Below are 114,372 nucleotides of genomic sequence, written 5' to 3' on the forward strand. Positions count from 1 at the left end.
AATTCTTGCGCTCGGCTATGCCGGCTGGGCGCCGGGGCAGCTTGAAACCGAGATCCAGGACAATGGCTGGCTGCACTGCGCCGCCGACGCCGACCTGATCTTCGGCAGCGACGTCGAGGACAAATACGATCGCGCGATGCACAAGATCGGCATTGAGCCCGGCATGCTGTCGAACGAAGCCGGCCACGCGTAGGATTGCGCGCCATTGAGCGCACGGCCGTCATCGCCCGGCTTGACTGGGCGACCCAGTATTCCAGAGCGCAAGTGCTAGAGTCGCAACACTGTGACGTACTGGATCCTCCGCTTTCGCGGAGGCTGACAGTTAGAGGCGCGCCGCCGCATCGTGCAACCTCTGCGCCGCGCTAGCCCGCCGCTTCCAGCCTCTCTTCGGCCAGCAGCCGCATTGCGGCGTCGGCATCCATTGGCTCGCCGAAGGCGAAGCCCTGGGCGTATTCGCAGCCGAGTTGATACAGCTCCACGGCATCGGAGTCAGTCTCCGCGCCTTCGGCCACCACTTCCATGCCGAGATCGTGCGCCATCGCAATGATCGATTTCAGGATCACCGGTCGCGTGCCGCGGGTGGTGGTACGGACGAACGACTGGTCGATCTTGATGGTGTCGAACGGGAAGCGCTGCAGATAGGCCAGCGAGGAATGCCCGGTGCCGAAATCGTCGAGCGACAGCCCGGTGCCGAGTTCGCGGATCCGCGTCAGCATTTGCGCCGCATGTTCCGGATTTTCCATCACCATCGATTCAGTTAGTTCGAGCTTCAGCGTGCCGCGCGCCACCGACGACCGCGACAGCACGGTGCGAATGTCGTGCAGCAGATCGTGCCGCAGCAACTGCCGCGAGGAGACGTTGACGCTGGCGAAAATCGGTTCGCGGGAGCGCATCGCGCGCTGCCAGATCGACAGCTGCTTGGCGGTCTGGTCCATGACGAACAGGCCGAGTTCGATGATCAGCCCGATTTCCTCGGCGATCGAAATGAATTCGACCGGCGACATCCTTCCCAGTTTCGGGTGATCCCAGCGCGCCAGCGCCTCGAAGCCGGCGATCGAGCGGTCTTCCAGCCGCACGATCGGCTGATACAGAATGGTGATTTCCTGCCGCTCGATGGCGCGGCGCAGTTCGGATTCCAGCGTCAGGCGATCCGACTTGCGCGCCCGCATCGCCGGCTTGTAGACGTCGATGCGGTCGCCGCCGATCCGCTTACTGTGATACATCGCCAGCTCGGCGTCCTTGATGATCTCGTCCGAGAGCTGGGTCTGCGGATCGCTCAGCGCCAGTCCGATCGAGGCGGTGAGAAAGATCTCGCGGTCGTTGAAGGCGATCGGGGCGCGGATGGTCTTGCGAATGGTTTCGGCGAAGGCGGTGATCTTCGCCGGGTCCTGTTCCGAAAGCAGGATCAGGCCGAACTGGTCGCCGGCGAGCCGCGCCAAGGTGTCCTGCGGCTTCAGGATCCGGGTCAACCGCCGCGCCAATGTCAGCAAAATCGAATCGCCGACTGCGATGCCGACCGAATCATTGACCTGCTTGAAGCGGTCGAGGTCGATCACCATCAGCGTCGGACGCAGGCTCGGCATGGTCTTGGCGAAATTGGCGACGGCGCCCAATCGATCGATGAACAGCTTGCGGTTCGGCAGGCCGGTGAGGTTGTCGTGCACGGAATCGTGCAGCATCCGCTCCTCGGCGTTCTTCTGCTCGGTGACGTCGGTCAGGGTGCCGACCACGCGCGACACCTCGCCGTCGGAGCCGACCACCGGGCGCGCCTTCAGGGCGAACCACATGAAGTGGCCGTCGGGCGTGCGCAGCCGGAAATCCTGGGTCAGCCGACCGCGGCGCTGGTCGAGCACGCTGTCGAGCGCGGCGCGGAAGCGGTCCTGGTCGAGCGGATGCAGCACTTCCAGCCATTTCGCCGCGGAGCCTTCCAGCGTGCCGCGCTTCAGCCCGAGCAACGCCTCGGTCTCCGGGCTGGTGAACACCTTGTCGGCGGAGACGTCCCAGTCCCAGATCAGGTCGCCGGAGCCGGTCAGCGCCAGCGCGCGGCGCTCGACGTCGGAGACCACACCGGAGGCGGCGCTGCCGCCGGCGAAGGCGTGCTGCATCACCGTGAAGCCGATCAGCATCACGATCAACACCAAGCCGCCGAGCAGCGCTGGGCCGACGATGTCGTTGGTGACGCTGCCCGCCACCGCCATGCCCGACGCGATCACCCACACCACCAGCAGGAACCAGGTCGGGATCAGCAGCACCGCGCGGTCGAAACCGTGGGTCGACAGATACAGGATCAGCGCGAAGCCGGCGAAGGCGATCAGCACCAGCGAGATCCGCGCGATCCCCGAGGCCACCGCGGGATCGAACAGCGCCAGCGCCACCAGGGAGCCGAGGAAGGCGAGCCAGCCCAGCGTGATGTGCGAGTAGCGCACGTGCCAGCGGCTGAGATTGAGATAGGCGAACAGGAACACCAGCAGCGTCGCGGCGAGGATGGCTTCGCCGGAGGCACGCCAGACCCGCTCGGCGCCGGCCGACATGTCCAGCACCTTGCCCCAGAAACCGAAATCGATGCCGATATAGACCAGTACCGCCCAGGCCAGCGCCGCCGCGGCGGGGAACATGATGCTGCCCTTGACCACGAACAGGATCGTCAGCACCAGCGCCAGCAGGCCGGAGATGCCGATCACGATGCCCTGGTACAGGGTGAACGAATTGACCTTGTCCTTGTAGGCTTCGGGTTCCCACAGATAGAGCTGAGGCAGCTTGTCGGTGCGCAGTTCGGCGACGAAGGTGATCACCGCGCCGGGATCGAGCGTGATGCGGAAGATGTCGGCGGTGGCGGAGTCCTGGCGCTCCGGACGGTCGCCGGTGGACGGCGTGATGGTGGCGATTCGCGACAGTCCGAGATCGGGCCACAGCAATCCCGACGACACGATGCGGTAATGCGGCGCCACGATCAGGCGGTCGAGCTGGTCGTCGGTGTTGTTGGCGAGCGCGAACACCACCCAGTTCTGTCCGCCTTCGCGGGCGCGCACTTCAACGCGACGGACGATGCCGTCGGTGCCGGGCGCTGTCGATACTTGGATGCGGTCGGTGTCGCTGCGCTGATGATCGAGCACCGCGGTGAGGTCGATCGCGGGCGCGTCGCTGCGGACGCTGACGGCGTCGACCGCGTGTGCCTTCGGTGAGGCCGCAATCATCATGAGACCCAGCGCCAGCGGCGCAAGGTACCTGATTAGACGCAAGGTCGGTTCTCCGCGTTCACATCGGTCGGCAGGCGCGGCCATGCGCGCATCGGTCGCAGCATAAATGACATGAATACGAGACAAAACATAGGCTTTACAGCCCCGCCACCAACGGTCACGTCTCAAACCGTCAACACAATTTTGCCAATATGTTGGCTGCTTTCCATCCGCCGGTGCGCATCGGCGGCCTGCGCGAGCGGGAAGGTGCCATCGATCAGCGGCTTGACCCGGCCGTCCCGCAGCAGCGGCATCACCTTGGCCTCGATCGCCGCGACCATCGCCGCTTTGTCGGCGTTGCTGCGCGGCCGCAGCGTCGAGCCGGTGTGATGCAGTCGCTTCATCATCAGCTTGGCGAAATTCACCGTCGCCTTCGGGCCGTTGAGAAAGGCAATCTGCACGATCCGCCCGTCGATCGCCGCGGCGTCGTAGTTGCGCTCGATATAGTCGCCGCCGACCATGTCGAGAATCAGTTCGACGCCCTTGCCGCCGGTGATCTCCTTGACCACGGCGACGAAATCCTCGGTCTTGTAGTTGATCGCGCGCGCCGCGCCGAGCTTAAGGCAGGCATCGGCCTTGTCCTGCGAGCCGACGGTGACGATCACCTTTGAGCCGAGCGCGGTGGCGAGCTGGATCGCCATCGTGCCGATTCCCGAGGAGCCGCCGTGGATCAGCAGGGTTTCGCCGGGCTGCAACGCGCCGCGCTCGAACACATTGTGCCACACCGTCATCAGGGTTTCGGGGGCGGCGCCGGCCTCGATCATCGAAAAACCGGCGGGCACCGTCATCGCTTGCGCATCCGGCGCGATGCAATATTCGGCGTAGCCGCCGCCGGCCACCAGCGACATCACCTTGTCGCCGAGCTTGTGTTTGGTGACGCCGTCGCCGAGCGCGACGACCTCGCCGGCGATCTCGAGGCCGGGAAGGTCGCTGGCGCCGGGCGGCGGCGGATAGCTGCCGGACCGCTGCGCGACGTCGGGGCGGTTGACGCCGGCGGCGTGGACCTTGACCAGGATCTCGTTCGGACCGGGTTTCGGCACCGCGCGGGTCTCGGGCAGCAGCACCTCGGGTCCACCGGGCTTGCTGATGCCGATAACGGTCATTTGCGCGGGCAGCTGTTCCATGATTTGTCCTTGGCAGGGGCGGGCGAAGCTGCCCCTGATTAGACAGCCGCGGCGTGGCTGGCAACCACGTCCGGAACCGCGTAGTGGCAGGACAGACAAGATGGCGATCGACGACGACGACAAACCGCGAAAGAAAATCAGCCACGAGATCGGACAGGATCTGTCGTTGCTGTCGGTCGAGGAACTTGGCGACCGTATTGCGCTATTGACCGCCGAGATCGCGCGGCTGCAATCGGCGCAGACCATGAAGCGCGCCACCCGCGACGCTGCCGATCGGTTTTTCAAGACCTGAGTGGCGGAAGACCTCGAACGGCGAGTAGAGATCGGAAGACGGCTTCGTAGTCGCCATTCGGCCGGCACTACCCGCCTACGATAGCGTTGTGTCGTTTCGGCACAGCGGCGCGGGATGGCAAACAAAGTCCCAACAAAACCGCTCGTTTACGCGACGTTAAGCCTTCCGAGGTATTACTTCATTGTCCATCTTTTGGACCGAGTGGCTCCTGTCCACTCTGTTTTGACGCCTCCCTGTTACCAACTTTAAAGCCGCCGGAAACGGCGGCTCTTTTTTTTGGCTGTCACGGTTTCGTCACCGCTCAGGAGACCGTGTTAACCTTTGCCGACGTCGCCGCTGGACTCCCGGCCGCGGGCGCGCAATGATTTGTTCATCATAAGCCGGTGCCGATCGAAGCCGGCGGTGTAACAAGTTGCGTGAGGCGTTAACCATGTCGGACCATTCGCATAGCGAAGCCGCGCTCGTTCAGTTCAGCGAGCGATTGACGAACTCCGCCGCGTTCGGCGTCCTGTTCCGGGAAGGCATGGATCTGGTCGAGGAGACCGCGGCCTATCTCGACGGCGCCGGCCGCGCCGAGGCCAAGGCGCTGGATCGCGCCGTCAGCCTGACCTACGCCACCGAAAGCATGCGGCTAACCACCCGGCTGATGCAGCTCGCCTCCTGGCTGCTGCTGCACCGCGCCGTCAAGGAAGGCGAGATGACGCTGGTGCAGGCCAATCGGGAAAAGACCAAGGTCAAGCTTTCGGCCGCCGATCCTGGCGCCGACGATATGCTCGAACGTCTTCCGGAGCAGCTGCAGGAACTGATCGCCCGCTCGATGAGCCTGCAGTCCAAGGTCCGCCGCCTCGACAACACCATGCACGCGTCAAGCGAGCGGGCGCCGATCGGCAATCCGCTGGTGCCGCAGCTCAACCGGCTGAAGGCGGCGTTCGAGGGCTGACCGCAGAGCTGGTGCGGTCGTTCGTTGGTACGCCGTCACTCTGGAGCAGGCCGTCATTCCGGGGCGCGAGGCCGCAGGCCGAGCGAACCCGGAATCTCGCCGCTTGTCCGGCCGGCAAGATTCCGGGTTCGTTCGCAGCTACGCTGCTCACGCCCCGGAATGACGGATCTATCGGCTTTGTCACGCGCAACGCAAAACGCCCCGGCATGAGCCAGGGCGTTGCGGTTCCGGCCAGGAAAATCCTGACGAACAATCAATCTTTCTTGAGGAAGCCCGAAAACTTCTTCTGGAAACGCGAGACCCGGCCACCGCGATCCAGCATCTGCTGCTGGCCGCCGATCCAGGCCGGATGCGACTTGGAATCGATGTCGAGGTTCAGCTTGTCGCCTTCCTTGCCCCAGGTGGAGCGCGTCAGATATTCGGTGCCGTCCGTCATGACCACCGTAATATTATGATAATTCGGGTGAATTTCGGCTTTCATGGGACATCCTTCGGCGCGTCGGCGCCTGCATAACGGCGTTGGTGAGGGCGGATTTGCGCGGTTCTATATCGCAGGACCGCTGTCAAGACAAGGTGTCGCCCGGATTTGCCAGCGGCGGCTGGGCGGCCTAATTGAGACCGTCTGGAAGCGGTCTAGAATGACGTGACAGGAAATTCGATGAAGTCGGCGAAACAGCGCGAGACCGAGCCTCCTGCGGCAGCGATTGCGTTGTCGCTCGAGGCGATTGCTGCGACGGAGAATGTCGGGCCGCGAGTGGGGCCGCTGGTCGCCGATGCTCCCGTGGAGCAGGTCGAGGCGAAGCGCGGCCGGTTGCGTCCGCTGCTGGCGCTGTTGCCCTACGTGGCGCGCTATCGCGGCCGCGCGCTGCTGGCGCTGGCGGCGCTGATCGTCGCGGCGCTGACCACGCTGGTGGTGCCGCTCGCGGTACGACGGCTGATCGATTTCGGCTTCAGCCCCGAAGGCATCGCGCTGATCAACAGCTACTTCAGCGTGATGCTGGCGATCGTGGCGGTGCTCGCGCTGGCCAGCGCGGCGCGCTACTATCTGGTGATGACGATCGGCGAGCGGATCGTCGCCGATCTGCGCCGCGACGTGTTTGCGCATCTGACTGCGCTGTCGCCGAGCTTCTTCGATTCCGCCCGCAGCGGCGAGCTGATCTCGCGGCTGACCGCCGACACCACCCAGATCAAGTCCGCAGTCGGCGCCTCGGTGTCGATCGCGCTGCGCAACATCATGCTGTTCGTCGGCGCGATGGCGATGATGGTGATTTCGAGTCCGCGATTGAGCGGCTTCGTGCTGGCGGCGATCCCGCTGATCGTGCTGCCGCTGGTGGCGTTCGGACGCTGGGTGCGCCGGCTGTCGCGCAACGCGCAGGACACCCTCGCCGATGCGTCGGCCTATGCGTCGGAACTGATCGGCGCGATCCGGGTGGTGCAGGCCTACACCAATGAGAGCCTGGCGAAGGCGCGGTTCGGCGGCGAGGTCGAGCAGGCCTATGAGGCGGCGCGCAGCTCGACCAAAGCCCGCGCGCTTCTCACCGCGATCATCATCTTCATCGTGTTCTCGAGCGTGGTGGCGATCCTCTGGGTCGGCTCGCACGACGTCGTCACCGGCCACATCAGCCCGGGCCGGCTCGGCCAGTTCGTGCTCTATGCGGCGTTCGCCGCCTCCAGCCTCGGCCAACTCAGCGAGGTTTGGGGCGAGGTTTCGGCGGCGTCGGGCGCCGCGGAACGGTTGTTCGAGATCCTGCGGGTCAAGCCCGCGGTCGCGGTGCCGGCGCAGCCGCGGGCGCTGCCGACGCCGGCGCGCGGCGACGTGGTGCTCGACAATGTCAGCTTCGCCTATCCGACGAGGCCGGATACGTTGGTGCTCGATCACGTCTCGCTGTCGGTGCGAGCCGGCGAGAAGGTGGCGATCGTCGGTCCTTCCGGCGCCGGCAAGAGCACGCTGTTTCACCTGCTGCTGCGGTTCTACGATCCGTCGAGCGGCACGATTTCGCTCGATGGCGTGGCGATCAGCGCCGCCGATCCGCGCGAGGTGCGCGAGCGGATCGCGCTGGTGCCGCAGGATTCCGTGGTGTTCGCCGCGACCGCGCGGGACAATATCCGGTTCGGCCGCGAAGATGCCGGCGACGCCGAGGTCGAACGCGCCGCCGATCAGGCCCACGCCACCGAATTCATCCGCCGGCTGCCGAACGGCTTCGAGGCGCAGCTCGGCGAGCGTGGCGTGACGCTGTCCGGCGGCCAGCGCCAGCGCATCGCGATCGCCCGCGCGATCCTGCGCGATGCGCCGTTGCTGCTACTGGACGAGGCGACCTCGTCGCTCGACGCCGAAAGCGAGGTGCTGGTGCAGACCGCGCTGCAGGAACTGATGCGCCACCGCACCACGCTGGTGATCGCACATCGGCTCGCCACCGTGCTGTCCTGTGACCGCATTCTGGTGATGGAGCAGGGCAAGATCGTCGAGCAGGGCACCCACGCCCAACTGGTCGCCAAGGGCGGCCTCTACGCCCGGCTGGCCAAGCTGCAATTCGAGGCGGCGTAAGGCTCAGCGAATCGGCAGTGAGGGATCGCGTGCCACGCGGCGGACCGCGTGGACGATGATTTCGTCTCCGTCGATCTCGTAGAAAACCAGATAAGGATACGGTGACGTCATCAAGCGGCGAACCGCGGGATCATCGGTGCGCCTACCGATCCGCGGATGAGTCGTCAGCAGATCGATGATCGACCGGATACGGCCCTGGACGTGTTTTGCGCCTTGCGGCGACTCGGCGGCAATATGGTCGAGGATCGAAGCAAGATCGGCGAGCGCTGGCGCTGTATAGCGCAGCCTCACAGCCCGTGCTTGGCCCACACTGCCCGGACCTGCGCGTCGCTGGCGAATTCGCCGCGCACCGCCGCCGCCTTCGAGGCGACGACCGCCACGCGCTCGTCGGCCGATAACGTCACAGGCGCCGCCTTGTCGTCTCCGGCGAGCTGCATGACGACGCGAGCGATGTCGTCCTGAACCTGCGGCGGCAGCGCACGCGCGATCTCAACGGCTTGATCCAAGAGCTTGGTCATGCCTTCAGACTAAAGGTTTTGGAGCCGAGATGGAAGTTCGCGGTTCGGATCGACTGGGCCGTATCCACGAAAATACCTATCACCGTCATGTTCCGCGAAACCGCATCGTCCAGGACAGCGTTGGCTACGCCTTCCATTCCATATTCAGCACCGGCCGTCCCGAGGAATTCAGCTCCGCTTCGCCGATCTGAAGGAATCCGTGGCGCTGGTAGAACCGGATGGCGCGGGCATTGTCGGCGTTGACCTTCAGGGTGACGCGATCCGGGGACAGCCGCTTGGCCTCTCCCATCAGCGTATCGCCGAGCCGCGAACCCCACGCCTCCGGGGCCACCACGATCTGGTCGAGATAGCCGGAGGCGTCGATGGTGACGAAGCCAACCAGCGCGCCGGCCTCTTCGGCAACGATGATCGCCGACTGCGGTACCATCTCGCGGCGCCAGCGCTCGCGCCACCAATCGAGCCGCGCGGCGAAGTCGATCTCGGGGTAGGCGACCTGCCAGGTGCGCTGCCACAGCGCGATCGCGGCCTGTTCGTCGTCGGAGCGATACGGACGAAGATGAAAGCGGGAACTCATCGGGGCACGACCATCAGGCCCGGACTTGATTCGGGCATTCCATCTTCAGGTTCCCGGTCTACTTGGTGGAATTACCGGGTCAAGCCCGGTCGCGTGCAAAATAGGACGCCTCGTATTACTACGAGGTGTAGCTACTAGCGTTCCGTCAGCTTCAATTCGATCCGACGGTTGCGCTTGTAGGCCTCTTCGGTCGCGGCGGTATCCAGTGGTTGAAATTCGGCGAAGCCGGCCGCCACCAGCCGCTGTGCCGGTACCCCGAGCGAGATCAGATACTGCACCACCGAGATCGCGCGCGCGCTCGACAATTCCCAGTTCGATTTGAACAATCCGGCGATCGGCCGCACGTCGGTGTGGCCGTCGACCCGCAGCACCCAGGCGATCTCGCTCGGGATTTGCTTGTCGAGATCGATCAGCGCGGAGGCCAATTTGTCGAGCTCCGCGCGGCCTTCGGGCAACAGCAACGCCTGGCCGGTGTCGAAGAAAACTTCGGATTGGAACACGAAGCGATCGCCGACGATGCGGACGTCGGGCCGGTTGCCGAGGATCGCGCGTAGCCGACCGAAGAATTCGGAACGATAGCGCGACAGTTCCTGCACCCGTTTCGCCAGCGCCACGTTGAGCCGCTGGCCGAGATCGGCGATCTTGCCCTGGGATTCCTTGTCGCGCTTCTCCGAGGCCTCCAGCGCCTCCTCGAGTGCCGCGAGCTGGCGGCGCAGCGCGCTGATCTGCTGGTTCAGCACCTCGACCTGCGCCAGCGCGCGGGCGGAGAGTTGCTTCTCGGAATCCAGCGCCCTGTTGAGCTCGCCGGCGCGGCCGGCGGCGTCGTTGCCGGCGCCGGCGAGGCCGTCATACAGGCCCTTGACGCGGTCGCGCTCGGCTACCGCCGAGGCGAGGCCGGCGCGCAGCTGCGACAGCTGATCGTCGAGATTGAGCTTGCCGAGCTTTTCCAGCGACAGCATGTCGTTGAGCTGCGCCAGCTTGGCGTTGAGCTCCTCCAGCGCCTTGTCCTTGCCGGTGACCTCCTGCGACAGGAAGAACTGCACCACCAGGAACACCGACAGCAGGAACACGATCGCCAGCACCAGCGTCGACAACGCATCGACGAAGCCGGGCCAGTAGTTGAATCCGGGATCGTTGCGGCGTCCGCGGGCCAGCCCCATCAGTTGATACCCAAATTGGAGGGCAGCGATGCGACAACCGCGGTGCGCTCCCTCGCCCCGCTTGCGGGGAGAGGGGTGGGGTGAGGGGGCGTAGCCGCGACGTCTGACTCGATGAGGCGCCCCCTCACCCGACCGGCTTCGCTACACTCATCCTGTTGACCTCTCCCCGCGCGCGGGGAGAGGCAAAGGACTGACCGCGGCCTGTCCAGCAACATCATCGCTCCACATTCTTTTCCGGCTGGCGCGCGATCCACTCGAGCAAGGCTCTGATCTCGCGGTTCTGTTCTCCCTGCGCGTCGGCCCATTCGCGGATCATCTGCTGCTCGTTGCGCATATGCGCCACCATGCTCTGGATCGCGTCGGCCAGATTGGCCATCGCCGCGGTGGTGGAGCGGTTGGCGCCGCCGTCCTCGATGGCCAGCCGCAGCCGCTCGATCGCCCCCTGCAACTCACCGCCGCCGGCCACCGCGGGGTCGCCGGCATATTCGCGTACGGTCGACGCCAGCCAGTCCTCCAGATCGGTGTAGAACCGGTTCTGCGCCTGGCTCGATTGCAGATCGAGGAAACCGAGGATCAGCGACCCGGCAAGTCCGAACAGCGACGACGAGAACGAAATTCCCATGCCGCCGAGCGGTGCGGCCAGACCCTCCTTCAGCGTATCGAACAGCGAACCGGCGTCGCCGCCGACTTTCAGCCCGTCGATCACCTTGCCGACCGATCCGACGGTCTCGATCAGGCCCCAGAACGTGCCGAGCAGGCCGAGGAATACCAGCAGCCCGGTCATGTAGCGCGAGATGTCGCGGGCCTCGTCGAGCCGTGTGGCGATCGAGTCGAGCAGATGCCGCATGGTCTGCTGCGAGATCGACATCCGGCCGCTACGCTCGCCGCCGAGGATCGCCGCCATCGGCGCCAGCAGCGTGGGGCGGCGGTCGAGCGCCAGCCCCGGGTCCGCGATCCGGAAATTGTTGACCCACGCGACCTCGGGATAGAGCCGGATCACCTGGCGGAACGACAACACGATGCCGATCGCCAGCACCGCGCCGATCAGCCCATTGAGCCCGGGGTTGGCGAAGAACGCGATGACGATCTGCTTGTACAGCACCACAAGCAGCAGCGTGCACAGAACCAGAAACACCGACATCCGCACCAGAAAGATCCGCGGTGACGACAGCTTGCTGAATTCGATCTCGATCGCTGAACGGGGAGAGGGGCTTGGCGCCATCGTGCGGTTCATCTTGCGTTGCGAGGAGAGCCGTTGCGCACCAATATGGCACAGCGCGGCGTGGAAGAAAGACGCCGGCCACGGTTTTCCGCTACCGTCTGACCGTCTGGAACTCCCGATTGAAACCCGATGCGGAACAGGACGTATCTTGAGCCGTTTCAACCGGTCGGATGATCCGACGGTGCGGGCGGGCGGGGCAGTGAATGACAGTTTTGTATATCGAGGCGCTGGCGGCAATTGCGCTGGCGCTTTGCGCATTGATGGCGATTGCCTGGGTGGTGCAACAGAAAACCGGCAATTCCGGCTGGGTCGATACGATCTGGACGTTTTCGACCGGCCTGGTAGGCGCTGCGTCGGCGCTGTGGCCGGTGGCGGGTGCCGCGCCCAATGCCCGGCAATGGCTGGTGGCGGCGCTGGTCGCGGTCTGGGCGGTGCGGCTCGGCTCGCACATTGCGGCGCGCACCCGCGGCATCAAGGACGATCCGCGCTACGCCGCCTTCGCCGGCGAATGGGGCGCCGACGCGCCGCGCAAGATGTTCCTGTTCCTGCAGAACCAGGCGTTGGGATCGATCCCGCTGGTGCTTGCGATCTTCGTCGCGGCGCGTTTCCCGCTCGACGGCTTGCGCTTGCAGGATTTCCTCGGCGTCGCGATTCTCGCCGGCGGGATTGCGGGCGAGGGGCTGGCTGATGCGCAGCTCAAATCCTTCCGCGCCGACCCCGGCAACAAGGGCAGGGTCTGCGATGTCGGGCTGTGGCGGTGGTCGCGGCATCCCAACTACTTCTTCGAATGGTTCGGCTGGCTGGCCTATCCGGTGATCGCGATCTCGCTCGGCGATCCGCTGTCCTATCCCTGGGGCTTCGCGACGCTGCTGGCGCCGCTGTTCATGTACTGGATTCTGGTCAACGTCACCGGGATCCCGCCGCTGGAGGAGCAGATGTTGCTGTCGCGCGGGGATCGTTACAAAGAGTATCAGGCCCGTACCAGCAAGTTCTTTCCGCTGCCGCCAAGGCGGGCCACGCCATGAGCCTGGTCTCAGCCATCATCGGCGCCGCCGAACACGTTCCTCCGCCTGACATCGTGATCCGCACCGCGATCCGGCGGCTGTGTACACGAACTGCGACCAAGCTCGCGCTGGGCAATCCCGAAGCCGACGCCGCGTTCGCACGCGAGATGGCGGCGCGCGCCATCGCCGAACATGCCGACGCCGCCAACGCCCAGCACTACGAAGTGCCGGCGGCGTTCTTCGGCAAGGTCCTCGGACCGAACCGCAAATACTCGTCGTGCTTCTACAAGGAGCCGCAGTCGACGCTGCAGGAGGCCGAAGAGGAAGCGCTGCGGCAGACCATCGAGCACGCCGATCTCGCCGACGGCCAGTCGATCCTCGAACTCGGTTGCGGCTGGGGTTCGCTGTCGCTGACGATGGCGCGGCAGTTTCCCAACGCCCGCATCGTCGCGGTGTCGAATTCGGCATCGCAACGCGAGTACATCGAAACCGCGGCCGCGGCGCGCGGCCTGAGCAATCTGCGCGTGGTGACGCGCGACATGAATCATTTCGACCCCGGCGCGAAATTCGATCGCATCGTGTCGGTCGAAATGTTCGAGCACATGATGAACTGGCGCGAATTGATGATCCGGCTGCGGTCGTGGCTGCGGCCGGACGGCCGGTTCTTCATGCATATTTTCACCCATCGTTCCGGCGCCTATTTGTTCGACCGCGCCGACGCCGAGGACTGGATCGCGCAGCATTTCTTCACCGGCGGGGTGATGCCGAGCCATCATCTGATCCGGCAATATGCCGACCTGTTCGAGGTCGAGAAAGAATGGCGCTGGAGCGGTAAGCATTATCAGCGCACGGCGGAAGACTGGCTGACGAATTTCGACGCGCATCGTCGCGACATCGGCAGCATCCTGCGCCCGGTCTATGGCCGCGAAACCGCGCTGTGGATGCGGCGCTGGCGCTGGTTCTTCCTCGCCACCTCCGGCCTGTTCGGCTACGCCGACGGCAGCGAGTGGGGCGTCAGCCATTATCGCATGAAGGCGGCGTGACAAGCCTCACGCGCAGGATCATCCCTCGGATTGTTGCCTGACGATGAGGCGCCGTATGGAATCGGCGCGGGGTTCCGCAACGATGTCGTGCGCCGACTTGCCCGATCACAACCCGGTGAGCGAAGTGCTTGCCAATTCGTGAACGGGAAAAGTTCGGCTTAACGATCAACTAACTACAGCGAACTAATCGCCGGCGTCGATCGATTGCGGCGCTGCAAAATTGATCCCACGCAATGTCACCCAGCGGTATTTTTTCTAGTTTGTCGACACAACGACAATGGTGAGGTGTGACGTGTATCTGGATTCCCTCGGATCGCTGGTCTTGTTCCTGGCTTGTGGTGTCGGCCCCGCGGTGATCGCGTATCTGGTGTTGGACGACGTCTGGCAGCACGTGTTTCCGCGTCAACCGCAGCCTGAACCGGCGGTTCCGTTGGCGTTGGTGAAGCCGATCAGCGCGCGGCGCTTCGGCTGGTTCGGCTAGTCGGCTTCTTGAAATCTTCGACAACCATGCCCCGCCGGCAGAACGGCGGGCGCCAGACAGTGGAGATGACGCCTTGACTATTATTGCATTGATCGCAGGAATCTATCTGCTGGTCGGACTGATCGCCATTGCGGGGCTGATCGCGGGTGGCCGCGAAGCCACGGCCGAGACGCCGCACTGGAAGCGGTTCGACGACGCGCATTATTGGGACGAGCGGGCAGAAGATTGGCGGCCCCATGAGGATGTCGCCTGCGGTTCGCAGCCCGCGGCGGCCTGAACGGCTTCTCACCAAGCATTTCGATCGATCGCCAGAGCAACGGGCGACCGCCATTGCGGCCAGCCAGCATTGGTCCGTCAGGCTGGCCCGCCGCTTACGCCTTCGGGCAGGTCGGCGGGGTGTCGTCTGACCATTCCGGCGCGGCGATGCACAGCTCTTCGATCCCGAGCAGCCCGATCGCCCGCATCGCCATGTGGTCGATCAACTCCTGCAACGAGTGCGGCCGCAGATAGAACGCTGGCGACAGCGGCGCCACGATAGCGCCGCTCTCGGTGGCCTGCGCCATGGCGCGGATATGTCCGAGATGCAGCGGGCTTTCGCGCAGCATCAGCACCAGGCGGCGGCGCTCCTTCAGTTGCACGTCGGCGGCGCGGACCAGCAGATTGTCGAGATTGCCGGTGGCGATCGCCGACATCGACCGGATCGAGCACGGCGCCACGATCATGCCGGCGGTCCGAAATGATCCCGACGCGATGCTGGCGCCGACATCGTTGATGCCGTGACGACGATGGACCAGGGCGGTGGCCTCCGCCAAAGCCGAGGCGCCGACCTCGTAGGCGACAGTACGCTCCGCCGCCGCCGAGACCACCAGATGGATCTCGCAGTCGGTGGCGGCGAGCAGTTCGACGACGCGGAGTCCGACCGCGGCGCCGGACGCGCCGCTGATACCGACGATGACGCGATGCGGTCCGCTCATGAGCTGTGCCTGCGCTGAAGCGGGTGCGCGGCGAGCCCGGGACCGAGCCCGAGGCTGGACCACATCGCGTCGACCCGGGCGATCACCGCCTTGTCCATCTCCAGCACCTTGCCCCATTCCCGCGCCGTCTCGGCGCCGATCTTGTTGGTGGCGTCGATGCCGAGCTTGCCGCCCAGGCTCGGTTTCGGCGAAGCAAAATCAAGGTAATCGATCGGGGTGTCGGCGATCGACACCAGATCGCGTGACGGATCGGAGCGGGTCGACACCGCCCACATCACATCGGCCCAGTCGCGGACATTGACGTCGTCGTCGACGATGATCAACAGCTTGGTGTAGCTGAACTGCGGCAGCATCGACCACAGCCCCATCATCAGCCGTCGCGCCTGGCCGGGATAGCGCTTGCTGATCGACGCCACCGCGATCCGGTAGGAGCAGGCTTCCGGCGGCAGCCACAGATCGACGATCTCGGGAAATGCCCGCCGTGCCACCGGCAGGAACACGTCGTTGAGCGCCTCGCCGATCCGCGACGGCTCGTCCGGCGGCCGCCCGGTGAAGGTCGACAGGTAGATCGGATCGCGGCGCATCGTGATCGCCGTAAGCCGCATCACTGGAAATTCCTCGACCGCGTTGTAATAGCCGGTGTGGTCGCCATAGGGACCTTCCGGCGCGGTCTCGGTCGGCGACACGAAGCCCTCGAGCACGATCTCGGCGTCGGCCGGCACCGCCAGGGGCACGCTGACGCAGGGCGTCATATTGGGCCGCTCGCCGCGCAGCAGTCCGGAAAACTTGATCTCGGAGATGTTCTCCGGCAGCGGCAGCACCGCCGACAGGATCATCGACGGATCGGCGCCGATCACCACCGCGACCGGCATGTCGCGATTCTGCGCCTTCCACTGGTGATGATGCTTGGCGCCGCCGCGATGCGCCAGCCAGCGCATGATGACGCGGTCGCGGCCGAGCACCTGCATCCGGTAGACCCCGACATTGTCGGTGCCGGACGCGCCCGGCGGCGGACGGGTAAACACCAGCGGCCAGGTGATCAGCGGCGCCGGCTCGCCGGGCCACGGGATCTGCACCGGCAATCGGCCGAGGTCGATCTGGTCGCCGGTCAGCACCACGCTCTGCGCCGGCGCCGATTTCGCCATTTTGGGCCGCATCGATAATGCGGCGCGCGCCATCGGTAGCTTGCTCAGCGCATCGGTCAGGCTTTGCGGCGGCGCCGGTTCGCGCATCTCCGCCAGCGCTTCGCCGAGCGCCGACAGATTCTGCGGTTCGATGCCGAATCCCCAAGCGACCCGTTCGACGGTGCCGAACAGGTTGACCAGCATCGGCATCTCGGAGCGGGTGCCGTCGGCCTTGACCGGATGTTCGATCAACAGCGCCGGTCCGCCGGCCACCAGCACACGATGATGGATTTCGGTGAGGTCGTGAACCACCGAGACCGGTTTGCGAATCCGAAGCAACTGGCCGCGGGATTCCAGATAGGCGCTGAAGGCGCGCAGGTCCGGGAAAGGCGGTTTGACGCGGCTCAGCATGGTGTCTCCGTACGGACAACTCTGGTCAGCATGGCGACCTTGCGGTGTCTTTGATCCCGCGCAAAGAACTCTTCGGCCATCGGGTGGTAACCGGATCACTCAAAGGTGGCCTCATGTCGGTATCCAACTCGTCCGTCTCCAGGATGCCCATGCCGGTCGCTCTGGCGTCGCGGGTGCTTCCGCTGTTGCCGCTGCAGCTGCTGCTCGGCATCTGCCTGCGCGAGATCCGCAGTCGCCATCCGCGCATTTTCGATCGTCTCGGTTCGCACACCGGCAAGCGCTACGGTCTTGACCCGACCGACCTGCCGCTGGCCTTCGTGCTGGAGCCGCGGCGGATGAATCCGCGGGTCACGGTGGTGCGGACGCTGCCGCCCGGGGTCGACGCCCGGATCGCGGGGCCGCTGTCGGCGCTGATCGGCATGACCGACGGCTCCTATGACGGCGACGCGCTGTTCTTCTCGCGCGACATTCAGATCGACGGCGACATGGAAGCGGTGGTGGCGCTGCGCAATGCAATCGATGACTCCCGCGTCGATTTTCTCGCCGAATCGGTGGCGTGGCTCGGGCCGTTGGCAACGCCGATCGAGCGGTTGCTGCGCGGGCTGGTAGCTCCGCCGTCGTTCCGCCAGGAGATGGGCGTCGGAGGCGGAGGATAGACATGGAACTGATTTGCCCGGCCGGCACTCCGGCGGCGCTGCACGACGCGGTCGGCGCTGGCGCCGACGCGATCTATTGCGGCTTCAACGACGAGACCAATGCGCGCAACTTTCCCGGGCTGAATTTCAACCGCGAGGAAATGCGCGACTCGATCGCCCATGCGCATCGCTACGGCGTCAAGGTGCTGGTCGCGATCAACACCTTCGCCCGCGCCGGCAATGTCGACTTGTGGCGCCGCGCGGTCGATGACGCGGTCGAATGCGAGGCCGACGCGCTGATCGTCGCCGACGTCGGGGTGATGGACTACGTGGCGCGGACCCATCCGCAGCAGCGGCTGCACGTCTCGGTGCAGGCCGCCGCCGCCAATCCGGATTCGATCCGGTTTTATGTCGAATCGTTCGGCGCCAAGCGCGTGGTGCTGCCGCGCGTGCTCAGCGTGCCGGAGATCGCAGCGATCACCAGGGAGGTCGACTGCGAGACCGAAGTGTTCATCTTCGGCGGGCTGTGCGTGATGGAGGAGGGCCGCTGCTCGCTGTCTTCCTACGCCACCGGCAAGTCGCCGAACATGGACGGGGTGTGTTCGCCGGCGGGCGCGATCCAGTATCGCGAGGAGAACGGCGCGCTGATCTCGCGGCTCGGCAATTTCACCATCAACAAATTCGCCAAGGGCGAGGCGGCGGCCTATCCGACGTTGTGCAAGGGCCGCTATCAGACCGACGAGGGCTGCGGCTATCTGTTCGAGGATCCCGCCAGTCTGGACGCCACCACGATGCTGCCGGAGCTACGCAAGGCCAAGGTGTCGGCGCTGAAGATCGAGGGTCGGCAGCGCGGCCGGGCCTATATCGAACGCGTGGTCAAGACCTTCCGGCACGCGCTGATCGCGCTCGAGGAGGGTCGGCCGATTCCGGCGGACGAGCTCAACGGGCTCAGCGAAGGCCAGTCGACCACGGTCGGCGCTTACAAAAAGACTTGGCGATAACATCACCCGACAACAACTTGGCAACGCGCTTGGCGTCGCCGTGGTCACGCAACTTACGGTGAGGCGGAACATGCAACTCACTCTTGGACCGGTGCTTTACAATTGGAAGCCGGAGCTGTGGCGCGATTTCTATTTTCGCATCGCCGAGGAAGCCCCGGTCGACACCGTGGTGGTCGGCGAGATCGTCTGCTCGAAACGCTCGCCGTTCCTCGAGGAACATATCCCGGCGGTGGTCGAGCGATTGACCGCGTGCGGCAAGCAGGTGCTGATGGGGTCGCTGACGCTGATGTCGCTGGTGCGCGAGCGCAAGGCGATGGCCGAACTGGCGGCGGCCGAGGAGTTCACCATGGAGGTGAACGACCTATCCTGCCTCGGCATGCTCGGCGGCCGACCGCATGCGATCGGCCCATTCGTCAACATCTACAACGAGGCCGCGGCCAAGTTCTTCGTCTCGCGCGGCGCGCAGCGGATCTGCCTGCCGCCGGAATTGCCGCTGTCGGCGATCCGCACCATCGCCAAGTCGCAGCCCGACACCACCTTCGAGGTATTCGGCTTCGGCCGCGCGCCGCTGGCGATCTCGGCGCGCTGCTATCACGCCCGGCTCAACAAGCTGTCGAAGGATAATTGCAAATTCGTCTGCGAGCAGGACCCCGACGGGCTGGCGGTGACGACGCTCGATGACGAGCCGTTTCTGGCGATGAATGGCGTGCAGACGCTGGCCTACGCCTGCACCAGCCTGCTCGGCGACATCGTGAAACTCGACGACGCCGGCGTCGGCGCGCTGCGGCTGTCGCCGCAGCAATGCGACATGGTGGCGGTGGCGCAGCTGTTCCGCGACGTGATCGACGGCAGGCTGGACGCCGCGCAGGGCGCCGATGAATTGACGCGGGTCTATCCGATTCCGGTCGCCAACGGCTTCCTCTATGCCAAGCCGGGCTCCACCTTCGTCGCCGGCGCCGGCGAAGTTCATCGGATCGCACCGGTCGCGTAGCCGCGCGGGAATCGAGCAACAGCGCGGGGTTTCGCGATGGCTGACCACGGTGCCGACAGCGAAGCGCTCGAATTGATGGAGCGAATGCGGGCGGTAATCACCCAGTCCAACATGGACGGGCATTGCCGCGAGATGCTGTGCTCGGCGTTCGACCGTTTCCTCAATCAGGAGGCGCGGCGGATGTCGAAGCGCTTCCTGCTCCGCGCCCGCGACCAGAAGCAGCGGATCGCCGCGTCGCTGGCGCTATTGTCCGAGCTCGATCATCTCGGCGACGACGAGGCCGACCGCAGTGTCTTCTCGGAAATGGCGCAGCTGTTCGACGAGATCAGCCTCACCGCGGTCGCCGGCTCGGCGGCGCTGCGCGAGATGGACCGGGTCAGGGCGGAGTTCGCCCCGGACGAACCCGAGAAGCTGGAAACCCTGATGGCGCAATGGTCGCCGCAATGCGCGAGGCCGGATTGATCTGACGACGCGCCGGAACGCCGCCGCCTAGCCCAGTGGCTTGAGAATCTTCACCAGCTCGCCGTGAACGTATTCATTGCCGCAGACCACGTTGCCGGTCTTCAGTACGTCGCCGCCGTGGATGTCGCCGACCACGCCGCCGGCTTCGCGGATCATGACGACGCCCGCGGCGAGATCCCAGGGCGACAAATTGCGCTCCCAGAACCCGTCAAACCGGCCGGCCGCGACCGCGGCGAGGTCGAGCGAGGCGGCGCCGAACCGGCGCAGGCCCGCCACCTTCGGCTGCAGCGCGGCCATCTCGCGCTGGTTCTGTGCGAAGTCGCCGCGGCCGAGATGCGGCAGGCCGCAGGCGATCACGCAGTCATTGAGCTGGCGGCGTGCGGCGACGCGCAGGCGCTGGTCGTTCATGAACGCGCCCTTGCCGCGCTCGGCCATGTACAGCTCTTCATTCGCCGGGTTGTAGATCAGGCCGGCGATCATCACGCCTTCGCGCTGCAGCCCGATCGAGATCGCGAATTGCGGAATGCCGTGCAGGAAGTTGGTGGTGCCGTCGAGCGGATCGACGATCCAGGTGTGGGTCTTGTCGTCGCCCTCGCGGATGCCGCCTTCCTCGCCGATGAAGCCGTAGCCCGGCCGCGCCTTGGCGAGATCGGCATACAGCATCTCCTCGGCGCGCTTGTCGGCGAGGGAGACGAAATTCGCCGGGCCTTTCAGCGAGACCTGGAGGTTCTCGATCTCGCCGAAATCGCGCTTGAGGCTGCGGCCGGCGCGGCGCGCGGCTTTCACCATGACGTTCATGAGGGCTGAATGCAGCATGTCTCGGCTCAAGGCGACCTGAGCGTCAGGTCAGGGCTGGGAAAGGGGCGGGATTTCGGCTCAGGGGTGCCCTGCGACGGTGGCTGCGTCAAGGCGGATCATTTGCCGCCCAGCCATTTGCGCGCGGCCTCCTGCACCTTGGTCCGCTCGTCGGGGGTGAGCTGCGCCAGCGCCTCGTCGAGCATCAGGTCGCCCTTGCCCGCGGTTTTCGCGACCAGGTGCCACTTCAGCCCTTCGGTCCGATCGATCGGCGTGCCTTGCCCAGTCACCAGCACGCGCGCCAGCCGGTTCTGAGCGATCGGGTTGTTCTGCTGCGCCGCCTTGCGCAGCAGCGCGATAGCGGCGGCTTCGTTCTTCGAGGTTCCGGTGCCGTTGAACAGCGCGATGGCGTATTCGACCTCGGCGTCGACATTGCCGGCGAGCGAGGCCGCCTGCAGCAGCCGCACCGCTTGGTCGTCGCTCTTCGGAACCCCGGTGCCTTCCTTGTAGAAGGTGGCCAGTGCGTATTGCGCTTCGGGATTGCCGGCGTCGGCCGCCAGCCGCAGCAATTCGGCGGCGCGCTTGAGGTCCTGCGGGAAGGTATGGCCGTCGATGTAGAGCAGCGCCAGATTGTATGCCGCCTTCGGATTACCTAGCTTGGCGGAGGAGGCCAGCCACTTGGCGGCGTCCTCGCGGTCGACCGGGCCGCCACGTCCGGCCATCCGCATCATCGCCAGCGCGAACATCGCCTCGCGGTCGCCGAGGTCGGCGGCGCGCTTGTACCACTCGACCGCCTTGGTGAAGTCGCGCTTGATGCCGAGCGCGTTGGCGTAAAGCTCGCCCAGCATGGTCATCGCCTTGGTATCATTCTCCTCCTGCGCGCGTTTGTTGGCGAGATCGAACGCGGTCTTGTACTGGCCGCGCTGATAGGCGGCGTAGACCAGATCGGCATTGGGGTCCTCGGCCGGCGGCGTCGACGCCTTGTCGGCGGCGGGCTTGTCGGTCGCCGGCTTCGCGGCGTCGGGCTTTTTGGTTTCGGCGGCCGGCTTCGACTTCGGTTTTGGCTTGGGTCTCGGCTTTTCCGGCTCGATCGGCTTCGGGAAAGGATTGGCCGGGGGCGGTGCGAGCGAGATCTGTGCCGCCGCGCTGTGCGCCAGCAGCAGCGCTGCCGCCACCGTCGAAATCAGATGCAGGGTCTTCATCCCGGTTATTCCTGCATGAGCCTGAATGCGCCGGGCGAGGCAAAGCCCTTTGCGATCGCCTCGGCGGCATCGGCCAGCGCCGCCGCAGCGCCGCGCGGATCGGCCCAGATGAAATCGCCGACCAGCACGAAATCGGCGCCGGCGGCGGCGAATTCGAACGCCTCCTCGCACGAGACCGCATAGCCAGCGCAGGGCGGCTCGAACAGTTCGGCCCACCATTGCAGCCGATCGGCGATCGCCTCAATCGAGGGCCGGTTGCCGTCCTTGTCGGGCTCGCCGAACAGCACGTAATCGGCGCCGGCCTCGCCCGCCATCATCGAATCATGGCGGGTCGCCAGGCCGCCGACGCCGGCGATCCGGTCGGGCTTCAGATGCGGCAGCCATTCCTGCATCGCCTCGACGCCGTCGAGATGCGCGCCGTCGGCGCCGGCCCGCGCCACCAGTTCGGCGTGGCCATCGAGCAGCACCGCCGCGCCGGCATTCTGGATCGCCGGCGCCAGCGCCTTGACCAGCGTGATCATGCTGCGCTGATCGGTCAGCTTGAGCCGCAACAACACCGCCGCGACGTCGGCGCCGGCCAGCAATGCCGGCAGGGTGGCGAGCAGCGATGACGGATCGTCAAGCACCGGCGTCGCGAGATAAAGTCGCGGCGCCGGTCGCGTCGGTGCGGGTTTCGTGGCCATTCGAAGTTAAGCTGCCTTCTTCTCCAGAGCGGATTTCCACTCGCCCTTGCTGGCGAGCGAATTCATCTGCGCCCGGTGGGTGAACGCCTGCTGGCCGGCGGCGACATTCTCAGTCTTGCCGGACCATGCCTTTTGCGGCGCCGCCTGCAACGCGCGGCCGTAGGAGAACGTCAGCGGCCACGGCAGGCCGCCGATCTTGTTCATGGCGTCGAGATGCGCGGTGGCGTCCTCGTCGGACTGGCCGCCGGACAGGAAGGCGATCCCCGGTACCGCCGCCGGCACGCAGCGCTTCAACAGCCGCACCGTCTTTTCTGCGACTTCGTCGACGCTTGCCTGCTTGGCTGATTTCTTGCCGGCGATCGCCATGTTGGGCTTCAGGATCATGCCTTCCAGCGCCACCTTCTGATAATAGAGCTGCTGGAATGTTTCCTTGAGGGCGAATTCGGTGACTTCGAAGCAGCGGTCGATGTCGTGGTCGCCGTCCATCAGTACTTCCGGCTCGACGATAGGCACGATCTGCGCTGCCTGGCAAAGCGCTGCGTAGCGCGCCAGCGCGTGGGCATTGGTGTGGATCGCCGCATAGCTCGGAATCCCGGCCCCGATGTCGAGCACCGCGCGCCATTTCGCAAAGCGCGCGCCCTGCTTGTAATATTTGGCCAGCCGCTCGGCGAGCTTGTCGAGCCCGACGGTAATCAACTCGCCCGGGCAGTTCGGAAGCGGCTGCGTGCCTTCGTCGACCTTGATGCCGGGGATGGAACCGGCGGCCTCGATCAGCTTGATCAGCGGCGTGCCGTCCTTAGCGTTCTGCCAGATCGTCTCGTCGTACAGGATGACGCCGGAGATGTAGTGCGTCATTGCGTCCTTGGAGCGGAACATCATCTCGCGGTAGTCGCGCCGGGAGTCCTCGTTGGATTCCACACCGATCACGTCGAACCGCTTCTTGATGGTGCCGGAGGATTCGTCCGCGGCGAGCAGGCCCTTGCCGGGCGCCACCATGGCTGTGGCAATCTTGTTGAGGTCGGCGAGATTCATCGTGTGTCTCCAGGGGTGGTTTCTTGGTTGTTGGGAACATCGGCTGGCTATTAGACAAACCCTAAGAAAATGGCGAGGGCGCGATTGACCGCGGTCATGTCGTCCGAGGACAGATGGCCGATCAATTGGCCGGCCTTGTGTCGCGGAACCGTACTGGCTTTCTCGACCATGACCTGTGAGATTTCCCTGAGCCCGTTTTCTTCGGACGGTCCGATGACGACGCGGCATCTTTCAAGGCTGAGGACGTGGCCCGTGAGCGGCAAGATGGTGACCGAGTTCAGATGCTGAAACGCATCCGATTGGATGACGACAGCGGGGCGCGGTTTGCCGTAGTCTCCGGGCAGTGCAACGGCAATAATGTCGCCTTGCTTCATACCCAGTCACTGAAGTCCGCGACCGAAAGCATCTGCTGCATGACGAGTTGGCTGTCGGCATCGGCGTTGATGATCGCGATGTCCCGGGCAATCTGCGCCTTGAACTCAGGCGAATTGATATCGGGAACCCAGATCGTCACTGGCTTCAGCCCCATCGCCTTCATCTTCTCGCGGTGCTTGCGCACACGCTGCGCAGTTTCCTTGCGGCGTGCGGTCGCGTGCTTGCTGGTCTTGCCAGCGGGACCTGCAGTCTCGTCCATGCCGTCCATCCGTGCGCCGAAGACGTTACATGTAACATATGCCGAGCCCGGCGAGAGTTCAACCCGGGGTCACCTTGCCCGCAGCACCTCGACGCCCGGCAGCGGCTTGCCTTCCATCCACTCCAGGAACGCGCCGCCGGCGGTGGAAATGTAACTGAAATCGTCGGCGACGCCGGCGTGGTTCAGCGCCGCCACGGTGTCGCCGCCGCCGGCGACCGAGATCAGCTTTTTGGCTTTGGTGCGGGCCGCCGCGTGCTGCGCCGCGACCACGGTGCCGCGATCGAACGGCGTCAGTTCGAAGGCGCCGACCGGGCCGTTCCAGACCAGCGTTTTGGCGTCGTCGATCGCCGCATTGATCCGCTCGATCGAGCGCGGGCCGACGTCGAGGATCATGCTGTCGGGCGGGATCGCGTCGAGCCCATACGCAAACGACGGCGCGTTGGCCTCGAAGTGATACGCCACCGTGGCGTCGACCGGCAGAATGATGGCGCAGTTGGCGGCCTCGGCCTTGGCGAGGATCCGCAGCGCGGTCGCCGCCAGATCCTTTTCGCACAGCGACTTGCCGACCCCGACGCCCTGCGCGTGCAGGAAGGTGTTGGCCATGCCGCCGCCGATCACCAGCGCGTCGACTTTGCTGACCAGGTTTTCGAGAAGGTCGATCTTGCTGGAGACCTTGGCGCCGCCGACGATGGCGATCACCGGATGGGTCGGCGCTTCCAGCGCCTTGTTCAGCGCGCTGAGTTCGGCCTGCATGGTGCGGCCGGCATAGGCGGGGAGCTTGTGGCCGAGGCCTTCGGTGGAGGCATGAGCGCGATGCGCCGCCGAGAACGCGTCGTTGACCCAGATGTCGCCGAGCTTGGCCAGTTCCTCGACGAAGGCGGGGAAGTTCTTTTCCTCGCCGGCGTGGAACCGGGTGTTTTCAAGGCAGAGGATGTCGCCGTCCTTCATCGCCGCGACCTTGTCGGCGACGTCATGGCCGATGCAGTCGTCGACGAACCCGACCGGGTGCTTGAGTACCTCGGCCAGGGCCGCGGCGACCGGCTTCAGCGTGTCCTTCAGATCGCGGCCCTTGGGCCGGCCCAAATGTGCCAGCAGGATGACGCGGCCGCCCTTGTCGGAGATCTCGAGAATGGTCGGCGCGACGCGCTCGAGGCGGGTGGCGTCGGTGACGACGCCCTTGTCCATCGGCACGTTGAGATCGACGCGCAGCAGCACGCGCTTGCCTTTGACATCGACGTCATCGAGGGTGCGGAAGGATTTTGTCATGACTCTGCTCGTCGTTGCCCGCGGGTCTCATCCTTCGAGACGCCTCGCTGCGCTCGGCTCCTCAGGATGAGGGATTGTTCTAGCGGCGAGGAGCAAACGCTCCTCGGGATGAGGTGGTTCTCCTCATGGTGAGGAGCGGGCGAAGCCCGCGTCTCGAACCATGAGGCCGGTGCGCTTCTTATTGTCGGCTTCTTAGATCAGCTTGCCCATCGCCACGGCGGTGTCGGCCATGCGGTTGGAGAAGCCCCATTCATTGTCGTACCAGGACATCACCCGCACCAGCGTGCCGTTCTGGACCTTGGTCTGGTCCATCGCGAAGGTGGACGAGTGCGGGTCGTGGTTGAAGTCGATCGAGACGTTGGGGGCGAAGGTGTAGCCGAGGATGCCCTTCATTTCCTGATCGGCGGCGCGCTTGATCGCCTCGTTGATCTCTTCCTTGGTGGTGGTGCGCTTGGCGATGATCTTGAGATCGACCACCGAAACGTTCGGGGTCGGCACTCGGATCGCGACGCCGTCGAGCTTGCCCTTCAGCTCCGGCAGCACCAGGCCGATCGCCTTGGCCGCACCGGTCGAGGTCGGGATCATCGACATCGCCGCGGCGCGGCCGCGATAGAGGTCCTTGTGCATGGTGTCGAGCGTCGGCTGGTCGCCCGTATAGGCGTGGATCGTGGTCATGAAGCCGGTCTCGATACCGACCAGGTCGTTCAGCACCTTGGCGACCGGGGCCAGGCAGTTGGTGGTGCAGGAGCCGTTGGAGACCACCATGTGGTCGCGGGTCAGCTTGTCGTGGTTGACGCCGAATACGATGGTGGCGTCTGCACCGTCGGACGGCGCCGAGACCAGCACGCGCTTGGCGCCGGCGGTCAGCAGCAATGCCGCCTTGTTGCGGGCGGTGAAGATGCCGGTGCATTCCAGCGCGATGTCGACGCCGAGATCCTTGTAGGGCAGCGCCGAGGGGTCCTTGACCGCGGTGACCTTGATCTTGCCCTTGCCGATGTCGATGGTGTCGCCATCGACCGTCACGGTGCCGGGAAATCGGCCATGCACGGAGTCGAAGCGCAGCAGGTGGGCGTTGGTCTCGACCGGTCCGAGATCGTTGATGCCGACGACCTCGATATCGTCGCGTCCGGCCTCATAAATCGCCCGCAACACGTTGCGGCCGATGCGGCCAAACCCATTGATCGCCACCCGAACTGCCATTCAACTTCTCCTTGGTGCTAATGATATCCATTCTTATGGCGCTTAAGTCTCATTCTTGCGCGGTTTCATGCCCTGAATGGCGATCCGGCGCAATGCGTCATTGTTGTGAGCTGGATTGCGATTCCAGCCGATGGTTACTTGCCGTCCAGCCGGCCGGCGGCGGCGTCGACCACCGCCTCCGCGGTGATGCCGAAGTGCTTGTAGAGGTCCTTGGCCGGGGCGCTGGCACCGAACGTGCTCATGCCGATGAACACCCCGTCCGGCCCGATCACCGCGTCCCAGCCGAACCGCACCGCGGCCTCGATTGCGATCTTCACCGGCGCATTGCCGATGATGGCGTGGCGCAGATGGTCCGGCTGCTGCAGCAGCAATTCCAGCGACGGCACCGACACCACCCGGGCGGCGACGCCGCGCGCGGCCAGCAGCTTCTGCGCCGCGACCGCGATCTCGACCTCGGAGCCCGACGCGAACAGCGACACGCTGGCCTTGCCGTGCGCGGCGATCAGCTCATAGCCGCCATGGGCGCACAGATTGTCGTCGTGCTTGGTGGTCCGCACCGGCGCGAGGTTCTGCCGTGACAGTGCCAGCACGGTCGGTCCGCTGGTATTTTCCAGCGCCAGCTGCCAGCACTCCGCGGTCTCGACCGCGTCGGCCGGGCGGAACACCCGCATGTTCGGCATCGCCCGCAGCGAGGCCAGGTGCTCGACCGGCTGGTGGGTAGGGCCGTCTTCGCCGAGCCCGATCGAATCGTGGGTCATGATGTAAACCACCGGCAGATGCGACAGCGCCGCGATCCGCATCGAGGGCCTGGCGTAGTCGGCGAAGCACATGAAGGTGCCGCCGGCCGGAACGAAGCCGCCGTGGGAGGTGATGCCGTTCATCGCCGCGGCCATGCCCATTTCGCGAATGCCGTAATGGATGTAGCGGCCGCTGAAATCGGTCGGCGTGACGTCCTTGGCGTTTTTGGTGCGGGTGTTGTTGGATGGCGTCAGGTCGGCCGAGCCGAGCACCAATTCCGGCATCGCGCCGACCAGCGCTTCCAGCGCCAGTTCGCTGGCCTTGCGGGTGGCTATGGTCGGCGGCTCGGCGACCAGCTTGTCCTTCAACGCGCGGATCGCCTCGCCGAGTCCGTCTGGGCGGCTGCGGTCGATCACCCGGCGCTGGAATTCGCTGCGCTGCTCCTCCGGCATCGCCGCGAACCGCTCCTGCCAGTCGACATGCGCCGAGGCGCCCTCCTTGCCGGCATTGCGCCAGGCGGAGAGCACGTCGTCGGGAATTTCGAACGGACCGTAATTCCAGCCCAGCGCTTTCTTGGCGCCGGCGAGTTCTTCAGGCCCGAGCGGCTCGCCATGGGCCTTGGAAGTGCCGGCCCGGGTCGGGGCGCCGAATCCGATCGTAGTCTTGCAGGCGATCAGGCTGGGCCGGTCGGAGGATTGCGCAGCGGTGATCGCGGCGGCGATCGCGTGTTGATCGTGGCCGTCGACATGGACCGCGTTCCAGCCATGGGCCTTGAACCGCGCCACCTGGTCGACATTGTCGGTCAGCGTCAGCGGGCCGTCGATCGAGATGCCGTTGTCGTCGTAGAGGAAGATCAGCTTCGACAGCTTGAGGTGGCCGGCCAGCGCGATCGCCTCGTGGCTGACGCCCTCCATCAGGTCGCCGTCGGAGCACAGCACGTAGGTATAGTGATCGACGATATCGCCGAATTCCGCGGCGAGCAGCCGTTCCGCCAGGGCAAAGCCGACCGAGGACGCCACGCCCTGGCCGAGCGGGCCGGTGGTGGTCTCGACCCCACTGGTCATGAAATTCTCCGGATGGCCGGGGGTCTTGGAGCCGAGCTGGCGGAAATTCTTGATCTGGTCGAGGGTGACGTCGGCGTTGCCGGTCAGATAAAGCAGTGCATAGAGCAGCGCCGAACCGTGCCCGGCCGACAGGATGAAGCGGTCGCGGTCCGGCCAATGCGGATCGGCGGCGTCGAATTTCAGGAATTGCGTGAACAGCACGGTGGCGATGTCGGCGGCGCCCATCGGCAGGCCGGGATGGCCGGATTTGGCCTTTTCGACGGCGTCCATCGCCAGCGCGCGGATCGCGTTGGCCATACGGGAATGATCGACCTGCGTCATGATGAAAACCGCCTGAAAACCAGTGTTTGTTGATGTCCCCACCGTGTTGGGACGCGGAGCGCGGGTCCGACACGACGCTTCGTTGCACAGGCGTTGTTGCCGGAAAAGGGCAGAGACAGGGTGAATAGCACCCCCTCCCGGCGAGTCCAAGGCCGCGACCGGCTCCCCTAAAGACGGGTGCCTCTTTACGGTGCATAGCGTTGCGGCGACGTTGCGCTGGGCTTGCTTGCCACGTAAATTTCGGCCTCTAAAGGCTTGTCTGACCGTGGCTTTTGTTTGGACGGCTTTTCCGAAGGGTCGCAGAGACGCATGAAGGATCGACCTGTCAGCGGTTCCCTGGGCGCCGAGTCCATCCCGGCCGAAATCGGCGCGGCGACGCGACGGTTGGCCGCGGCGCTGGAAGCGCTGGAAAGTGCCGCGGAGCGGCGCGCGGAGGCTGACCGCGATGAAGACGAGTTGGCGTCGCGGATCCAGGCTCTGGGTGCCGACCGCTCGCGGCTCGCCGACGAGCTCGACGGCTCGCTGGTGCGCTCGCGCCGGCTGGAGCGCGCGAACCGCGAGATCGCGCAGCGGCTCGACGCGGCGATCGGCAGCATCCGCGCGGTGCTCGATGCCGAGGAGGAGCCGTCATGACCGCGAAGGCTCCGCCCGCCGCCGCCAACCATGTCAACGTCACCATCAATGGCCGGCAGTACCGGATGGCCTGCGAGGAGGGCCAGGAACCGCGGCTGCTAGCTCTTGCCGACAATCTGGAATCGCGGATTCAGGATCTGCGCGGCAAGTTCGGCGAAATCGGCGACGCGCGGCTCGTGGTGATGGCGGCGCTGATCGCGGCCGACGAATTGATCGACGCCAAGGGCCGGATCGCTGCGCTCGAACAGGAGCTCGACGCGCTACGCAGCGGCAGCACCGACGCAATCGACCGCGCCAGCCTCACCAACCGCGCCGTGATCGCGGCGCTGAATTCCGCCGCCGAGCGGATCGAGAAAACCACCCAGGTGCTGAACCGCACCATCGGCGGCGGCATCGCGATCGGTTAGTTGCTAATCTTGCGGCGTCGCTGACTTCAAGCTTGTCATTCCGGGGCGCGAGCAGCCTTGCTGCGAGCGAACCCGGAATCTCGCTGTCCGGCCGTGTGGCGAGATTCCGGGTTCGCTCGCCAAGGGCTCGCGCCCCGGAATGACGCAGTCATTCATTCACTTGCGAAACCGTGCCACCAGTTCGACATGCGGCGTGTGCCGGAATTGATCGACCGGCGTGACGCTGTCGATCGTATAGCCGCCGTCGATCAGTATCTTCGCATCGCGCGCGAAAGTTGAAACGTTGCATGACACCGCGACCACCAGCGGCACACGGCTGGCGGCGAGCTTTTCGGCCTGCGCCTGCGCGCCCTGCCGCGGCGGATCGAACACCACGGCGTCGATGTCGCGCAGTTCCTGCGGCACCAGCGGACGGCGGAACAGGTCGCGGGTCTCGGCCTTGATCGGCCTCAGCCCGGAGGTGGAGGTGATCGCCTTCTGCAACGCCTGCACCGCGGGCTCGTCGCTGTCATAGGCCAGGACGCGCGATTTCGCCGCCAGCCGCAGCGCGAACGGGCCGACGCCGCAGAATAGATCGGCGATCAGTTTGGCCTTGCCGCAATGGGCCAGCACCAACTCTGCCAACGCCTGTTCGCCCGCCGCGGTGGCTTGCAGGAACGCGCCCGGCGGCAGCGCCAGTTGCGCGGCGCCGATCTCGATCACCGGCGGATCGCGCATCAGCACCAGTTCGCCGTGCCGTGTCAGTCGCGCCAGCCGATGCTGCTCGGCGATGCCCGACAACACGCCGATCAGCTTGGTCGGCAGCGGCCCGGAGCCGCGGACATCGACATCGAGTCCGTTATTGGCGGCGGTGACCTGGATATCGAGCGGCTTGCCGACGATGGTCAGCGCTTCCGCCAGCGCCCAGGCGGCGTCGATCGCGCCGGTGAGGCCGGGGTCGAGGATCGGACAATGATCGATCGCGACGATGTCGTGGCTGGAGGCCGCGGCGAAGCCGACCTTCAGCACCTCATGGGTGCCCTTGCGGGCATGCAGCGTGATCCGGCGTCGCCCGGCGCCGTGGGCGTCGATCAGCGGCGCGACCTCGCAGGCGATCCCGGACAGTCGCAGCGTCTCGACCACCAGCCCGCGCTTCCACGTCTGATAGGCCTCCGGCTGCCAGTGCTGGATCGCGCAGCCGCCGCAGACGCCGAAATGCGGGCAGAACGGTTCGATCCGCTGCGGGCTCGGCTGGTCCACCCGCAGCAGCCGGCGGCGGTCGGGATGGCCGTGGACCAGTTCGGCTTCGACGGTCTCGCCGCCCAGCGCGTAGGGCACGTAGACCGTTTCATCGCCGACATAGCCGACGCCATCGCCGCGATGGCCGACATGATCGATGGTGAGAAGCTCAACCACGGCGCGCGCCGAGAAAGAATTCGGCGTTGCCGTCGCCGCCGGCGATCATTGATGCAAACACCTTGATATCTTCGCAGCCAAGCGCGGCCGCGTAGGCGGCGACGTCGTCGCACACCGCCTGATGCACCGCCTCGTCGCGCACCACGCCGCGCTTGGCATGTTTCCGCGTCGCCTCGAATTGCGGCTTGATCAGCGCCAGCAGATGCATCGGCGCCGCCGCCAATGACAGCGCCGCCGGCAGCACCGCCTTCAGCGAGATGAAGCTGGCGTCGATCACCACCACATCCGGCCGCTGCGGCAGCCTTTGGCCCTGGAGACTGCGAATGTCGGTTTCCTCCATTGAGACAATTCTCGGATGGCCATGCAGCGACCCATGCAGTTGGCCGCGCCCGACATCGACCGCGAACACCAGGCTGGCGCCGTTCGCCAGCAGCACCTCGGTGAAGCCGCCGGTGGAGGCGCCAACGTCGAGACAGATATGCCCTTCGATGGGAATCGGATAGTGCTCCAGCGCGCCGGCGAGCTTGACGCCGCCGCGTGACACCCATGGATGTGCGGGCTCTGCCTGCAATACGGCGTCTTCGGCGATGCCTTCCGACGGCTTCGCCACCGGCTTGCCGTCGGCGATCACCAAGCCGGCTTCGATCGCAGCCTGCGCCCTGGCGCGGCTTTCGAACAGCCCGCGCTCGACCAGCACGACATCGGCGCGTTTGCGGGGAGCGCTGTTGCCGGGTCTGGCCAAGTTCAACTCGATGACCGGACGGCGGGCTGCGACAGCCGCTCCGCTGCGAGAGCTACGCAGGCCTCGAACGCGGCCAGATCGCGCCAAAGATCGGCGGGCGGCTGGCGCGGCGTCACCAAGGCACAGCCGTGCAGGTCGAGCGTATGGATCAGCATCAGATTATCGGGCAGGCCAAAATCCTCGACGATGAGGCCGTGCGCATCGACCGTCGCGCCGTTTTGAGTCGCAATGTCGCCGGATCGCGCGACGCGCTCGGCATAGATAGCGGGGTCGTTGCTGTAGCCGAGGCAGAGTTTGCCGCGGCCGGCCATGTAGCCGAGTTCATAGACGGTACCGGCATCGGCGCTCGGTCCGCGAAACGGCGTCAGATTGGCGATGATCGCGGAGGCATCGTTCATCATGGCCTGGTTCCCGTGGAAGATGTTCCGCGACGCGTCGGCCGTGGCAAGATCAACGGCATTGTCGAGCGGGAACAGCCCGATCAGCCCGTAGCGGCTGCAAAGCTCAGCCTTTCGCCGGCCGATGTCAATCGCGTCCGGGAGGAACACGTCGGGGCCTGCGAGATAGATGGTCGTCATCGCGGCGGATCCGTCGTGACTATGAATTCGGCTCCGCGAACTGACCGCTATCCCGCGTGGAGCAGTCGGGCACTGCACAGCCTCATGGTGAGGAGCGCGCCTGCTGGCGCGCGTCTCGAACCATGAGGCGGGATATCTCCTCATCCTTCGAGACGCCCGTCGCCGCCCTTCGGGCAGCGCCGGGCTCCTCAGGATGAGGAGATGTCCCGGTGCTGGCCTTAGGCCAGCTTCACGGTCTCGGCCTGGGCGTCCTTGCCTAGCGCCTCGAAGACCTTCTTGACGATGCCTTTGGCGTCAAGACCGGCGCGGGCATACATCGCGGTGGGGGTGTCGTGGTCCATGAACACGTCCGGTAGCACCATCGAACGCATCCGCACGCCGCCGTCGAGCAGGCCGAGGTCGGACAGCGTCTGCATCACATGGCTGCCGAAGCCACCGATCGAGCCTTCCTCGATGGTGATCAGGATTTCGTGCTCGCGCGCCAACTTTGCCACCATCTCGACGTCGAGCGGCTTCATGAAGCGGGCGTCGGCGACGGTGGTGGAGAGGCCGAGCGTGGCGAGTTCGTCGGCGGCTTTCTCGCATTCGGCGAGGCGGGTGCCGAACGACAACAGCGCCACCTTGCTGCCCTCGCGGATGATGCGGCCCTTGCCGATCTCCAGCGGAACGCCGACATCCGGCATCTCGATGCCGCGGCCTTCGCCGCGCGGATAGCGCACCGCGCTGGGACGGTCGTTGATCGCGACCTGGGTCGCGACCATGTGCACGAGGTCGGCCTCGTCGGCCGCCGCCATGATCACGAAGTTCGGCAGGCAGCCGAGATAGCAGTTGTCGAACGAGCCGGCGTGGGTGGCGCCGTCGGCGCCGACCAGGCCGGCGCGATCGATCGCGAAGCGCACCGGCAGGCTCTGGATCGCGACGTCGTGGACCACCTGGTCGTAGCCGCGCTGCAGGAAGGTCGAATAGATCGCGCAGAACGGCTTGTAGCCTTCGGTGGCAAGGCCGGCGGCGAACGTCACCGCGTGCTGCTCGGCGATGCCGACGTCGAAGGTGCGGGTCGGGAACGCCTTCTGAAAAATGTCGATCCCGGTGCCCGACGGCATCGCCGCGGTGATGCCGATGATCTTGTCGTCCTTCTGCGCTTCCTTGACCAGGCTGGCGCCGAACACGTTTTGATACGACGGCGCATTGGATTTGGCTTTCGCCTGCGCGCCGGTGGCGACGTCGAACTTGACCACTGCGTGATACTTGTCGGCGGCCGCCTCGGCCGGACCGTAGCCCTTGCCCTTCTGGGTGACGACATGGACCAGGATCGGGCCGGTCTCCATGTCGCGGACGTTGGTCAGGACCGGCAGCAGGTGATCGAGATTGTGGCCGTCGACCGGGCCGACATAATAGAAGCCGAGTTCCTCGAACAGCGTGCCGCCGCCGACCATGAAGCCGCGGGAATATTCCTCGGCGCGGGCGGCGCGATCGGCGATCAGCTTCGGCAGATGCTTGCCGAGCTGCTTGCCGGCCTCGCGCAGCGAGCGATAGGTCTTTCCGGAATACAGCCGCGACAGATAGGCCGACATCGCGCCGACCGGCGGCGCGATCGACATGTCGTTGTCGTTGAGAATGACGATCAGCCGGGAGTTCATCGCGCCGGCATTGTTCATCGCCTCATAGGCCATGCCCGCCGACATCGAACCGTCACCGATCACCGCGATAACGTTATTCTTGGCGCCGGACAGATCGCGCGCCACCGCCATGCCGAGGCCCGCAGAAATCGAGGTCGAGGAGTGCGCGGCGCCGAACGGATCGTAATCGCTCTCGGTGCGCTTGGTGAAGCCGGAGAGTCCGCCGCCGGTGCGCAGGGTGCGGATGCGGTCGCGGCGGCCGGTCAGGATCTTGTGCGGATAGGCCTGATGGCCGACGTCCCAGATCAGGCGGTCCCGCGGGGTATCGAATACATAATGGATCGCGGTGGTGAGCTCGACCACGCCGAGGCCGGCGCCGAAATGTCCGCCGGTGACGGAGACCGCATCGATGGTCTCCTGACGCAATTCGTCGGCGACCTGTCGGACCTGATCGACTCTGAGCTTGCGCAGATCGTCCGGCGTGCGAATGGTGTCGAGCAGCGGCGTCTTACTGAATTCGGTCACGGCGTATTCCAGTCTTACCAATGGGGCCGGTGACGCCCCGTTTACGAATGCTCTGGACAATGTCTGCAGGAGTCCCACCCGACTCCCGTCTCCCGCGAGGAGAAACCGATTCTCGAAGCCTATCGTCCGCTTCGTTCGATCAGAGTGACCTGGATCACTCTGCGGCAGCACAGCCCGTCAAGCCCGCGGCGCTGTCATCCTGGCTGGACGGCAGCACTGCGCTCAGCGCATAAGACTATACCTTTACACAAAGCAGCTCCCAAAGCCAACCGCCGGACGCCTACGGCTCGGTCAAGCTGCATAAACTTTCGGCCAATGTGGTTTCCGGCGCGGTTGGGGAACTCGCTGTTGCCGGCAGAACACGGTCGAGACACAGCCCGACGCCGCCCGTGCGGCGGTCATGGCCGGCGTAAGGCGGCTTATTGCACGTCGAGCGGTTCGGTTCCGGTCGGCTGGCCGCTGGCATCGGTGGTGATCTTGTCGACCCGCGCCTCGGCGGTGCGCAGCAGTTCCTCGCAGCGCCGCTTCAAAACCTCGCCGCGCTCATAAATCGCCACGGATTCCTCCAGCGGAACCTTGCCGTCCTCGAGCCGCTTGACGATCGATTCCAGTTCCTCGATCGCGCGCTCGAAGCTCAGCTTCTTGACATCGACATGGGTGGCTTCGGCCATAGCAGTTCCTGGGTGCGTCGCTGCGCGGGGCGACGTAACGACGACAGATGAAGCCGGATGGATCGGACGATCACGCGCCCATCAGGGCGGTGACATGGGCGGCGACCGATTCCTGCAGCCCCTGTAAATCATAGCCGCCCTCGAGCACCGAGACAATCCGGCCGCCGGCGGTGCTGTCGGCGAGATCCATCAGCTTGCGGGTCACCCAGCTGAAATCCTCGGCGCGCAGATTGAGGCTGGCCAACGGGTCGCGATAATGCGCGTCGAATCCCGCCGAGATGATGATCAGTTCGGGCGCGAATTTCGTCAGTTGCGGCAGGATCAGATTGTCGAAGGCGGAACGGAACTTCTCACTGCCGTCTTCCGAGGCCAGCGGCGCGTTGACGATATTGTCGTGCTCGCCGCGCTCGCCGGCGGCGCCGGTGCCGGGGAACAACGGCATCTGGTGAGTCGAACAATACATCACGGTTCGGTCGCCCCAGAAGATGTCCTGGGTGCCGTTGCCGTGATGGACGTCAAAATCCACCACCGCGGCGCGACCGATGCCGTATTTGCGCTGCGCGTAGCGCGCGGCGATCGCCGCATTGCCGAAGAAACAAAACCCCATCGGCTTGGTGATCTCGGCATGATGGCCGGGCGGCCTTGTCGCGACGAAGGCGTTGTCGGCGGCGCCGGTCATCACCGCGTCGGTCGCCGCCGTGGCACCGCCGACGCCGCGCAGCGCCGCCTCGAAGGTGCCGGGCGACATCGAGGTATCACCATCGACATAGACAATACCGGTGGTCGGCGACATGTGCCGCAGCTCGACGATGTAGTGATCGGTGTGACACAGCGCGATGTCTTCCAGCGCCCCCCGCGGTGACTCACCACGCACCAGTGCGCTGAAGCGATCGCCGGCGAGCACCTGATTGACTGCGCGCAGCCGGTCGGCGCGTTCGGGATGGCCCTCGGGCGTATCGTGTTCGAGGCATGCGGAATGTGTCAGGAAATGCGTTGTCATGCGGGCTGCCCGGTCCCTCAGTGCGCGGTTACGACAATTGTATAATGTAGAGGCTTGCCGCGCATTGCGAAAGGGCAGCTTAAGGCTTAGGCGCCAGATCGCTCAATTCAGACGCAAAATGCGGTTCGAAGGCGGCGGCGCGATCGGACTGTTGGCCTTGAAATAGCCGAACAGCGCGTCGACGTCGTAGACTCCGGTGCGTGGCGCGTCGCCCTGCTTGAACGCGCTGAAGCCGTCACCGCCGACCGCCAGGAACGCGTTCACGGTGACGCGATAGGGGGTGCCGGGGTCGATCGGCGCCCCGTTCAACAGCATCTTCTCGGCCAGAATGCGCTGGCCGGGCAGGCCGGCATTGTCCCAGGCATAGCTGAAATTGCCTGACACCTGCAGGATTCGCGGCCGCGCCGGATCGAGCCATTGCTGCTCCAGCGCGGCCTTGATCTGCGCTCCGGTCAGGGTCAGCGTCACCAGCTGATTGCGGAATGGCTGGCTGGCGAACACGTCGCCATAGCTGACCGCGCCATCGGCGTTCTTGACGATATCGGCGCGCACGCCGCCGGGATTGGTGAAGGCGACCGCCGCGCCGCCGTCGGCCGCGGTCGCGGCAAGCTGGGCGTCGGCGACGACGTCACCGAGCGCGCTTTCGCCGGCTTGGTTCGGCACCCGCGACAGCGTCGCGCTGACCGAGCCGGCGGGGCGGGCGGCAATCGGACCGGCCAACTGGTCATAGGCCGCGATCAGCTTGGTCTGATCCGCATCCTTGGCGAGCGTCGCGGTACGGACGATGACGTTGTCGGCCTTCGCGGTCACGACGTCGCGGCTGACCGGATCGAGCTTGAGGTCGATGGCGGTGACGATGGTGCCGTATTTGTCGCCGCTGGTGACCAGGCGGCCGTCGATCTCGCAGGTATAGGCGCGGTGGGTGTGGCCGCTGACCACGACGTCGACCGCGCGATCGAATTTCTTGACGATGTCGACGATCGGCCCGGAAATCCCCGGGCATTCGTTGTGGCCGCCGCTCGGCAGGCCGCCCTCGTGAATCAGCACCACGATGGCCTCGACGCCGCGCGCCTTCAGCTCCGCGACGGCGGCGTTGACGGTGTCGGCCTCGTCCCTGAATTCGAGCCCGGCGACGCCCGGCGGGGACACCATGTTCGGCGTGCCCTTCAGCGTCAGGCCGATGAATCCGACCGGAATACCGCCGAATTCCCGGATCGCGTAAGCAGGAAAGATCGTCTGCCCGGTCGCGGTCTCGACCGTGGAGGCGGCGAGATACTTGAAACGCGCGCCGAGAAACGGGTGCGGGCCGAGGCAATTGTCGACCGGATGGCAGCCGCCGTTCTGCATCCGCAGCAGTTCGGTCTTGCCCTCGTCGAATTCGTGGTTGCCGACCGAGGCCAGTTCCAGCCCCATCAGCGACAGCGACTCGATGGTGGGCTCGTCGTGAAACATCGCGGACAGGAACGGGCTGGCGCCGATCAGGTCGCCGGCGGCGACGAAGATCGTGTTGGCATGGCCGTCGCGCAACTGTTTCACCAGCGTCGCCATATGCTCGGCGCCGCCCGCCGGCACCGCGATGGTCTTGCTCGGGTCGGTGGGATCGGCGATCGCGATGCCGCCCGCGGGCGGTCGCAGATAGCCGTGAAAATCATTGATCGCGAGAATCCGCAGCTCGACCGGCGCGGCCGTCTGCGCGTCGCCGCGAGAGGTTGCGCTCGCCAGCAGCAACGCGGCGGCCAATATTGCGAAGCGATTCATCATCCGCATCATATTCGCGGTCCGCGACAAGTGTTCGAAGAGGAATCGAAAGTCGATCATGCGAGGCCATATCCGCCGAGCAGTTCGGCTGCCGCAACCCAAACCTGCTTCGCGGTCGGGGCGCAAGCGTCGAACGACCGTGGCGTCCGGTCGATTGATCCATTAGAAACAGAATCTCACGTTTGCAAGCCGCCGCGCATCGCTCCCGCAAGCGCCGGCGGAGAGCCGCAAGGATTCCAGATGACATCTCGTTCGTTCGTGGCCGGAGTCCTGGCCGTCGTCGCATCGATCTCGGTCGCCGCCGCGCAACAGCTCAATCGCTCGGCGTTGCCGGCGGATGCCAGCCCGCGCCTGGCCGACATCATGGAAGCCATTCAGGCGCGGCACATCAAGCTGTGGTTCGCCGGCAAGAACCACAACTGGGACCTTGCGGCCTATGAGGCGGCGCAGATCAGGGCCCGGCTGGAGGATGCCGCGCGGTTCTACCAGGACCTTCCGGTCACCGAAGTGACGACGATGGGGGCGCCGTTGGATGCCCTGTCCGAGGCGGTCAAGGCCAAGGATACGACGAAATTCGCCAGCGCGTTCGATCAGCTGACCGCCGGCTGCAATTCCTGCCATCAGTCGATCGAGCGAAGCTTCATCGCGATCCAGACCCCGACAGCGCAGCCGTTCAGCAATCAGTCGTTCGCGCCGGCGAAGAAGTAACAGGGCGAGTCGGTTCCGGCGACCTCAATCGCCGTCGCGTTGGAGACCCGCCGTTGCGCCGCTCTGCAGCCAGATGAAGGTCGCGCCCGCCAGCAGCGCCATCGCCACCATCAGGCTGGCGGTGGTCAGCACCGGATGCCCGAGCGGCTGCAGCAGCGCCACCATGGCGCTGGCGCAGGCGCTGATCAGCATCTGCAGGCAACGGATCGCGCCCGAGGCGGCGCCGGCGACCTCCGCCATGTTGCGCATCGCCTCGTGATTGGCGTTGGGCCCAATCAGCCCGAACGACACCATCACCAGCGCCACCAGCGGCATCAACATCGCGGCGCGCGCGAGACCCAGCGGCTCCAGTGCCAGGATCGCCAGCGCGCTCGCGCCCATCAGCCCGAGGCCCAACCCGACCAGCCGGCGCGACGGCACCTGCCGCTTGCTCAATGCGCCGCTCAGCAACGAGCCGACCATCACGCTGCCGGAGGTCACGCCGTAGATCACCGCGAATTCGGACCTTGAGAGCTGCAGCGCCCCCATCAACACCGCCGACGCGCCGGAGATGAAGCTGAACATGCAGGAGAAGGCGAAGGCGAACACCAGCGTGTAGCCGACGAACGAGCGGTCGGTCAGCACGCTGCGGTAGCCAGCCAGCAGTTGCGACGGATGCAGCGACCGCCGCTGCTTCGCCGGCAGCGATTCCCGAAAGCCGAGTGTGCCGATCGCCAGCAGCACGCCGATCGACGCCTCGGCGACATAGATCATCCGCCAGCCGCTGAATGCCATGATCGCGGCGCCGAGCATCGGCACCACCATCGGGGCGATGCTGAACACCGCGAAGATCGTCGACAGCTTGCCGCGCGCGGTGGCGTGGTCGTACAGATCGCGGACGATCGCGAGCGGCAGGATCACGCAGATTCCGGCGGCGATGCCTTGCAGCGCGCGAAACCCAAGCAGCATCTCGAAGCTGGTCGAGAGCGCGCAGGCCAGCGCGGCGGCGGCGTACAGCGCCAGCCCGGCCAGCAGCGTGCCACGGCGGCCGAAGCGGTCCGCCACCGGCCCGCCGAACAGCGGCGCGATCGCAAAGCCGAGCAGAAACAGGCTGAGCGTCAGCGCGCCGCGGCCGGCGCCATTGGCGAATTCGGCTTCGATCGCCGGCAGGCCGGGCAAGCCGGTGTCGATCGAGATCGGCGGCAGCGCCGACAGCGCGCCGAGAAAGGCGGTGAGAACAAATCCCTTGCGCCTGTGACCCAAGGCCATCCCGATCCGAAGCGGAGAAGGCGATGGCCGTTCTCGTCATCCGGCGCGACCATAGGCGATCCAGCGAAAAAGGCTATCGCGCGCGAAACGATCCATTCTGATGAAGCCGGGTTTTCCGAATGGCAACGCCCGCGCGATGCGCTAGCATCGATCGGCGATCCGCAGCCTGCCGTAGAGTTGAGAATGATTGCCAATATTGATCCGGTGCAAGACCAGCCCGCTTCCGACTTGAATTGGGACTACCCCAAGCCCTTCACACTGACCGTCGTCCCCGGCGCCGCCGATATCGACGGCCTGAACCACACCAACAACGCGGTCTATGTCCGCTGGTGCGAGGCGATCGGCTGGGCGCATTCCGAGGCGCTGGGACTCAGCCTCGCGGACTGGACCCGGCTCGATCGGGCGCTGGCGATCCGGCGCGGCGAATATGATTATCTGCTACCGAGCGTCGTCGGCGACGACTTGCTGCTCGGCACCTGGATCACCGGCTACGACGGCCGGCTGATCCTGGAGCGGCGGTTTCAGCTGATTAATGTGCGGCAACGATCGACCGTGATGCGCGGACGCTGGGACGTGGTCAGCATCGAGATGAGCACCGGACGGCCGCGCCGCCTGGCGCCGGAATTCGCCGCGGCCTACCTGCCGGTGTTGGTCGCGCAGGATGCGGCGAAGTAATTACGATCTGGAATCTGCGGTCATTCCGGGGCGCGAGGCCGCAGGCCGAGCGAACCCGGAATCTTGCCGCGCGCCAAGAGCTGCAATCATCGCGAGATTCCGGGTTCGCTCGCAGCAAAGCTGCTCTCGCCCCGGAATGACGGAATTCTTGGTTGCGGGCGCGCCATTTAATAGTTAGTTGCGCTATTCGGCTGCCGCCACGCCGCTGGCCTGAGCGCCGACGGCCGCCCGTGCATCCAGTTCGGCCTTGAATTCGTCGATCGACCGGCTCTCGCGCAGTTTGCGGCCGGTCACCGGCTTGTAGATGCTCTTGTAGAAATCGCAGCTGCGGCACACCGGCCTGAACTCGCCGCGCTGCTGTTCGTCGATCAGCGTCATATAGGCTTGGTTTTGCGCCGACAGAATTTCGCGCAGTGGCTGCTGGTGCAGGTCGCCGATCCGCAAGGTCGCTTCCGCGTCGCGGCAGGCACAGCCGTTGACGATGCCGGTCGCCATGATCTGAACCTGCTCGAACAGCAGTGTGCAGGCGCCCATCTTGTAGACCGCCTCTTCGCCCTTGATCTCCATGTCGAGGCCGCGCAGATCCTGCTTGGTGACCATGCCGCCCCAATTGTTGTACAGCGCGCTCGCCGGCCGGACCTTGACGCCGGCGCGTTTGAACCGGTTGAGGCTGGTCATCAGCTCCGATTTTGCATGCCGCGACGCGGCCCGGGTGGATTTGATGCTGAATTCGAGGCCGAAGCGCTTCTCGCCCATCAGGCTGTAAAGGGTGTCGAGATTCTTCAGCAGCCGGCGATACACATTGTCGGTCGATTGGGTGATCGCCTTGAAGGTCTCACGGTCATGGCCGTAGATACTGATGTGGATCGAGGTCAGCTTGCGCAGCCGCGTCAGGCGGGCGATGTCATCGGCGTCCGGAACCGTGAAATTGGTGAAGAAGGAATATCCGGCGACGCGCGGCTCGGCGTCGAGGAAATCCAGCTTGTCGAACACGTGCTTGTCCATGAACACGTCGCCGGTGCACGGCGTCAGGTGAAAATTGGTGAAGCCCATGTCGAGCGCCTGGCGCACGGTGTCGCGGAAGAAGTCGTCCTTCATCGACACCTTCGGGCTGGTTTTCTTCGGATAGGCGCAGAAGCAGCAATCGAGATTGCAGGTGCTGGAAATTTCGATGTGCAGCAACTGCCCGCCGGCCGGAACGAATTCGCGGCCGCGCCGGCGATTGAAATTGATCGCGACGGATTGCACGAGATTCTTGGCGTGCTGCGCCAGAACCGCCGGATTGGACAATCGTCGCGTCATGATGAGTCGCCCGCTGGAGGGAGGCCAAATTGCCTCACCACGAAATGACAGATCGTGCTGTTCGAAATGGACGACAGGATATCAGCAGCCGCTGGCATCGGGCAATCGCCGTGATGCGTTGCAGGCGGACCGTCCCTATCCCTTCTTTCTTGAGAAGAACCGCGTGAACGCGGCGATCGCCTCGCTGGATTTCATCCGCTCGCTGAATAGCTTGGTTTCCTGATCGATCCTTGTGGTGAGATCCTCGGCCGGCGGCCGCAGCAGCTTGCGCGAGATCGCCACCGCTTCGGCCGGCAAGGCGCAGATCTCCTGCGCGGCCTTGCGCGCGGCGGCCTCGAGTTGATCCGGCGCCACCACGTCGTTGACGAAGCCGGCCTCGCGCGCCTGCTCGGCGCTCAGCTTGCGGCCCATCACCAGCATCGAGAACGCGCGGTGGTGCCCCATTGCGCGCGGCGCCAGCAGGCTGGAGGCACCTTCCGGCACCAGCCCGAGCTGAATGAACGGCGTCGAGAACGTCGCGCTGGTCGAGGCCAGCACGTGATCGCAATGGAACAGCAGCGTGGTGCCGATCCCGATCGCCAGCCCATCCACCGCGGCGATCAGCGGCTTGCCGTTGCGCGCCAGCGCATAGAGGAAATTGGTGGCATTGGAGACGCGCGGCGCGCCACTGGCATCAAGGCCGGCTTTGAGAAAATCGTCGAGATCGTTGCCGGAGGTGAACACGCCGGCGCTTCCGGTGATCATCAGGCAGCGGATCGCGGCGTTGTCCTGCGCCGAATCGATCGCCTCGCTAAGCGTGCGATACATCTCCTGGGTCAGCGCGTTCTTCTTCTCCGGCCGCCGCAGTGTAATGACGCGCGTCGCCTCGTCGTCGGTGACCGTCAGATGCCCGGACATGACTGCACTCCCATTCTTCCCGCCTCGATGGCGGGTGTTTTGTTCGATTTTTCGGTCCGGAAGTCTTGCGGCAGACTGCCTGAAGTTCGCCGCAAGATGGTCGCAAGAATTATGCGAGCAAAACCGCGTCCGCCGCCGTCACGCAGTCAGCGCTATCGATCACGGTGCGCTCCAGCGCGCCGGCCTGCACCGAAATGTTCTCGGCGAAGAACCGTGCCAGCGTCACGTAGCGCTCGCCGCCGTCGGCGTCGCGCGCCGCCAGCGCCTCGGCCGCCAGCGCGCAGCCGCCGAGCGTCGAGCCGAACAGCCGCAGATACGGCGTGGCACCGGCCAGCGCCTCGTTCGGCGCCGAGGCCAAGTGCTCCTGCAGCCAGCGGCTGGTGCGCTCCAGTGACGCCAGCGCGTCGCGCAGCTTCACGCCGGTGGTGCCGAACGCCGGATCGTTCGAGGCCTCGACGTCTTTGACGATCAGCGCCAACTCGTCGAGCAGCGCCCACACCGACGCGCCGCCATTGACACCGAGCTTGCGGGTGACGAGATCGATCGCCTGGATGCCGTTGGTGCCCTCGTAGATCGAGGTGATCCGCGCGTCGCGCATGTGCTGCGCGGCGCCGGTTTCCTCGATGAAGCCCATGCCGCCATGGACCTGGACGCCGAGCGTGGCGACCTCATTGCCGACGTCGGTGGAGAACGCTTTGGCGATCGGCGTCAACAGCGCACCGCGCGCGGCGGCGGCGGCCTTCACCTTCGGATCGGTCGAACGACCGGCGATGTCGAGCGCGACGGCGGTCGAATAGCAGATGGTGCGGGCGGCTGCGGTCAACGCGCGCATCTGCATCAGCATCCGCTTGACGTCGGGATGCACGATGATCGGATCGGACTTGTCGCCCTTGGTGCCGGGCGCGCGGCCCTGCTTGCGCTCCTGGGCGAACGTCAGCGCTTCCTGATAGGCGCGATCGGCGATGCCGACGCCTTCGAGGCCGACGCCGAGCCGGGCCTGGTTCATCATGGTGAACATGCACAGCATGCCGCGGTTTTCCTCGCCGACCAGATAGCCGACCGCACCGCCATGATCGCCCATGGTCATGGTGCAGGTCGGCGAGGCGTGCATGCCGAGCTTGTGCTCGACGCCGCTGGGATGGATGTCGTTGCGCTTGCCGAGCGAGCCGTCGGCGTTGACCAGGAATTTCGGAATCAGGAACAGCGAGATCCCCTTGGTGCCCGGCGGCGCATCGGGCAATCGCGCCAGCACGAAATGCACGATGTTATCGGTCATGTCGTGATCACCGTAGGTGATGAAGATCTTGGTGCCGTGGATCCGGTAGCTGCCGTCGCCGGCGCGCTCGGCGCGGCTGCGCAACGCGCCGACATCGGAGCCGGCCTGCGGTTCGGTCAGCAGCATGGTGCCGGTCCATTCGCCGGACACCAGCTTCTCCAGATAGACTCGCTTCAGTTCGTCGCTGCCATGGGCGTCGAGCGCCTCGATCGCGCTCAGCGTCAACAGCGGGCACAGCCCGAACGCGGCGTTCGACGCCGCCCAGATCTCGGTGCAGACGGCATTGATCGCCAGCGGCAGGCCCTGGCCGCCGAACGCCTCGGGACCGGACACTGCATTCCAGCCCGCCGCGATCCAGCGCTGGTAGGCGTCGGGCCAGCCGGGCGCGGTTGTGACCTTGCCGTGTTCGAGCTTGATGCCGTGCTCGTCGCCGACCCGGTTCAGCGGCGCCAACACGTCGCTGGCGAACCGGCCGGCCTCCTGCAGCACCTGCTCGGTGATCTCGCTGTCATAGTCGCCGTAATGGCCGGCGGCGAGCGCTGCCTGCATGCCCGCGCCGTGATTGAGCGCGAGCAGGATGTCGTCGATCGGGGCGCGGTAGGTCATGACATGGTCTCGGTTGACGGAGGGCTCAGCCCTATTCCCACGAAAACCGCCGGCTCTCAACTGTCTGCCGGTCGATTCGAGGGCGGACCCGCCCAGTTAGGCGGTTGAAATCGCTGGGCTGTCTCTATAGACCGGCGTTGCCAGAGGAAATCCGCTTGGGCTATCGCCCCGCCGCTTTCCGAAACAGGTCAATTGGGGCGTCGCCAAGTGGTAAGGCAGGGGATTTTGATTCCCCCATGCGGAGGTTCGAATCCTCCCGCCCCAGCCAGGCAGGCTCGATTTCAGAGAATGTCCTTCTCTAAGAGAGAAAACGCCCCAAATAGGGACTTTTTCAGCGGTCAATCTCCAGAGGCCGATGTTGGCACTCTTGGCATGGCAAATTCCCGAAAGTCTCTGTCAAATATAACGGAAATTCCCATTTTCTGGAGACCACGCTCAGTAGACCGGAGAACAAAACCACTGCGGGCAAGAGGCCCCCCTCTGCTGAGCTCATGGTTGTGGGCCATTCGCCAAAGGCGAAATTGATGGTGACGATGATTGAGGTGCGCTCGTAAATCCGGCTGATGAGGTGGAACAGGAACTGGCCACCGGCTTGGGCGAACGGCAGATAGCCGAGTTCGTCGAGGATGACGACGTCGAGGCGGGGTGAGATAGTCGGCCAGCCTGGCCTGGCGGCCCGCCCGGGCCTCGGCTTCCAGTCGGTTGACGAGATCGACGGTGGCGAAGAAGCGGCCGCGCCCGCCCGCCCGGATGCAATTGTGGGCACTCGCGATCGCCAGATGGATCTTGCCGGTTCCAGTGCCGCCGATCAACACATGTTGCGGTGCTGGGTGATGAAGCCGCCGCCGGCGAGGTCGCGGACCAACGCCCTATCTGCTGTTTTCGATCGGCTGGTTCGTCTTCGTCTATGTGCCGCTAGCGCATTGGGGCCGCTTCACCGCGCCCTCCCGGGTCGGCTCATCGTCGGTGTGGCGCCACAAATCGGGGAGAAAGAACCTTTCCGCTTGCAGTATGATCCGAGTATTCGCCGGAACTAATTGCGGTGTCCATTTACCGCGAATTGCTGCGGCACTGGCCTGGTTAGTTCCAGTCATCGAAGCAAATCAGGTTGGCTGTCTACCGTTTCGGCCTATATTGGCAATTCATAGTAGAGAACAGCATGCTCAATGCTAATCTTTCAGACTTTCGAGCATACCAACAGATCGTGCCCGTCTCCGTCGTTCTGTTTTCGGTGATCAGTTGCAGTAATCCGCCCAGAGCAGTGCGCCATTGATTTAATAGGACAGGCAGTCTCGATCACACGTCTATTAAAGATGCCAGTGGATGGCCGGTCGAAAATGCTCAATTCCTTACGCGCGGCTGTCTCCAAGGGAGGTGTCCTGAATTCGGAGGGATGCGAAATGCTGAATCGAGCGTCCATTTTGCAGCGCTCGTTGCATTGGGGCAGCACCTTGCTAATCGAGCAAGCAGGGTTGCCGACGGCTATTGTCGTTACGATCGTGATGCTGATCTGCTTTTGCCCCGCACGCGCAGGGCCGGCCGAGGAAGCCAATGCGCTCAACCAAGAAGCGCTTCAATATTCGCAACGCGGAGACTACAAGCATGCGGAGGAGGCGCTCAGGCGCGCGCTTTCGATCGTCGAGAAGGCGGTCGGCCCGGACGACGTCAATGTTGCACAAGGCCTGATTAATCTTGCGATCCTGTTCTACAATTTGGGTCGGTACGCCGATGCCGAACCGCTTTTCAAGCGCGCGCTCGCGATCCGGGAAAAAGCGCTCGGTTCCGATCGTCCCGAGGTCGCGGAGATCGCCAACGACCTTGCGATCGTTCATCTGAAGCAAGGCCACTATGCTGAAGCCGAATCGCTGCACAAACGGGCCTTGGCGATTCGCGAAAAGGCGCTCGGCCCCAATCACGTCAATGTCGCCCAGAGCCTCAGCAATCTTGCGAATATCTATGGGGACCTAGGCAACTACCGGCTTGCGGAAACCCTCGACCAGCGAGCCTTGGCAATCGTCGAAAAGGCTCTCGGCCCCAACCATGCCGATGTCGGCACCAGCCTCAACAATCTTGCGCTCATCTACAAGCACCAAGGCCGTTATGCCGATGCCGAACCGCTTTTGAAGCGTGCTCTGGCAATCCGAGAGCAGGCGCTGGGGCCGGACCATAAAAGTGTGGCCACCACCCTTGATAACCTGGCCGAGCTGTCCTTCATCGGCGGGCGCTATGCCGCCGCAGAAGCGATGTTCAGGCGTTCGTTGACGATTCGCGAGAAACTGCTCGGCACGGAGCATGTCGATGTCGCCTTGAGTTACGAGAATCTTGCCGCCATTTACGTCGAGCAAGGCCGCTTTAATGAGTCCGTGGCTTTCCTGCAGCGGGCCCTGGCGATTCGGGAGAAAGCGCTCGGCCCCAACCATATGCTCGTCGCCAGAAGCGTCGATAATCTCGCTAACCTTTACCACAGACAGGGCCGCTACGCGGAGGCCGAACCGCTTTTCAAGCAAGCGCTCGCGATCCGCGAGAGAGCGCTGGGCGCCAACCATGTCGATGTCGCCTTTAGCCTCTCCAATCTCGCAAATCTGTACGAAACAGAAGGCCGGCAAACCGATGCCGAACCGCTGCTCAGGCGCGCGCTGGCGATCCGCGAAAAGACACTCGGCCCTGATCATACCGAGGTCGCTAGAAACCTCAGTAGTCTCGGCTTTCTATACGAAAGCCAAGGTCGCTATTCCGAGGCGGAGCAGCTTACGAAGCGGGCTCTGACGATTCGGGAGAAAGCGCTTGGCCCTGACCATGTCGAGGTTGCCAGAAGCCTCGACAGTCTTTCCGTGGCCTACATGGCGCAAGGCCGCTATGACGAAGCCCTCGCGGCGTCGCGCCGTGCGGTTGCCATTCTGACGAAGCGCAGTGAGGAGACCTCCGAAGGATCCGACCCTGGCGGCGTCGAGCAAAAATCGCAACGGCTGTCGTTCGTGCGTTTGGTTCACTTGCTGACCCGGCTCTCCGCAACTTCAAGCGACAACAGCGCGATCATCGACGAAGCGTTTCGCACCGCGCAAAATGCCGGCGGAATCGAGACCGCCCGCGCGCTCGCCGGCATGTCCGCGCGTTACGCGGCAGGTTCAGACGCGCTCGCCAGGCTTGTGCGGGAGCGCCAGGATTTGTTCGGCCGCTGGCGATCCCTCGATGCAGCCTTGGTGACGGCAATGTCGCAGCCTCCAGAGAAGCGCAATCCCGCGGCTGAAGAAGCTTTGCGGAAGGAGGAGACCGATATTGATGCAAGGGTGGCGGCGGACGATCAGAAGCTGCGCGCCGAATTTCCACGTTTTGCGGAACTCGCTTCCGCGCGGCCGGTTGGAGTGGCGGATGTTCAGAACGTCCTTGAACCAAACGAAGCGCTCGTCGTCTGGATGCTTGCCAATCCGGATAGCTTCCTGTTCGTCGTCCGCCACGATCGCGCGCAGCTGTTTCGGTTGGGCATTGCTGCGGCGCAGGTGGCGGAGGTCGTTCGATCTCTGCGCGGTTCGCTCGACCTTGCCGGTCGCACGCTGATCGATCTTGAGCCGCTCGATATCGCCAAGGCCCACGATCTTTACAACCATCTGCTCGGTCCGGCGGACAGTCTCATTAAGGATGCCGAACACCTCATCGTCGTCGCCGATGGCCCGTTGCAGAGCTTGCCGCCAGCGCTGTTGGTGTCGGCGCCTCCCGCGGGTGCCATCGAGAAGTTTTCCGACTACAAGTCGGTCGCCTGGCTCATTCGACGACACGCCCTAAGTGTGCTGCCGGCCGTTTCCTCGCTGGTGTCGCTACGTCGTGTCGCGGACACGCGCCGCGCCAAAATCGCCTTTGCCGGCTTTGGCGACCCGAACTTCAACGGTGATAGCGGTGCGATGCGGGGGGTCAAGCTGACGAATCTGTTGCGCGGAGGAGACGCTGCGGCCGAAGGCCTTCATTCGCTGCCGCGGTTGCGAGAGACAGCAGATGAGTTGCGCGCTGAAGCGGCTGCGCTAGGTGCGCCAGCTTCGGCCATCCATTTGGGCGCAGAGGCCAGTGTGACCACGGTGAAGCGCACTAACCTTGCCAGCACTCGCGTGGTTGCCTTTGCTACCCATGGGCTGATTGCCGGCGAGTTGCCGAAACTGGCTGAGCCGGCCTTGGCATTGTCACCGCCGGCTCATCCGACCACAGATGACGATGGGCTTCTGCGCGCGTCGCAGGTCTCGCAATTGAAGCTCGACGCCGAGTTTGTGATTCTCTCGGCTTGCAACACGGCGGCCCCTGACGGGACCCCCGGCGCCGAGGGGTTATCCGGGCTTGCCAAAGCATTCTTCTATGCGGGCGCTCGCTCGCTCCTGGTGTCGCACTGGCCGGTGGATTCGGCCGCCGCTGTCAAAGTGACGACGGGAGCTTTCCGCGCGCTCACGGTCGATCGTTCGATCGGCCGCGCTGAGGCGCTACGGCGTTCGATGATCGCAATGATCGACAACGCCCCGGAGAATTCCTACGATGCCCATCCGCTTGCATGGGCACCCTTCGTTCTTGCCGGAGAAGGCGGCCGAGGCAGATAGTGAATAGGGACACTGTTCGGCGCTTGCAGGGAAGGTGGCAACGCAAGCGTCCTCGAATGGACGTCAAGGTCGAAAAGTCGATCACGCACTGGTCGCCATCTCCTGCATTGCTCAGGTGAAGAGCGCCAGTTCCGCCTCCGTAGCTGCCAAATAGGTCAACTGGTCTGGCGATCAGTATCGACAACCGGCTCGTGGCAGACGGCGGAATTGCGTTGAGAGCCAAGCGCAGCCGAATTGCCCTCAGTTGCAGCTTCGGGGGAGTCCTCGTCGTCCCGACGGTTGTCACGGTGCGTGGCAGCCCAGGACGCTACGGAACCGAGAATCTGAAACACCGAGAACAGAACGGCGGCGATGACCTGAGCGGTCATCAACGTCGGATCGTTGGTGAGTTGGGTAAACAAGCCCACCGCCAGGATTTCTGGCTCAAGACCGACTCCGGGCCGAACCAGCGCGATACTCTTCGCTTCCGTCGTCAATCGTACGTCAAGCCCGAACGAGTTGGCGGCGTCTGGCATCGCGAAGCCAACCCATGGCTTGCGGCGCTCTACAGGCCCGCCAAGCGTCACCCGCGAGCCGGGGGGTACCGTAATAGACGTCGTGTTGGCCGGATAGATTCGCGGTTCGGTGTTGAGGAAGGGGATCTGGATTGTGCGGGCGAAAATATCGATGGTTCCGTCAAGCAATGTCCCAAAGCTGGGTCGCTCGCCTTGGTTCAAGGGCCTGATCTCCGATCCGATATCCGCGAAGCCATATACCGGCAACCGCGTAACGGGCGTGCCGGCGCAGGCCGCCGCCGGTTTCGAATCGTCGTCCGAACTCTTCGGTGCCACCAGCCTGACCCACGACGCCTTTTGCAGCGCTTCCGGAACAGCCCCCTTCGTCACCTCGAATTTTCCAACGGGATTGCCATCGTCGCGGCGCAGTTCGACTGCGACTGGATCGGCGCCGAAGCGCTCATATGTGATTTTTGTGCCCGGTTCGGGCGTTACCAGACCCTCGAGGCACAGAGCGCGTGTTGTCGTCTTGGATTTGATGATGCGCTCGCCGCTGCCGAAGCCCAGATCAGTCGTCGCCGCCTCATAGGAAAGCGCATAGCCATGTAGTTGCAACCGTGCCATCTCCGGCACGACCACCGTAAAGCTCATGGATTCGACGGTCGCCGTTAGAACCGCAATCGATGGCACCGAAGGCATGAAATAGAGAACGACAATGCAACCCGCAACGATTGGCACGAAGGCGGCAATTCTGAAAAGCAAAATGAAGCGACTTGCCTTCAATGCCACGGGTATCCGTGTCGGGCGCGCTTGTTCATTTTTCAGTCGCTCCAATGCCGTAAAGGGTAAGCCCATGGGTGTGTACGGCGATCTCGCCGGTGGAGGCTGTTTCGCCGACTGAGAGCTGGTATGCCCCGGACGCCAGTCCCGGCGGGAGCTCGATCCGGCATTCCTGGGCAAAGCCCACGCGGACTTCTCCCGCGACCGGCGTGCAAACGACAGGCTGTGTTACAGCCTTGTTGTTCCGTCCCAATTGAACCCGCAATCTTGTATTTCCGCCATTCATCAGCACCACAAGATGGCCACTCGGCGAGGCACCGAGGTCAACCGCAAACAGGTTTGCATCCTTTTGATCATCGCAAGAAGCCGAACTGCGGGCGGCGATCGCAATGTCGGATGACTTGTAGCTCGCGAGTTGTTTTTCATAGTTTGTCTTAGTCTCGAGCAGCGGCGCCTTCGCGACGTCTGGCCCCAGCTTATAACGTGCCTGTGCAGCATAGCGACCGTCTCGGGAAATCAATCGCACGCACAACATCCCCTGCTCGGCACCGACCGCACCCAGCAGCACGCGGATACCTTTCGGGTTGAAGTTGATCGCTTGACCTTCAAGATGCACGCCAACGATCGAAGCGCCGACAAGTGCACCGCGCGCCGAAATAGGCGGCACGTCTAGCAGCATTTCCCGAAATGCGCCGGCTCCGGCCAGTGGCAGGAGCGCACTTTGTGCCTTGATATCAGAAACACCTGTGAGCGAAATGATCAGGGCGCCAAGGATTATGGGTGCTGCTTTGCCACTATTGATATGGCTGAAGCACGATCTGAGAGGCCACATGTTCGCCTCCGTTCTGCTTGCGATTCCATTAACTTCCCAACCATTTGGGGCATTGTCAACGCAATAGATCGGGGTATCTCGGCGATCGTTGAAGCCATGCGGAGATTGATCAAGCCTTGCGAATTGGGAGCGAATGCAAGAAATCGCCGCGGCACTATTCGCCGGCGAATGGCCGGCGAGATGGCACTTGCGATTCAATTTCTGATGCGCGGCAGGCGCGATTACCAAGAAGGCCGCTCGAACTTCAAAAAATAGAGCCGGTCCTCCGTGAAGTCTTTTGATCGCGCGTCGGTTTAAGCGTATTATTGAATCCTGACGACGCAGCAAAGCATCTGCAACAGGTCACGCAGGAGTCGTTCGAACCAGCGCAGCAGCAAGGTGTCGACCACCACCCGTTCCACGGCCTTGATTTGCCGCGCGCCGGTCCGATACCCCACCGCCAGGCTGTCTTGCAGCAACGCCGCGAGTTGCTCCTCGCCCAGCCGCCGGTGCTGTTCGGAGTGCAATTTTGACTCCCTGAGCCGGGGGAAAAATTTGAACGCCGACTGACAGCTGGAGCTTCATTGAGCCAGATCAATAATCGTTGCGGAAGTAGCCTTAATTGAAACCTCTACAGTTGACTTCTTGGGGGGGCCCCGATGCAGAACCATATGAGTTTGACGAAAACGAAGTTGTCGATACCGATGCTCGTGCTCATTTTAGTTGGTTCGTTATTCCAGGCTAATCTCGCCGCCGCAGACACAATTATCAAGAATGCGGATGGTTCTTCAGTTGAAACCAGGTCAGATGGAACAAAGATCATCAAGAATGCGGATGGATCTTCGGTTGAAACCAGGTCAGATGGAACAAAGATCATCAAGAATGCAAATGGATCTTCGGTTGAGACCAGGTCAGACGGAACAAAGATCATCAAGAATGCAAATGGATCTTCAGTTGAGACCATGTCGGATGGAACAAAGATCGTCAAGAATGCGAATGGATCTTCAATTGAGACCAGGTCGGACGGAACAAAGATCGTAAGAAATGCAAATGGGTCTTCGATCGAGACCAGGTCGGACAAAACAGAGATCATCAAAAATGCAGATGGATCTTCGATTGAGACCAGGCCGGACGGAACTGAGATCGTAAAAAATGCGGATGGATCTTCAGTCCAGACTAATCCGGATGGATCAAGGATTATAACAAATCCTGATGGCACAAAATTTGTTGAAAAGGCCAAGAAGCCTTAAGGGCACGCCTCGACGCTGCGGCGCCCAGCCGGAAAGTTCGGCTCGGCCATCATGGCGTCCAGGAATGTTGCGGTCACCGTGCGCTCCAAGTAGTAGCGGGACTTCGATCGATGTTCAGACGCAGGCAGAAGGATTCGGCTATGTCATCGTCGATTCTCAGAATTAGCATTGGTGCGTTGACCGCAGCTGTCTGCCTGCTTGGTGCGAGTGGCGCCGGAGCCGAAATCATCTTCTGCAACAGTTTCGGGCATGTCGTTAACGTCGCTATCGCCTACCCGCAGAGCGACGGTTCGTTCATTTCACGCGGCTGGTTGAGTCTGTCGGACGGTGCATGCGCCCCGTTCGATACCGCCATTCACGTCAAGACCTTCTACTTCCGCGGCGAAAGCGTTCAATATCGCGGTACGGACGGCCACATGAAGCGAGTCTATTGGGGCAAGGGCGATAAATTTGCGATGTGGGAAAAAGACAACTATCAATATTACAATGCCCGGCAGCGCGTCTACAACTCGACGCTGATGGAATTTACGCAAGGACCGATATCCGGCGGCGATGATGTTTCGGCGAAGGTGATCTTCACGCCGGACAGCGCGATAATCGAGATCGCGACCTCACCTGCAGCGCAATAATCGGGTATTGCGCGCATCGCCAGCGTCGTTGCAATGGGCAATAGCAGCGCATTGATGCGAATTTAGCGTAACTCGTCCCGCGTCAATGCAGTCAAAGGTCCGAGGCAACACGAAATCCGGTATACTTGTTACGGGTCTCAGGATAGGTCCATTCGCGGAAGGCCGATCGCAAACTGCTTTGATCGCTGCCCCAAGAGCCGCCGCGGTAGACCCGCATGATGCGGCGTCCGGACTCATTCCCGACGACATACGCCGATCCGTCGGACGGCGCCAATTTGTAATTGACCTGATCGCAGTCCTCGACCCACTCGTGGACGTTTCCAGTCAACTGATAGAGGCCCCAGGGGTTGGGTGCAAAGGAATCCACCGGCACCGTCTTTCCGTGATCGAAATCGTCAAAATTGGCCTGCGTCTTCGAGATCGAATCACCGGTCCAGAACAGTGACGATGTTCCCGCGCGCGTCAAATATTCACGCTCGGCCTCGCTCAGCAGACGGTAGGGCTTGCCGGTCGTTTTCGTAAGCCATGCCACGTAGAGCTTGGCGTCATCCCAGGCGACGTTGATCACCGGCCGGCGGCCACGGCCCCAGCCCTCGTCCGGGGGCCGGATGAAATTGCAGCCCTTATCGGCGACGCAGGCGTCCCATTCCTCGAAGGTTACCGAAAAGCGGCCGACTGCGAAGGGTTTGGCGATGGTCACTTGATGCGTCGGACCTGCAACATTATTGCCGGAGTATCCCGGCTCGTCCGGCGCACCCATCGTGAAACTGCCTGAAGGCACCACGACCATTTCCGGGCAGGTCGCGCAATCCCTGAATCTGTCATTGGGTTTGGGCTGTTTGGGTCTCTGCACGATAGCCGCTCCGGCCGGCTTCGCCGAACCCGAATTGGCCGCCGTCACTGTGCCGAAGGACAGCGTCCTTGCGGCCCGGAAACTTACGGCAGTGACGCGGGCGCTGGCGAACATTACCCGGCTGGCCGAACGGATGTATTGTGGATCGACATACCACGCGCCTCCGCGAAGGACGTGGGCGCCGCAATCGCTGCTCATCCACGCCGAACCGTCCGTTGGCGCGCCGATATAGTCATTGTGGTGGCAATCCTGCACCCATTGGTAAATGTTGCCGACCATGTCGTACAAACCAAACGCATTGGCGGCGAAAGAACCACCCACGCTCGGCAGCCTGTTGTCCCACGCGCTACCGCAGCCGTTGCAGTTGGCATTGTTCTTGCCGACCTCATCGCCCCATGGATAGGCGGCCTCGTTGCCGGCACGCGCCGCGTATTCGAATTCAGCCTCGGAGAGCAGCCGATAGACCTTTTCGGTCTTTCGGGACAGCCACGCTAGATAAGCGTTGGCGTCCTCCCACGACACCAGGTCCACAGGGGCCACACTATTGGTGCGAGCATAGCCAAGGCACCCGTGGTCATCCACGCACCTGTTCCACTCGGCGAGCGTCACAGTAACCTTGCCCACTGCCAACGGGTGGGCGATTGTCACGCTGTGCTGCGGGCCTTCATTGGCGAGGCGTCCCTTTTCATCGCTCGGCGATCCCATCACAAACGATCCGGCCGGCACCGCCACCATTGTGGGGCATCCATAACATTCCTGGAATTGATCCCCCAGCTTGAGGGCGCGCTCGGCGTCCGGCGACAGCGGTGTTTGCGAGAAGGCTGCGCTCGCCATCATTCCTGCGAGCAGGATTAGAAGCAATTTCGACACCAAGAGCATTCGATGAAGCATGGCTCACTCGCCTTCCATATTCAGAACGGTAACGGCCCTACGGCCGTGGCCGCCTAACCCTCGCGCCTGCAAACTACAGGCCCAAAGCAGTTCAACGTTCTTGATGCAAATCAATGCAGTTTTGGGCGGCGGTCATCTTCAAGAAAATGGGATCATGTTGTAGCAAGACATCGCAGGTGACGACATGTCTTGGGAGTCATGATGGTGACCCGTGACCCCGAAGTCGTCATCCTGACCATCATCAATTACCGGAACCGCGTCCAAGCGAAGTCGCGGACTTACTGGGTTCGCCGCGGCGGCGTGCTCGTGCAACCGACGGTCGGACAGTTAAGCCCGAAACCTCGTTCGTCAAACTGGCAGGCGACGAGGGACTCGCCGCGATAGGGCAGGCCATAACAAGCCTTGTCGGCCTTGCACGCCTCGGCGTTCAGATGCCGCGTGCAGCGGTCGCTTGGCCTTTCGACGCACCAGTCATCGAGCTTCATGCCGCATGGTTCTGCGGCAGCAGCGGCCTGCGTCGTGAGAAGCAAGACAGCGATGACTGAGGTGGGACGCATGCTGGAGTGACCATTCCGATATTTGGTGGAGCGATACTAGTGCAATTGGATAATCTCCATGCCTGCAAAAATGGCGTCGCACTCTTTGCCGTTATCGGCATTCGCAAATAAGCCGATGCTCCATTGGACCAGCATCATCGTCGCTAGGATTGTGCGTCTCACGATCATACACAGGTCCCTCGCGCACCTTAGTGGCGCGAGTAGAGCGGCGATCGCCCCTCCGGCATTTGATTCAACGCAAAGTCGCGCTGGGCTAAAGCCGCCCAGTCTAGCGGTTCGACATCACCGACCGTATCCACGCGTCGAAGGCCGCTACATCGGTATAGGCGGATGGCGCGTTTGCGGAGCCGCAGTCGATGGTATCGCCGCCAATGCCGAAGCTGACGATGCCGACCTGCAGGAAGCTGCCGTCCGAAGTGGTCTCGAACAGCGGGCCGCCGCTATCGCCGGGGCAGTTACCAGGATCGATGGTGAGCGGGATTCGTTCGATGGCCAGTTGAAGATTGTCTGGAAGCCAGATTTCCCGAACATATTCCGGGCCCCTGCCGAACATGGTGCCAATCAGGCCGGAGCCGACTGGATCGCCGAACATATCAACCAAACTGCTCGCGCATAGCGTTCCGGCCGGTACGACATGCGGTGTACGGGTCATGACCACGTTCATCAACTCGCGCACCTGCTGATGACTGAGCCCGAACGAAGAGAATTTGTTTTGCAGATTCTCCAGACGGGGCAATGTCCATCGAACTTCGCAAAACTGGCGTTTGGAGACTCGAAGGTCGATCACCTGAAGCATCTCGGCCACATGAGCGTTCGTCTTGGTCGGACTGGTTACGCCCCAGCCGGCGACTTTCACCTCCCTGTGGATGTTCCTGAGCAAGGCGCCCGCGCCCGCCGGTGAGAGCGGGTCATTGTTCGGAGCGAGATCTTCATACCGCCTCGGGTCCGTGGAAAGTTTGATCGGGGATATTTTGAGGGCCGCACTCGGCGGTCGCGCCATGTGAACCAATGCAATGTCATTGTCCAACAGGTCGTTGAAGCCCGGATGCACCCAGAATTGGCTCGCCACGATATTGTCACCATCCCAACGCTTGTCGGAGCCGACAAACAGACGCACGTCGTTTGGGCTCGTGACCCCTTTCAGGCAATGCGCCGCGGTGAGCACCCAGTCCTGCGCGATGAGGGATCCACCGCACAGATACGTCGATCCGGCTTTTTGAATGTGCATCGAAACCATGAACGGATAGGCGCGGGGCGGCGCTGTCCTGCCGCCGAAAATGGCGCTGGCCTCCGTCACGGTCGCTAGGGCAATCATGCCGGCGAGACCTACGGCGCATATCGCGCTCTTCATTTCCTTCAGCATATCGATTCCCTTGCTGCCCCCACGGGCCGTCCTCCCGGGAGAGGCGAATTTTTGACGGCAAACGTCAGTGATCGGACACCACCGCCGCGATCCAGTCCGCATAGGCACCGACACTCACGTAATAGGGCGGGTACGCCACACTGTCGCAATGCTGTCCTTCGTATCCGAACGGGAAACTCACGATACCCAATTGCACGGCGGAGCCGTCCGGATTCGTGCCGATCAGCGGACCGCCGGCATCGGTTGTGCACGGCCCGGGGCGAGCCATGCCGCGCGAATTGAGGCTGCCCCTCGAGATCATTTCCTGCGTGAGCGCCGAGACTGCACCTCCGGTACAAAGCGAGTGGGGTGGGATCAGCGGTGGAACTGCCGCAGCCACCCGGCGAAAAAGTTCGCCTTCCGTTTCCGGACTTATGCGGAGCTCGCGCAGAGCCTTGCTGACGTCTGTCCAGCGCGCCGTCAGGGCGCTCTCATCGAACGGGCACGCCATCACTTTCCAACGCAGCTGGAGTTCGACGGCCCGAAGGTCAGGAGATGAAGCGCTCCCGGCATAGTCCATTGGACCCCAGCCGATAGCCTTGACCGGCCGCGTACTTGAACTGTCCTCGAGCCTGGGATCGGTCGAGAACTTCAACGGAGTGGAGGCAACCGCCAGATCCGCGCGCGGCGGACGCGGTAAGCGGATGAGGGCGATGTCATTCTCGCCCCGAACTCGATCATATTGCGGATGGACGAAGAATTGGGCTGGCCGAATTCGGTCACCATTGGCGAAGTCATTAGAACCCAGATAGAGATCGATTTCTTCCGGAGTCTGCTGCCGCAGACGGAAGTAGACACAATTCGCGGCCGTCAGTACCCATTGGGGTGCGATCAGAGTACCGCCGCAGAAATGAAATTCGCTCTCCTGGCCAACTGGCGCCGCATGTTCGATCAGCGAAACCATAAACGGATAGGTCTGCAGAGGAGCACTTTCGCCGCCGATGATGGCCGCCGCATGCGACATCAACGCCATTGTCAGGGCGACGGGAATTGCCAGCCATTTTGCAACAAATCGCGCTGCATGTGCCATGACGCTGCGTTTCCTTACGTTGGCGGCGGCGCGCAACAGTGGAAGAAAACCAGCGCGCCGTACCAGAGCGCCGCGCCCAGGACCAAAATGGCGGCTATCCCTATCAAGACTCGCCGCATTAGCTATTCACCCTCGTACCCGGCGCCGAAGCTCAATGAATCTTCTTAATGTCGACCGCGTTCATTTGACGTTGGTGACCTTCAGATTGCTGAATTGCCAGGCGTCGGCCTTGGCTTCGGCCGAGGCAGCATATAATCCAACGAAGCTCGGAGCCTCGGGCGCCTGTGCCCTGAAGCGGATGACATCATTACCGTTGATTGCGATGGCGACCGACTGGCCCTTCAGCGTCACGCGGACGGTATTCGGTTGGTTCGGGCCCTGCTTGACGTCCTTGGTCTGTGTCCACCCGATCACTTCCGGGGCCACCCACTGTCCGGCGATCTTCCGTCTGACCTGATAATAGCCGATCGATGCGACGTTCAGGACATAAAAGTTGGCCTTATCCTTGACCCAGAACAGAAGGCCCCCAAAGCTATTGGTCGGATCAGTCGTCTCGAGCAGCGTCACCGTGAGGCAGATATCCGCGTCCTCGAACGCAAAGCCAGATTCGAATTGATACGTTTCGGATTGGGCGGGCGGCCTGACGGTTACTTTGCCGTCCCGGACTTGGAAATGCGCAGGTAGTGAGCCCCAAAGAACCGGGTCAGCTGCCGCAAAATTTTCCTGGAACAGGATCTTTTCCCCTGTGCAGGCGGCAGCCGGGCCGGCAAGGCTCCATTGGGCGAGAGCCAGAGACACGGCAAAGATTGTCATCCGAAGCATGCGTCACCTCTACATCCTAGAATAAACAAAGCCTGTAGGCGGAGGCCGAACATTGATGCAGGTCAAGCCCCGCGAAACGGGGCACCATTGCGATTTGCGTTACTTCGAGGAGCCGCCGACGGCGAGAGCCTTTAGACCTTCCGCCGCGATCGTGTTGTCTTTGTTGATGGTCAGCGCCTTGTCGTAGTCCGCCTTAGCCTCCTTGGCGCGACCGAGCGCTCTGAAGACATCCCCTCTTGCGGAGAACGCATAGTCATCCGGGGTCAGCCGGACGCCTTCGTTGGCTTCGGCCAGCGCCTCGGTGGGTTGCTTCTTTGCCAACAGCGCCTGGGCCTTGTTGGTGTGCGGCTCGCCCGCAGTGGGCCGCAGCTTGATCACCGCGTCAAAGTCGGCGATCGCGCGGTCGTAGTCGCCCTTGTCGAAATAGGCGCCACCGCGGTCGCTGAGGGCGGTGGCGAACTTCGCGTCAATCGCGATCGCCGCGCTATAGTCAGCAATGGCGCGATCGAGATCGTGTTTGCGGTGATAGATTAACCCGCGCAGATCGAAATTGTCGGCATCGGCCGGATCGATGGCAATCGCTGCTGAAAGGTCGGCGATCGCCTCGTCGTCTTGACCCTTCAAGGCTCGCGCCTCGCCGCGCTGGCCGTACGCCTCGGCGTCCTTGGGATCGAGCCGGATCTCCTCCGAGAAGTCGGCAATGGCGTGATCGTAGTCGCGGATTGCCGAAAAAGCGCGGGCGCGGACCTCATAGGTCATCACCAGCGCATCCCCGGTCCGTTTTCCAGACGAGATCGTCGCGGTGGTCGCGGCAATCACGTATCTGGGGTCGAGACGGACCGCCGTCTTGTAGTCGGCGAACGCCAGCCGGAGCTCGTGCGTGGCGACAAAGGCACTGGCGCGTCCGCAATAGGCGTCAACCAGTTTCGGTTCGAGGCGAATCGCCTCGCCATAGTCTGCGATCGCGTGCGCCTGGTCGCCGGTTTCGGCATAGACATTGCCGCGCTGAACGAAGGCCAGGGAAGCATTAGGGCGCAGGCGGATAACCTCGGAGAAGTCGGCGATGGCGCGGCTGTTGTTCTTCTTCGCCGCATCCACAAGTCCTCGCCCCATATACGCTTCGGCGGATGATGGATCGAGCTGGATCGCCTTATCGAGATCGGCGAGCGCGGGATCGTACTGGTCCTTATCGTAGTACTGCGCGCCCCGGCTGCTGTAGACGCCGGCTAACGCTGCTCCCGAGAGTTTGCCCGATGAAATGACGCGCCCGCAGGCGGCAATGGCCGCATCCCCGGTCAGGTCATGGCATTTCTTCGCGTCGTCGTCCGCCGCGGGCTTGTTGGCAAGTTCCGCCAGCCTAGCCTGCGCGGCTTGTCTGGTCCGGTCATCGGACTTGAGGGTCAATGCCTTGTTGTAGTCGGCCATCGCCTCGTCGCGGCGCCCCGCCTGCCTCAGGACGTCGCCGCGCAGGATGTAGGTCGCCGCCTCCTCCGGATGGATCTGGATCGCTGCGCCGAAGTCAGCAAGGGCGTGATCGCGATCGCCGATCTCGGCGTAAACGTTGCCGCGGTTGATATAGCCCTGATCGTTGCGTTTCGAACCGAGTCTGATGTCCTCAGAAAAATCCGCGATGGCGCGGTCGTAATGCTTCGTCGCCCAGTTCGTGAAGCCCCGGTTCATGTATGCGAGGGACGACGAAGGGTCGAGCCGGATGGCTTCATCGAAGTCGGCAAACGCGAGCTCGTACTGACCCTTTTCGTAGTATTCGCCGCCGCGCTGGTTATACAGGTCTCCCAGGGCCATCTCGGTGAATTTGTGCGTAGCAATGACTCTCCCGCAGGCGGCGATCGTCGCATCCCGCGCCTGGGCGTGGCACTGCTTGTATTCATCGTCGGTTGCCGAAACCGCCTCCTGCAGCTTCTGCCGCGAGACAACGTCCAACTTGAGCCCGTTCAACAGAGCGTTGCCTTTCTGTGGATCTGTCTTGATCGCCTGGGCGAAATCGGCGATCGCAAGATCGTAGTTTTGCTTGTCGGCGTAAACGGCGCCACGGTTCAGGAATGCCTGTGACGCCGTTGCCGAAGAGTTATCGATGCTGATCGCGGCGCTGAAGTCAGCGATCGCGCGATCGGCGTCGTCCTTGCCCATATACGCGACGCCCCGGTTGATCAGAGGATCGACCTTGTTGAGCTTGTCTCCGCCGACAAAATCGATTTGCCGAAGCACTTCGTTGTAGTCGGCGATGGCGCGATCATAGTCCTGCTTGGCAAGGTAGGAATTGCCGCGGCCGACACGGGCATCCCCATCGAAGGGATTGACCGCCAGCGCCACCCCATAGTCGGCGATCGCCTTGTCGTATTCTCCTTTTTGGCGATACGCCTGACCACGCAGGAGGTTGACGTTGGGATATAGCGGATCGAGCTTGATCAGTGCGCCATAGTCCGCAATGGCAAGATCGAAATTCTTCAGCTTAGCGGCGGCGGCGGCGTGCCGGGCGTAGAGGTCCGTCAGCTCCTTGCCGACAAATTTGTTCGACGCGATCGCGCGCCCGCAGGCCTGCATCATCTCGTCGCTGATCGCCGATCGGCACTTGCTGGCGTCGGCATCGACAGCCGCCGGGTCGGCGCCGAGTGCCTGCAGGCCAGCCTGCGCAGTTTGCGTCCAGCCCTGGTCCGGATGAAGGTTCAGGCCGTTGTAGTAGTCGGCGACCGCCTCGTCACGATGTCCGAGTTGTCGATGCGCTTCGCCGCGAAGGACGAAGATCGCGCCATTGCCGCCGCCGAGCCGGATCGCCTCGTTCTCGTCGGCCAGCGTCCGTTGATAGTCCTTCTTCTGGTGCCAGCCATAGCCGCGATTGCTGAACGCAAGCGCATCATTGGGATCGGCCTTGATCGCGGCGCTGTAATCTTCGATCGCGCCATCCCAGTCCTGCTTGCCGGCGCGCTCGTTGCCGCGCCTGTCGAAGAGCTGGGCAAGCTCGCGCCCGGTGGACCGCCCCGAGGCGATGGCGCGATTGCAGGCGGCAATCGCCGCATCGCCCGAAGAATCCCGGCAACTAGTCGCATCGGCATTCGCGGCCGCATTCTCCGGAGCCGGTGGGGCGGGCGTGGCGCCCGGGCTGGGCCCCGAGGCGGAAGGCGAAGGCTTCGGGGTTTCGGCCGGCTTGGCGTTATCGGCAGCCAGTTGTGCGAGACCCGCCTCGGCGATCTGTCGATCAATGTAACCAGGATTTTCAGCGAGGACCCGCTTGTAGTCCGCCGCGGCCTCGTCGCGACGACCGCGCGACCGCAAGTCATCGGCGCGTGCGAGCAGAAAAATCGCATTGTGGGAGTCGAGCTTGATCGCCTCGGTAAAATCGGCGATCGCAAGGTCGTAGTTCTGCTTGGAGCTCTGCGCGACGCCGCGGTTGTAAAACGCGAATTTCGCCGATGGATCGATGTCGATCGCAGCGCTCAAATCGGCGATGGCGCGATCGAAATCCTTCTTGACCAGCTGGGTGACACCCCGGTTGATCAAGAGCTCACTCTTGCTGGTCTTGTTCGCCCCGGCCTGCTCGATCTGCCGAAGCCCCTCGTCGTAGTCGGCGATGGCGTGGTCAAAATCTTGTTTGGCACGGTACGCGTCGCCGCGCTTGCCAAAGAGCTGGGCGAGATCGGCCCCGGTGAATCGTCCCGATGCGATGGCACGATCGCAGGCAGCAATCGCCGCTGCGCCCGAGGATGTCCTGCAACTGTCCGCATCGACATTCTCTGCCGTATTCTCCGCAGGCGATGGGGCGGGCGTGGCGCTCGGACCTGGCTCGGAGCCGAAAGGCGAAGGTTTGAGGTGTTCGACCGGCTTGTCGCTGGCGGCAGCCAGTTCCGCCAGGCCGCCCTCGGCGATCCGCCGCTCCATGGTCCCCGGATTCTCAGCCAGCACGCGCCTGTAATCCGCAGCCGCCTCGTCGCGCCGGTCGAGCGCCTGCAGCACTTGACCGCGGATCGCATAGCCGTAGCTGTTCGCCTGGATCTGCACGGCTTGTTCCGCCGCCACCAATGCGGCCGACGGATCCTTCCGTGCCAGCAGCACCCCGGCCTTGACGGTGTAGGCGTATTGATAGTCCGGATCGAGGCGTATCGCCTGGTTGACGTCGGCGAGGGCCTGTTCGACATCCCCCTTTCGTAACCAATCCCCACCACGGCTGGCGTAGGCAAAGGCGAGTTCCTTCGGATTGAGCTTTCCGGCTGCGATCGCCCGATCGCAGCCAACAAATTTTGCCTCACCGATCTCGGCCCCGCACGCCCTGAAATCCTCGCCCGGGTTCGAGTTTGCCTTGACCCCCGGCTTTGGCTTTTCCTTGACGGCTGCCACCAGCGTTGGCGTCTGCCTGCCCGCCGCCGCGCTGTCCTGACCGGCCTGCGCGCCAGCGATCGTCATCACCGGACTTCCAAACAATAAGATACCGGCCACAAGAACCAAGCGGCGGATCATCATAACCGAGTTGGCCGGCGCAATGCTGGGCGACAGAAGCAGCGTATCGGCGAAGGCAGGGGACGATGGCGTGACCGCGCGATCCATAATATACCTTCTGAAATATATTTCTTCCGAGATTGCTAACGTTGATTGTTGCCCGAACCGGCCGCGGGCGATGTTGACATCAATCAAAGGCTTGGGATCGCGGTCTGTCTTGATGCTGTTGTGAAAACGCGCTTCGTAACTTCGTTCTCTCGGGCATGTCAGATGAAAGTCAGCGCCGGCCCGCCTTCCCTGGTCGATGGCAAGCCACCCACTTGGGCAAGCGGCTGCGGCCGCGATCGGCGCGGCGTGTTCGCGGAGTTCTCGCTTACGGCGGTGAGGCAAAGGCTTCGCTGGATTCCACCCGGGCGCTTTCGGATGGGATCGCCGGAGAATGAGGCGGGACGCTTCGACAATGAGGAGCCACGGCATGTGGTCGTGATCGGCGAAGGCTTCTGGCTGTTCGATACGCCGTGCACGCAAGCGCTCTGGGAAGCGGTGATGGGCGAGAACCCGAGCCGGTTCAGGAGTGCGAGCCGGCCGGTGGAGAGTGTGACCTTCGATGCCGTGCAGGAGTTCTTGTCGCGGATCAATCGCATGGTTCCAGGGCTTGAGCTCGCGCTGCCGACGGAAGCGCAGTGGGAATATGCTTGCCGGGCAGGGACCAGTAAGGCGACTTATGCAGGCAACCTCCGGATCCTTGGTTGGAACAATGCGCCGGTGCTGGACGCGATTGCCTGGTATGGCGGGAATTCTGGCGTGGGATTCGAACTCGAAGATGGATGGAATTCCGAGCTCTGGCGTGAACAGCAGTATCCGCACCAACGCGCCGGCACCCATCCTGTCGGGCTGAAGGCGCCGAACGCGTGGGGGCTTTACGATATGCTGGGCAATGTCTGGGAATGGTGCGAGGATCGCTGGCACGGGAGCTATCTGGACGCGCCTTCCGACGGGTCCGCCTGGTTGGAGCCGGGCCAACGCCCTACGGCGCGCGTCGTTCGCGGCGGATCCTGGTTTGATGGTAGCGCGCGTAATGCGCGCTCTGCGAGCCGATACTTTGGATCCCCGGATTACAGCCATGCCGCGCTCGGCTTTCGCTGCGCGCGATTTCAGCCATGAGCGCTGCCGGCACGGCGAGCGATCTTGCTAAGACCATGTAGTTCTTGGAGTCTTGTTTGTGAACAGGCGTCCAAGGTCGACTCCTCCACCGCCCGGTAGATCAATGGCTTAGCTCGCCGATCGGCGTCGGGACTCCACGCTGATTGACATGCTTGAACTTCATCAAAAGTCAGTCAGAGCCAAAATTGCACGCCGAATGACAGTTCGGCAGCTTGACGCTTCAAGGCAGCACTGTGGACGCCAACGCGATGCTGCGCAAACCCGCCAGCCGAGCGATCGATTGCGCGGCCATGTTCTGTGCGTATTCCATGCTGTTCTGGTCGGCCGCCCGATCCGCCTCGTCGAGGTAGAGATTCGACAATTGTTCCGCCCTGCGCAAAGCGCGACGTTTGATGTCTTCAAGCGTGTCGGACTTAACGATGGCCTCATGAGGTTCGAGCACCGGCGGCAGCGGCGATGGCCGCAGCGTCGACAGATAGTCACGCTCAACCGGCGTGAGTTGCTGCGACCACAAGACGACGTCCTTGAGCAGTAAACTCTCAAGCAATGCCGCGGACTCCGGCTCGGAAGGCGCGCTCCCGCGATCCGTCGCGCCTTGTCGCATCGACCGCCATGCCAGTCTTCGCTCGCGCCGCAGGATATTGCCGTCAATCAGAGCTTCGCGGGCAAAATCCTCGGCGGTCGATCGCACCGCGTGGTCCGTTGCGAGCGCGGCGACATAAGTCCAGAAGATGAAGGTGCGCTCGCGATGGCGAACAGCGAGCGCCCAAGCGTGGTAAGCGGTTGACAGAGATGAGTTCCCGACGTCGGAAAGCTCCTGAACTGGAACGAGATCAGTCGGTTTCCAGCGCAGATCCGCCGGATCGGGACGCTTGCGCTGCGACGCGCCAGAGCCTAGACAAATCGAATCCGCGCGTTCGCGTTCGCGTTGTGTCAACACTTCGAAGACACATCGTACCGGTCCGAATGATTCCTCCTCGGATTGGGCAAGTCGTTCGTACCGCATTGCCGCCGTTTCCGCCTGCATCAGTGCGATCGCGTAAAGTTCCGCCATGCTGCCGACCGAGGCGAGTGGCGCGATTGTCAGGAGCGGTTCAGCGCGCATTGTGGGATGTTCCCTCGAACAACGGGTGTCGATCGAGATCCGTTTAGGTTGTTCTAGCGCAAAGTGCTGTTTGTTTCGACTGTTATAGGCCTCTATCGTCCAAATAACCGCGATCCAGAACAACGGCGTTCTGCTGAAACTGGAACCTGCGCAATTGCGGAAACTCGTCAGCATTCCTGTCATTTTGAGCGTCGTGCTCGCTGCTTGCTGCTGGATGAGCAGTAATTCTGCGTGTTTTGCGGCCGGCCAGCTCAGCGACTATCTCGGCAAGGCAGAGCCTGGCGAACTGGTCCCCGGTGCGAACAGGTTCGGTCCGCTGCAAGGCGAGCCCGCGATCGCTCCGGTCTATAAGAATGACCAGTTGCTCGGCTTCACCTATCTGACGTCGGAGTTTGCCAACTCGACGGGCTATTCCGGAAAACCTATCCAGCTTCTGGTCGGCATTGATCCCGCCGGCGTGATAACCGGCTTCAAGCTGGTCGAGCACAAGGAGCCGATCGTTCTGGTCGGCATCCCCGTGCAGCGCATCCTGGACGTGATCAACAAGCTGGTAGGCACCGACATGGCGAGCGTGGCGCGCGGTGCCACCCGTGCCCCTCAGGTCGACATTGTCAGCGGTGCCACGGTCACCGTGCTGGTGATGGGCGACAGCATCGTGCGGTCAGCGACCAAGTTGATCCGCAGCGGCCGAATTGGCGGCAACGCCGGTGCTGCGGCGGTCGCGCTGCCAGCGGTGACGAAGACCATCGACCTCGACAAGAGCGACGTCCGCGACTGGCAGGGCCTGCTTGCCGATGGCGCGGTTCGGCGGCTGCTGGTCACGGTCGCGGAAGTGAACCAGGCCTTTGAGAAGTCGGGCAACGCCGGCGCTGCGGCGCATCCCGAAGACGGCGATCCGGATACGCCGTTTATCGATCTCTACGCGGCGGATGTCGCGGTGCCGACCATCGGACGCAGCCTGCTCGGCGAAGACGGCTACAAGCGCCTGGCCGCACGGCTGAAGCCGGGTCAGCAGGCGCTGATCGTGGCGGGAGCCGGCAAATACTCGTTCAAGGGCTCCGGCTACGTGCGCGGCGGCATCTTCGACCGCATCGAACTGACCCAGGATGCCAACAGCATCCGTTTCCGCGACCGCGATCACACCAGGCTCGGGAGTCTCGCCGCCGAGGGCGCGCCAGACTTTCCCGAAATCGCGCTGTTCGTGGTCCCGACCGAATTCGCCTTTGACCCCGTCGCGCCATGGACGCTGCAATTGCTGGTGCAGCGCGTGATCGGCGTGCGCGACAAGGCGATCCTCACTTTCGATCTCGGCTATGCGCTGCCCGATGCCTTGATGAAGCGGGAGCAGCAGGCGCCCACGGTGCGTGACGCGGCGCCCGCGAAGGCGGCGGCACCTTCCGCCACGGCGCAACAAGCTGCCGACGCGGCTGCCCGTGACGAGGAGCCGCTCTGGATCCGGATCTGGAAGGGCGATCTCGTCAAGATCGGCATCACGGTCGCCGCGCTCGGCGTCCTCACCTTGATCTTCTTCTTCCAGAACGCGCTGGTTCGCCGGCCGAAGGTCTACACCTGGGTGCGCCGCGGCTATCTGCTGTTCATTCTGGTTTGGCTCGGCTGGTACGCCAACGCGCAGTTGTCCGTGGTCAACGTCCTGACATTCGCCAACTCGCTGCTGACCGGATTTAGCTGGGAATACTTCCTGTCGGCGCCACTGATCTTTCTGCTCTGGGCCTCGACCGCCGCGGCGCTGCTGTTCTGGGGACGCGGGCCGTTCTGCGGCTGGCTCTGTCCGTTCGGAGCGCTGCAGGAGCTGCTCAACAACATCGCGCAGGCGTTCAAGGTCCCGCAGTATCGCTTGCCCTGGGGTCTGCATGAGCGGCTGTGGCCGATCAAATACATCATCTTCCTCGGCCTGTTCGGGCTGTCGCTGTACTCCACGGCTTTTGCCGAACAACTGGCCGAAGTCGAGCCGTTCAAGACCGCGATCGTATTGAAGTTCGCGCGCGAATGGCCGTTCGTCATCTACGCACTGACCTTGCTGGCGGCCGGGCTGTTCGTCGAGCGGTTCTTCTGCCGCTACATGTGCCCGCTTGGGGCCGCGCTGGCGATTCCCGGCCGGATCCGGATGTTCGAATGGCTGCGCCGCTGGAAGGAATGCGGCTCGCCATGCCAGCGCTGCGGCAACGAATGTCCGGTACAGGCGATCCATCCGGAAGGCCACATCAACGTCAATGAGTGCATCTACTGCATGCATTGTCAGGAGCTGTATTTCGACGACCACCGCTGTCCGCACATGATCCAGGTGCGGCTGAAGCGCGAAAAGCGCGAGGTGCTCTCGTCGCCTTCGATGCGATCCGGCAAGGGGCCGGACACGCTGATCACCGCCGGCGGCCAACCCATCAAGGGGCTGAACGCTGGCGCCACTTCTCCACCCGCAACCTGAAAGCCGAGGAGACGAACATGAGCGACCAAGAAAAGTCAAAGGGCGTCAGCCGACGAACGTTGCTCGGAACCACCGCCGCGGCGGCCGGTGTCGGCCTCGCCGGCGGCGTTGCGCTGACGACGGATGGCAAGGGCCTGATCAGCAGCGCCGATGCCCAAACCAAAGCAGCACCCACACTTCCGGCGCGCCCCGCGATCCAGAAGGCTGAAGTGGCCCCTGGAGATCTCGACGAATATTACACATTCTTCTCCAGCGGCCAGTCGGGCGAACTGCGAATCGTCGGTCTTCCGTCGATGCGCGAATTGATGCGCGTCCCGGTGTTCAATCGCTGCAGCGCCACCGGCTGGGGCCAGACCAACGAGAGCCTGAAAGTTCTGACCGAAGGCCTATTGCCGGAAAGCCGCGAATTCCTAAAGAACCGCGGCGGCACCTACATGAATGGCGATCTTCACCATCCGCATCTTTCCTTCACCGACGGCACCTATGATGGCCGCTACGCCTTCATGAACGACAAGGCGAACACCCGGGTTGCCCGCGTTCGTCTCGACGTGATGAAATGCGACAAGATCATTCAATTGCCGAACCAGCATACCGTCCACGGTCTGCGCGTGCAGAAATATCCGCGCACCGGCTATGTGTTCTGCAACGGCGAAGAGCGCGTGCCGTTGCCGAACGACGGCAAGATCCTCGACAATTCCAAGGAATATCACGCGATCTTCACCGCGGTCGACGGCGACACCATGAAGGTCGCCTGGCAGGTGATGGTCGACGGCAATCTCGACAATGTCGATGCCGACTACCAGGGCAAATATGCGTTCGCGACCTGCTATAATTCGGAAGAAGGCGTGAACGCGGCGGAAATGACCGCCAAAGAGCAGGACTGGGTGACGATCTTCAACATCAAGCGGATCGAAGAGGCGGTGAAGAAGGGCGACTTCAAGGAGATGGGCGGCGTACCCGTGATCGACGGCCGCCACGGCTCGCCCTACACCCGCTACGTGCCGGTCTCCAACAGCCCGCATGGCATGAATACCGCGCCGGACGGCATCCATATCGTGGCGAACGGGAAGCTCTCGCCGACGGTCACGGTGATGGATGTCAGGCTGTTCGATCAGTTGTTCGACGACAAGATCAAGCCGCGCGACGTCGTGGTGGCTGAGCCCGAGCTCGGCCTCGGGCCATTGCACACTGCTTATGACGGCAGGGGCAACGCCTACACCACGCTGTTCATCGACAGCCAGATCTGCAAGTGGAACATCGATCTGGCGAAACGGGCGTTCAAGGGTGAGCAGGTCGATCCGATCATCCAGAAGCTCGACGTTCACTATCAGCCCGGCCACAACCATACCTCGATGGGACAGACCAAGGAGGCCGACGGAAAGTGGCTGATCTCGCTGAACAAGTTCTCGAAGGACCGGTTCCTCAACGTCGGTCCGCTGAAGCCGGAAAACGACCAGCTGATCGACATCTCCGGCGACAAGATGAAGCTGGTTCATGACGGTCCGAGCTTCGCCGAGCCGCACGATGCGACCATCGTTCATCGCTCCAAGATCAATCCGATCTCGATCTGGGACCGCGCCGATCCGATGTTCTCCGACGCGGTGAAGCAGGCCAAGCTCGACGGCGTCAAACTGGAGGAAGAGTCCAAGGTGATCCGCGACGGCAACAAGGTGCGGGTCTACATGACGTCGACCGCGCCGACCTTCGGTCTGGAGAAATTCCAGGTCAAACAGGGCGATCAGGTCACCGTCTATGTCACCAACATCGACGCGGTGGAGGATCTCACCCACGGCTTCTGTATCGTGAACTACGGCGTCCAGATGGAAGTGGCGCCGCAGGCAACGGCCTCGGTCACCTTCTCGGCGGATAGGGCCGGCGTCTATTGGTACTATTGTTCATGGTTCTGCCACGCCATGCACATGGAAATGTCGGGCCGGATGCTGGTCGAGCCGAAGACAGTCTGAGGGACAACACGTGTCACTCTGGGTGCGTATGATTCCGGCGGCGATGTTCGCCGCCGGAGCTTGGAGTTCCGCCTTGGCCGAGACGATCAGCGTCGTGCCGACGCAATCGCTTCAGGCTGTGCTGGACCGCGCGCAGGATGGCGACGTCGTTGAACTGGCCGCAGGCGAACACAAAGGCGCGGTCAAGATCGACCACCGCCTGACGCTCGTTGGTCAACCCGGCGCGGTGCTCGCCGCGAACGGCTCCGGCACCGTGATCACGGTGACGGTCCCCGATGTGACGATTCGCGGTATCACGATCAGAGGCTCCGGCCGCGATCTGCAGACGATGGATTCCGGCATCTTCCTCGAGAAGGAGGCCGAGCGGGCGCTGGTCGAGAACAATCGCCTGGAAGGCAATCTGTTTGGAATCTATGTGCATGGCGCCGCGGGGTCGCGCGTCCAACGCAATGTCGTCGAAGGCCTGCGCAACATCCGGCTCAACGAGGCCGGCAACGGCGTCTCGGTCTGGAATGCGCCGGACGTGGTGATCGCCGAGAACACATTCCGCTACGGCCGGGACGGTATCTTCACCATCACCAGCAGCAAGGATCATTTCATCAACAACCGGTTCGAGAATGTCCGGTTCGCGGTGCATTACATGTACACCAACGACAGCGAGGTCTCCGGCAACGTCTCGATCGGCAATCACGGCGGCTACGCCATCATGTATTCCAACCGGCTCAAGATCCGCGGCAATATCTCCGATCGCGATCGCGACTACGGCCTGCTGTTCAATTATGCCAATTACGCCGCGATCGAGGGCAATTGGGTCACCGGCGGGTCGCTTGACAACATCGGAAGCGGCAAGGACGAAGGCGCCGACGACGAAAAGGGCATGTTGCCCGAGACCAAATCCGCACAGTCGCTGCACGACGGTCCGGAAAAATGCGTCTTCATTTACAACGCCAATCACAATCAGTTTCGCGACAACTGGTTCGAGCGTTGCGGCATCGGCGTGCATTTCACCGCCGGCTCCGAAGGCAACGAGATCACCGGCAACGCCTTCATCGGCAATCGCAACCAGGTGAAATATGTCGGCACCCGCGACCTCGACTGGTCGAAGGGCGGGCGCGGCAATTACTGGAGCGACAATCCGGCGTTCGATCTCAATGGCGACGGCATCGCCGACACCGCCTATCGCCCCAACGATCTGGTCGATCGCGTGCTGTGGACCGCGCCTTCGGCCAAGGTGCTGATCAACAGTCCCGCCGTACAAGTGTTGCGCTGGGCGCAGAGTCAGTTTCCCGCGCTCTATCCCGGCGGCGTGATCGATACTCATCCCTTGATCGCGCCGCCGCCAAAACCGTTGGCCGCACGGGTGCCGCGATGAACGCGACCATCTCGGTGAATGGCGTGGAGAAGAGTTATCGCGCGGTGCGCGCCTTGCGCAACGTCTCGTTCGAGCTTGTCCCGGGCCGGCTCAGCGCCTTGGTCGGGCACAATGGCGCCGGCAAGACCACGCTGATCAAGCTGATGCTGGGATTGATTCGGGCCGATCGCGGCGACATCCGCGTGCTCGGCGAAGACCCCGCGGCCGGCGAATTCTCGGCGCGACGGCTGCTCGGCTATCTGCCGGAGAACGTCGCCTTCAATGCCGCACTGACCGGGCGCGAAACCCTGGCGTTCTATGCCCGGCTGAAACAGATCAAGCCCGCGACGGCATGGCCGCTGCTCGAGCGCGTCGGCCTGGCTCCCGCCGCCGACCGCAAGGTCGGGACCTATTCGAAAGGCATGCGGCAACGCCTCGGCCTGGCGCAAGCGCTGCTCGGCCGGCCTCGCGTGCTGTTGCTCGACGAGCCAACCACCGGCCTCGACCCGGCGCTGCGCCAGACCTTTTACGAGATCCTCCACGAACTGCGCAACGACGGCGCCACCGTGCTGATCTCGTCGCATGCGCTCAATGAGCTCGAGGACCGCGCCGAACACGTCCTGATCATGAATCGTGGCCTGCTCGCCGCGCAAGGCACGATGGCGGAATTGCGCGCGATTTCGCAACTGCCGATCCGGGTCACGATCGATCTCGCGCCGGACGCCGGCACTGCGCCGGCCTGGTTGACGGGACCGCGCGGCACGGCGGCGCACGGTCATATCATGCTGGTTCAAGACGACGCGCAGAAGATGGATTTGCTGCGCGCCGCCGTCAACGATCCCCGCGTGCGGAACATCGAAATCGCGGCGCCGACGCTCGACGAACTCTACGCGCATTTCCTGAACAGCCAGGAGAATGCGGCATGAGGACCGTCGCCATCATCGCCGGAAAGGAAATTCAGGAAGGCTTGCGCAACCGCTGGGTGCTGGCGACGACACTGCTGCTGGCCGCGCTTTCCCTGTCTCTCACCTTCCTTGGCAGCGCGCCGACCGGCAACGTCGGTGTCGGCGCGCTCGACGTCGTCGTCGTCAGCCTGTCGAGCCTGACAATCTTCCTGTTGCCTCTCATCGCGCTTCTGATCTCGCATGACGCCGTGGTCGGCGAGATGGAGCGCGGCACCATGATTCTGCTGCTCAGCTATCCGGTCGGCCGCGGTCAGGTGATCCTCGGCAAATTCGTCGGCCACGTGCTGATCCTCGCCTTCGCTACCGTGATCGGCTACGGCGCCGCTGGCGTCGCGCTGATGCTGACCGGCACATCGTCGCTGGCCGCGAGCTGGTATGCCTTTGGCGCGATGCTCGGCAGTTCGATCATGCTGGGCGCGGTGTTCGTGGCGATCGGCTATCTGATCTCGAGCCTGGTGCGGGACCGCGGCACCGCGGCGGGACTGTCGATCGGCGTCTGGCTGCTGATGGTGCTGGTGTTCGACATGGCGCTGCTCGGCTTTCTGGTGGTCGACCAGGGGCGGATCATTTCGGGGCCGGTGCTCAATGCGCTGTTGTTCCTCAATCCGACCGATCTCTATCGGCTGACCAACCTGACCGGCTTCAATGTCAGCCAGTTTGCCGGCATGGCCGGACTCGCCGGCAGCACCAATCCCGGGCTTGCGCCGCTGCTGCTCGGCCTGTCGGTCTGGATTGCGGTGCCGCTAGGACTGGCGATGCTGTCCTTCGCGCGGAGGGAGCTATGAAACTGCGGTTGATCTGGGCCATTGCCGCCGTCATCCTTCTTACCGGCTGCAAGCAGGACGCGGCAGAGGCGCCGCTGCCTCCGCCGGTGGCGCTCAACGCCGATGCGATGGGCGTCTTCTGCGGCATGAATCTGACGGAGCATCCCGGCCCGAAGGGACAGATCATCACCGCAAGCCGGATCGATCCGTTCTGGTTCAGCTCGGTCCGCGACACCGTCGCTTTCACCTTGATGCCCGACCAGCCCCGCGATATCCGCGCGATCTATGTCTCCGATATGGCGCGCGCGCCGAGCTGGGAGCTGCCCGGCGAAACCAACTGGATCGATGCCCGCAAGGCGTTCTTCGTAATCGGCAGCCGCAAGCAGGGCGGCATGGGCGCTGCCGAAGCGGTGCCGTTCGGCGAGCGGGCTGCCGCGGATGCGTTTGCCGCTGCCAACGGCGGTCAGGTCGTGACATTCGACAAGATTCCCAGCGACTATGTGCTCGGCAGCGACCCACCCGCGGGTCCGGGCGAGAATGATCATTCCAACGCGCGAACCAATTGACGAGGACCGGCCGATGCTGAACCAAGCTCTCACCCGCCGACGGATGATCACAATTGCAGCGGCCGCCGCCGGGTCGGTCGTTCTGGGAAGCGCGCGCGCTGCACGCGCCGGCGAGCCCGTACGCTGGCAGGGTACGGCCCTCGGCGCGCAAGTTTCGATCGAGATCCATCATCCGGATCGCGTCGAGGCGGCGCGGTTGATCGACCTGAGTCTGCGCGAGGTGCGGCGGCTAGAACGACAATTCAGCTTGTACCAGCCGGATTCCGCGATCTGCGAACTCAATCGCAGCGGCGTCCTTGTGGCGCCCGACGTCGACATGGTGACGCTGCTGCGGGCATCGCTCGACTTCGCCGACCTTACCGGTGGCGCGTTCGATCCCACGGTGCAGCCACTGTGGCGTCTCTATGAAGAGCATTTCTCATCGGAACGTCCGGATCCCGCGGGACCGGCTCCGGCAAGGCTGGCTGAAGCCTTGGCGAAGGTGGGCCACGACGGGCTGCGCGTCACGGCCGACCGCGTCGTCCTGCTCAAACGCGGCGCAGCGTTGACGCTGAACGGAATCGCGCAGGGTTTTGCGACCGATCGCGTGGTCGAACTGTTGCGCGGCGCGGGCCTCTCGACGACGCTAGTCGATATGGGCGAGATCCGCGCGATCGGTGCGCGGCCGGACGGCGCGCCGTGGCGTATCGGCCTCGCCGATCCGGAAAAACCCGGTGCATTGACCGAGACAGTCGAGATTATCGACCGTGCCGTCGCAACCACGGCCGCGGCCGGCTTCCGCTTCGACCGCGATGGCCGGTTTACCCATCTGTTCGACCCGGCCACGGGACGCAGCCCCGCGCTGTACCGCACGATCAGCGTGCTCGCGCCAACCGCCACGGAGGCGGACGCGCTCTCTACGGCTTTGAGCCTGATGTCGCTGTATCGAGTCGAGGAGATCGTGCGGTCACGACGGGGCGTGCAGGCTCGCGTCGTCGATTTGAATGGTAGATTGACTACTTGCGGAGCCTGAGGCTCGTCAGCCTCCCAAAATTGAATTAGATGCCGGTCTACACCCTGCCGTTGTGCACGAATTCCCTGTTCTTTGAACTAATTTCCCTGAAATTTTCTCTAGGGACGCATGGGATGTCGCTGCGGCAGAGGGACTGAGGATCGTTCAATCGACTCCGACATTCTCGAATTCACACGGTTCCCTGCAAAATTCCCTGTTTGCAGGGAATTTGTGCGGAGGCAGGTGCGATCAGCACTGCGTCGCCAGCCAGGGAGTTTCGAATTCTTCTCCAAATGAAGAAATGCCTGGCAGACAGTGGGTTCTCTAATCGATGCCTAAGCTCCGGAGACCGGAGAACAGAACCACTGCGGGTTACTGGCGGCGGTCGATGTGAGACGCCCAATGGGAAGACAAAGACTCCAAATCGGACAAGAATCGCGCATCTGGAATTGCTAGGGGAAGTGCTTCAGCTAGAGATCTCTCGGACGAGATTCATTGTTAGATTCAGCCCGCCATATATCGAATCATCTCGCGGGGACTGGCGCTATGGCCCGTTGCCCGCGCCGTCGCTCAATCGTGATCTCCGCCAAAATCGACATAGCGATCTCTTCCGGCGTGATGGCGCCGAGATCGAGACCGGCAGGCGCCTTGATGCGGTCGATGGTCAATGCGTCGATGCCATCCGCGATCAGCTTCTTGCGCAGGGCGGTCATCTTGCGGCGGCTGCCGACGAACGCGTGATACAGGGCGTCGATTGACACCGCCGAGCGCAGTGCCGCTTCGTCGCCCTTGCCTTGTGTCGACACCACGATGAACCGCATCGTCTGATTCAGGTCTTCGAGTTGATAGCCATCGATCAACATATCCGCGTCTGGCGCAGCCGCCCGGTCGCCCGCTGGCGCGGCCACAGTGACGTGGTAACCGAGCTGGCGCGCCTGCGTAGCCAGAGCCATCGCAACCGGGCTGGCGCCGAGCACGACCAGCGAGGGATGCGGCAGCACCGGTTCGACGAAGATGTCCATGGTGCCCTTGCTCGGGCACATGTTGCTGGCGAAGCGTACGCCGTCGCGATCGTCGCCCGGCCGGACGCCGAGTTCGGCGAGCAGGTTTTCCGGCTGCACCGAGACCATCCGCGGCTGGCCATCGGCCAGCGCTTCGCGCGCCGCTTTCAGCACCGCGCCACGGGCGCAGCCGCCGCCGATCCAGCCGGCGGCGATCGATCCGTCCGGACGGATCACGGCCTTGGCGCCAGCCTTCGCCGCCGTGACCGAGACGGTGCGGACCACGGTGGCGAGCACGAAGCTTTGCTCCGCGGCCTTCAGTTCGGATACCAGATCCATCACGTCGACATGGACGGTCATCGGCACCTCCGTCACAGTTTTGCCAGATAGGGTTCGAGCGCGGCGAGACTCTTCAAAGTATGCGCGGGCGCGTAGAGATCGACATAAGGCAGGGCGGCCTTGATGCCGGCGGCTTCCGGCGCATAGCCCTCCCAGCCGATCATCGGATTGAGCCAGACGATGCGGCGGCAGCGCCGCGCCAATTGCGCCATCTCGCGGCCGAGCAGGGAGGCGTCGCCGGTCTCGTAGCCGTCCGACACGATCATCACGCAAGTCCGCGAATGGATCACCCGGGGGGCGTGCCAGCGATTGAACGTCTGCAGCGATTCCCCGATTTTGGTCCCGCCGCCGGCACCCTGCGCCAGCATCGACAGCCGATCCAGCGCGCGCGCGGCATCCTTGTCCTTCATCGCGTCGGAGACGTGGGCGAGCCTGGTGTGAAACAAGAACGCCTCGGCCTCGCGGAATTCGTCGAGCACGCCGTGGATGAAACGCAGGAACACGCCGGTGTACATGCTCATCGAGCCGGAGGCGTCGAGCAGGATGACGAGTCGCAGCGGCTTCGGCTTGTGCTGGCGTTTCACCAAATGGATCAGCACGCCGCCATCGCTGATATTGGCGTGGATGGTGCGCCGCAGATCGAGCCGATAGCCGCGCCGGCGCGCCAGATCGCGACGCGTCAGCCGCGTCCGCATCGCCTTGGCAAGCCGCGCGGCGACGGCATGCGCCTGTTCGATCCCTGCCGGATTGGCGAGCTTGCGGAAATCCGTCTCGGCAAGACTCTCCGTGCGCGAGGCGCCTTCGCTGCGGCCGTCGCCGGCCTGATTGTCGGAGGCGTCGTCGGTCGATGGAATCTGGTCGGTCGCGGCCTGCGTGCCGCGCTGCTGCGAGATGTCCTGCAGGCTCTTCAGCGACGGATTGTTGGCGGCTTTCGTCGAGCCGGTGGTGAGCGAGCGCGATCGCACCCGCGTGCCCAGCCAGAACGCATCGAAGATGCCGTCGAACTTGTCCCAGTCCGATTTGCGCGCCGAGAACAGCGATTTGAATGCCGCGCGCAGCAGCGCGGGCTTTTCGGCATAGCCGGCGGCGATCAGCGAGGCGGCGTCCTGGCCCTCGCGCAATCCGACCGGGAAGGCGGCATCGCGCAGCGTGCGCAGGAACGCCGCGAGCCTCTGCGAGATCAGGCGGGAGACCTGGTCCATCTCTTCGAGCGTGGGAGGCGCGCCGCAGCAGCTCATGCCACCTTCCCCAAGAGCCGCGCGGTGACTTCCGGCTTGAACTTCGCCTTGTCCTCATGGGTTTTCAGCAGGCACATCAAGGTCTCGTGCACGGTGTCCGGTGCATCGTGCAGGTCGCGAACGTCGAGCCCGACCAATGCGGCCGCCCAATCCAGCGTTTCGGCGACGCCCGGCACCTTGCGCAGATCCTCCTTGCGGATCGATTCGACCAGTCGGGCGATCTGCAACGACAACGACGCGCCGGCGCCGGCGACCCGCGCCATGATGATACGGGCCTCGCGATCGACGTCGGGATAGTCGACATAGTGATAGAGGCAGCGCCTTCGCAACGCGTCGGACAGTTCACGGGTGCCGTTCGAGGTCAGCACCACATGCGGGATCGAGGTCGCCACGATGGTGCCGAGCTCGGGGATCGAGACCTGGAAGTCGCTCAACAGTTCCAGCAGGAACGCTTCGAATTCCTCGTCGGCGCGATCGACCTCGTCGATCAGCAACACCGGCGGTTTTGCTCGCCGGATCGCCGCGAGCAGCGGCCGTTCCAGGAGATACTTCTCAGAAAAAATCTGATCCTCGATCGCGGACGCGCCCTGACCCTGATGCGCCTGGATTGCCAGTAATTGCCGCTGGTAGTTCCATTCATAAAGCGCCGCGGATTGATCCAGCCCCTCATAGCATTGCAGCCGGATCAGCTCGGTGCCGTGCAGCGAAGCCAGCGCCTTCGCGACCTCGGTCTTGCCGACGCCGGCTTCGCCTTCCAGCAGCAGCGGACGCTTCAACAATTGCATCAGCGAGACCGCGGTGGCCAGCTCGCCATCGGCAATATAGCCGGCGACGGCGAGCCGTTCCGCGATCTGGTCGCGGTCCTTCATTACGCCGCCAGCGCGCCGAGGTTCTTCGCCGCCTGCCAGTTGCGCCAGAAGTCGTGCGGCATCTGGATATGCGTCGAACCCAGGAACGAGAAGGCGTCGTTGACCGCGTTGGAAAATGCCGGCACGCCGCCGACATTCGGGCTTTCGCCGACGCCCTTCGCGCCGATCGGATGATGCGGCGAGGGCGTCACGGTGAAGTCGGTTTCCCAATGCGGGGTTTCGACCGCGGTCGGCATGAAGAAATCCATGAACGAGCCGGTGACGACGTTGCCGGCGTCATCGTAGCGGATCTCCTGGCCCATCGCGATGGCGAAGGCTTCGGTGAGGCCGCCATGGATCTGGCCCTCGATGATCATCGGGTTGATCCGGGTGCCGCAATCGTCCAGCGCGTAGAAGCGGCGGATCTTGTAGACGCCGGTGTCGACGTCGATGTTCATCACGCAGATATAGGCACCAAACGGATAGGTCATGTTGGGCGGATCGTAGTAGCTCACCGCTTCCAGCCCCGGCTCCATGCCGGGCGGCACCGCGTGATAGGCGGCCCAGCACAGATCCTTCATCGACTTGAACTTCTCCGGCAATCCCTTGACCCGGAAACCGTCGATATCCCATTCCAGATCGTCTTCGTGGACTTCCAAGAGCCAGGCCGCGATCATCTGCGCCTTCGCCTTGATCTTCCGCGCCGCCATCGCAATCGCGGCGCCTGCCACCGGCGTCGAGCGCGAGCCGTAGGTGCCGAGCCCATAGGGCGCGGTGTCGGTGTTGCCTTCCTCGATCTTGATGTCGTCGGCGGGAATCCCGATCTCGGTGGCGATGATCTGCGCCCAGGTGGTCTCATGCCCCTGACCGGTGCTCTTGCTGCCGACCCGGGCGATACCCGCGCCGGTTGGGTGCAGCCGAATTTCGCAGCTATCGAACATCGCGATGCCGAGAATGTCGCAGTTTTTCGAAGGGCCGGCGCCGACGATCTCGGTGAAGAACGACACGCCGACGCCCATGATCTCCCGGGTCTCGCCGCGCTTGAACGCCTCGCGCAGACTGGCCTGTTCGCGGCGCAGCCCGGCATAGTCGACGCTCTCCATCATCTTCTTCATCGCGGTGTGGTAGTCGCCGGAATCATATTCCCAGCCCAGCGCGGAGTGATAGGGAAACTGCTCGGCCTTGATGAAATTCTTCAAGCGCAGTTCGGCGGGGTCCATGCCGAGCTTCTGCGCCAGGATATCCATGCCGCGTTCGATGCAATAGGCCGCCTCCGTCACCCGGAACGAGCAGCGATAGGCGACGCCACCGGGCGCCTTGTTGGTGTAGATGCCGTCGACCGATACATGCGCGGTCGGGATGTCGTAGGAGCCGGTGACAATGTTGAAGAAGCCGGCCGGCCATTTCGACGGATCGGCGCAGGCGTCGAACGCGCCATGATCGGCCAGCACGTGGACGCGTAGCCCGGTGACCTTGCCGTCCTTGGTGGCGGCGAGTTCGGTGGTCATGTGATAGTCGCGGGCGAACGAGGTGGCGGTGAGGTTTTCGATCCGGTCCTCGACCCATTTCACCGGCTTGCCGGTGACGATCGAGGCCACCGCCGCGCAGATGTAGCCCGGATAGGCGCCGACCTTGTTGCCGAAGCCGCCGCCGACGTCCGGCGAGATCACATGAATCTTCTGCTCCGGAATTTTCGCGATCAGCGCCACCACGGTGCGGATCACATGCGGCGCCTGGAAGGTGCCCCAGATCGACAGCTCGCCGCTGATCTTGTCGAACGAGCAGACGCACTGGCAGGTTTCCAGCGGCGAGGGATGGGTGCGGTGATAGGAGATCATCTCCTTGATGGTCACGTCGGCCTTGCGGAACGCGGCGTCGGTCAGATCCTTGTCGCCCACGGTCCATTCGAACACATGGTTGTGGTGCTTGCGCGGTCCGTGCGCGCCGGTGGTCTTGCCGGCGAGATCCTCGCGCAGCACGGGGGCATCGGCATCCATCGCGTGAAACGGATCGATCACCACCGGCAGCGGCTCGTATTCGACCTCGACCGCGTTGATGCCGTCATCGGCGGCGTAGCGGTCGGTGGCGACCACGAAAGCGACTTCCTGATTCTGGAACAGCACCTTGCCGTCGGCCAGCACCATCTGCACGTCGCCGGCCAGCGTCGGCATCCAGGCGAGATTGACGGTCTTCAGTGTCTCGGCGGTGATCACGGCCAGCACGCCCGGGATCTTCATCGCTGCTTCCGAATTGATCGATTTCACCCGCGCATGGGCATGCGGCGAGCGGACGAAATCGCCGTGCAGCATGCCGGGCAGTTTCAGATCGTCGACATAGTTGCCCTTGCCCTGGGTGAAGCGGGCGTCCTCGACCCGCTTGCGCTTGCAGCCCATGCCTTCGAGCTTGGCTTCGCGTTGTTCCCGCGTGGGAGTCATGTCGTTCATTCCGCTGCCTCCTGGTATTGAACGCCATTGATCTTGGCGGCGGCGTACTGGATCGCCTTGACGATGTTCTGATAGCCGGTGCAGCGGCAGATGTTGCCGGAGATCCCCATCCGGATTTCCGCCTCGGTCGGCGATGGGTTTTCCTGCAGCAGGCGCTGCGCGCGCAGAATCATGCCGGGGGTGCAGAAGCCGCATTGCAGCCCGTGCATCATCCGGAAACCTTCCTGCAGCGCCGATAGCGTGCCGTCGGCGTTGGCGACGCCCTCGATCGTGGTGATCGAGGCGCCCTCAGCCTGCACCGCGAAGATGGTGCAGCTCTTCACCGACATGCCGTCGAGATCGACAGTGCAGGCGCCGCAATGCGTGGTCTCGCAGCCGATATGGGTCCCGGTGAGCTGCAGGTTTTCCCGGATGAAGTGCACCAACAGCGTGCGCGGCTCCACCAGGCCTTCGACCTCGGCGCCGTTCACCTTCATCGTGACATGGGTCTTTGCCATTGGGTTCTCCCTTACTTCGTCAGTGCGGCGGCGCGCGTCAGCGCCCGCGTCACCATGATGCCGCCGACATGCTTGCGGTATTCGACCGGACCGCGCGCATCTGCGGCCGGCGCCATAATCGCGACCGCGGCGGCCGCCGCCTGCTTCAGGGTGGCCGGATCGAGGCTGGTGCCGACCACCAGCCGCGCCGCCTCGGTGGCGAGCAGCGGGGTCTCGTGGACATTGGTCAGGCCGATCGCACAGCTGGCGACCTTGCCACCCGACATCGTCAGCACCACGGCTGCCGCCGCGGTAGCGTAGTCGCCGATTTTGCGCTTCAGTTTCTCGTAGGCGTAGCCGTGCCCGGCGGCGGGGACGGGAATCGAGATCGATGTCAGGATTTCGCCGGGCTCCAGCGCGGTGAAATAGGCGCCCTGGTAGAATTCGGAGGCCACGACCTCGCGGGCGCCGTTCGGTCCTTCGAGCCTGTAGCTGGCACCCAGTGTCATCATCAGCGCCGGCATGTCGTTGCCGGGATCGCCATTGGCGACATTGCCGCCGATCGTGCCCATATAGCGCACTTGGGGATCGGCGATCAGCAACGCGGTTTCGTGCAGAATCGGCAACGACCGGGCGATTTCGTCCGAGGCCAGCAACTCGTGTTGGGTCGTCATGGCTCCAATGCTGACCCGATCGCCGTCGCGGTGAATACCCTTGAGAGCGGCGATGCCGTGCAGGTCGACCAGATGGTCGGGGCTGGCCAGCCGCAATTTCATCATCGGGATCAGGCTGTGGCCGCCGGCCAACGGGCGGGCTTCGTCGCCCAGCGACGATAGCAATTTTATCGCATCGGCCACGCTCGCGGGCCGGTGATAGCTGAATGAGCCAGGAATCATCGCTGGTCCTCCCCTTGGTCTCGTCCCTGATCGTCCCGCTGCGCGAGGCGCGTTGCCGATTGCGCGCGGACGTTGCGGCTAGGCTGATAGCTGCGAATTTTCCGCGCAAGTCGGCGCCGGCGACGTCGACACAAGTCGCGATGAATTTTCACGAGTTGCGGGCCTTTGCGCACGAACTGCGTCAGCCCAAATGACCTATCCGGGAATCAATGCGATGCTGCGCTGCGTTTCTGGAGCCCGAGCCGCGCCTTGACCTCGGCGATCTTGGCGCGGCTGACCGGCACGCGGTGCGGCGAGGCGCCGCCGAGCTCTATAATGGCGCCGTCGCCCTCCTTGCGCACGAAGGACACGTGCGGAATCGCCACGATATGGCTACGGTGCACGCGCACGAACAGGCTGGGGTCGAGCTGGGCTTCAGCCTCGGAAATCGACCATGGGCACATTCGCTCGCGGGTGCCGTCGTGCACCCTCGTATAATGAGCGTCGGCGCGGATGCTGCGAACGTCGGTGGAGTCGATAAAGTGGGTGCCGTCGGCGCCCTCGACCGGCAGTCGCGATGCCGGCACCGGACGCGGTTGACCGAGGCCGCCGAGCGGGGCCGAGATCACGCGCTGCCCTGACGCCGCGCCCGGCCTCGGCTCTGCGGGCGCAATTTCGGGCTGCGCGAACATCGCTGGCGCCACGCTGTGGGAACTCAGCGCCCGCGCCGGCTGACGGCGCGAATCCGGCACCAGCGACAGCAGGAAGCCAGCCGCGATGACGAAGCACAGCAGTGCGACGACCAGCGCCAGCACTTGCTGCGATGCGGCGAGCCCGCCGAGATGGCGGTGCGCGGTCTCCGACAGCGGCACGAAATGCATGCCGTACATCGCAGTGTAATGCATGCCGGACACCGCAAGTCCGAACGCTACCGCGCTGACCAGCAGCGGCAGGCCGTCCTGCCTGGCCAGGAATACCCGCAGCCCGCCATAGGCGGTGACGATCGCGATCAGCAGCGACAGCACGATCATCGAGACATCGTGCTCGATTGCGAAATTGCCGGCCAGCCCGTGAATCCCGACATAATGCATGCTGGCGATCCCGGCGCCGAGCAGCACTGCGGAGGACGCCACCCGCAGCAGCGACGGATCGCCGATGCTGACGAAGAACAGCGAGACGCCGACCACCAGCGCGCAGATCAGGAACGAGACAATGGTCGGCAGCACCAGATAGAGGGTGTCGGCCGGGATCGGCGCCGCCAGCATGCCGATGAAATGCATCGTCCAGATCCCGATTGCCAGGAAGGACGCCGCCCCCGCCAGCAGGGTGCGCGGGCTGACGCCCGGCGTGCCGCGAATCCGCGCGGCGAGGCCGAAGCCGGTGTAACCGCCCAGAATTGCGATCACCACCGACAGCGCAACGAGATAAGGATCGTGTCCTGCGAACATGATCGTGTTGGCCGCCCGTTTCTACGGGCGTGCCACCTCCCGCACGGAATCTTATATGGTCGATGACCGAGATGACAACGTATAGACGGCTGCCCGGGGTGAGCGCGCTATGCGAGCAGATCCACCAATCGAACGTGCAAGCTCCGCTCCTTGTCAAAGCCGGGGCAGAGACCAAGAGAGCCGCGGGTATCGCTATTCGCGAAATTGCCGGTCGCTCGAACAATTGCAGCGTATCGCTTCAAAAGTCTCCAATCGGAAATTTCGGGAAATTTGCAGAAATTATCTCGATATTTCATTGGTCTTTTTCGAATCCGGAATGTCGTGGCTCGAAACCTCAAAGCCCAGCCAGGCTCAGGTCACGGCTCGGCCGGATGCTCGACTTACTCTTCCGCCAAAGGCGATAGGCGAATCGGAATGCGTGTTTCCAGCCAAGCGGCCAGACGAAGCAGTCGGCGGTCGCTCAGTTTGCGAGCGACAAGCTGAACACCCACTGGCAGATCCGCACCCGCCGGCCATACCGGGTAAGACAGCGCTGGGGCATGCAGTCCGTTGAAGGCCGGCGTGTAGGGGTTCCACGAAAACCAGTTCGGATCGTGCCAGCCCTCGGGAACGTTGCGGCCGGCGCCGAAGGCGGTGATCGGCACAGTAGGCATCAGCAGCACATCCACCGTCTCGAACAGGGCGGCGAGTGCCGCCCCATGCGCGTCGCGGCGCTGCATCAGGGCAAAGTAGTCCTGCAGGTCAGGTTCGCCGACCGCATCGGCGCATTCGACCAGAGCCGGATCGAGCAGCGCGCGGTCCTTGGCGGCGATCCCGCGCACGATCTGGGCGCAAGCGAGCTCGTACAGTTCTTGTCCGACTACAGATGCGTTACGAACGTCGAAATCTACCTCGCGCAGGTGAAGCCCTTCGGCACGAAGTGTTGCCGCGACGAGATCGACACCGGCCCGCACGATGGGAGCGGAGTCGCTCCATTGCGCGGGATCGAGCAACCCGATGCGCAGATTTTCGATCGGAGACTCGCCGGCAGCGCGTGCTTCGGCGCTCTCACTCACCGAAGTCCAGTCGCTCGCCGAACTGCCGCCAACGATCTGCAGCGCTTCGATCATGTCGGTGCTGCTGATCCCCAGAGGGCCGACATGCGCCGTGTTGGAAAAGTGGCTCGGAAACGGCACCACCGGGATCAGGCCGAAAGTGGGCTTGAGACCGAGGATGCCGCTGAAGGCGGCGGGAATTCGCACCGAGCCGCCAGCATCGCTGCCGAACGAGACGCGCACCACCCCGGCGGCGACGGCGGCGGCGCAACCGCCGCTGCTGCCTCCCGGAGTCAGGTCAAGGTTCCATGGATTGCGGGTGATGCCGAAGCCGGGGCTGTCGGTGACGCCCTTCCAGTTGAATTCCGGCGCTCTGGTTTTTCCGAGCAATACGGCGCCAGCCGCTTCGAGGCGGGCGACGAACACCGTGCTCGCGGGCGCCGGTGCAGTCGAGGTGGTCAGCGAAGCGCGCCGGGTCGGCCAGCCTTGTACAGCCGCAAATTCCTTGACCGTTACCGGCATCCCATCGAGGTCGCCAGTCGGCTGCCCGGACCGCCAGCGCTGCTGCGAGCGATGGGCTGCGGCCAGTGCGCGATCCGGATCGAGCAGCGCGAAGGCATTGGTCGGCGCTGCTACCCGCTCGGCATGTTCAAGCGCTGAGCGAGTGACGTCGACGGGCGACAACTCACCTCGTCGATACTGGCGGCGTAGCTCCGCGAAGGATTGCTGATGGATCACCGATGGCTTCCCAAGCGACATGGCCGTATTTGGCGGCCGGGACTCAGAGCATCAGCCGAGCAGGGTCGATGATGCGCAATTGCTTGCCTTTGACCTCAATCACACCTTCACCGCGAAGGCGCTTGAGCGTGCGCGTTACCGTCACCCGCGAGGCCCCGGTCATGGCGGCGATCTGCTCGTGGGTGAGTGAGATGCCGATCACCGTGACGCCGTTCTCCGAAACACCATAGAGTTCGGCGAACCGGGTCAGGAGCTCGGCGATACGGTTCTCTGGCTTGGGCGAAGCCAGATACTGCGCGCGGATGCCAAGCACGCGCTGCTTCATCGATGTGATGCGCAGCAGCGCCACCGCAAATTCGGGAAATCCCCGAAAGATTTCTGCCATGCCGTTGGCGTCGAAGGCGATGACCTCGGTGTCCTCGAGGGCAACGGCGGAGGAAAAGCGCGGACGACCATCGAAGGCGGCGCCTTCGCCGCAGATCGCCCATTGCCCCATCACCTCGAGGACGAATTCCGAACCATCCTGCCGGAAGGCGGAGATTTGAACGCGCCCCTTCAGGATGAAATAGAAGCGGGAGTCGATCTCACCCTGATGATAGAGAGACTCACCCTTCTGATAAGTGCGTCGCTTGCCAAGATGCGCCGCCCGAATCAAGGGACCGGCGACAGCATTGTCGATCCGCCAAGTTTCGGTGGAGCGCGATCTGGGCAGGGCGCCAATCTTCCGTGGGGAGCGAATCGGATTACCTCGCGGCGGCGACGGCCTTGATTTCGATCAGCATGTTGGGGCGAGCCAACGACGCGATACCGAGGATGGTCCAGGCGGGAAAGTCGCTGGTGATGAACTCATCCTTGATCTCCCGGAACACGGTCAATTGTTCGTCGATCCGGACATGATAGGATACCAACTCAACCAGATCCTGGAAACCCAGGCCCTCATGCTTGAGGATGGCGCCGAGCCGGGTGAAGGCCAGGCGAATCTGTTCCGCCGCGGTTTCCGGCACCGTGCCGTCCGGACGAATGCCAACCTGGCCGGCGATGAAGACCAGCCCGTTGGCCTTCACGGCTGGCGAATATTTGAACAGGTCGAAGACCTTGTTGCCGCCGAAGGTCGGATCATTTTCCGGTAGGCGCAGGCGTTGAATCTTGCTCATCGAATTGACCTCAATTGAGTTTTACGGATGGGATCGGGAGATAGCAAGGATCAGATACGTGCGTTGGGCGGCAGCGGCATTCCAAGCAGCGCGCGCCCGTAGAGTTCGGCAGCCGGGTTGGCCTGCATCAGGAAGTGCGCGGCCATGCTGTGCAGGTCGCGGAAGTAGCGTTCGACCGGCCCGAGCGGCAGCAGGCTGCCGCCGAGGTTTCGAACCAGATCGTTGCTCGCGGCCAGCGCCGTGTCGCAGATGGTGGGACCGTTGGCGCGATAGCGGGTTCGCTGTTCGATGCTGAATTCCTTGCCGGCAACGGCCTGGTCCCACATTTCATCGACGTCATGCATGAGCTGGTTGAAAGCCATGTCGATCTTGCTTGCCGCCTTGCCGAGTTCGGCCAGCGAGAACCGGTCTTCGGTCTGCGGCGAGTTGAGGCCGGCGGGGATCCGCTTCTTCACCGTCTCGATGTAGATATCCAGCAATCCCGAAGCGACGGCGACGATCGGCGCCGCGACCGACATTACGAACAGGCTGGTATGCGGGATGCTGTACATCGGGCCGCGGTTGCGCTCGGTGCCGGGCACCTGCGCGCGTTGCAGGTCCAGCCACTTCAGCGTTCGATAAGCGGGGACGCGTTCGTCGCTCAGATAGACGTCCTTGCTGCCGGTGCCCTGCATTCCGAAAACGTTCCAGCTATCGTGATCGATCCGGAAGCTCGCTTGCGGGACGAGCAGGAGACGCTGTTCCTTGCCGCCCTCCTGGGTTGGGACCTCGACCAGTACGGCTGCCCAATCCGCCACGTCGATGCCCGACGCATAGGTCCACTTGCCAGTGATGCAGTAGTGTCCGTCCTCGAGAACGGCGTCAACGCCGCGGCCGACATTGCCCGTTAGCGCGATCACCACCGCGTCCTTGCCGCCGTGGAACACTTCGTCTTGCGCGGCGACCGGGAACATCCCGGCCATCCAGGGGTGCAGGCCGGCCAGGCTCAGGATCCAGGCGGTGGCGCTGTCGCCGCGAGCGATTTCCCGTGCCACGCGCCACAGCACCGAAGGTCGCATGCCGTAGCCGCCGTTCTCGACCGACTGACAGATACGAAAGAAACCAGCTTCGCGCAGCCGCCGCGCGACATCGTCCGAAATCCGCTTGCTGGAGTCGTGGCTGGCACCGACTTCCTTCAGCAGCGGAATGAGGTCGCGGGCCGACGCGATGAGCGAGTCGGCGGTGGGAGCGGCCGATACGGAAATCTGATTCATGAACTCCTCGCAAAATTTAACGGATCAGACAGCGACGGTGGTGAGAAATGTTGCATCAGGCGGCGAGGGCTACGTCGCCGTATTTGCCGGCTGCATAGATCAGCGCCGGCGCCACCGGGTCGGCGGCGGCCATCTCGACGACGGCGCCGTAGATGACGGTGTGGTCGCCCGCCCGGTGCGCCGTGTCGACGCGACAGGCGAAGGACGCGTTGGCCCCAACCAGTACGGGTGCCATGTCGTTCAAGATCCATTGCGCGGGAGATTGGTCTTGCGGTGAGCCGCCGTAGTGGCGGGAAATGTCGTCCTGCCCGGCGGCGAGCACGTTGACCGAAAACGCGCCTTTCTGAAGCATTATGGGCAGCAGCCGGCTCTCGTTTCGGACGCAGACAAGGAGCAGCAAGGGATCGAGGCTGACAGCGGTGACGGCGTTGGCGGTGATCGCCGCGACGCCGTCTTCGGTCCTCGCGGCGATCACGGTGACGCCGGTGACGAACCGCCCCATCAGGGTGCGGAATCGCTGTTGCGGGGTGAGCATGGCGGCCTCCACCAGAGCTGGCGTGCTGAATTCTTGCTCACTCTAGGGCCCGACGCACGGCAATGTCTGTATCCGCGGATACGGCGCCGGCAGGTTCGGCGGCGGAAGTTTTGTATATGACGATACAGACTTGCCTGAGGTCGCTACCTAGATTGACTACTTCGTCGTTTCCGACGCTCGGTCCCGGAACAACGGGGACGTGGCATGGGGAAGCACCGGAACGGTTACTGCCGCGCGTCGACCGTTCCTCCTTTGACGCGCCTCAACGGGGAGTTCGCAGTATGCGAGGTATGCTTAAGATGACGATTGGCGGCATTGCGCTCGCCATCGGCGTGATGAGTTCGGCGATTGCCGCCGATCCGATCAAGGTCGGCTCCGTCCTCTCGGTCACCGGCCCGGCTGCCTTCCTCGGCGATCCGGAATTGAAAACCCTGCAGATGTATGTCGATGATCTCAACAACCAGGGCGGGTTGCTGGGGCGGCCTCTGCAACTGGTGCACTATGACGATGGCAGCGACGCCAACAAGGCGAACGCATTCGCCAAGCGCTTGATCGAGGATGACAAGGTCGACTTCATCGTCGGCGGGACCACCACCGGGTCAACGATGTCCATGGTGCCGTTGATCGAGAAGGCCGGCGTGCCGTTCATGTCTCTCGCGGGCGCCGTGGTCGTGGTCGAACCGGTCAAGAAATGGGTGTTCAAGGCGTCCACCACGGATCGTATCGCCGCTGAGCGCGTGCTGACGGACATGAAGAAGCACGGAATCACCAAGATTGCGCTGCTCTCCGATACTGCCGGCTTTGGTCAATCGGGCAAGGCGCAGACCGAGTTGGTCGTCGCCAAATACGGCATCACGCTGGTCGCCAACGAGACCTACGGTCCCAAGGACACTGACGCCAGTCCGCAGCTCACCAAGATCCGCAACACACCTGGCGTCGAAGCGATCTTCGTGTTCGGTTTCGGTCAGGGCCCTGCGATCGTGACCAAGAACATCAAGCAGCTTGGCATCACCCTGCCGGTCTATCACGCTCACGGCGTGGGTTCCGAGGAGTTCATCAAGCTGGCGGGCCCGGCGGCGGAGGGCGTTCGCGCGCTGGCGCCGGCGCTGATGATCGCCGACAAGTTGCCGAACAGCGATCCGCAGAAGCCGGTGGTGAGTGCTTATGTCAAAGCCTTTGAGGGGCGCTGGAAGGAGCATGTCTCGATGTTCGGCGGCCAAGCGCACGACAATTTCTTCATCGTCGTCGACGCGGTCAAGCGCGCCGGGACCGTCGACAAGGAGAAGGTCCGGGATCAGATCGAAGCAACCAAGAAATACATCGGCACTGGCGGCGAAGTGAACATGACGGCCGCGGACCACATGGGGCTTGATATGTGGTCGCTGCGCATGCTCGAAGTAAAGAATGGAGCCTGGGTGGAAGCCCAGTAGAGATCCGTCATTCGCCGGGTTATCGGCGGCGCGCCGGCCTCACCTGCGCGCCGTTCCATCGGATCGAGCCTGCCCCGCGGAGGCGCCTGTCGATGCTCGCCCAGTTACTTCAGTATCTGTTTTCCGGTCTGACGATAGGCGCCACCTATGCACTCGCGGCACTCGGTTTTACCATCATCTACAACGCCAGCGGGGTGATCAACTTCGCTCAAGGCGAGTTCATCATGCTCGGAGGCATGCTCGCCGTCTATTTCACCGACGCCGGCCTGCCGATGGCAGTCGCCCTGCCGCTCGCGGTCCTGATCCCGTCTTTGGCCGGACTGTTGATGGCGCGGCTGACGATCGAACCGATCAAAGGGGCCGAAACCATCACCTTGATTATTGTCACGATCGGCGTCTCGCTGGTGATCCGGGGTGCCATCCAGGTCTGGCTGGGGAAGGGATCCCATGGCCTGCCGGCGTTCTCCGGCGATATACCGATCCGGATTCTTGGCGCGACGCTGATGCCGCAAAGTCTTTGGGTGCTCGGCGTGTCGGCACTGCTGGTGCTCGGTCTTTGGTATTTCTTCAACCGCACGCTGTCCGGAAAAGCCATGTTGGCGACCTCCTTCAATCGCGGGGCCGCTGAACTGGTCGGCATCAATACCGGTCGGGTGCTGTTCATCAGTTTTGCGATGTCCGCCGGCATCGGTGCGCTTGGCGGAATCCTGGTCACGCCGATCACCCTGACTTCTTTCGACGCTGGTGTGATGTTCGGCCTCAAGGGTTTCGTCGGCGCCGTCGTCGGCGGTCTTGGTAGCGGACTTGGCGCGGTGGTCGGAGGTCTTCTGGTCGGCGTTATCGAGGCGTTCGGCGCCGGCTTTCTGTCGTCCTCCTACAAAGATGCGATCCCCTTCATCCTTATCCTGTTCATTCTCTTCTTCATGCCGCGCGGTCTGTTCGGTGTGAAGGTCACGGATCGTGTGTGACGATGATCAGGCGTTATCTCGGACTGTACGTGGTCGCCGTCATTATTGCGGTGCTGCCCTTCCTGATTCCCAATGGCTTCTATCTTGATCTGGCAATCCGGATGGGGATCAATGCGGTGATCGTTCTGGGCCTCAATCTGCTGATCGGCTTTGCCGGCCAGATTAGCATGGGGCATGCCGGCTTCATCGGGATCGGCGCCTTCGCCTCGGCGGTCTTGCCGACGCATTTCGGCTGGCATCCATTTGTCGCGCTGGTCGCCGGCGCGGTGTTGGCGGGCTCGCTCGCGGCGCTCGTTGCGCGGCCGATTTTCCGTCTCAAGGGACACTACCTGGCGATGGCGACGCTTGGGCTCGGCATCATCGTCAACATCGTCTTGCGCAACGAAGCCAAATACACCGGCGGTCCGGACGGCATGCCGGTGCCGCCCTTCACCCTGTTCGGCTTCGCCATCGACAGCGACAAACATTGGTACTGGATCGTTTCAGTCATCTTGATGGTGAGCGTCTGGGCTTCGATCAATCTGATGAATTCACCCTTCGGCCGTGCTCTGCGCGGGCTGCACGGCTCAGAGGTGGCGGCCCAGGTCGTCGGGGTCAACGTGACTCGCTACAAGGTTGCGATCTTTGTCATGTCGGCTGTTTTCGCCAGCCTGATGGGCAGCGTCACGGCGCATTACGTCGGTTTTGTCTCCCCCAGCCTGGCGGATTTCGGCCATTCGATCGAATTGATCACCATGGTGGTGGTCGGCGGCATGGCGTCGGTGTTCGGTTCGCTGGTTGGGGCCGTGCTGCTGACCGCGCTGCCGCAGGCGTTGGCCACTTTCGAAGGTTGGGAAACGGTCGCATTCGGTGTGATCTTGATTCTGTGCATGATCTTCATGCCCAAGGGACTGGTACCAACCCTGGCGGCGCGGTTTGGAGGAAGGCGGGAATGAGCCTGCTTTCCGTCATTTCGCTGTCCAAGACCTTCGATGGCGTCAAGGCCGTCCAGAACGTGTCCTTTTCGGTCGAACCTGGAGTCATCTATTCGGTGATCGGGCCGAATGGAGCCGGCAAGACCACACTCTTCAATCTCATCACCGGCATCTACACGCCGAGCCAGGGTGACATCCGCGTCGATGGGGCCTCCGTCATTGGCAAGTTGCCCAACGAACTGGCCGCGCTTGGCGTGGCGCGCACCTTCCAGAACCTGCAAATCTGCATGAACATGGATGCCTGCGAGAACGTCATGGTCGGCGCCCATCTCAGGCTTGATCGCAATCTGTTCAAGGCGGCCTTTCGCTTTCCGGCGCTGGCGCGGCGCGATCGCGCCCTGAAGCAGGAGGCGGAGGACTTGATGCGTTTCGTCGGCCTCGAGAACTACCTGACCTCGCGTGCCGACAGCATGCCCTATGGCGCTTTGAAGCGCCTGGAGATCGCACGCGCGCTGGCGCTCAAGCCTCGCCTGCTGTTTCTCGACGAACCAGCCGCCGGCCTCAATCCGAGGGAAACCCTCGATGTCGATGGTCTGGTGCGCAAGATCGCTGATTCCGGGGTGACCGTCGTGCTGGTCGAGCACAATATGAAAATGGTGATGAATCTGTCGGATCGCATCCTGGTGATGGACTACGGCAAGAAGCTGGTCGAGGGAACGCGCGACGAGGTTCGCCATCACCCCGATGTCATCGCCGCCTATCTGGGCGCTTAGCGTGAGCTGCAACATGGAAGCACTCAATGTCATCAGCGAGGAACACCGCAATCTCTGGCGCCTGGCCAGCGCCATCGAGCTGGTCGCCGGCAGCATCGAGCAGGAACAGAGGGTAGACAGCGAATTCTTCAACTCGGTCTTCGACTACCTCGAGCATTTCGTTGATCATTCCCATCACCCGAAGGAAGATGATTTTCTGTTTCGCCTGCTCCGGCTACGCAGCGAAGAAGCCGGACCGATCATCGATCGCCTTGCCGCCGACCACCACGAGGCGCCCAACGAACTCGCCACGCTGCGCGCGCAACTGGCCGCCGCAACCAATCCGGCGGCCATCAGCTCGTTCGTCGCCGGGCTGAAGTCTTACGCCGCAACGCAGAAGCGGCATATCCTCGCCGAGGAAAAGGAACTGCTACCGCTGGCCCGAGCCGCGCTCACGGCGGACGATTGGCGAGAAATCGATTCCGCGTTTCTCGCGAATGACGACCCGCTTTTTGGCTCCAAGGCGCGAGCCGAATATCGAGCGCTTTTCCACCGGCTGGTCAGCCTGGCGCCCGACTCGATTGGCCTTGGCGGACATCGCCCCGGCACATTCTCCGCCGGCGATGGCGACGTGCTGCTTCGCGTGCGGGGACTTGAAAGCGCCTACGGCCGTATCAAGGCGCTCAAGGGGATCGACCTGGAAGTGAAGCGCGGGGAGATCGTTGCGCTGGTCGGAGCCAATGGCGCGGGCAAGACCACGTTCCTTCGAACCCTTTCCGGCGTGCAGCCGATGAGTTCCGGGCAGATCGAATTCGATGGCCAGAACATCGCCGCGCTGCGCGCCGACCAACGCGTCCGGCGCGGTATCGGCCATTGCCCGGAGGGCAGGCAGGTGTTCGGTCCGCTGTCGATCGAGGACAATCTGCGCTTGGGCGCCTATACCCGGCCCAAAGACCAGGTTGCCGCGGATCTGGCAAAGATTTACGCGATGTTCCCGGTCCTGCAGGAGAAGCACAAGCTGCCGGCGGGGACTCTCTCCGGCGGTCAGCAGCAGATGCTGGCGATCGGTCGCGCGCTGATGGGCCGCCCGAAACTGTTGCTGCTTGACGAGCCTTCGATGGGGCTGGCGCCGCTGCTGGTGGAGGAGGTTTTCAATATCGTCAAGGCGCTGAAGGCGCAGGGCATCACCATCCTTCTGGTGGAGCAAAATGCCTTTGCGGCACTCGCCATCGCGGATCGCGGCTACGTCATGGAGACCGGAGCCGTGACCTTGACCGGCACCGGCCGCCAATTGCTCGCAAACGACGACGTGCGCGTTGCCTATCTCGGGATGTGAGAGCCGCTTCTGAGAAGTGGGGCTCGGAAAGTCGTCCCTATGGGAGGCTCAATCTTGCCGCCTCCTCGGGCTCCATTTCGGTACGGTGGCTCAGAAATTACCTTCACCTGCGAGTTCTTCGAGACAAATCTCGAACCGAACCGTACCGTAATCGCAAATTTCCAGTGTCCATCGAATCCAAAGTTCGCGAAAATGCGAGCAGCTTGGTATGTCGAACTGCGGATTCGCGGGCACTGGTGCAATCGAGGGCTTCGTATGCCGACTAAGGATTATGTTCGCTGGTTTTCCGACATTCGCCTGAGCGACGTGGCTCAGGTCGGCGGCAAGAATGCGTCATTGGGCGAGTTGTATGCGACGCTTTCCGCGGAAGGCGTGCGCGTCCCGAATGGCTTTGCGCTGATCGCGGAAGCCTACCGCGACGCGCTGACCGCCGCCGGGGCCTGGGAGCCGTTGCATCGGCTTTTCGATAATCTGGACAAGAGCGACGTCGAAAAACTGGCAAAGCACGCGGCCGAAGCCCGCGACATCGTCTATCGGGCGACCGCGACCGGTCCGCTGCGCGACCATATCGACCGCGCCTATCGGCAGCTCGAAACGGAGTACGGCGCCAATGTCGCGGTCGCGGTTCGCAGTTCGGCGACCGCGGAAGACCTGCCGTCGGCGAGTTTCGCCGGCCAGCACGAGAGTTTTCTGAACGTCCGCGGCGCCGACCAGGTGTTCGAAGCCTGCCGCCGCTGCTTCGCGTCGCTGTTCACCGACCGCGCGATTTCCTATCGCGTCGACAACGGGTTCGATCATTTCAAGGTCTGGCTTTCGGTCGGCGTGATGAAAATGGTGCGGTCGGACCGCGCCGCGAGCGGCGTCATCTTCACGCTCGATACCGAATCCGGTTTCCGCGACGTGGTGTTCGTGACCGGCGTCTATGGTCTCGGCGAGAACATCGTTCAGGGCACGGTCAACCCGGATGAATTCTACGTCCACAAGCCGACCTTCCGCGCCGGCCGCCGCGCTGTGCTGAGCCGCGCGCTGGGCGACAAGCAGATGCGCATGATCTACGCCGACACCGGCAGCGGCGTCAGGAACGTGCCGGTGTCCGAAGACGAGCGCGCGCGGTTCTGCATCTCCGACGCCGAGGTGCTCGAACTCGCCGCCAACGCCATCACGATCGAGGATCACTATTCGCGATCCGCCGGTCATCCGGTGCCGATGGACATCGAATGGGCCAAGGACGGCGACGACGGGCTGCTCTACATCATCCAGGCGCGTCCCGAGACGGTGGTGTCACAGCGCGCGCCGACCGGCTTCGAGACCTACGCGCTCGGCGGGTCGGGCCCGGTGCTGGCGACCGGCCGTGCGGTCGGCGAGAAGATCGCCGCAGGCCCGGTCCGCGTCATCACCGATGCGAGCCAGCTTAGGGAGTTCAAGCCCGGCGAGATTCTGGTCGCCCAATCTACCACGCCGGATTGGGAACCGGTGATGAAGATCGCCGGCGGCATTGTCACCGAACGTGGCGGGCGCACCTGTCACGCGGCGATCGTCGCGCGCGAACTCGGGATTCCGGCAGTGGTCGGCGCGACCGATGCGAAAGCCGTCCTCGCGACCGGCGTCATGGTGACGGTCTGCTGCGCCGAAGGCGACATCGGCCGGGTATATCAGGGGGCGCTGCCGATCAAGAAAACGCATGTCGAGCTCAGCGAGGTGAAGCGCCCGCGCACCGAAATTATGCTGAATCTCGGCAATCCGGAACTGGCGTTCCGCACCGCGATGATTCCGAACGACGGCGTCGGGCTGGCGCGGATGGAGTTCATCATCAACGAGCACATCAAGGTGCATCCAATGGCGCTGGTCGATCCGGAAAAGGTCGCCTCGGCCGAGGCGCGCGCCGAGATCGCGCGGCTGGTGCGCAACTATGCCCGGCCGGCGGATTATTTCATCGAGAAACTATCCGAGGGCGTCGGTGCAATCGGGGCGGCGTTCTACCCGAAGCCGGTGATCGTCCGGCTGTCTGACTTCAAGACCAATGAATATGCACGGCTGCTGGGCGGCGAGGGCTTCGAGCCGCACGAGGAAAATCCGATGCTGGGCTTCCGCGGCGCCGCCCGCTACGCCCACCCAGCCTATGCCGAAGGCTTCGCGCTGGAATGCGCCGCGCTGCGCCGCGTCCGCGAGGACATGGGCCTGACCAATGTTCGCATCATGGTGCCGTTCTGCCGGCGCGTCGAGGAAGCGCGGCGCGTGCTCGATGCGATGGCCGGCCATGGCCTCAAGCGCGGGGAGAACGGGCTGGAGATCTACGTGATGTGCGAGATCCCGAACAATGTCATCCAGATCGACGCCTTCGCGGAACTGTTCGACGGATTCTCGATCGGCTCCAACGACCTGACCCAGCTCACCCTCGGCGTCGATCGCGATTCCGAGATCGTGGCGTTCGATTTCGACGAACGCGACCCCGGCATGCTGGAGATGTTCCGGCTGGCTGTGACCGGCGCCAAGCGCAACGGCCGTCACATCGGGATCTGCGGCGAGGCGCCGGCGAACTATCCCGAGGTCGCGCGCTTCCTTACCGAACTCGGGATCGACTCCATCAGCGTCAACCCGTCGAGCATCCTGCGCACCATGCAGGTGGTCAGCGACGCCGAGAATGCCGTGGCGGCGACGCCACCCAAGGTCGCCGGATAGCCCGGTGCCTCAGATGCTGGGCCGGATATAGGGCCGGTTCACTTCCCACAATTCGTCGAGCAGCTTGACCGCCGCAGAGGCGGAATTCACCACCGGATCGATCAGCAGCGCCTGCAATGCGATCTCCTTGGAGCCGTGCATCGCGGCCTCGACCGCGAGCTGCTGCACGCTCACTTGGATGTGGAGCAGCTTGGCGATTGGATCGGGCAGCGGACCGAGCGAAATCGGATGAATCCCGGCGGCGTCCGCCATCACCGGCACCTCGACCGCCGCGTCGAACGGCAGATTCGGAATCGTGCCCCGGTTCGGAACGATGCCCGATTCCAGCGCGCGCTTCTTGTTGTGCAAGATGCCGCCGATCGCCGCCGCGCCGCGCTCGCCCGAGGGTGTCAGCCACCACTCCGGCATCGTCGCCCCGGCGAGCACGCCATCCAGAATCTGCTTGAACTCGACGCGCCAGCGCCCGTCGCCATCGAAATCGTAGCCGTGTTCGCCGCCTTCCCAGCCATAGGGCAGATACTCGCCGAAATGGTCGTCGCTGCAGGTCATCCAGTAGCCAAAGGCGCGAAACACCTGCCGGGTGAGCGGCATGAAGGCGGGGTCGAACACCTTCTCTTTTTCGCGCAGCAGCGGGTAGAGGTCCTCGCCGGTGACGCGATGGCGAATCTGCATCAGGCATTGCGAGTGATTGAGACCCGCGCCCCAGACGTCGACCTGGTCCGACGGCAGGCCCATGATCTTGGCCACGTCGCCCTGTCCCATGAAAATGCCGTGGCAGAGGCCGAGTGCGCGGATCGGACTGTACTTGCCGAGCGCGAGGATGATGCGGTTCTCGGGATTGGAAAAATTCAGGAACAGCGCCTGCGGGCAAAGCTCCTGCATCTCACGGACGAAATCGAACACCAGCGGCAGGGTGCGCAGCGTGAACATCAACCCGCCGGGGCCGCCGTTCTCGCCGAGGGTGTGACGGATGCCGTATTTGCGCGGCACCTCCCAATCCATCTTCCAGAGCCGGTTGCGGTCGATCGCGGTGGCGTTGACGACGAAGCCGGCGCCGTCGAGCGCAGCTCGCCTGTCGGTCGTCTGCTCGACGATCAGGCCCGCGCCGGATTTTGCATTCAGCAGCCTGGCAAGCTCCGTCATCTTGCCGAGCGTCTGCGGGTCGCGACCGACCAGCGTCAGGGTGCTGCCGCGCAGCTCGTCGCTGCTGAAGATGTCGCGCAGCATGCTCAGTCCGAACGACATGCTGCTGGCGCCGAGGAAGACGATCTTGGTCCGGTTGGTCATCGTCGTCTCCGTTCGTTGATCAGGATGAGACCGCCGCCGCGGCGTGGAGAGTCTCGGCCTCGGAATTGACCGCCGTCATCGCGCGCGTCAGGTCTTCGTAAATGCGGTCCTCGATGGTGACCATGCCGTAGTTGCAGTCCTCACCGTCGAACCGGCCTTGTGCCGGTTGATCGGCGTGCTCGAACCAGTGGTAGCCGACAATGCTCGGCTGGCGCAGCGCCGCGGTGACGTAGTGCCGGAAGCAGGATGCCCGGTCGGCTTGCGTGGCCACCAAGGGCCCGGCACCGATGCTGTTGGGCAGACCGGAATCGACGGCCCGGAACGAGAATTCGCCAATCAGGCAGGGTTTTCCGGTCGAGGCATAGGCATCGATCATGCCGACGGCATCATGGCCGTAGCAATTGAACGAGATGACGTCGAGATGGCGTCCGGCCGCGTCGATCGCCGCGGCCGGCGGCGGAGGCGTGGTGAAGCGGCAGCCGAGCACGAGGTGATTGGGATCCGCCGCCCTGATCGCGGCCGTCGTCAGTTCGAAATAGCGATTCGCCAGCAGCGCGAGAAAGGCGTCGCAGTCGGCGATGAAGCGGGCGCGCAGCGGATCGGCGCGATCGGCTTCGCCGCGCGGTTCGCGATGGTACGGCGCCGCGAGCCGCGGCACCGCCTTCAGTTGTTCCCACGAATCCGCCGGTGTCCGCCAGATCGCATTGAAGGCTTCGAAATCCAGATGGCGCTCGCGCAGCAAGTTGATGGCGGCGATCCGCCCGGGTGTAGCGATCGACAAATTCAGGAACATCGGCAGCAACTCGTCGGGGCCGCGCCAGTCCGGCCCCCAGCGCAGTTCATTGTCGATGAACCATCCGATCAGGTTGCGGTCGCCGCTGCGCTGCGCGCAATGTTCTCGCGCCTTGCGCTCGACATGACGTCCGAACTCCGGATCGAAGACGTCGGGAAATTCCTGCCTGGGGTCGCTCGGGCTGCGGTCGTTGGCCTGCCACGCGAACGACATGCCGAGATCGAGATTCGGCGTTACCGACAGCGGTACCGGTCCGGCGGTGGCGACCGCTTCATCGGACCACGAGCCGAGCGTATTGAACCCCCAGCCCGCCAGCCGTTCGGCTGTCGCACGCCGCCAGGCTTGTTCGCCGCCATATTTGCGCCGGCAAGCTTCCGCGTAGGGGACCAGCTCGGTGTCGCGAATCTTGTCCTGGTCGAAGCGTACGGTGTCGACGCCTTTCGATAGAAACCGGCCGCCGTCGGGATCGACCAGCCAGAACGCGCCGTCAGCCTGTTCGACGCTAAAGAATCCGACGGACCGGAAACGATGGTCGGTAATTCCGCCCCATCGGGTTCTTGGCACTTGAAACGACATCGGCGGCTCGAATTGAATGACTGCGGTAGATTGCCGACCATATCGTGCAATCAATTGACTTGTCTCAATCAAGCGATGCGCCCTAGGTCTGGGTGACCGAGCAGGAGGAGAACCATGGGACGAAGCAATGCCGCCGGTAATCCGCCCAAGGCTGGTGCGACCGACAGCCTTGTGCGCGTTGTGCTGGCGGATGTCGGCGGCACCAACGCGCGATTCGCGCTGTTGACCGGCGACGTGCTCGGCCCGGTCGAGCATCTCGCGGTACGCGACCATGCCCGTTTCACCGACGCCCTTGCGGTGTTCATGGCCCGTCAGACCGACCATGCCACGATCCGCGGCGCGATCATTGCGGTGGCGGGTCCGGTCGAAGACGGCCATTGCGCATTTACCAATAGCTCCTGGGTCGTCGATGCCGCGGAGCTTCGGTCCCGGTTCGATTTCACCGGCGTCAAGCTGATCAACGACTTCGAAGCAATCGCCTGGGCGCTGCCGCATCTCACGCGCGACGACCTGCGCGTCATCGGCGGCGGCGCGCCGGTACCGGATGCGCCGATGGCGGTGCTCGGGCCCGGCACCGGCCTCGGCGTTGCGGCCTATGTCCCGCACAAGGCGGGCGGACTGGTGCTGCGCAGCGAAGGTGGCCACGTGACCTTGCCCAGCAGTTCGTTGCGGGAAGACGCCATCATCGTCGCGCTGCGGCAACGCTTTGGCCACGTCTCAGCCGAGCGGGTGCTTTCAGGGCAGGGTCTGGAAAATCTGTATCGCGCCATCGCCACGATCGATCAGTGCCCCGCGCCGGAGCGCCGCGCGGCCGATATCAGCAAGGCTGCGGTCGACGGCGTCTGCGAACTCAGCCGCGCCGCGCTCGACCAGTTCTGCGCCTGGCTCGGCGAGGTCGCCGGCAACGTCGCGCTCGGTCACGGCGCTCAGGGCGGGGTGTTCATCGCCGGCGGCATCGTCCCGCACTTCCAGGATTATCTGGTTAGCTCGACCTTCCGGTCCCGCTTCGAGGCCAAGGGCCGGATGAGCCGCTATGTTGAGCCGATCCCAGTGTCGCTGATCCTGCACGACGATCCGGCCTTCGTCGGGCTGCGGTCGCTGGCGTTGCGCTGCGACTGGGATGCGAGCGGGTCCGGGACTGGTGTATAAATCAGCGTCGGGGTCGCCGACCGACGCTGAACAGCGGAAGCCGACTGCTGTTAGATTGTGCCCTTCATGAATCGCGTCACGTGATCGATGATCGTCTGATCCAGATTGGACGGCACCGGTGTGCCATAGACGAATTTCCGGATCGCGATGTAGAAAATCTCGCCATGCAGCCCCCAGACAGCCTCCTGCTCGCGCTCGGTTACGCGCGAACCGGCAGCGGCCGCGGATTTCATCTCCTTGCGCAGTTCGCGGCACACCGGAACGATCAGCTTCTTTCGGATGATCGTCAGGTAGCGGCCGGTGATGTCATAGGACCGCAGTCCCGAGAACACGAAAATTCGCACCCAGTCGTAGTCGAAGATCCGATCGGCATATTCGCAATAAAACTGGATCAGACGATCCTGCAGCGGGCGCGAGCGATCCGCGATCAGATCCTCCCACTGCGGATTCCAGCGGCTCAGATAGACGTGCTCGTAGACCCGCTCGATCAGCGCTTCCTTGCTCGGAAAATGGCGATAGATCGCCGAGTGGGTGATGCCGATTCGCTTCGCCAATTCGCGGGTTTGTCCCTCGAAGCCGTGCTCGGCGAAGAAGCGAATCGCTTCCTCGAGAATGGCCTTCTCCCGATCCGCTGACTTCATGTTCTTGCGCGCCGGCGGCTTTCGCGCCGGGGCGGATCGGGCTGTCTTCTGCAGCATCAGCGTTTTGCTCCCGTCAGAACCGGATCCGCGCATCGTTGCGGCCGGCCGCATTTGAGACCAGATGGTAATTTTGTTGACAGCCAATGCAACAGCCATCATGCTTGAGAACAATTGGTCACAAAGTGACCGTGGCTCGGGAGGCTGACGGTGAAGGCGGGCGACGTCGCGTATTTCCGCGCGCAATCGGTCAGCGACGCCGTCGCGGCCTTTCGCAGCTGCGAGGGCGACGCCCGCTATCTCGCCGGCGGCCAGAGCCTGCTCGCCGCGATGAACCTGCGGCTGCTAACGCCTGACCTGTTGATCGACATCGCCCATATCGATGCGCTACGCGGCATCGAACGCCGCGGCGGCGAAATCCGCATCGGGGCGCTGACGCGCCATGCCGAGATTCTATCGTCGCCGATCATTGCCAGCCACGTGCCTTTGCTCGCTGCCGCCGCACCTTGGGTTGCGCATCCTGCGATCCGCAACAAGGGGACGATCGGCGGTTCGATCGCCTTCGCCGATCCCGCCTCGGAATTTCCAGCCGTGGCGCTGGCGCTGAATGCCCGGATTGAGCTCGACAACGGCGATAGCGTGCGGTTCGTGGAAGCGCAGGATTTCTTCCTCGATCTTTACGAGACGGCGGCGGAGCCCGGCGAAATCCTGTCGGCGGTGTGGTTTCCGGTCGCAACGCCAGACCAGCGCTGCACGTTTGACGAGCTGGCGCGACGGCGCGGCGACTACGCCATTGTTGGCGTTGCGATCGTTGCGGATTTTTCGGGCGAGATCGTTGACAGAATCCGGATCGTGTTCTTCTCGGTCGGCTCGACGCCGGTTCGCGCCCTGCGGGCCGAAGCGGCGCTGACCGGCACGGCGCTGGTCGACACCGACATCGAATTAGCCCAACAGGCGCTTGCCGGGGATCTGTCGCCGAGCGACGACGTGCAGGTATCGGCAGCGACGCGGATGCATCTGGCTTCCGTGCTGTTGCGGCGGCAACTCGGCAAGTTGCCGGTACCCACTCCCAAAGCGGTGCGCGCATGACCCGGCCGATCGCCATCATGCTGACGATCAATGCCGAGCCGGTCACGGCAATGGTCGAGTCGCGGTTGTCGCTGGCGGACTTTCTGCGGCATCAGTTGCGGCTGACCGGAACCCATGTCGGATGCGAGACGGGTTCCTGCGGCGCCTGCCTGGTGATGCAGGACGGCCGGGTGATCCACGGCTGCCTTACGCTTGCGGTGCAGGCCGATGGCTCGGCGATTCAGACTATCGAGGGGCTGTCCGAATCCGGCGCGATCGCCGATCTTCAGGCCGCGTTTCACGAGCGCAACGCGCTGCAATGCGGGTTTTGCACGCCCGGCGTGCTGATGACGGCACAAGAGCTGTTGCAGCTCGAAGGCGTGCCATCGCGCGAGGAGATTCGCGACGCGCTGTCCGGCAATTACTGTCGTTGTACCGGCTATCAAGCGATCGTCGATTCGATCGAAACCACCGCGCAGCGTCGCGCGGTGGGCGAAGCGGAGCAGCCGGCATGAACAAGCCGCTCTCCCGCGTCGATCGTCCCAATAGCTATATTGGCAAGAGTCTGCCGCGCCCCAATGCCAAGCGCCTGCTGGCCGGGCGCGGGCGCTTTGTCGATGACATCCAGCTGCCGCGGATGCTGCATGCAGCCTTCGCGCGCAGCCCCTATGCGCATGCACGGATCGTTTCCATCGATGTGTCGGCGGCCCGCGCCGCGCCGGGCGTGCGGCGCGTCGTGGTCGGCAGCGACATCGCCAAACTCTGTATGCCCTGGACCGGCACGTTGCGGCATTTCAAGGATATGAAGTCGCCGCCGCAAAGCCCGCTCGCCATCGATACCGTGGTCTGGGCTGGCCAGCCGGTGGTCGCCGTGCTCGCCGATAGCCGCGCGCAGGCGGAGGACGCCGTCGAATTGATCGCGATCAACTATGAGGAACGCGATGTCGTGGTCGGCATCGACGCGGCGCTGGCGCCTGGCGCCACGCTGGTCCACGACGCGCTCGGCGACAATCTGGCATTCCAGACCACGATCGAGAACGGCGCGGTCGCCACCGCGTTCAACGACGCGGCGGCGGTGGTCGAGGTCGATCTGCGGTTCGGCCGCCACACCCCGGTGACGCTCGAGCCGCGCACGCTGATCGCGGATTTCGAGCCGGGCGAACGGGCGCTGACGGTGCATCACTCCACCCAGACGCCGTATCAGTTCCAGGACATCTACGCCCGGCATTTCGGCCTCGACGAATCCCGCGTGCGGGTGATCGCGCCCGACATCGGCGGCTCGTTCGGCATGAAGCTGCACGTCTATCCGGAAGACATGGCGGTGGTGGCTTTGAGCATCATCGCCGAGCGCCCGGTGAAATACGTCGCCGACCGCGGCGAATCCTTTCTCAACGACATTCACCTGCGCGACCATCGCGTCCGCGCCAAGCTGGCGCTGACCCAAGATGGCCGCTTTGCGGGCATGAGAGTTCAGGACGACACCGCGATCGGCGCGTTCTCGGCCTATCCGCGCACCAGTGCTGTGGAGGGCAATCAGGTGGTACGGCTGATGGGTGCGCCCTACCAGCTCACCAATTACAGGGCCGATCTGCGGGTGATCTTTCAGAACCTGCCGCAGACCAGCCAGTACCGCGGCGTCGGCCATCCGATCGCCTGCGCCGCCACCGAGCGGCTGGTCGATCTCGCCGCGAAGAAGCTCGGGCTCGATCCCTTCGAAATTCGTCGCCGCAACTACGTCACCGACGAGATGTATCCGCATACGACGGCCACCGGCTATCGCTTCGAGCGGCTGTCGCTCGATCAATGTCTCAGCAAGCTGCATGCGCTGATGGATTATCCCGCATTGCGCGCCGAGCAGGCGCAGCTGCGCGAGCAAGGCATTCATCGCGGCATCGGCATCGCCACCTATGTGGAGATCACCAATCCGTCGCCGGCGTTCTACGGCGTCGGCGGCGCGCATATTTCGGCGCAGGACGGCTGCGTGCTGAAGGTCACGCCATCCGGCGACGTGCAATGCGCGATCAGCGTCACCGAGCAAGGGCAGGGCACCGAGACCATCATCGGGCAGATCGTCGCCGATCAACTCGGCGTCGATCGGGAGCGGGTGCGCGTCTTGACCGGCGATACCGAGACCACGCCGCATGGCGGCGCCACCTGGGCCTGCCGCGGCGCGGGCATCGGCGGCGAAACCGCCTTGCAGGCGACGCGCAAGCTGCGGAGCAATATTCTTGAGATCGCTGGTGCGATCCTGCAATCGCGCCCGGACACGCTCGAGCTTGCCGACGGCAAACTGATCGAGCGCGAGACCGGCACAGTCAGGATGAACCTGGGTGAACTCGCCGCGCTGGTGTATTTCCGTTCCGACACCCTGCCGCCGGACCTCAAGGCGGACCTCACCGTCGCGCAGCATTTCGCCCCGAAGGGATTCCCGTTCGCCTTCACCAACGGCATCCACGGCAGCCTGGTCGAGGTCGATGTCGAGACCGGCTTCATCAAACTGCTCAAGCACTGGGTGGTCGAGGATTGCGGCCGCATCATCAATCCGATGCTGGTCGACGAGCAGATCCGCGGCGGCGTGGTGCAGGGGCTCGGCGCGGCGCTGTTTGAGGAATGCCTCTACAACGACGCCGGGCAGCTGATGAACGGCTCGATGGCGGACTATCTGGTGCCGATGGCGGGCGAAATACCCGACATCGTCATCGCGCATGTCGAAACGCCGACGCTGGATACCGAACTCGGCGCCAAGGGCTGCGGCGAGGCCGGAACATCGGCCGCGTCGGGCGCGGTGCTCAACGCGGTCAACGACGCGCTGGGTCCGCTGCAGGTACAGATCTCGCAGATTCCAATGACGCCGCAGCGCATCCTGCGCGCCCTTGGCACAGTGCAATGACGACAAACAACAAGAAGCAAACGGGAGAGAAACGATGACGGATTTGTTTCAGCGACGCGTTTCGCGACGGTCTGTTCTGAAGACCGCCGCATCCACCGCGGCTCTGGCGGCGATCGGGATGCCCTCGATCGTGCGCGCGGAGGACGGCCCGATCCGGATCGGATTTCCGGTGCCGATCACCGGTCCGTTCGGCGCCGAAGCCAAGGACCAGGTCAAGAGCGCCGAGCTGGCGGTGAAGCAGTTCAACGCCGCTGGCGGCCTGAGCGGCCGGATGGCCGAACTGCTGGTGCGCGACGATAAGCTCAATCCGGGCGAAGCGGCGACCCGCACGCTGGAGCTGATCGAAAAGGACAAGGTGCATTTCATCGTCGGCGCGCTATCGAGCGCGGTGCAACTCTCGGTCAACGAGGTGACGCGGGCGCGCGGCGTGATCTACATTTCGATCAGCCAGTCCGACACCATCAACGAGGTCAAGGATTTCTCCCGCTTCACCTTCCACGAGGCAATGAATCCGCAGATGACCACCGGCGCGGTGGCGCGGCAGGCCTTCAAGAAGGGCCAGAAGGTCGCTTATCTCGCGGCGGACTACGCCTATGGCCACGAGATGCTCGCGGCGTTCAAGCGCAACGCGGCGCCGATCGGCGTCGACACCGTCGGCGAAATCTTGCATCCGTTCGGCGCGCCCGATTACTCCGCATTCATGCCGCGGCTGCTGTCGCTGAAGCCGGATATTCTCTGCATCTGCAATTTCGGCCGCGACCAGGCCAATTCGATCAAGCAGGCGGTCGATTTCGGGCTGAAAGATGCGTCGCGCATCGTGGTGCCAGTGCTGTTGCACAATCAGCGGCTCGCGAGCAGCCCGGACGTGTTCGAGGGAATCGTCGGCGGCACCAATTACTATTGGGGCCTGGAGGACACTGTTCCTTCCGCCAAGGCGTTCAACGACGCGTTCCGCGCTGCCAATGGCGGCGCGATCCCGACCGACTACGGCACCTATGGCTACACGGCGATCCGCTCGCTGCTGATGGCGGTCAAGGACGCCGGCGGCACCGACACCGACAAGGTGATCGCGGCGCTGGAAGCCTTGAAATACGACGTCGCCAAGGGGCCGCAGAGCTATCGCAAGTGCGACCACCAGTCGGTGCAGTCGGTGTTCGTGGTGGAGTCGAAGAAGAAGTCGGAGATGAAGAACGACGCCGACTTGTTCAAGGTGCTGGCCTCGGAGGCCGGCGATCCGGCGACGCTGCGGTCCTGCGAGTCGCTCGGCCACAAGCCGTCCTGATCGAACCAGCTGGGCTCGGGAGCCATCGTGAACATCCAACTTCTCTCGATGCAGTTGTTCTCGGGGCTCGCGCTGGGCGCCATCCTGATCATGCTGTCGCTCGGGCTGTCGATCATCTTCGGCATCCTCGGCGTGGTCAATTTCGCCCATGGCAGCTTCTTCATGGTCGGCGCCTATGCGGGGGTGTTCTTCCTCGCCTACACCGGCAGCTTCTGGTGGGCGCTGCTGCTGGCGCCGCTGGCGATCGGCGTGCTCGGCATCGGTGTCGAGCGCTTCCTGATCCGTCCGCTGTACGGCCGTTCCGTCGACGATCCGATCCTGCTGACCTTCGGTCTCAGCTACATTCTGGTGGAATGCGTTCGGATCGCGTTCGGCTCGGACGGCATCCCGTTCGCGACGCCCGCTGCCCTGCGCGGCGTCACCAATATCGGCATCGGTTACTTTCCGACCTATCGGCTGTTCGTGATCGGCGTCGTCGCGGTCATTCTGGCGCTGCTCTGGCTCGGGCTGGAGAAGACCAAGCTCGGGCTGATCGTGCGCGCCGGCGCGCGCGACCCGCAGATCATGCAGGTGCTCGGCGTCGACATCCGCAAGCTATGGCTGGCGGTGTTCGGGATCGGCATTGCGCTGGCGGCGATGGGCGGCGTGCTGGCCGCGCCGATGCGCTCGGTCAATCCGGAGATGGGCACCTTCGTGCTGTCGGAAGCGTTCGTCGTCACCGTGATCGGCGGCATGGGCTCGCTGCTCGGCTCGGTCGTCGCCGCCCTGCTGGTCGGGATCATCGTCAACATGACCTCGCTGTTCGCGCCCGAGATGGCGACGATTGCGATGTTCGCCTTCATGGCGCTGGTGCTGCTGGTGCGGCCGCACGGGCTGTTCGGTCGGCCCGGCTTCGGGGCCTGAGCAGCGATGATGACGTTCGGCAAGCCGCTTCCCGACATCACCACGACGCACCAGCACGTCCGGCCGTGGCGGCGGGCCTCTGACCAGATCGCCAGATGGCGGGTGCCGCTCTCGATCGCCGTGCTGTGTGCGCTGCCTTGGCTGCTGCCGTCGAAGGCGCTCGCCGTCAACGTGCTGATCTACGGGCTCTACGCGGTCGGCTACAACCTGCTGTTCGGCTACACCGGCTTGTTGTCGTTCGGCCACGCGGCGTTCTTCGGCGTCGGCGCCTATGCGACCGGCATCGCGATCGGACAATTCGGCGCCAACTGGTTGGCCGGGCTGGTGCTCGGCGTCGTGATGTCCGGCGTGCTGGCACTGGCGATGGGGCTGCTCTCGACCCGCACCCGCGGCATCTACTTCGCGATGGTGACGTTGGCGCTGGCGCAACTGGTCTACTACGTTGCGTTGCAGGCGTCGTCCTGGACCGGCGGCGAAAATGGCCTGCGCGGCTTCACCGTGACGCGCGTCGGCATCGGTCCCCTCAGCGTCGATTTCCTCGATCCGGTCAACAAATACTACGTCATTCTGGCCTTCGTCGCGCTGGCGCTGTGGATTCTTTCCCGCATCTTGGCCTCGCCGTTCGGCGGCATTATCGAGGCGATCCGCGAGAACGAAATTCGGGCGCGGGCCTGCGGCTTCGATGTGGTGCGGACGCGGCTGCTCGCCTTCGTGCTGTCGGGATTGTTCTGCGGGCTGGCCGGTGCGCTGTCCGCGCTGCATCTGTCGATCGTGCCGCTGGATATGCTGGGCTACACCACCTCGGGACAGGCGGTGATGATGACGCTGCTCGGCGGCGCCGGCACCTTCTTTGGGCCGTTCATCGGCGCCTTTGCGTTCCTGGTGATGGAAGACGCGCTGTCGCTGTGGACCCCGCACTGGCAGTTGTTTCTCGGCGCGGTGTTCGTGGTGTTCGTGCTCTATATGCCGAAAGGCATCTGGGGCACGCTCTTGGCCTTCGCCGACCGGCGGAGCGCGCCATGAGCGAGGATCTGCTGCAGGTCGAAAATCTCGGCCGCTCGTTCGGCGCGTTTACGGCGCTGAAGGGCATCACTGCCAGCTTCGGCCAGAACCGCGTCACCGCGGTGATCGGCCCGAACGGCGCCGGCAAGAGTACGTTCTTCAACATTCTTTCGGGCGCGCTGCGGCCATCGACCGGCTCAATGCGCTTCATGGGACGCGAAATCGGAGGAACGCCGCAGCATCGCTTCGTGCATCTCGGCATCGCGCGGTCCTATCAGATCACCAACGTCTTTCCGCAGCTCTCCGCGCATGAAAACGTCCGGATCGGCGCGCAGGCGTTTCGCTCGCGCTACAACATCTGGACGCCGCGGGCGTCGTTTCACGACGTGTCGGCGAAGGCCGAGCAGGCGCTGGCGGACGTCGGCCTCGGCGCCAGCCGCAATCGGCTGGCGTCCTCCCTGGCGCATGGCGAGCAGCGCGCGCTCGAAATCGCGATCGCGCTGGTGGCCGATCCGAAGCTGCTGCTGCTCGACGAGCCGACGGCGGGCATGGGACCGGAAGAAACCAAAGCCATGGTCGCGCTGATCGAGCGGCTCGCCGCCGGCCGCACCATTCTGCTGGTCGAGCACAAGATGAAGATGATCCTGGGGCTGAGCGATCGCGTATTGGTGCTGCATCACGGCCAGCTGATCGCCGACGGGACGCCAGCTGAGATCCAGGCCGATCCGGATGTCCGCAGCGTCTATCTCGGCCAGAGTCACGGTTATGCTTGAAATCACCGCACTGAACGCCTGGTACGGTCCGAGCCACGTGATCCACGGGGTGTCGTTGCACGTCAAGCCCGGCGAGATTCTCGCGCTGATCGGCCGCAATGGCGCCGGCAAGACCACCACCATCAAGTCGGTGATGGGGCTTATCGGCAAGACCACCGGCTCGGTGCGATTTGCCGGCGAGGAGCTGTTGCCGCTGCCCGCCCATGGCCGGTTCCGGCTCGGGCTCGCCTATGTGCCCGAGGATCGGCGGATCGTGCCGGACCTCACCGTACGCGAGAACCTGCAATTGGGGCTGTTACGAGCCGACACCTCGATCAGCGAGGCTCGCGCGATTGAGGAAATCGCCGACACCTTCCCGCGGCTGAAGGAGCGGCTGAACCAGATCGCGGTCACGATGTCGGGCGGTGAGCAGCAAATGCTGGCGATTGCTAGGGCGATGATCGCCAGGCCGAAGATGATCCTGCTCGACGAGCCGTCCGAAGGCATCATGCCGGTGCTGGTCGAGGAGATGGGACGGCTGTTCAGGGCGCTACGCGCGCAAGGCACCACGCTGCTCTTGGTCGAGCAGAATGTCGAATGGGCCCTCAATCTCGCGGATCGCGCCGTGATCCTCGATCAGGGGGCAATTGTCTACGAAGGCAACTCGTCCGACCTCATCAACGATGCTGCGATTCAAGAGCGCTATTGCGCGGTGTAACAGGTTCAGTGCTCCGGATTGTCGGCAGGCCAAACTGCCAGCCTCGTTCGCGCTCGATGCGCGAGAACGATGCCCCGGGGCTCTTTGAATTCGTGAAGCTCGGGCCGGCGTAACTACTTCGCCCCTGCGTCTGCGGCGGTGACCGGCCGCACCGGGTCGCCTTCGCGCAGCAGGGCGCCGGCGCGCGCCACCACGACGTCGCCTTCCTGCAGGCCCTCGCGAATCTCGACATTGCCGCCGGACATCAGCCCGACCTCGACGCGCTTGGTCTCGATCATCTGCCGCCGCACCACCTGCACCACGGTGCCGGCGGTGCCATACAGCACCGAGGTCAGCGGCACCGAAATGCCGCAGCTTTCGCCGGTCTTGATCATGGCGCGACCCGAGGCATTGCTCAGCAGCCGCTTCGTCGAATCCACCGAGACGAAGACCTGGCCGAGCTGGGTGTTGGGTTCGATAGTCGCCGCAATCTGCCGCACCTTGCCGTCGACCTGATCGGCGCCGACGACCTTGATCTTGGCGGGCTGGTCGACCGCGAGTTTCGGCAGATCGCGCACCGGCACCTGGCCGACGAGATCGAATTCGTTGCGGGCGATGATGCTGAACAACGCTTCGCCCTTGGCCGACGCGATGGTCCCGATCACTGCCGAGGCGTCGCTGACCAGCCCGGCGACCGGGGCCTGCACCGTGGCGGTGCCGCCATCGGGCGTCGCCAGCCGGGCCATCGTCTGATATTGCGTGACGGTGTTGCCGGCCTCGACCAGCACCTCGGTGACTTTCGAGCCCGGACGGTCCGGACGGATTGCGACCTCCTCGCGGGGAATCAGAATGCCGAACACTTCGACGATCGCGGAGAAGCAAGCCTTGGTCGCCTTGAAGACGGTGACGGTGGCGCCCTTGCCACCCTCCGCCTCGTCGGCGGCGAGGCCGGGCTGCGACATTGCGCAGACCGCGGTCAGCGCCACCAAGCCGGTCCATCGCCGAAGCCGGCGCTTGCGGGAATCGTTCGTCGCGACAAGGCTGGTCATCGTCACTTCCTCTTCCGCTGTTCCCGCGCGCGTACCTGCGGCGAATGTTAGTGAAACGCGCCGCCGCAGCCAAGGGGTGCGAGCGGTGCGGCACGTCGTGAATTCGACCAATCCCGCCGTCACGACGGGCGGCCGGCATTGACCGCCGACAACGCTGTGCCGGCCATTGGGTCGCCATCTGTTGCTTCGCGCCAGCGCAGGATCTCGACCGCCGGTATCGGGCGGCTGAATCCCTTGAGCGTCAGCGGTTCGATCGGCCTTGCCTCGGCCCATTGCTCGACCATGCCGAAAGCGCGCTGGCTGACCACGATCTGGCCGGCCTCGGCTTCGTCGCACAGCCGGGAGGCGAGGTTGGTGACGCTGCCGATCGCGGCGTATTCCAGCCGTCGTTCGAAGCCGATCTGGCCGAGCGTGGCGTAACCCAGCGCGATGCCCATGCCGAAGCCGAGACTATGGCCGCGGTGGCGCCATTTCTCGGTCAGCTCGCCGATCGCGTCGCGCATCTCTACTGCCATCTTGACCGCACGCTTGGTGTGGTCCGGAAAAGGGATCGGGGCATTGAACAGGATCATCACGCCGTCGCCGGCATAGCGGTCGAGCGTGCCCTCGTAGCGGAAAATCAGCTCGCCGAGTGCGGCGTGATATTCGCGCAGCACGTTCATCGCCTCTTCGGGCTCGGAGCTTTCGGTGAAGGCGGTGAAGCCGCGCAGGTCGCAGAACACCACGGTGACTTCGCGGCGGTGGCTGTCGAGCAGCGCATCGTGGCCGTCGGAGGAGGCGATCAGCTGCGCCACCTGTGGGGCCAGAAACCGCTCCAGCCGCCGGATCCGCTCGATCTCGCCTAGCTGTTTTTCCACCCGCTCTTCCAGCGACCTGTTCCAGTTCAACAACTGGTCGGTCTGCTCCTGCAGTTTGGCGGCCTGTCGCTGCACGGTGTCGTGAGCCGAGGCCAGTTCGCGGCCTTTCTGATCGACCTCGTGGAACAGCCGCGCGTTGCGCATCGCCAGCACCGATTGATGCGCGAAGGTGCGCATCAATGCTGTCAGATTGGCCGGAAACTCGCCGACGTCCTTGCGCAGCACGATCAGCGAGCCGAGCACGCCCTGCTGATCGACCAGCGGCACCACCAGCACCGAATGGAAGCCGGCGGCGATCGCGAGGTCCTTCAGCGGATGATCGGCGGCAGCGGCTAGGTTGGGCACCGCGATCGGCCGCCCGCGGGTCGCGGCTTCGCCGAGAATGCTGTCGGCTTCATCGATCGTCGCATAGGCGCCGGCGCGGTTGGACGCCGTATCGACGCCGATCGCCTCGACCAGGCCGAACCTCCGGTTCGCCGAATCGTAATCGTAGATCAGCACCGCGTCGGCGTGGGTGATCTCCAGCGCCCGCGCCGCCACGGTGGGCAGCACCGCGTTGAGATCGAGCGACGACGACACCGCGCGGCCGACCTCTTCCAGTACTTTCAACTCGTTCACCGACCGCGCCAGATCGCGGGTGCGCTCCTCGACCTTGGTCTCGAGGCCGGAATATGTTTCCTGCAATTGGCCGGCCATACTGTTGAACTGGTCGGCGAGCTGCTCAAGTTCGTCCGAGGTGCGGACGTCGATGCGGTGTCCGAAATCGCCGGCCTCGAGCCGGCCCGCGCCGGAGCGCAGCGCACGGATCGGAATCAGCATCCGGCGCGCCAGCACCATCCCGGCGATGATCGCGACCAGCAGCCCGAAGGCGATCAGAATCGCGATCCGTAGCAACAGATCGCGCACCGGCGCCAGCGCCTGGCTGCGCGGCTGTTCGAACAGCACGAACCAGCCGAGCCGCGCGATCGGCTCCGCCGCGGCCAAGACCGCATTGCCGTCGCCATCCCGTCCCGACGCCGCGACTTCGTGACCGGTTCTGAGCAGGGTCGCGATCTGCGGCAGCGTCGAGACGTCTTTGCCCAGAACGTCCCCCCGGCTGGAGCTTGCCAGCACCAGGCCCTTGGGATCGACCAGATAGGCCGAGCCGATCTTGCCGACCTGGGCCTCGCCGACGAAACCGGACAGGAAACGCAGATCGATCTCGGCGACGGTGACGGCGGCGTCCGGTCCGGAATGCTTCACCGCGATCGACATCGACGGCCGGGAATCGTGGAAGTAGGCCGTACCGAACGAGACGCTGCGGTCAAGGGCTTGGGTGAATTTCGGGTCGCGCGAGAAGTCCTCGCCGCTGCCGATCGACACCGTCGAACGCGTCAGCCGCAGCGCCTCGCGGCCGCCGCTGTCGATCTGGAACAGCTGGCTGATCGCGGGGACTTGCTGCATCAGCTGGGTATAGTCGGCGCGGCGCTGCTCGATGGTGCCCACGCTGGCGCGGGTCACCCAGCTGATCTGCCGCTCGAGATCGTCCATCGATTGTTCAACGCGACGGGCGGTGGTCTCGGCTTTCTCCGCCATCGCGTTGAGCAGCGAGGTTCGGGTCTCGCGGTAGCTGATCCAGATCTCCAGTGCGCCGTTCACGGCAAGCACAAACACGACCAGACCGACCAGCGAGATCACGTATTTCGCGAACAAGCCGCCGCGTCGAAACCAGATCTTGTCGTTGACGCCGACCATACACATCCCTTGCGCGAGAGCTTTCGACCGCGCGCTTAAAATCGTTGCGGATATCGGAGCGTGGCTCGCGCCGATATCCGCGTGGCCGACAGCGGCCAGCTTTGTCCTTATCACAATTTGGCGGGGGCTGGCGCGGGGGGACCCCGCGCAAATTTGGACGCCGGCAGCCGGTCAGCGGTTGAACAGCTGCTTCATGATGGCTTTCATGGTCGCATCATTGTCCGGATTGCCCGGTGTGTGCTGCTCGCTGTCGGATTGTGGCTGGGGCTTCTGCCCGGCGGGCACCTGCGGCGAGCGGCCCCGATTGCCTCCAGCTCCCTGGCTATCCTGTCCCTGTTGGATCAGTTTCCCCAGCGTTTCGCCGAGCTCGCCGCCCAGCGGGTTCGTTCCGCTTCCAGCGCCGCCGCCCGCCGGGCCGAACAGGCCTTTGCCGAGTTCGCGCAGCTTGGCGTAAGCGGCGTCCGGATTGTCCAGAATCCCGGCGGCGTCGGGGAAGATCCGTGGCTCGCTCCAGGGCCCGTCGATCACCACCGGGATGCCGAAGCCGACCGGATCGCTGCTGCCGCCCTGACCCTGCGTCGTCATCACCAGCTTGGGTTCGACCCGGAACGCCAGCGACTTGGCCGCAAGATCGATCGTTCCGGTCCCGGTCATCCGCACCAATGGACCGATCAGCACCAGGTCGGAGGACGTCGCCTTGCCTTGTTGGATCCGGAACGACGCGCTGAGTTGCGACAGGTCGGTGGCCTCGGTCTTGCTCTCCTGCCATCCCGACAGCGTGCTGGCGGTCAGGGTGCGAATCATCTTGGCGACGTTGAGGCCGCGGATTTCGCCGTCGCTGAAATTGACGAACGCCGTTCCGGCCAGCGTCGACATTATCGCGCGCGGGTTGGCGCCGCTGGCCCGCACGACGATCTTCGCCTGCATCTTGCCGTCGAGCTTGTCGAACTCGGCGAGGCCGGTCAGCAGTGGTAAGGCGCGCACGCCATTGAGATCGCCGCGCAGGGTGTAGGAAGGCGTTCGCGTCGAGACGTCGATTCCCACCTCGCCGTCGGCCTGGCCGCCATAGACGCCGAGCTGCGAGAACTGCGCGGTCATCGCGCCGTCAGCCAGCCTGGCGTCGATCGAGGCGGGCGCGAAACTCGCTTCGCCGATCTTCAGCTCGGTGGCGGAAAGGCGGATCTGCGCATCGACATAGTTCAATCCAGCGAGGTCGATCGGGGCATCGCTCCACGGTTCGCCGGCCTTTGACGAGGTCGGGGCGGTCGCGACGTCCAGTCGCTGAAAGTCGAGGTCGAGTTTCAGCAGCGGTTTGCTGGCAAGGTCGGCCGAGGCCCAGCCGTTGAACTGTCCCTCGCCAAGAATTCCGCTCAGTCCGTTGATCTGCAAGATGGTACCATTGAGGCGGACATCGGCCTTGGCGGTGAGCTGAGATTTCAGCAGGTCCGGGGCGTCGAGTTTCAGGTCGACCGGGATGGTTTGCCGCGCCAGTGGCGGCTGCGGCACGGCGGCCTTGATTTCGAAGGAGAGATGGCGTTCGCCAAGCCGGGCCTTGCCGGAGCCACTCACCCGGCGCTCTGGCCCGATGCGGATCTCGGCATCGATGCCGTCGATGCGGTTCTCGACGCCGTCGCGGGCATTCGCAAAGACCACGGCGCCGTCGGCG

The 114,372-nt window shown here is 63.8% G+C and carries 100 protein-coding genes, 1 tRNA gene and 2 pseudogenes (2 of these 103 cut by a window edge); 44 read left to right on the forward strand and 59 right to left on the reverse strand.

Annotation, left to right across the window (positions count from 1 at the left end):
* On the forward strand, positions 1 to 193 hold the end of the coding sequence (locus HXX15_RS19350) for a YqgE/AlgH family protein (RefSeq protein ID WP_296518025.1). Its footprint begins 449 nt before the window's first position; 193 of the gene's 642 nt are visible here — the last part of the coding sequence; its start codon lies off the left edge, out of view; its stop codon occupies positions 191 to 193.
* 169 nt (positions 194 to 362) lie between these two features.
* Here the strand turns inward: HXX15_RS19350 and HXX15_RS19355 are convergent, their stop codons facing one another.
* The gene (locus tag HXX15_RS19355; protein ID WP_296518026.1) at positions 363 to 3,239 is read right to left on the reverse strand and encodes an EAL domain-containing protein; all 2,877 of its coding nucleotides are present in this window, start codon (positions 3,237 to 3,239) and stop codon (positions 363 to 365) included.
* A gap of 122 nt (positions 3,240 to 3,361) precedes the next feature.
* A complete protein-coding gene (locus tag HXX15_RS19360; RefSeq protein ID WP_296518027.1) occupies positions 3,362 to 4,360 on the reverse strand; it encodes an NAD(P)H-quinone oxidoreductase in 999 nt (332 codons plus the stop codon).
* 100 nt (positions 4,361 to 4,460) lie between these two features.
* On the opposite strand from HXX15_RS19360, the gene HXX15_RS19365 reads away from it, so the two are divergent.
* Both HXX15_RS19365 and HXX15_RS19370 read left to right on the forward strand, forming a co-directional pair.
* Positions 4,461 to 4,652 (forward strand): DUF1192 domain-containing protein, encoded by a 192-nt coding sequence (locus HXX15_RS19365; protein ID WP_296518028.1) that lies wholly within the window; start codon positions 4,461 to 4,463, stop codon positions 4,650 to 4,652.
* A 430-nt stretch (positions 4,653 to 5,082) separates the two neighbouring features.
* On the forward strand, positions 5,083 to 5,592 hold the full coding sequence (locus HXX15_RS19370) for a DUF1465 family protein (protein ID WP_296518029.1): 510 nt from the start codon (positions 5,083 to 5,085) through the stop codon (positions 5,590 to 5,592).
* Between the two features lie 253 nt (positions 5,593 to 5,845).
* On the opposite strand, the gene rpmE is transcribed toward HXX15_RS19370, so the two are convergent.
* Positions 5,846 to 6,073, reverse strand: coding sequence for a 50S ribosomal protein L31 (gene rpmE / locus HXX15_RS19375; RefSeq protein WP_296518030.1), 228 nt, complete (start codon positions 6,071 to 6,073; stop codon positions 5,846 to 5,848).
* A 177-nt stretch (positions 6,074 to 6,250) separates the two neighbouring features.
* Here rpmE and HXX15_RS19380 point away from each other — a divergent pair, with 177 nt between their 5' ends.
* A complete protein-coding gene (locus tag HXX15_RS19380; protein ID WP_296518031.1) occupies positions 6,251 to 8,137 on the forward strand; it encodes an ABC transporter transmembrane domain-containing protein in 1,887 nt (628 codons plus the stop codon).
* Between the two features lie 3 nt (positions 8,138 to 8,140).
* On the opposite strand, the gene HXX15_RS19385 is transcribed toward HXX15_RS19380, so the two are convergent.
* The 5 genes from HXX15_RS19385 to HXX15_RS19405 all read right to left on the reverse strand — a co-directional run bounded on the left by HXX15_RS19385 (position 8,141) and on the right by HXX15_RS19405 (position 11,611).
* Positions 8,141 to 8,428, reverse strand: coding sequence for a type II toxin-antitoxin system RelE/ParE family toxin (locus HXX15_RS19385; protein WP_296518032.1), 288 nt, complete (start codon positions 8,426 to 8,428; stop codon positions 8,141 to 8,143).
* Positions 8,425 to 8,655: a hypothetical protein gene (locus HXX15_RS19390; RefSeq protein ID WP_296518033.1), complete on the reverse strand. Its 231-nt coding sequence runs from the start codon at positions 8,653 to 8,655 to the stop codon at positions 8,425 to 8,427. The genes HXX15_RS19385 and HXX15_RS19390 overlap by 4 nt, the downstream gene beginning before the upstream one ends.
* 124 nt (positions 8,656 to 8,779) lie before the next feature.
* Positions 8,780 to 9,229 (reverse strand): GNAT family N-acetyltransferase, encoded by a 450-nt coding sequence (locus tag HXX15_RS19395; RefSeq protein WP_296518034.1) that lies wholly within the window; start codon positions 9,227 to 9,229, stop codon positions 8,780 to 8,782.
* Between the two features lie 134 nt (positions 9,230 to 9,363).
* Positions 9,364 to 10,389, reverse strand: a complete 1,026-nt coding sequence (locus HXX15_RS19400; RefSeq protein ID WP_296518035.1) for a peptidoglycan -binding protein — start codon at positions 10,387 to 10,389, stop codon at positions 9,364 to 9,366.
* A 214-nt stretch (positions 10,390 to 10,603) separates the two neighbouring features.
* Positions 10,604 to 11,611: a flagellar motor protein MotA gene (locus HXX15_RS19405; RefSeq protein WP_296518036.1), complete on the reverse strand. Its 1,008-nt coding sequence runs from the start codon at positions 11,609 to 11,611 to the stop codon at positions 10,604 to 10,606.
* A 203-nt stretch (positions 11,612 to 11,814) separates the two neighbouring features.
* Here HXX15_RS19405 and HXX15_RS19410 point away from each other — a divergent pair, with 203 nt between their 5' ends.
* The 4 genes from HXX15_RS19410 (at position 11,815) to HXX15_RS19425 (ending at position 14,416) form a co-directional block, all read left to right on the forward strand.
* Positions 11,815 to 12,636, forward strand: a complete 822-nt coding sequence (locus HXX15_RS19410) for a DUF1295 domain-containing protein (protein ID WP_296518037.1) — start codon at positions 11,815 to 11,817, stop codon at positions 12,634 to 12,636.
* Positions 12,633 to 13,658 (forward strand): cyclopropane-fatty-acyl-phospholipid synthase family protein, encoded by a 1,026-nt coding sequence (locus HXX15_RS19415; RefSeq protein ID WP_296518038.1) that lies wholly within the window; start codon positions 12,633 to 12,635, stop codon positions 13,656 to 13,658. Before HXX15_RS19410 ends, HXX15_RS19415 begins: the two co-directional genes overlap by 4 nt.
* Positions 13,659 to 13,950: 292 nt before the next feature.
* Complete coding sequence (locus HXX15_RS19420) at positions 13,951 to 14,139, forward strand: hypothetical protein (RefSeq protein WP_296518039.1); 189 nt, start codon at positions 13,951 to 13,953, stop codon at positions 14,137 to 14,139.
* A gap of 73 nt (positions 14,140 to 14,212) precedes the next feature.
* On the forward strand, positions 14,213 to 14,416 hold the full coding sequence (locus HXX15_RS19425; RefSeq protein ID WP_296518040.1) for a hypothetical protein: 204 nt from the start codon (positions 14,213 to 14,215) through the stop codon (positions 14,414 to 14,416).
* Positions 14,417 to 14,510: 94 nt separating this feature from the next.
* Here HXX15_RS19425 and HXX15_RS19430 read toward each other — a convergent pair whose 3' ends face one another.
* Complete coding sequence (locus HXX15_RS19430; protein ID WP_296518041.1) at positions 14,511 to 15,113, reverse strand: UbiX family flavin prenyltransferase; 603 nt, start codon at positions 15,111 to 15,113, stop codon at positions 14,511 to 14,513.
* Positions 15,110 to 16,648, reverse strand: a complete 1,539-nt coding sequence (locus HXX15_RS19435) for a UbiD family decarboxylase (RefSeq protein WP_296518042.1) — start codon at positions 16,646 to 16,648, stop codon at positions 15,110 to 15,112. The genes HXX15_RS19430 and HXX15_RS19435 overlap by 4 nt, the downstream gene beginning before the upstream one ends.
* Positions 16,649 to 16,761: 113 nt before the next feature.
* Between HXX15_RS19435 and HXX15_RS19440 the strand changes: the two genes are divergently transcribed.
* The 4 genes from HXX15_RS19440 (at position 16,762) to HXX15_RS19455 (ending at position 19,737) form a co-directional block, all read left to right on the forward strand.
* Positions 16,762 to 17,304, forward strand: coding sequence for an SCP2 sterol-binding domain-containing protein (locus tag HXX15_RS19440; RefSeq protein ID WP_296518043.1), 543 nt, complete (start codon positions 16,762 to 16,764; stop codon positions 17,302 to 17,304).
* A gap of 2 nt (positions 17,305 to 17,306) precedes the next feature.
* Complete coding sequence (locus HXX15_RS19445; protein ID WP_296518044.1) at positions 17,307 to 18,284, forward strand: peptidase U32 family protein; 978 nt, start codon at positions 17,307 to 17,309, stop codon at positions 18,282 to 18,284.
* Positions 18,285 to 18,354: 70 nt separating this feature from the next.
* Positions 18,355 to 19,275 (forward strand): U32 family peptidase, encoded by a 921-nt coding sequence (locus HXX15_RS19450; protein ID WP_296518045.1) that lies wholly within the window; start codon positions 18,355 to 18,357, stop codon positions 19,273 to 19,275.
* Between the two features lie 36 nt (positions 19,276 to 19,311).
* Positions 19,312 to 19,737, forward strand: coding sequence for a hypothetical protein (locus tag HXX15_RS19455; protein WP_296518046.1), 426 nt, complete (start codon positions 19,312 to 19,314; stop codon positions 19,735 to 19,737).
* A 27-nt stretch (positions 19,738 to 19,764) separates the two neighbouring features.
* Here the strand turns inward: HXX15_RS19455 and HXX15_RS19460 are convergent, their stop codons facing one another.
* The 9 genes from HXX15_RS19460 to tkt all read right to left on the reverse strand — a co-directional run bounded on the left by HXX15_RS19460 (position 19,765) and on the right by tkt (position 28,672).
* Positions 19,765 to 20,553 (reverse strand): inositol monophosphatase family protein, encoded by a 789-nt coding sequence (locus HXX15_RS19460; RefSeq protein WP_296518047.1) that lies wholly within the window; start codon positions 20,551 to 20,553, stop codon positions 19,765 to 19,767.
* A gap of 98 nt (positions 20,554 to 20,651) precedes the next feature.
* Positions 20,652 to 21,734: a tetratricopeptide repeat protein gene (locus HXX15_RS19465; protein WP_296518048.1), complete on the reverse strand. Its 1,083-nt coding sequence runs from the start codon at positions 21,732 to 21,734 to the stop codon at positions 20,652 to 20,654.
* 5 nt (positions 21,735 to 21,739) lie between these two features.
* Positions 21,740 to 22,417, reverse strand: a complete 678-nt coding sequence (locus tag HXX15_RS19470) for a thiamine phosphate synthase (protein ID WP_296518049.1) — start codon at positions 22,415 to 22,417, stop codon at positions 21,740 to 21,742.
* Positions 22,418 to 22,423: 6 nt separating this feature from the next.
* Positions 22,424 to 23,449 carry a class I fructose-bisphosphate aldolase gene (locus HXX15_RS19475; protein WP_296518050.1) on the reverse strand — a complete coding sequence of 342 codons (1,026 nt, stop codon included), beginning with the start codon at positions 23,447 to 23,449 and terminating at the stop codon, positions 22,424 to 22,426.
* A 50-nt stretch (positions 23,450 to 23,499) separates the two neighbouring features.
* Positions 23,500 to 23,823, reverse strand: coding sequence for a type II toxin-antitoxin system PemK/MazF family toxin (locus HXX15_RS19480; RefSeq protein WP_296518051.1), 324 nt, complete (start codon positions 23,821 to 23,823; stop codon positions 23,500 to 23,502).
* Complete coding sequence (locus tag HXX15_RS19485) at positions 23,820 to 24,083, reverse strand: antitoxin MazE family protein (RefSeq protein WP_296518052.1); 264 nt, start codon at positions 24,081 to 24,083, stop codon at positions 23,820 to 23,822. The genes HXX15_RS19480 and HXX15_RS19485 overlap by 4 nt, the downstream gene beginning before the upstream one ends.
* A gap of 69 nt (positions 24,084 to 24,152) precedes the next feature.
* A complete protein-coding gene (locus HXX15_RS19490; protein WP_296518053.1) occupies positions 24,153 to 25,349 on the reverse strand; it encodes a phosphoglycerate kinase in 1,197 nt (398 codons plus the stop codon).
* A 192-nt stretch (positions 25,350 to 25,541) separates the two neighbouring features.
* Positions 25,542 to 26,549 carry a type I glyceraldehyde-3-phosphate dehydrogenase gene (gene gap, locus HXX15_RS19495; RefSeq protein ID WP_296518054.1) on the reverse strand — a complete coding sequence of 336 codons (1,008 nt, stop codon included), beginning with the start codon at positions 26,547 to 26,549 and terminating at the stop codon, positions 25,542 to 25,544.
* A 134-nt stretch (positions 26,550 to 26,683) separates the two neighbouring features.
* Positions 26,684 to 28,672, reverse strand: coding sequence for a transketolase (gene tkt / locus HXX15_RS19500; RefSeq protein WP_296518055.1), 1,989 nt, complete (start codon positions 28,670 to 28,672; stop codon positions 26,684 to 26,686).
* 309 nt (positions 28,673 to 28,981) lie between these two features.
* Between tkt and HXX15_RS19505 the strand changes: the two genes are divergently transcribed.
* Both HXX15_RS19505 and HXX15_RS19510 read left to right on the forward strand, forming a co-directional pair.
* A complete protein-coding gene (locus tag HXX15_RS19505) occupies positions 28,982 to 29,305 on the forward strand; it encodes a DUF4164 domain-containing protein (RefSeq protein WP_296518228.1) in 324 nt (107 codons plus the stop codon).
* Positions 29,302 to 29,712, forward strand: a complete 411-nt coding sequence (locus HXX15_RS19510) for a cell division protein ZapA (protein ID WP_296518056.1) — start codon at positions 29,302 to 29,304, stop codon at positions 29,710 to 29,712. Before HXX15_RS19505 ends, HXX15_RS19510 begins: the two co-directional genes overlap by 4 nt.
* A gap of 156 nt (positions 29,713 to 29,868) precedes the next feature.
* Here the strand turns inward: HXX15_RS19510 and HXX15_RS19515 are convergent, their stop codons facing one another.
* The 7 genes from HXX15_RS19515 to HXX15_RS19545 all read right to left on the reverse strand — a co-directional run bounded on the left by HXX15_RS19515 (position 29,869) and on the right by HXX15_RS19545 (position 38,012).
* Positions 29,869 to 31,107, reverse strand: a complete 1,239-nt coding sequence (locus HXX15_RS19515; protein ID WP_296518057.1) for an RNA methyltransferase — start codon at positions 31,105 to 31,107, stop codon at positions 29,869 to 29,871.
* Positions 31,100 to 31,849, reverse strand: a complete 750-nt coding sequence (locus tag HXX15_RS19520; protein ID WP_296518058.1) for a TlyA family RNA methyltransferase — start codon at positions 31,847 to 31,849, stop codon at positions 31,100 to 31,102. The genes HXX15_RS19515 and HXX15_RS19520 overlap by 8 nt, the downstream gene beginning before the upstream one ends.
* A gap of 2 nt (positions 31,850 to 31,851) precedes the next feature.
* The gene (locus tag HXX15_RS19525) at positions 31,852 to 32,427 is read right to left on the reverse strand and encodes a nucleoside 2-deoxyribosyltransferase (protein WP_296518060.1); all 576 of its coding nucleotides are present in this window, start codon (positions 32,425 to 32,427) and stop codon (positions 31,852 to 31,854) included.
* A gap of 218 nt (positions 32,428 to 32,645) precedes the next feature.
* Positions 32,646 to 34,571 carry a 1-deoxy-D-xylulose-5-phosphate synthase gene (gene dxs / locus HXX15_RS19530; protein ID WP_296518061.1) on the reverse strand — a complete coding sequence of 642 codons (1,926 nt, stop codon included), beginning with the start codon at positions 34,569 to 34,571 and terminating at the stop codon, positions 32,646 to 32,648.
* A 419-nt stretch (positions 34,572 to 34,990) separates the two neighbouring features.
* A complete protein-coding gene (locus tag HXX15_RS19535; RefSeq protein WP_296518063.1) occupies positions 34,991 to 35,242 on the reverse strand; it encodes an exodeoxyribonuclease VII small subunit in 252 nt (83 codons plus the stop codon).
* Between the two features lie 70 nt (positions 35,243 to 35,312).
* Positions 35,313 to 36,242 carry a histone deacetylase family protein gene (locus tag HXX15_RS19540; protein ID WP_296518064.1) on the reverse strand — a complete coding sequence of 310 codons (930 nt, stop codon included), beginning with the start codon at positions 36,240 to 36,242 and terminating at the stop codon, positions 35,313 to 35,315.
* A gap of 102 nt (positions 36,243 to 36,344) precedes the next feature.
* Positions 36,345 to 38,012 carry a bifunctional UDP-sugar hydrolase/5'-nucleotidase gene (locus HXX15_RS19545; RefSeq protein ID WP_296518230.1) on the reverse strand — a complete coding sequence of 556 codons (1,668 nt, stop codon included), beginning with the start codon at positions 38,010 to 38,012 and terminating at the stop codon, positions 36,345 to 36,347.
* Positions 38,013 to 38,240: 228 nt separating this feature from the next.
* On the opposite strand from HXX15_RS19545, the gene HXX15_RS19550 reads away from it, so the two are divergent.
* Positions 38,241 to 38,708 carry a hypothetical protein gene (locus HXX15_RS19550; protein WP_296518066.1) on the forward strand — a complete coding sequence of 156 codons (468 nt, stop codon included), beginning with the start codon at positions 38,241 to 38,243 and terminating at the stop codon, positions 38,706 to 38,708.
* A 24-nt stretch (positions 38,709 to 38,732) separates the two neighbouring features.
* Here HXX15_RS19550 and HXX15_RS19555 read toward each other — a convergent pair whose 3' ends face one another.
* A complete protein-coding gene (locus tag HXX15_RS19555) occupies positions 38,733 to 39,956 on the reverse strand; it encodes a multidrug effflux MFS transporter (RefSeq protein ID WP_296518067.1) in 1,224 nt (407 codons plus the stop codon).
* 183 nt (positions 39,957 to 40,139) lie between these two features.
* Here HXX15_RS19555 and HXX15_RS19560 point away from each other — a divergent pair, with 183 nt between their 5' ends.
* On the forward strand, positions 40,140 to 40,631 hold the full coding sequence (locus tag HXX15_RS19560) for a thioesterase family protein (RefSeq protein WP_296518069.1): 492 nt from the start codon (positions 40,140 to 40,142) through the stop codon (positions 40,629 to 40,631).
* Between the two features lie 183 nt (positions 40,632 to 40,814).
* Here the strand turns inward: HXX15_RS19560 and HXX15_RS19565 are convergent, their stop codons facing one another.
* From HXX15_RS19565 to HXX15_RS19575, 3 genes are all read right to left on the reverse strand, one after another.
* A complete protein-coding gene (locus HXX15_RS19565) occupies positions 40,815 to 41,933 on the reverse strand; it encodes a radical SAM/SPASM domain-containing protein (protein ID WP_296518071.1) in 1,119 nt (372 codons plus the stop codon).
* A gap of 135 nt (positions 41,934 to 42,068) precedes the next feature.
* On the reverse strand, positions 42,069 to 42,830 hold the full coding sequence (locus HXX15_RS19570; RefSeq protein WP_296518073.1) for a crotonase/enoyl-CoA hydratase family protein: 762 nt from the start codon (positions 42,828 to 42,830) through the stop codon (positions 42,069 to 42,071).
* A gap of 109 nt (positions 42,831 to 42,939) precedes the next feature.
* Positions 42,940 to 44,712 (reverse strand): acyl-CoA dehydrogenase, encoded by a 1,773-nt coding sequence (locus tag HXX15_RS19575; RefSeq protein WP_296518074.1) that lies wholly within the window; start codon positions 44,710 to 44,712, stop codon positions 42,940 to 42,942.
* A gap of 193 nt (positions 44,713 to 44,905) precedes the next feature.
* Here HXX15_RS19575 and HXX15_RS19580 point away from each other — a divergent pair.
* Positions 44,906 to 44,980 (forward strand) — tRNA-Gln (locus HXX15_RS19580).
* 228 nt (positions 44,981 to 45,208) lie between these two features.
* On the opposite strand, the pseudogene HXX15_RS19585 reads toward HXX15_RS19580, so the two are convergent.
* Positions 45,209 to 45,577: pseudogene (locus HXX15_RS19585) on the reverse strand (ATP-binding protein); the annotation flags it as partial.
* Between the two features lie 535 nt (positions 45,578 to 46,112).
* Here HXX15_RS19585 and HXX15_RS19590 point away from each other — a divergent pair.
* Positions 46,113 to 49,286, forward strand: coding sequence for a CHAT domain-containing tetratricopeptide repeat protein (locus HXX15_RS19590; RefSeq protein WP_296518075.1), 3,174 nt, complete (start codon positions 46,113 to 46,115; stop codon positions 49,284 to 49,286).
* Between the two features lie 155 nt (positions 49,287 to 49,441).
* On the opposite strand, the gene HXX15_RS19595 is transcribed toward HXX15_RS19590, so the two are convergent.
* Genes HXX15_RS19595 through HXX15_RS19605 form a run of 3 tightly spaced genes read right to left on the reverse strand, consistent with a single transcriptional unit; the run spans position 49,442 to position 51,898 of the window.
* On the reverse strand, positions 49,442 to 50,569 hold the full coding sequence (locus HXX15_RS19595; RefSeq protein ID WP_296518077.1) for a hypothetical protein: 1,128 nt from the start codon (positions 50,567 to 50,569) through the stop codon (positions 49,442 to 49,444).
* Positions 50,570 to 50,594: 25 nt separating this feature from the next.
* Positions 50,595 to 51,719, reverse strand: coding sequence for a hypothetical protein (locus tag HXX15_RS19600; protein ID WP_296518079.1), 1,125 nt, complete (start codon positions 51,717 to 51,719; stop codon positions 50,595 to 50,597).
* Positions 51,695 to 51,898, reverse strand: coding sequence for a hypothetical protein (locus tag HXX15_RS19605; RefSeq protein WP_296518236.1), 204 nt, complete (start codon positions 51,896 to 51,898; stop codon positions 51,695 to 51,697). Before HXX15_RS19605 ends, HXX15_RS19600 begins: the two co-directional genes overlap by 25 nt.
* A 177-nt stretch (positions 51,899 to 52,075) precedes the next feature.
* Between HXX15_RS19605 and HXX15_RS19610 the strand changes: the two genes are divergently transcribed.
* Positions 52,076 to 52,621: a hypothetical protein gene (locus HXX15_RS19610; protein ID WP_296518081.1), complete on the forward strand. Its 546-nt coding sequence runs from the start codon at positions 52,076 to 52,078 to the stop codon at positions 52,619 to 52,621.
* Positions 52,622 to 52,761: 140 nt separating this feature from the next.
* Positions 52,762 to 53,250 (forward strand): DUF1036 domain-containing protein, encoded by a 489-nt coding sequence (locus HXX15_RS19615; RefSeq protein ID WP_296518083.1) that lies wholly within the window; start codon positions 52,762 to 52,764, stop codon positions 53,248 to 53,250.
* A gap of 91 nt (positions 53,251 to 53,341) precedes the next feature.
* Here the strand turns inward: HXX15_RS19615 and HXX15_RS19620 are convergent, their stop codons facing one another.
* The 6 genes from HXX15_RS19620 to HXX15_RS19645 all read right to left on the reverse strand — a co-directional run bounded on the left by HXX15_RS19620 (position 53,342) and on the right by HXX15_RS19645 (position 63,362).
* Positions 53,342 to 54,994 (reverse strand): formylglycine-generating enzyme family protein, encoded by a 1,653-nt coding sequence (locus HXX15_RS19620; protein ID WP_296518085.1) that lies wholly within the window; start codon positions 54,992 to 54,994, stop codon positions 53,342 to 53,344.
* A gap of 278 nt (positions 54,995 to 55,272) precedes the next feature.
* Positions 55,273 to 55,479, reverse strand: coding sequence for a hypothetical protein (locus HXX15_RS19625; protein ID WP_296518086.1), 207 nt, complete (start codon positions 55,477 to 55,479; stop codon positions 55,273 to 55,275).
* A gap of 340 nt (positions 55,480 to 55,819) precedes the next feature.
* Positions 55,820 to 56,914: a serine protease gene (locus HXX15_RS19630; protein ID WP_296518088.1), complete on the reverse strand. Its 1,095-nt coding sequence runs from the start codon at positions 56,912 to 56,914 to the stop codon at positions 55,820 to 55,822.
* 64 nt (positions 56,915 to 56,978) lie between these two features.
* Positions 56,979 to 57,983 carry a serine protease gene (locus tag HXX15_RS19635; RefSeq protein WP_296518090.1) on the reverse strand — a complete coding sequence of 335 codons (1,005 nt, stop codon included), beginning with the start codon at positions 57,981 to 57,983 and terminating at the stop codon, positions 56,979 to 56,981.
* Positions 57,984 to 58,163: 180 nt separating this feature from the next.
* Positions 58,164 to 58,805, reverse strand: a complete 642-nt coding sequence (locus HXX15_RS19640) for a hypothetical protein (protein ID WP_296518092.1) — start codon at positions 58,803 to 58,805, stop codon at positions 58,164 to 58,166.
* A gap of 99 nt (positions 58,806 to 58,904) precedes the next feature.
* Complete coding sequence (locus HXX15_RS19645) at positions 58,905 to 63,362, reverse strand: tetratricopeptide repeat protein (RefSeq protein ID WP_296518094.1); 4,458 nt, start codon at positions 63,360 to 63,362, stop codon at positions 58,905 to 58,907.
* Positions 63,363 to 63,524: 162 nt separating this feature from the next.
* Here HXX15_RS19645 and HXX15_RS19650 point away from each other — a divergent pair, with 162 nt between their 5' ends.
* Entirely contained in the window at positions 63,525 to 64,418 is an 894-nt protein-coding gene (locus HXX15_RS19650; RefSeq protein ID WP_296518095.1) for a formylglycine-generating enzyme family protein, read from the forward strand.
* A gap of 220 nt (positions 64,419 to 64,638) precedes the next feature.
* On the opposite strand, the gene HXX15_RS19655 is transcribed toward HXX15_RS19650, so the two are convergent.
* The gene (locus HXX15_RS19655) at positions 64,639 to 65,706 is read right to left on the reverse strand and encodes a hypothetical protein (protein ID WP_366558598.1); all 1,068 of its coding nucleotides are present in this window, start codon (positions 65,704 to 65,706) and stop codon (positions 64,639 to 64,641) included.
* 31 nt (positions 65,707 to 65,737) lie between these two features.
* Between HXX15_RS19655 and HXX15_RS19660 the strand changes: the two genes are divergently transcribed.
* Genes HXX15_RS19660 through HXX15_RS19690 form a run of 7 tightly spaced genes read left to right on the forward strand, consistent with a single transcriptional unit; the run spans position 65,738 to position 74,588 of the window.
* The gene (locus HXX15_RS19660; protein ID WP_296518097.1) at positions 65,738 to 67,966 is read left to right on the forward strand and encodes a NosR/NirI family protein; all 2,229 of its coding nucleotides are present in this window, start codon (positions 65,738 to 65,740) and stop codon (positions 67,964 to 67,966) included.
* 17 nt (positions 67,967 to 67,983) lie between these two features.
* Positions 67,984 to 69,930, forward strand: coding sequence for a TAT-dependent nitrous-oxide reductase (nosZ, locus tag HXX15_RS19665; RefSeq protein ID WP_296518099.1), 1,947 nt, complete (start codon positions 67,984 to 67,986; stop codon positions 69,928 to 69,930).
* Between the two features lie 10 nt (positions 69,931 to 69,940).
* Positions 69,941 to 71,302, forward strand: coding sequence for a nitrous oxide reductase family maturation protein NosD (locus tag HXX15_RS19670; RefSeq protein WP_296518101.1), 1,362 nt, complete (start codon positions 69,941 to 69,943; stop codon positions 71,300 to 71,302).
* Positions 71,299 to 72,207 (forward strand): ABC transporter ATP-binding protein, encoded by a 909-nt coding sequence (locus HXX15_RS19675; protein WP_296518103.1) that lies wholly within the window; start codon positions 71,299 to 71,301, stop codon positions 72,205 to 72,207. Before HXX15_RS19670 ends, HXX15_RS19675 begins: the two co-directional genes overlap by 4 nt.
* The gene (locus HXX15_RS19680; RefSeq protein WP_296518104.1) at positions 72,204 to 73,031 is read left to right on the forward strand and encodes an ABC transporter permease; all 828 of its coding nucleotides are present in this window, start codon (positions 72,204 to 72,206) and stop codon (positions 73,029 to 73,031) included. Before HXX15_RS19675 ends, HXX15_RS19680 begins: the two co-directional genes overlap by 4 nt.
* Positions 73,028 to 73,576, forward strand: coding sequence for a nitrous oxide reductase accessory protein NosL (locus tag HXX15_RS19685; RefSeq protein WP_296518106.1), 549 nt, complete (start codon positions 73,028 to 73,030; stop codon positions 73,574 to 73,576). The genes HXX15_RS19680 and HXX15_RS19685 overlap by 4 nt, the downstream gene beginning before the upstream one ends.
* A 13-nt stretch (positions 73,577 to 73,589) precedes the next feature.
* Positions 73,590 to 74,588 (forward strand): FAD:protein FMN transferase, encoded by a 999-nt coding sequence (locus tag HXX15_RS19690; protein ID WP_296518107.1) that lies wholly within the window; start codon positions 73,590 to 73,592, stop codon positions 74,586 to 74,588.
* Positions 74,589 to 75,091: 503 nt separating this feature from the next.
* Here the strand turns inward: HXX15_RS19690 and HXX15_RS19695 are convergent.
* From HXX15_RS19695 to HXX15_RS19750, 12 genes are all read right to left on the reverse strand, one after another.
* Complete coding sequence (locus tag HXX15_RS19695) at positions 75,092 to 75,928, reverse strand: XdhC/CoxI family protein (protein ID WP_296518109.1); 837 nt, start codon at positions 75,926 to 75,928, stop codon at positions 75,092 to 75,094.
* 11 nt (positions 75,929 to 75,939) lie between these two features.
* Complete coding sequence (locus HXX15_RS19700) at positions 75,940 to 77,145, reverse strand: VWA domain-containing protein (protein ID WP_296518111.1); 1,206 nt, start codon at positions 77,143 to 77,145, stop codon at positions 75,940 to 75,942.
* Positions 77,142 to 78,014, reverse strand: coding sequence for a MoxR family ATPase (locus HXX15_RS19705; RefSeq protein ID WP_296518112.1), 873 nt, complete (start codon positions 78,012 to 78,014; stop codon positions 77,142 to 77,144). Before HXX15_RS19705 ends, HXX15_RS19700 begins: the two co-directional genes overlap by 4 nt.
* On the reverse strand, positions 78,014 to 80,437 hold the full coding sequence (locus HXX15_RS19710; RefSeq protein WP_296518114.1) for an aerobic carbon-monoxide dehydrogenase large subunit: 2,424 nt from the start codon (positions 80,435 to 80,437) through the stop codon (positions 78,014 to 78,016). The genes HXX15_RS19705 and HXX15_RS19710 overlap by 1 nt, the downstream gene beginning before the upstream one ends.
* A complete protein-coding gene (locus tag HXX15_RS19715) occupies positions 80,434 to 80,934 on the reverse strand; it encodes a (2Fe-2S)-binding protein (protein WP_296518115.1) in 501 nt (166 codons plus the stop codon). Before HXX15_RS19715 ends, HXX15_RS19710 begins: the two co-directional genes overlap by 4 nt.
* Positions 80,935 to 80,945: 11 nt before the next feature.
* Positions 80,946 to 81,809, reverse strand: coding sequence for a xanthine dehydrogenase family protein subunit M (locus HXX15_RS19720; protein WP_296518116.1), 864 nt, complete (start codon positions 81,807 to 81,809; stop codon positions 80,946 to 80,948).
* Positions 81,810 to 82,015: 206 nt separating this feature from the next.
* Positions 82,016 to 83,236, reverse strand: a complete 1,221-nt coding sequence (locus HXX15_RS19725; RefSeq protein WP_296518118.1) for an MHYT domain-containing protein — start codon at positions 83,234 to 83,236, stop codon at positions 82,016 to 82,018.
* Positions 83,237 to 83,616: 380 nt separating this feature from the next.
* The gene (locus tag HXX15_RS19730; protein WP_296518119.1) at positions 83,617 to 85,008 is read right to left on the reverse strand and encodes an amidase family protein; all 1,392 of its coding nucleotides are present in this window, start codon (positions 85,006 to 85,008) and stop codon (positions 83,617 to 83,619) included.
* Between the two features lie 43 nt (positions 85,009 to 85,051).
* On the reverse strand, positions 85,052 to 85,663 hold the full coding sequence (locus HXX15_RS19735) for a Crp/Fnr family transcriptional regulator (protein ID WP_296518121.1): 612 nt from the start codon (positions 85,661 to 85,663) through the stop codon (positions 85,052 to 85,054).
* Positions 85,664 to 85,751: 88 nt separating this feature from the next.
* Positions 85,752 to 86,162, reverse strand: a complete 411-nt coding sequence (locus HXX15_RS19740) for a RidA family protein (protein WP_296518123.1) — start codon at positions 86,160 to 86,162, stop codon at positions 85,752 to 85,754.
* A gap of 50 nt (positions 86,163 to 86,212) precedes the next feature.
* On the reverse strand, positions 86,213 to 87,415 hold the full coding sequence (locus HXX15_RS19745) for an acyl-CoA dehydrogenase family protein (RefSeq protein ID WP_296518125.1): 1,203 nt from the start codon (positions 87,413 to 87,415) through the stop codon (positions 86,213 to 86,215).
* 55 nt (positions 87,416 to 87,470) lie between these two features.
* Complete coding sequence (locus HXX15_RS19750) at positions 87,471 to 87,950, reverse strand: flavin reductase family protein (RefSeq protein WP_296518127.1); 480 nt, start codon at positions 87,948 to 87,950, stop codon at positions 87,471 to 87,473.
* Positions 87,951 to 88,102: 152 nt separating this feature from the next.
* On the opposite strand from HXX15_RS19750, the gene HXX15_RS19755 reads away from it, so the two are divergent.
* The 7 genes and pseudogenes from HXX15_RS19755 (at position 88,103) to ppsA (ending at position 96,029) form a co-directional block, all read left to right on the forward strand.
* Entirely contained in the window at positions 88,103 to 89,380 is a 1,278-nt protein-coding gene (locus HXX15_RS19755) for an ABC transporter substrate-binding protein (protein ID WP_296518130.1), read from the forward strand.
* A gap of 92 nt (positions 89,381 to 89,472) precedes the next feature.
* Entirely contained in the window at positions 89,473 to 90,348 is an 876-nt protein-coding gene (locus HXX15_RS19760; protein WP_296518132.1) for a branched-chain amino acid ABC transporter permease, read from the forward strand.
* Positions 90,349 to 90,350: 2 nt separating this feature from the next.
* The gene (locus HXX15_RS19765) at positions 90,351 to 91,283 is read left to right on the forward strand and encodes a branched-chain amino acid ABC transporter permease (protein ID WP_296518134.1); all 933 of its coding nucleotides are present in this window, start codon (positions 90,351 to 90,353) and stop codon (positions 91,281 to 91,283) included.
* Positions 91,280 to 92,035 carry an ABC transporter ATP-binding protein gene (locus HXX15_RS19770; RefSeq protein ID WP_296518136.1) on the forward strand — a complete coding sequence of 252 codons (756 nt, stop codon included), beginning with the start codon at positions 91,280 to 91,282 and terminating at the stop codon, positions 92,033 to 92,035. Before HXX15_RS19765 ends, HXX15_RS19770 begins: the two co-directional genes overlap by 4 nt.
* Positions 92,036 to 92,048: 13 nt before the next feature.
* Positions 92,049 to 92,444, forward strand: a pseudogene (locus HXX15_RS19775) (hemerythrin domain-containing protein); the annotation flags it as partial.
* 204 nt (positions 92,445 to 92,648) lie between these two features.
* Positions 92,649 to 93,350, forward strand: a complete 702-nt coding sequence (locus tag HXX15_RS19780) for an ABC transporter ATP-binding protein (protein ID WP_296518233.1) — start codon at positions 92,649 to 92,651, stop codon at positions 93,348 to 93,350.
* A gap of 255 nt (positions 93,351 to 93,605) precedes the next feature.
* Positions 93,606 to 96,029 carry a phosphoenolpyruvate synthase gene (gene ppsA, locus HXX15_RS19785; RefSeq protein ID WP_296518137.1) on the forward strand — a complete coding sequence of 808 codons (2,424 nt, stop codon included), beginning with the start codon at positions 93,606 to 93,608 and terminating at the stop codon, positions 96,027 to 96,029.
* Between the two features lie 9 nt (positions 96,030 to 96,038).
* On the opposite strand, the gene HXX15_RS19790 is transcribed toward ppsA, so the two are convergent.
* The gene (locus HXX15_RS19790) at positions 96,039 to 97,316 is read right to left on the reverse strand and encodes an alpha-glucosidase/alpha-galactosidase (protein WP_296518140.1); all 1,278 of its coding nucleotides are present in this window, start codon (positions 97,314 to 97,316) and stop codon (positions 96,039 to 96,041) included.
* A 19-nt stretch (positions 97,317 to 97,335) separates the two neighbouring features.
* Positions 97,336 to 98,685: an agarase gene (locus tag HXX15_RS19795; RefSeq protein ID WP_296518142.1), complete on the reverse strand. Its 1,350-nt coding sequence runs from the start codon at positions 98,683 to 98,685 to the stop codon at positions 97,336 to 97,338.
* A 114-nt stretch (positions 98,686 to 98,799) separates the two neighbouring features.
* Here HXX15_RS19795 and glk point away from each other — a divergent pair, with 114 nt between their 5' ends.
* Positions 98,800 to 99,834: a glucokinase gene (gene glk, locus HXX15_RS19800; RefSeq protein WP_296518144.1), complete on the forward strand. Its 1,035-nt coding sequence runs from the start codon at positions 98,800 to 98,802 to the stop codon at positions 99,832 to 99,834.
* Between the two features lie 50 nt (positions 99,835 to 99,884).
* Here glk and HXX15_RS19805 read toward each other — a convergent pair whose 3' ends face one another.
* A complete protein-coding gene (locus HXX15_RS19805; protein WP_296518146.1) occupies positions 99,885 to 100,532 on the reverse strand; it encodes a TetR/AcrR family transcriptional regulator in 648 nt (215 codons plus the stop codon).
* A 150-nt stretch (positions 100,533 to 100,682) separates the two neighbouring features.
* Between HXX15_RS19805 and HXX15_RS19810 the strand changes: the two genes are divergently transcribed.
* The 8 genes from HXX15_RS19810 to HXX15_RS19845 are packed head-to-tail and all read left to right on the forward strand — an operon-like array spanning position 100,683 to position 109,087.
* A complete protein-coding gene (locus HXX15_RS19810; RefSeq protein ID WP_296518148.1) occupies positions 100,683 to 101,561 on the forward strand; it encodes a xanthine dehydrogenase family protein subunit M in 879 nt (292 codons plus the stop codon).
* The gene (locus tag HXX15_RS19815) at positions 101,558 to 102,055 is read left to right on the forward strand and encodes a (2Fe-2S)-binding protein (protein ID WP_296518150.1); all 498 of its coding nucleotides are present in this window, start codon (positions 101,558 to 101,560) and stop codon (positions 102,053 to 102,055) included. Before HXX15_RS19810 ends, HXX15_RS19815 begins: the two co-directional genes overlap by 4 nt.
* On the forward strand, positions 102,052 to 104,430 hold the full coding sequence (locus tag HXX15_RS19820) for a xanthine dehydrogenase family protein molybdopterin-binding subunit (RefSeq protein WP_296518152.1): 2,379 nt from the start codon (positions 102,052 to 102,054) through the stop codon (positions 104,428 to 104,430). The genes HXX15_RS19815 and HXX15_RS19820 overlap by 4 nt, the downstream gene beginning before the upstream one ends.
* 34 nt (positions 104,431 to 104,464) lie before the next feature.
* The gene (locus tag HXX15_RS19825; RefSeq protein ID WP_296518154.1) at positions 104,465 to 105,712 is read left to right on the forward strand and encodes an ABC transporter substrate-binding protein; all 1,248 of its coding nucleotides are present in this window, start codon (positions 104,465 to 104,467) and stop codon (positions 105,710 to 105,712) included.
* Positions 105,713 to 105,739: 27 nt separating this feature from the next.
* Positions 105,740 to 106,615, forward strand: coding sequence for a branched-chain amino acid ABC transporter permease (locus HXX15_RS19830; protein WP_296518155.1), 876 nt, complete (start codon positions 105,740 to 105,742; stop codon positions 106,613 to 106,615).
* A 9-nt stretch (positions 106,616 to 106,624) separates the two neighbouring features.
* On the forward strand, positions 106,625 to 107,638 hold the full coding sequence (locus tag HXX15_RS19835; protein WP_296518157.1) for a branched-chain amino acid ABC transporter permease: 1,014 nt from the start codon (positions 106,625 to 106,627) through the stop codon (positions 107,636 to 107,638).
* The gene (locus HXX15_RS19840) at positions 107,635 to 108,390 is read left to right on the forward strand and encodes an ABC transporter ATP-binding protein (protein ID WP_296518160.1); all 756 of its coding nucleotides are present in this window, start codon (positions 107,635 to 107,637) and stop codon (positions 108,388 to 108,390) included. The genes HXX15_RS19835 and HXX15_RS19840 overlap by 4 nt, the downstream gene beginning before the upstream one ends.
* Complete coding sequence (locus HXX15_RS19845) at positions 108,383 to 109,087, forward strand: ABC transporter ATP-binding protein (RefSeq protein WP_296518162.1); 705 nt, start codon at positions 108,383 to 108,385, stop codon at positions 109,085 to 109,087. The genes HXX15_RS19840 and HXX15_RS19845 overlap by 8 nt, the downstream gene beginning before the upstream one ends.
* 113 nt (positions 109,088 to 109,200) lie before the next feature.
* Here HXX15_RS19845 and HXX15_RS19850 read toward each other — a convergent pair whose 3' ends face one another.
* The 3 genes from HXX15_RS19850 to HXX15_RS19860 form a co-directional block, all read right to left on the reverse strand.
* Positions 109,201 to 110,115 carry an efflux RND transporter periplasmic adaptor subunit gene (locus HXX15_RS19850; RefSeq protein ID WP_296518163.1) on the reverse strand — a complete coding sequence of 305 codons (915 nt, stop codon included), beginning with the start codon at positions 110,113 to 110,115 and terminating at the stop codon, positions 109,201 to 109,203.
* A gap of 119 nt (positions 110,116 to 110,234) precedes the next feature.
* Positions 110,235 to 112,706, reverse strand: coding sequence for an adenylate/guanylate cyclase domain-containing protein (locus HXX15_RS19855; RefSeq protein ID WP_296518165.1), 2,472 nt, complete (start codon positions 112,704 to 112,706; stop codon positions 110,235 to 110,237).
* A 171-nt stretch (positions 112,707 to 112,877) separates the two neighbouring features.
* Positions 112,878 to 114,372, reverse strand: the 3' portion of a protein-coding gene (locus tag HXX15_RS19860; protein WP_296518167.1) for an AsmA family protein. It continues 437 nt past the right edge of the window; the window shows 1,495 of its 1,932 coding nt (coding positions 438–1,932); the start codon falls outside the window, past its right edge; its stop codon occupies positions 112,878 to 112,880.

The organism is Rhodopseudomonas sp. (assembly GCF_013377015.1).
Lineage (GTDB): Bacteria > Pseudomonadota > Alphaproteobacteria > Rhizobiales > Xanthobacteraceae > JARJEH01.

What these genes read in the sequence shown, in the direction of transcription:
- HXX15_RS19475 (WP_296518050.1), bottom strand. Translation starts at nt 23,449, where the DNA reads ATGAATCTCGCCGACCTCAACAAGATTGCCACAGCCATGGTGGCGCCC.
- HXX15_RS19855 (WP_296518165.1), bottom strand. Translation starts at nt 112,706, where the DNA reads ATGGTCGGCGTCAACGACAAGATCTGGTTTCGACGCGGCGGCTTGTTC.
- HXX15_RS19845 (WP_296518162.1), top strand. Translation starts at nt 108,383, where the DNA reads ATGCTTGAAATCACCGCACTGAACGCCTGGTACGGTCCGAGCCACGTG.
- HXX15_RS19365 (WP_296518028.1), top strand. Translation starts at nt 4,461, where the DNA reads ATGGCGATCGACGACGACGACAAACCGCGAAAGAAAATCAGCCACGAG.
- HXX15_RS19370 (WP_296518029.1), top strand. Translation starts at nt 5,083, where the DNA reads ATGTCGGACCATTCGCATAGCGAAGCCGCGCTCGTTCAGTTCAGCGAG.
- HXX15_RS19745 (WP_296518125.1), bottom strand. Translation starts at nt 87,415, where the DNA reads ATGAATCAGATTTCCGTATCGGCCGCTCCCACCGCCGACTCGCTCATC.
- HXX15_RS19660 (WP_296518097.1), top strand. Translation starts at nt 65,738, where the DNA reads ATGAGCAGTAATTCTGCGTGTTTTGCGGCCGGCCAGCTCAGCGACTAT.
- HXX15_RS19690 (WP_296518107.1), top strand. Translation starts at nt 73,590, where the DNA reads ATGCTGAACCAAGCTCTCACCCGCCGACGGATGATCACAATTGCAGCG.
- HXX15_RS19750 (WP_296518127.1), bottom strand. Translation starts at nt 87,950, where the DNA reads ATGCTCACCCCGCAACAGCGATTCCGCACCCTGATGGGGCGGTTCGTC.
- HXX15_RS19760 (WP_296518132.1), top strand. Translation starts at nt 89,473, where the DNA reads ATGCTCGCCCAGTTACTTCAGTATCTGTTTTCCGGTCTGACGATAGGC.
- HXX15_RS19635 (WP_296518090.1), bottom strand. Translation starts at nt 57,983, where the DNA reads ATGGCACATGCAGCGCGATTTGTTGCAAAATGGCTGGCAATTCCCGTC.
- gap (WP_296518054.1), bottom strand. Translation starts at nt 26,549, where the DNA reads ATGGCAGTTCGGGTGGCGATCAATGGGTTTGGCCGCATCGGCCGCAAC.
- HXX15_RS19625 (WP_296518086.1), bottom strand. Translation starts at nt 55,479, where the DNA reads ATGAAGCTCGATGACTGGTGCGTCGAAAGGCCAAGCGACCGCTGCACG.
- HXX15_RS19505 (WP_296518228.1), top strand. Translation starts at nt 28,982, where the DNA reads ATGAAGGATCGACCTGTCAGCGGTTCCCTGGGCGCCGAGTCCATCCCG.
- tkt (WP_296518055.1), bottom strand. Translation starts at nt 28,672, where the DNA reads ATGACGCAGGTCGATCATTCCCGTATGGCCAACGCGATCCGCGCGCTG.
- HXX15_RS19390 (WP_296518033.1), bottom strand. Translation starts at nt 8,655, where the DNA reads ATGACCAAGCTCTTGGATCAAGCCGTTGAGATCGCGCGTGCGCTGCCG.
- HXX15_RS19840 (WP_296518160.1), top strand. Translation starts at nt 107,635, where the DNA reads ATGAGCGAGGATCTGCTGCAGGTCGAAAATCTCGGCCGCTCGTTCGGC.
- HXX15_RS19795 (WP_296518142.1), bottom strand. Translation starts at nt 98,685, where the DNA reads ATGTCGTTTCAAGTGCCAAGAACCCGATGGGGCGGAATTACCGACCAT.
- HXX15_RS19835 (WP_296518157.1), top strand. Translation starts at nt 106,625, where the DNA reads ATGACGTTCGGCAAGCCGCTTCCCGACATCACCACGACGCACCAGCAC.
- HXX15_RS19415 (WP_296518038.1), top strand. Translation starts at nt 12,633, where the DNA reads ATGAGCCTGGTCTCAGCCATCATCGGCGCCGCCGAACACGTTCCTCCG.
- HXX15_RS19395 (WP_296518034.1), bottom strand. Translation starts at nt 9,229, where the DNA reads ATGAGTTCCCGCTTTCATCTTCGTCCGTATCGCTCCGACGACGAACAG.
- HXX15_RS19430 (WP_296518041.1), bottom strand. Translation starts at nt 15,113, where the DNA reads ATGAGCGGACCGCATCGCGTCATCGTCGGTATCAGCGGCGCGTCCGGC.
- HXX15_RS19545 (WP_296518230.1), bottom strand. Translation starts at nt 38,012, where the DNA reads ATGATGCGGATGATGAATCGCTTCGCAATATTGGCCGCCGCGTTGCTG.
- HXX15_RS19555 (WP_296518067.1), bottom strand. Translation starts at nt 39,956, where the DNA reads ATGGCCTTGGGTCACAGGCGCAAGGGATTTGTTCTCACCGCCTTTCTC.
- HXX15_RS19470 (WP_296518049.1), bottom strand. Translation starts at nt 22,417, where the DNA reads ATGGCCACGAAACCCGCACCGACGCGACCGGCGCCGCGACTTTATCTC.
- HXX15_RS19435 (WP_296518042.1), bottom strand. Translation starts at nt 16,648, where the DNA reads ATGCTGAGCCGCGTCAAACCGCCTTTCCCGGACCTGCGCGCCTTCAGC.
- HXX15_RS19695 (WP_296518109.1), bottom strand. Translation starts at nt 75,928, where the DNA reads ATGACCGTCCATGTCGACGTGATGGATCTGGTATCCGAACTGAAGGCC.
- HXX15_RS19525 (WP_296518060.1), bottom strand. Translation starts at nt 32,427, where the DNA reads ATGACGACCATCTATCTCGCAGGCCCCGACGTGTTCCTCCCGGACGCG.
- HXX15_RS19770 (WP_296518136.1), top strand. Translation starts at nt 91,280, where the DNA reads ATGAGCCTGCTTTCCGTCATTTCGCTGTCCAAGACCTTCGATGGCGTC.
- ppsA (WP_296518137.1), top strand. Translation starts at nt 93,606, where the DNA reads ATGCCGACTAAGGATTATGTTCGCTGGTTTTCCGACATTCGCCTGAGC.
- HXX15_RS19850 (WP_296518163.1), bottom strand. Translation starts at nt 110,115, where the DNA reads ATGACCAGCCTTGTCGCGACGAACGATTCCCGCAAGCGCCGGCTTCGG.
- HXX15_RS19630 (WP_296518088.1), bottom strand. Translation starts at nt 56,914, where the DNA reads ATGCTGAAGGAAATGAAGAGCGCGATATGCGCCGTAGGTCTCGCCGGC.
- HXX15_RS19645 (WP_296518094.1), bottom strand. Translation starts at nt 63,362, where the DNA reads ATGGATCGCGCGGTCACGCCATCGTCCCCTGCCTTCGCCGATACGCTG.
- HXX15_RS19460 (WP_296518047.1), bottom strand. Translation starts at nt 20,553, where the DNA reads ATGCTGCATTCAGCCCTCATGAACGTCATGGTGAAAGCCGCGCGCCGC.
- HXX15_RS19445 (WP_296518044.1), top strand. Translation starts at nt 17,307, where the DNA reads ATGGAACTGATTTGCCCGGCCGGCACTCCGGCGGCGCTGCACGACGCG.
- HXX15_RS19675 (WP_296518103.1), top strand. Translation starts at nt 71,299, where the DNA reads ATGAACGCGACCATCTCGGTGAATGGCGTGGAGAAGAGTTATCGCGCG.
- HXX15_RS19685 (WP_296518106.1), top strand. Translation starts at nt 73,028, where the DNA reads ATGAAACTGCGGTTGATCTGGGCCATTGCCGCCGTCATCCTTCTTACC.
- HXX15_RS19510 (WP_296518056.1), top strand. Translation starts at nt 29,302, where the DNA reads ATGACCGCGAAGGCTCCGCCCGCCGCCGCCAACCATGTCAACGTCACC.
- HXX15_RS19680 (WP_296518104.1), top strand. Translation starts at nt 72,204, where the DNA reads ATGAGGACCGTCGCCATCATCGCCGGAAAGGAAATTCAGGAAGGCTTG.
- HXX15_RS19450 (WP_296518045.1), top strand. Translation starts at nt 18,355, where the DNA reads ATGCAACTCACTCTTGGACCGGTGCTTTACAATTGGAAGCCGGAGCTG.
- HXX15_RS19550 (WP_296518066.1), top strand. Translation starts at nt 38,241, where the DNA reads ATGACATCTCGTTCGTTCGTGGCCGGAGTCCTGGCCGTCGTCGCATCG.
- HXX15_RS19610 (WP_296518081.1), top strand. Translation starts at nt 52,076, where the DNA reads ATGCTCGTGCTCATTTTAGTTGGTTCGTTATTCCAGGCTAATCTCGCC.
- HXX15_RS19640 (WP_296518092.1), bottom strand. Translation starts at nt 58,805, where the DNA reads ATGCTTCGGATGACAATCTTTGCCGTGTCTCTGGCTCTCGCCCAATGG.
- HXX15_RS19615 (WP_296518083.1), top strand. Translation starts at nt 52,762, where the DNA reads ATGTCATCGTCGATTCTCAGAATTAGCATTGGTGCGTTGACCGCAGCT.
- HXX15_RS19455 (WP_296518046.1), top strand. Translation starts at nt 19,312, where the DNA reads ATGGCTGACCACGGTGCCGACAGCGAAGCGCTCGAATTGATGGAGCGA.
- HXX15_RS19740 (WP_296518123.1), bottom strand. Translation starts at nt 86,162, where the DNA reads ATGAGCAAGATTCAACGCCTGCGCCTACCGGAAAATGATCCGACCTTC.
- HXX15_RS19655 (WP_366558598.1), bottom strand. Translation starts at nt 65,706, where the DNA reads ATGACAGGAATGCTGACGAGTTTCCGCAATTGCGCAGGTTCCAGTTTC.
- HXX15_RS19360 (WP_296518027.1), bottom strand. Translation starts at nt 4,360, where the DNA reads ATGGAACAGCTGCCCGCGCAAATGACCGTTATCGGCATCAGCAAGCCC.
- HXX15_RS19650 (WP_296518095.1), top strand. Translation starts at nt 63,525, where the DNA reads ATGAAAGTCAGCGCCGGCCCGCCTTCCCTGGTCGATGGCAAGCCACCC.
- HXX15_RS19590 (WP_296518075.1), top strand. Translation starts at nt 46,113, where the DNA reads ATGCTGAATCGAGCGTCCATTTTGCAGCGCTCGTTGCATTGGGGCAGC.
- HXX15_RS19815 (WP_296518150.1), top strand. Translation starts at nt 101,558, where the DNA reads ATGACCCGGCCGATCGCCATCATGCTGACGATCAATGCCGAGCCGGTC.
- HXX15_RS19485 (WP_296518052.1), bottom strand. Translation starts at nt 24,083, where the DNA reads ATGGACGAGACTGCAGGTCCCGCTGGCAAGACCAGCAAGCACGCGACC.
- HXX15_RS19710 (WP_296518114.1), bottom strand. Translation starts at nt 80,437, where the DNA reads ATGAACGACATGACTCCCACGCGGGAACAACGCGAAGCCAAGCTCGAA.
- HXX15_RS19790 (WP_296518140.1), bottom strand. Translation starts at nt 97,316, where the DNA reads ATGACCAACCGGACCAAGATCGTCTTCCTCGGCGCCAGCAGCATGTCG.
- HXX15_RS19480 (WP_296518051.1), bottom strand. Translation starts at nt 23,823, where the DNA reads ATGAAGCAAGGCGACATTATTGCCGTTGCACTGCCCGGAGACTACGGC.
- HXX15_RS19490 (WP_296518053.1), bottom strand. Translation starts at nt 25,349, where the DNA reads ATGACAAAATCCTTCCGCACCCTCGATGACGTCGATGTCAAAGGCAAG.
- HXX15_RS19405 (WP_296518036.1), bottom strand. Translation starts at nt 11,611, where the DNA reads ATGGCGCCAAGCCCCTCTCCCCGTTCAGCGATCGAGATCGAATTCAGC.
- HXX15_RS19805 (WP_296518146.1), bottom strand. Translation starts at nt 100,532, where the DNA reads ATGCTGCAGAAGACAGCCCGATCCGCCCCGGCGCGAAAGCCGCCGGCG.
- HXX15_RS19380 (WP_296518031.1), top strand. Translation starts at nt 6,251, where the DNA reads ATGAAGTCGGCGAAACAGCGCGAGACCGAGCCTCCTGCGGCAGCGATT.
- HXX15_RS19765 (WP_296518134.1), top strand. Translation starts at nt 90,351, where the DNA reads ATGATCAGGCGTTATCTCGGACTGTACGTGGTCGCCGTCATTATTGCG.
- nosZ (WP_296518099.1), top strand. Translation starts at nt 67,984, where the DNA reads ATGAGCGACCAAGAAAAGTCAAAGGGCGTCAGCCGACGAACGTTGCTC.
- HXX15_RS19820 (WP_296518152.1), top strand. Translation starts at nt 102,052, where the DNA reads ATGAACAAGCCGCTCTCCCGCGTCGATCGTCCCAATAGCTATATTGGC.
- HXX15_RS19725 (WP_296518118.1), bottom strand. Translation starts at nt 83,236, where the DNA reads ATGTTCGCAGGACACGATCCTTATCTCGTTGCGCTGTCGGTGGTGATC.
- HXX15_RS19720 (WP_296518116.1), bottom strand. Translation starts at nt 81,809, where the DNA reads ATGATTCCTGGCTCATTCAGCTATCACCGGCCCGCGAGCGTGGCCGAT.
- rpmE (WP_296518030.1), bottom strand. Translation starts at nt 6,073, where the DNA reads ATGAAAGCCGAAATTCACCCGAATTATCATAATATTACGGTGGTCATG.
- HXX15_RS19565 (WP_296518071.1), bottom strand. Translation starts at nt 41,933, where the DNA reads ATGACGCGACGATTGTCCAATCCGGCGGTTCTGGCGCAGCACGCCAAG.
- HXX15_RS19825 (WP_296518154.1), top strand. Translation starts at nt 104,465, where the DNA reads ATGACGGATTTGTTTCAGCGACGCGTTTCGCGACGGTCTGTTCTGAAG.
- HXX15_RS19535 (WP_296518063.1), bottom strand. Translation starts at nt 35,242, where the DNA reads ATGGCCGAAGCCACCCATGTCGATGTCAAGAAGCTGAGCTTCGAGCGC.
- HXX15_RS19700 (WP_296518111.1), bottom strand. Translation starts at nt 77,145, where the DNA reads ATGAGCTGCTGCGGCGCGCCTCCCACGCTCGAAGAGATGGACCAGGTC.
- glk (WP_296518144.1), top strand. Translation starts at nt 98,800, where the DNA reads ATGGGACGAAGCAATGCCGCCGGTAATCCGCCCAAGGCTGGTGCGACC.
- HXX15_RS19540 (WP_296518064.1), bottom strand. Translation starts at nt 36,242, where the DNA reads ATGACAACGCATTTCCTGACACATTCCGCATGCCTCGAACACGATACG.
- HXX15_RS19620 (WP_296518085.1), bottom strand. Translation starts at nt 54,994, where the DNA reads ATGCTTCATCGAATGCTCTTGGTGTCGAAATTGCTTCTAATCCTGCTC.
- HXX15_RS19560 (WP_296518069.1), top strand. Translation starts at nt 40,140, where the DNA reads ATGATTGCCAATATTGATCCGGTGCAAGACCAGCCCGCTTCCGACTTG.
- HXX15_RS19440 (WP_296518043.1), top strand. Translation starts at nt 16,762, where the DNA reads ATGTCGGTATCCAACTCGTCCGTCTCCAGGATGCCCATGCCGGTCGCT.
- HXX15_RS19715 (WP_296518115.1), bottom strand. Translation starts at nt 80,934, where the DNA reads ATGGCAAAGACCCATGTCACGATGAAGGTGAACGGCGCCGAGGTCGAA.
- HXX15_RS19570 (WP_296518073.1), bottom strand. Translation starts at nt 42,830, where the DNA reads ATGTCCGGGCATCTGACGGTCACCGACGACGAGGCGACGCGCGTCATT.
- HXX15_RS19705 (WP_296518112.1), bottom strand. Translation starts at nt 78,014, where the DNA reads ATGAAGGACCGCGACCAGATCGCGGAACGGCTCGCCGTCGCCGGCTAT.
- HXX15_RS19410 (WP_296518037.1), top strand. Translation starts at nt 11,815, where the DNA reads ATGACAGTTTTGTATATCGAGGCGCTGGCGGCAATTGCGCTGGCGCTT.
- HXX15_RS19465 (WP_296518048.1), bottom strand. Translation starts at nt 21,734, where the DNA reads ATGAAGACCCTGCATCTGATTTCGACGGTGGCGGCAGCGCTGCTGCTG.
- HXX15_RS19400 (WP_296518035.1), bottom strand. Translation starts at nt 10,389, where the DNA reads ATGGGGCTGGCCCGCGGACGCCGCAACGATCCCGGATTCAACTACTGG.
- HXX15_RS19575 (WP_296518074.1), bottom strand. Translation starts at nt 44,712, where the DNA reads ATGACCTACCGCGCCCCGATCGACGACATCCTGCTCGCGCTCAATCAC.